The 115343-nt window shown below is 56.2% G+C and carries 104 protein-coding genes, 3 tRNA genes, 1 other RNA gene, 1 pseudogene and 1 other annotated feature (2 of these 110 running past the window's edge); of the genes and pseudogenes, 54 read left to right on the forward strand and 55 right to left on the reverse strand.

Annotated features, from left to right (window positions below; translation table 11 throughout):
* The 5 genes from rplT to ihfA form a co-directional block, all read left to right on the forward strand.
* Window positions 1-55: the final stretch of a 50S ribosomal protein L20 gene (gene rplT, locus AC2AXP_RS05400; RefSeq protein ID WP_004963673.1), read on the forward strand. 302 nt of this gene lie to the left of the window's left edge; only the last 55 of its 357 coding nucleotides appear in the window; the start codon falls outside the window, past its left edge; its stop codon occupies window positions 53-55.
* 111 nt (window positions 56-166) lie between these two features.
* Window positions 167-290, forward strand: a sequence feature (Phe leader region).
* Window positions 172-216, forward strand: a complete 45-nt coding sequence (gene pheM / locus AC2AXP_RS05405; protein WP_121626058.1) for a pheST operon leader peptide PheM — start codon at window positions 172-174, stop codon at window positions 214-216. (Overlaps the previous feature by 45 nt.)
* Before the next feature lie 202 nt (window positions 291-492).
* On the forward strand, window positions 493-1476 hold the full coding sequence (gene pheS / locus AC2AXP_RS05410) for a phenylalanine--tRNA ligase subunit alpha (RefSeq protein ID WP_004963667.1): 984 nt from the start codon (window positions 493-495) through the stop codon (window positions 1474-1476).
* Window positions 1477-1490: 14 nt separating this feature from the next.
* Window positions 1491-3878, forward strand: a complete 2388-nt coding sequence (gene pheT / locus AC2AXP_RS05415; protein WP_004963665.1) for a phenylalanine--tRNA ligase subunit beta — start codon at window positions 1491-1493, stop codon at window positions 3876-3878.
* Window positions 3879-3882: 4 nt separating this feature from the next.
* Window positions 3883-4179, forward strand: a complete 297-nt coding sequence (gene ihfA / locus AC2AXP_RS05420) for an integration host factor subunit alpha (RefSeq protein WP_004943604.1) — start codon at window positions 3883-3885, stop codon at window positions 4177-4179.
* A 212-nt stretch (window positions 4180-4391) separates the two neighbouring features.
* On the opposite strand, the gene AC2AXP_RS05425 is transcribed toward ihfA, so the two are convergent.
* Entirely contained in the window at window positions 4392-4526 is a 135-nt protein-coding gene (locus AC2AXP_RS05425) for a hypothetical protein (RefSeq protein WP_484381461.1), read from the reverse strand.
* A gap of 230 nt (window positions 4527-4756) precedes the next feature.
* Between AC2AXP_RS05425 and AC2AXP_RS05430 the strand changes: the two genes are divergently transcribed.
* The 15 genes from AC2AXP_RS05430 (at window position 4757) to AC2AXP_RS05500 (ending at window position 20190) form a co-directional block, all read left to right on the forward strand.
* Window positions 4757-5224, forward strand: coding sequence for a DUF2502 domain-containing protein (locus tag AC2AXP_RS05430; RefSeq protein ID WP_071586674.1), 468 nt, complete (start codon window positions 4757-4759; stop codon window positions 5222-5224).
* 178 nt (window positions 5225-5402) lie between these two features.
* A complete protein-coding gene (gene btuC / locus AC2AXP_RS05435; RefSeq protein ID WP_004963656.1) occupies window positions 5403-6410 on the forward strand; it encodes a vitamin B12 ABC transporter permease BtuC in 1008 nt (335 codons plus the stop codon).
* 42 nt (window positions 6411-6452) lie between these two features.
* On the forward strand, window positions 6453-7004 hold the full coding sequence (locus tag AC2AXP_RS05440) for a glutathione peroxidase (RefSeq protein WP_004963650.1): 552 nt from the start codon (window positions 6453-6455) through the stop codon (window positions 7002-7004).
* A 15-nt stretch (window positions 7005-7019) separates the two neighbouring features.
* Window positions 7020-7775, forward strand: coding sequence for a vitamin B12 ABC transporter ATP-binding protein BtuD (gene btuD / locus AC2AXP_RS05445; protein WP_039992756.1), 756 nt, complete (start codon window positions 7020-7022; stop codon window positions 7773-7775).
* A 403-nt stretch (window positions 7776-8178) separates the two neighbouring features.
* Entirely contained in the window at window positions 8179-9333 is a 1155-nt protein-coding gene (gene arnB, locus AC2AXP_RS05450) for a UDP-4-amino-4-deoxy-L-arabinose aminotransferase (RefSeq protein ID WP_484381462.1), read from the forward strand.
* Window positions 9320-10300: an undecaprenyl-phosphate 4-deoxy-4-formamido-L-arabinose transferase gene (arnC, locus tag AC2AXP_RS05455; protein ID WP_449145469.1), complete on the forward strand. Its 981-nt coding sequence runs from the start codon at window positions 9320-9322 to the stop codon at window positions 10298-10300. Before arnB ends, arnC begins: the two co-directional genes overlap by 14 nt.
* On the forward strand, window positions 10300-12282 hold the full coding sequence (gene arnA, locus AC2AXP_RS05460; RefSeq protein WP_088499922.1) for a bifunctional UDP-4-amino-4-deoxy-L-arabinose formyltransferase/UDP-glucuronic acid oxidase ArnA: 1983 nt from the start codon (window positions 10300-10302) through the stop codon (window positions 12280-12282). The genes arnC and arnA overlap by 1 nt, the downstream gene beginning before the upstream one ends.
* Window positions 12279-13184 (forward strand): 4-deoxy-4-formamido-L-arabinose-phosphoundecaprenol deformylase, encoded by a 906-nt coding sequence (arnD, locus tag AC2AXP_RS05465; RefSeq protein WP_004963637.1) that lies wholly within the window; start codon window positions 12279-12281, stop codon window positions 13182-13184. Before arnA ends, arnD begins: the two co-directional genes overlap by 4 nt.
* A complete protein-coding gene (gene arnT, locus AC2AXP_RS05470) occupies window positions 13181-14845 on the forward strand; it encodes a lipid IV(A) 4-amino-4-deoxy-L-arabinosyltransferase (protein ID WP_004963633.1) in 1665 nt (554 codons plus the stop codon). The genes arnD and arnT overlap by 4 nt, the downstream gene beginning before the upstream one ends.
* Window positions 14842-15186 (forward strand): 4-amino-4-deoxy-L-arabinose-phosphoundecaprenol flippase subunit ArnE, encoded by a 345-nt coding sequence (gene arnE, locus AC2AXP_RS05475; RefSeq protein WP_004963631.1) that lies wholly within the window; start codon window positions 14842-14844, stop codon window positions 15184-15186. The genes arnT and arnE overlap by 4 nt, the downstream gene beginning before the upstream one ends.
* Window positions 15183-15575, forward strand: a complete 393-nt coding sequence (gene arnF / locus AC2AXP_RS05480; protein WP_004963629.1) for a 4-amino-4-deoxy-L-arabinose-phosphoundecaprenol flippase subunit ArnF — start codon at window positions 15183-15185, stop codon at window positions 15573-15575. The genes arnE and arnF overlap by 4 nt, the downstream gene beginning before the upstream one ends.
* Window positions 15576-15693: 118 nt before the next feature.
* Window positions 15694-16152, forward strand: coding sequence for an NlpC/P60 family protein (locus AC2AXP_RS05485; protein ID WP_004963628.1), 459 nt, complete (start codon window positions 15694-15696; stop codon window positions 16150-16152).
* 80 nt (window positions 16153-16232) lie between these two features.
* Window positions 16233-17246, forward strand: a complete 1014-nt coding sequence (gene lplA / locus AC2AXP_RS05490; RefSeq protein ID WP_004963623.1) for a lipoate--protein ligase — start codon at window positions 16233-16235, stop codon at window positions 17244-17246.
* Window positions 17247-17699: 453 nt separating this feature from the next.
* Entirely contained in the window at window positions 17700-18440 is a 741-nt protein-coding gene (locus tag AC2AXP_RS05495) for an EAL domain-containing protein (RefSeq protein WP_449145473.1), read from the forward strand.
* Window positions 18441-18747: 307 nt separating this feature from the next.
* Window positions 18748-20190 carry a protein adenylyltransferase SelO gene (locus AC2AXP_RS05500; protein WP_484381463.1) on the forward strand — a complete coding sequence of 481 codons (1443 nt, stop codon included), beginning with the start codon at window positions 18748-18750 and terminating at the stop codon, window positions 20188-20190.
* A 60-nt stretch (window positions 20191-20250) separates the two neighbouring features.
* On the opposite strand, the gene AC2AXP_RS05505 is transcribed toward AC2AXP_RS05500, so the two are convergent.
* The 9 genes from AC2AXP_RS05505 to ppsR form a co-directional block, all read right to left on the reverse strand.
* Complete coding sequence (locus AC2AXP_RS05505) at window positions 20251-21039, reverse strand: heme ABC transporter ATP-binding protein (protein WP_484381464.1); 789 nt, start codon at window positions 21037-21039, stop codon at window positions 20251-20253.
* A complete protein-coding gene (locus AC2AXP_RS05510; RefSeq protein WP_198773163.1) occupies window positions 21032-22036 on the reverse strand; it encodes a FecCD family ABC transporter permease in 1005 nt (334 codons plus the stop codon). Before AC2AXP_RS05510 ends, AC2AXP_RS05505 begins: the two co-directional genes overlap by 8 nt.
* Entirely contained in the window at window positions 22036-22866 is an 831-nt protein-coding gene (locus AC2AXP_RS05515) for a heme/hemin ABC transporter substrate-binding protein (protein WP_004963611.1), read from the reverse strand. The genes AC2AXP_RS05510 and AC2AXP_RS05515 overlap by 1 nt, the downstream gene beginning before the upstream one ends.
* Window positions 22863-23897: a hemin-degrading factor gene (locus AC2AXP_RS05520; protein WP_039992159.1), complete on the reverse strand. Its 1035-nt coding sequence runs from the start codon at window positions 23895-23897 to the stop codon at window positions 22863-22865. Before AC2AXP_RS05520 ends, AC2AXP_RS05515 begins: the two co-directional genes overlap by 4 nt.
* A gap of 60 nt (window positions 23898-23957) precedes the next feature.
* The gene (locus tag AC2AXP_RS05525; RefSeq protein WP_484381465.1) at window positions 23958-26030 is read right to left on the reverse strand and encodes a TonB-dependent hemoglobin/transferrin/lactoferrin family receptor; all 2073 of its coding nucleotides are present in this window, start codon (window positions 26028-26030) and stop codon (window positions 23958-23960) included.
* Between the two features lie 94 nt (window positions 26031-26124).
* Window positions 26125-26310, reverse strand: a complete 186-nt coding sequence (hemP, locus tag AC2AXP_RS05530) for a hemin uptake protein HemP (RefSeq protein ID WP_039992755.1) — start codon at window positions 26308-26310, stop codon at window positions 26125-26127.
* A 167-nt stretch (window positions 26311-26477) separates the two neighbouring features.
* Window positions 26478-26963, reverse strand: a complete 486-nt coding sequence (locus AC2AXP_RS05535) for a glutathione peroxidase (RefSeq protein ID WP_004963593.1) — start codon at window positions 26961-26963, stop codon at window positions 26478-26480.
* A 115-nt stretch (window positions 26964-27078) separates the two neighbouring features.
* Entirely contained in the window at window positions 27079-28125 is a 1047-nt protein-coding gene (locus AC2AXP_RS05540) for a 3-deoxy-7-phosphoheptulonate synthase (RefSeq protein WP_004963591.1), read from the reverse strand.
* Between the two features lie 178 nt (window positions 28126-28303).
* Window positions 28304-29125, reverse strand: coding sequence for a posphoenolpyruvate synthetase regulatory kinase/phosphorylase PpsR (gene ppsR / locus AC2AXP_RS05545; RefSeq protein ID WP_039992753.1), 822 nt, complete (start codon window positions 29123-29125; stop codon window positions 28304-28306).
* A gap of 545 nt (window positions 29126-29670) precedes the next feature.
* Between ppsR and ppsA the strand changes: the two genes are divergently transcribed.
* Complete coding sequence (ppsA, locus tag AC2AXP_RS05550) at window positions 29671-32043, forward strand: phosphoenolpyruvate synthase (RefSeq protein ID WP_004963587.1); 2373 nt, start codon at window positions 29671-29673, stop codon at window positions 32041-32043.
* 115 nt (window positions 32044-32158) lie between these two features.
* Here ppsA and rprA read toward each other — a convergent pair.
* An RNA gene (rprA, locus tag AC2AXP_RS05555) (antisense sRNA RprA) lies at window positions 32159-32269 on the reverse strand.
* A gap of 256 nt (window positions 32270-32525) precedes the next feature.
* The gene (gene ydiK / locus AC2AXP_RS05560; protein WP_039992155.1) at window positions 32526-33626 is read right to left on the reverse strand and encodes an AI-2E family transporter YdiK; all 1101 of its coding nucleotides are present in this window, start codon (window positions 33624-33626) and stop codon (window positions 32526-32528) included.
* Window positions 33627-33902: 276 nt separating this feature from the next.
* On the opposite strand from ydiK, the gene ydiJ reads away from it, so the two are divergent.
* A complete protein-coding gene (gene ydiJ / locus AC2AXP_RS05565; protein ID WP_484381466.1) occupies window positions 33903-36959 on the forward strand; it encodes a D-2-hydroxyglutarate dehydrogenase YdiJ in 3057 nt (1018 codons plus the stop codon).
* The gene (locus AC2AXP_RS05570; protein ID WP_039992153.1) at window positions 36956-37372 is read left to right on the forward strand and encodes a hotdog fold thioesterase; all 417 of its coding nucleotides are present in this window, start codon (window positions 36956-36958) and stop codon (window positions 37370-37372) included. Before ydiJ ends, AC2AXP_RS05570 begins: the two co-directional genes overlap by 4 nt.
* Here the strand turns inward: AC2AXP_RS05570 and AC2AXP_RS05575 are convergent.
* Both AC2AXP_RS05575 and AC2AXP_RS05580 read right to left on the reverse strand, forming a co-directional pair.
* Entirely contained in the window at window positions 37353-38819 is a 1467-nt protein-coding gene (locus AC2AXP_RS05575) for an MltF family protein (protein WP_484381467.1), read from the reverse strand. The genes AC2AXP_RS05570 and AC2AXP_RS05575 overlap by 20 nt on opposite strands.
* 63 nt (window positions 38820-38882) lie before the next feature.
* Window positions 38883-39287, reverse strand: coding sequence for a hypothetical protein (locus AC2AXP_RS05580; RefSeq protein ID WP_004963569.1), 405 nt, complete (start codon window positions 39285-39287; stop codon window positions 38883-38885).
* A 556-nt stretch (window positions 39288-39843) separates the two neighbouring features.
* On the opposite strand from AC2AXP_RS05580, the gene sufA reads away from it, so the two are divergent.
* The 7 genes and pseudogenes from sufA to AC2AXP_RS05615 form a co-directional block, all read left to right on the forward strand.
* The gene (sufA, locus tag AC2AXP_RS05585) at window positions 39844-40215 is read left to right on the forward strand and encodes a Fe-S cluster assembly scaffold SufA (RefSeq protein WP_004963562.1); all 372 of its coding nucleotides are present in this window, start codon (window positions 39844-39846) and stop codon (window positions 40213-40215) included.
* A 14-nt stretch (window positions 40216-40229) separates the two neighbouring features.
* Entirely contained in the window at window positions 40230-41729 is a 1500-nt protein-coding gene (gene sufB / locus AC2AXP_RS05590) for a Fe-S cluster assembly protein SufB (protein ID WP_004963559.1), read from the forward strand.
* 35 nt (window positions 41730-41764) lie between these two features.
* The gene (gene sufC, locus AC2AXP_RS05595) at window positions 41765-42511 is read left to right on the forward strand and encodes a Fe-S cluster assembly ATPase SufC (protein ID WP_004963556.1); all 747 of its coding nucleotides are present in this window, start codon (window positions 41765-41767) and stop codon (window positions 42509-42511) included.
* Window positions 42486-43772, forward strand: a complete 1287-nt coding sequence (sufD, locus tag AC2AXP_RS05600) for a Fe-S cluster assembly protein SufD (protein WP_198773157.1) — start codon at window positions 42486-42488, stop codon at window positions 43770-43772. Before sufC ends, sufD begins: the two co-directional genes overlap by 26 nt.
* Entirely contained in the window at window positions 43769-44989 is a 1221-nt protein-coding gene (gene sufS / locus AC2AXP_RS05605; RefSeq protein ID WP_004963550.1) for a cysteine desulfurase SufS, read from the forward strand. The genes sufD and sufS overlap by 4 nt, the downstream gene beginning before the upstream one ends.
* A 32-nt stretch (window positions 44990-45021) precedes the next feature.
* Window positions 45022-45438 carry a cysteine desulfuration protein SufE gene (gene sufE, locus AC2AXP_RS05610; RefSeq protein ID WP_198773156.1) on the forward strand — a complete coding sequence of 139 codons (417 nt, stop codon included), beginning with the start codon at window positions 45022-45024 and terminating at the stop codon, window positions 45436-45438.
* Window positions 45439-45718: 280 nt separating this feature from the next.
* Window positions 45719-46639: pseudogene (locus AC2AXP_RS05615) on the forward strand (L,D-transpeptidase family protein); the annotation flags it as partial.
* 271 nt (window positions 46640-46910) lie between these two features.
* Here AC2AXP_RS05615 and AC2AXP_RS05620 read toward each other — a convergent pair.
* The 7 genes from AC2AXP_RS05620 to AC2AXP_RS05650 form a co-directional block, all read right to left on the reverse strand.
* Window positions 46911-47147 (reverse strand): major outer membrane lipoprotein, encoded by a 237-nt coding sequence (locus AC2AXP_RS05620; RefSeq protein WP_004943717.1) that lies wholly within the window; start codon window positions 47145-47147, stop codon window positions 46911-46913.
* 306 nt (window positions 47148-47453) lie between these two features.
* On the reverse strand, window positions 47454-48866 hold the full coding sequence (gene pykF / locus AC2AXP_RS05625; RefSeq protein ID WP_004963541.1) for a pyruvate kinase PykF: 1413 nt from the start codon (window positions 48864-48866) through the stop codon (window positions 47454-47456).
* A 394-nt stretch (window positions 48867-49260) separates the two neighbouring features.
* Window positions 49261-49575 carry a cupin domain-containing protein gene (locus AC2AXP_RS05630; protein ID WP_004963536.1) on the reverse strand — a complete coding sequence of 105 codons (315 nt, stop codon included), beginning with the start codon at window positions 49573-49575 and terminating at the stop codon, window positions 49261-49263.
* Window positions 49576-49722: 147 nt separating this feature from the next.
* A tRNA-Val gene (locus AC2AXP_RS05635) sits at window positions 49723-49799 on the reverse strand.
* A gap of 19 nt (window positions 49800-49818) precedes the next feature.
* Window positions 49819-49895, reverse strand: a tRNA-Val gene (locus tag AC2AXP_RS05640).
* Between the two features lie 20 nt (window positions 49896-49915).
* Window positions 49916-49992: transfer RNA gene (locus AC2AXP_RS05645), tRNA-Val, on the reverse strand.
* Window positions 49993-50181: 189 nt separating this feature from the next.
* Window positions 50182-51555 (reverse strand): MATE family efflux transporter, encoded by a 1374-nt coding sequence (locus AC2AXP_RS05650; protein WP_004963533.1) that lies wholly within the window; start codon window positions 51553-51555, stop codon window positions 50182-50184.
* Between the two features lie 291 nt (window positions 51556-51846).
* Here AC2AXP_RS05650 and AC2AXP_RS05655 point away from each other — a divergent pair, with 291 nt between their 5' ends.
* Together AC2AXP_RS05655 and AC2AXP_RS05660 are read left to right on the forward strand one after the other, a co-directional pair.
* A complete protein-coding gene (locus AC2AXP_RS05655; protein ID WP_004963529.1) occupies window positions 51847-52497 on the forward strand; it encodes a riboflavin synthase in 651 nt (216 codons plus the stop codon).
* Between the two features lie 46 nt (window positions 52498-52543).
* A complete protein-coding gene (locus tag AC2AXP_RS05660; RefSeq protein ID WP_039992150.1) occupies window positions 52544-52843 on the forward strand; it encodes an I78 family peptidase inhibitor in 300 nt (99 codons plus the stop codon).
* A gap of 87 nt (window positions 52844-52930) precedes the next feature.
* Here the strand turns inward: AC2AXP_RS05660 and cfa are convergent, their stop codons facing one another.
* Complete coding sequence (gene cfa / locus AC2AXP_RS05665; protein ID WP_004963524.1) at window positions 52931-54082, reverse strand: cyclopropane fatty acyl phospholipid synthase; 1152 nt, start codon at window positions 54080-54082, stop codon at window positions 52931-52933.
* Between the two features lie 344 nt (window positions 54083-54426).
* Complete coding sequence (punC, locus tag AC2AXP_RS05670; protein ID WP_484381468.1) at window positions 54427-55632, reverse strand: purine nucleoside transporter PunC; 1206 nt, start codon at window positions 55630-55632, stop codon at window positions 54427-54429.
* Between the two features lie 122 nt (window positions 55633-55754).
* Between punC and punR the strand changes: the two genes are divergently transcribed.
* The gene (gene punR, locus AC2AXP_RS05675; protein ID WP_039992149.1) at window positions 55755-56675 is read left to right on the forward strand and encodes a DNA-binding transcriptional activator PunR; all 921 of its coding nucleotides are present in this window, start codon (window positions 55755-55757) and stop codon (window positions 56673-56675) included.
* Window positions 56676-56701: 26 nt separating this feature from the next.
* Here punR and purR read toward each other — a convergent pair whose 3' ends face one another.
* Window positions 56702-57727, reverse strand: coding sequence for an HTH-type transcriptional repressor PurR (gene purR, locus AC2AXP_RS05680; protein ID WP_004963515.1), 1026 nt, complete (start codon window positions 57725-57727; stop codon window positions 56702-56704).
* Between the two features lie 324 nt (window positions 57728-58051).
* Here purR and cydH point away from each other — a divergent pair, with 324 nt between their 5' ends.
* Entirely contained in the window at window positions 58052-58141 is a 90-nt protein-coding gene (gene cydH, locus AC2AXP_RS05685; RefSeq protein WP_102991009.1) for a cytochrome bd-I oxidase subunit CydH, read from the forward strand.
* Between the two features lie 73 nt (window positions 58142-58214).
* Here cydH and sodB read toward each other — a convergent pair whose 3' ends face one another.
* Both sodB and AC2AXP_RS05695 read right to left on the reverse strand, forming a co-directional pair.
* Window positions 58215-58793 carry a superoxide dismutase [Fe] gene (sodB, locus tag AC2AXP_RS05690; RefSeq protein WP_484381469.1) on the reverse strand — a complete coding sequence of 193 codons (579 nt, stop codon included), beginning with the start codon at window positions 58791-58793 and terminating at the stop codon, window positions 58215-58217.
* A gap of 220 nt (window positions 58794-59013) precedes the next feature.
* Window positions 59014-59856 (reverse strand): C40 family peptidase, encoded by an 843-nt coding sequence (locus tag AC2AXP_RS05695; RefSeq protein ID WP_004963508.1) that lies wholly within the window; start codon window positions 59854-59856, stop codon window positions 59014-59016.
* Window positions 59857-60268: 412 nt separating this feature from the next.
* Between AC2AXP_RS05695 and AC2AXP_RS05700 the strand changes: the two genes are divergently transcribed.
* Window positions 60269-60613, forward strand: a complete 345-nt coding sequence (locus AC2AXP_RS05700; RefSeq protein ID WP_004963504.1) for a Grx4 family monothiol glutaredoxin — start codon at window positions 60269-60271, stop codon at window positions 60611-60613.
* Window positions 60614-60676: 63 nt separating this feature from the next.
* On the opposite strand, the gene rnt is transcribed toward AC2AXP_RS05700, so the two are convergent.
* From rnt to AC2AXP_RS05730, 6 genes are all read right to left on the reverse strand, one after another.
* Complete coding sequence (rnt, locus tag AC2AXP_RS05705) at window positions 60677-61357, reverse strand: ribonuclease T (RefSeq protein WP_004963501.1); 681 nt, start codon at window positions 61355-61357, stop codon at window positions 60677-60679.
* A gap of 75 nt (window positions 61358-61432) precedes the next feature.
* Entirely contained in the window at window positions 61433-61840 is a 408-nt protein-coding gene (gene gloA, locus AC2AXP_RS05710; protein ID WP_484381470.1) for a lactoylglutathione lyase, read from the reverse strand.
* Window positions 61841-62005: 165 nt separating this feature from the next.
* Window positions 62006-63103, reverse strand: coding sequence for an alkene reductase (nemA, locus tag AC2AXP_RS05715; RefSeq protein WP_004963497.1), 1098 nt, complete (start codon window positions 63101-63103; stop codon window positions 62006-62008).
* Window positions 63104-63189: 86 nt separating this feature from the next.
* On the reverse strand, window positions 63190-63795 hold the full coding sequence (locus AC2AXP_RS05720; protein ID WP_081445081.1) for a TetR/AcrR family transcriptional regulator: 606 nt from the start codon (window positions 63793-63795) through the stop codon (window positions 63190-63192).
* A 112-nt stretch (window positions 63796-63907) separates the two neighbouring features.
* Complete coding sequence (gene eptA / locus AC2AXP_RS05725) at window positions 63908-65548, reverse strand: phosphoethanolamine transferase EptA (RefSeq protein ID WP_484381471.1); 1641 nt, start codon at window positions 65546-65548, stop codon at window positions 63908-63910.
* Window positions 65549-65694: 146 nt separating this feature from the next.
* A complete protein-coding gene (locus AC2AXP_RS05730; protein WP_004963487.1) occupies window positions 65695-66336 on the reverse strand; it encodes an NAD(P)-dependent oxidoreductase in 642 nt (213 codons plus the stop codon).
* 142 nt (window positions 66337-66478) lie between these two features.
* Here AC2AXP_RS05730 and AC2AXP_RS05735 point away from each other — a divergent pair, with 142 nt between their 5' ends.
* The 3 genes from AC2AXP_RS05735 to AC2AXP_RS05745 all read left to right on the forward strand — a co-directional run bounded on the left by AC2AXP_RS05735 (window position 66479) and on the right by AC2AXP_RS05745 (window position 68677).
* Window positions 66479-67408, forward strand: coding sequence for a LysR substrate-binding domain-containing protein (locus AC2AXP_RS05735; RefSeq protein WP_193764798.1), 930 nt, complete (start codon window positions 66479-66481; stop codon window positions 67406-67408).
* A 20-nt stretch (window positions 67409-67428) separates the two neighbouring features.
* Complete coding sequence (locus AC2AXP_RS05740; protein ID WP_004963480.1) at window positions 67429-67668, forward strand: DUF1289 domain-containing protein; 240 nt, start codon at window positions 67429-67431, stop codon at window positions 67666-67668.
* Window positions 67669-67780: 112 nt separating this feature from the next.
* The gene (locus AC2AXP_RS05745; protein WP_039992752.1) at window positions 67781-68677 is read left to right on the forward strand and encodes an aldo/keto reductase; all 897 of its coding nucleotides are present in this window, start codon (window positions 67781-67783) and stop codon (window positions 68675-68677) included.
* Between the two features lie 45 nt (window positions 68678-68722).
* Here the strand turns inward: AC2AXP_RS05745 and AC2AXP_RS05750 are convergent, their stop codons facing one another.
* Window positions 68723-70567: a polyurethane esterase gene (locus tag AC2AXP_RS05750; protein ID WP_088499682.1), complete on the reverse strand. Its 1845-nt coding sequence runs from the start codon at window positions 70565-70567 to the stop codon at window positions 68723-68725.
* Between the two features lie 237 nt (window positions 70568-70804).
* Between AC2AXP_RS05750 and sodC the strand changes: the two genes are divergently transcribed.
* Window positions 70805-71326: a superoxide dismutase family protein gene (gene sodC, locus AC2AXP_RS05755; RefSeq protein WP_004963466.1), complete on the forward strand. Its 522-nt coding sequence runs from the start codon at window positions 70805-70807 to the stop codon at window positions 71324-71326.
* Between the two features lie 7 nt (window positions 71327-71333).
* Here sodC and AC2AXP_RS05760 read toward each other — a convergent pair whose 3' ends face one another.
* From AC2AXP_RS05760 to AC2AXP_RS05770, 3 genes are read right to left on the reverse strand one after another with little or no spacing between them, the layout of a single operon-like run.
* The gene (locus AC2AXP_RS05760) at window positions 71334-73373 is read right to left on the reverse strand and encodes an FUSC family protein (RefSeq protein WP_039992146.1); all 2040 of its coding nucleotides are present in this window, start codon (window positions 73371-73373) and stop codon (window positions 71334-71336) included.
* Between the two features lie 3 nt (window positions 73374-73376).
* Entirely contained in the window at window positions 73377-74240 is an 864-nt protein-coding gene (locus tag AC2AXP_RS05765; protein WP_039992144.1) for an efflux RND transporter periplasmic adaptor subunit, read from the reverse strand.
* A gap of 3 nt (window positions 74241-74243) precedes the next feature.
* Window positions 74244-74480 (reverse strand): DUF1656 domain-containing protein, encoded by a 237-nt coding sequence (locus AC2AXP_RS05770; RefSeq protein WP_182646448.1) that lies wholly within the window; start codon window positions 74478-74480, stop codon window positions 74244-74246.
* 180 nt (window positions 74481-74660) lie between these two features.
* On the opposite strand from AC2AXP_RS05770, the gene slyA reads away from it, so the two are divergent.
* Complete coding sequence (gene slyA, locus AC2AXP_RS05775; RefSeq protein ID WP_039992143.1) at window positions 74661-75095, forward strand: transcriptional regulator SlyA; 435 nt, start codon at window positions 74661-74663, stop codon at window positions 75093-75095.
* Between the two features lie 87 nt (window positions 75096-75182).
* Here the strand turns inward: slyA and AC2AXP_RS05780 are convergent, their stop codons facing one another.
* Window positions 75183-75650 carry an outer membrane lipoprotein gene (locus tag AC2AXP_RS05780; protein ID WP_004963455.1) on the reverse strand — a complete coding sequence of 156 codons (468 nt, stop codon included), beginning with the start codon at window positions 75648-75650 and terminating at the stop codon, window positions 75183-75185.
* Window positions 75651-76010: 360 nt separating this feature from the next.
* Here AC2AXP_RS05780 and anmK point away from each other — a divergent pair, with 360 nt between their 5' ends.
* The 4 genes from anmK to tyrS all read left to right on the forward strand — a co-directional run bounded on the left by anmK (window position 76011) and on the right by tyrS (window position 79738).
* Entirely contained in the window at window positions 76011-77132 is a 1122-nt protein-coding gene (gene anmK, locus AC2AXP_RS05785; protein ID WP_004963448.1) for an anhydro-N-acetylmuramic acid kinase, read from the forward strand.
* A gap of 46 nt (window positions 77133-77178) precedes the next feature.
* The gene (locus AC2AXP_RS05790) at window positions 77179-77481 is read left to right on the forward strand and encodes an MliC family protein (protein WP_004963444.1); all 303 of its coding nucleotides are present in this window, start codon (window positions 77179-77181) and stop codon (window positions 77479-77481) included.
* A gap of 90 nt (window positions 77482-77571) precedes the next feature.
* Window positions 77572-78225 carry a pyridoxamine 5'-phosphate oxidase gene (pdxH, locus tag AC2AXP_RS05795; protein WP_039992750.1) on the forward strand — a complete coding sequence of 218 codons (654 nt, stop codon included), beginning with the start codon at window positions 77572-77574 and terminating at the stop codon, window positions 78223-78225.
* Between the two features lie 238 nt (window positions 78226-78463).
* On the forward strand, window positions 78464-79738 hold the full coding sequence (gene tyrS / locus AC2AXP_RS05800; RefSeq protein WP_039992142.1) for a tyrosine--tRNA ligase: 1275 nt from the start codon (window positions 78464-78466) through the stop codon (window positions 79736-79738).
* Between the two features lie 48 nt (window positions 79739-79786).
* Here the strand turns inward: tyrS and AC2AXP_RS05805 are convergent, their stop codons facing one another.
* Entirely contained in the window at window positions 79787-82867 is a 3081-nt protein-coding gene (locus AC2AXP_RS05805; protein WP_484381472.1) for a DUF4214 domain-containing protein, read from the reverse strand.
* A gap of 279 nt (window positions 82868-83146) precedes the next feature.
* Between AC2AXP_RS05805 and pdxY the strand changes: the two genes are divergently transcribed.
* The gene (pdxY, locus tag AC2AXP_RS05810; protein WP_198773147.1) at window positions 83147-84007 is read left to right on the forward strand and encodes a pyridoxal kinase PdxY; all 861 of its coding nucleotides are present in this window, start codon (window positions 83147-83149) and stop codon (window positions 84005-84007) included.
* A 33-nt stretch (window positions 84008-84040) separates the two neighbouring features.
* Here pdxY and gstA read toward each other — a convergent pair whose 3' ends face one another.
* The 5 genes from gstA to AC2AXP_RS05835 form a co-directional block, all read right to left on the reverse strand.
* Window positions 84041-84646 carry a glutathione transferase GstA gene (gene gstA / locus AC2AXP_RS05815; RefSeq protein ID WP_484381473.1) on the reverse strand — a complete coding sequence of 202 codons (606 nt, stop codon included), beginning with the start codon at window positions 84644-84646 and terminating at the stop codon, window positions 84041-84043.
* Between the two features lie 92 nt (window positions 84647-84738).
* Window positions 84739-85623, reverse strand: coding sequence for a 4-hydroxy-tetrahydrodipicolinate synthase (gene dapA, locus AC2AXP_RS05820; protein WP_004963424.1), 885 nt, complete (start codon window positions 85621-85623; stop codon window positions 84739-84741).
* A 210-nt stretch (window positions 85624-85833) separates the two neighbouring features.
* Window positions 85834-86133 (reverse strand): TM2 domain-containing protein, encoded by a 300-nt coding sequence (locus AC2AXP_RS05825; RefSeq protein ID WP_198773144.1) that lies wholly within the window; start codon window positions 86131-86133, stop codon window positions 85834-85836.
* 147 nt (window positions 86134-86280) lie between these two features.
* Complete coding sequence (locus AC2AXP_RS05830; RefSeq protein WP_004963418.1) at window positions 86281-86544, reverse strand: YjbD family protein; 264 nt, start codon at window positions 86542-86544, stop codon at window positions 86281-86283.
* A gap of 61 nt (window positions 86545-86605) precedes the next feature.
* Window positions 86606-86875 (reverse strand): hypothetical protein, encoded by a 270-nt coding sequence (locus AC2AXP_RS05835; protein ID WP_039992140.1) that lies wholly within the window; start codon window positions 86873-86875, stop codon window positions 86606-86608.
* A 194-nt stretch (window positions 86876-87069) separates the two neighbouring features.
* Between AC2AXP_RS05835 and AC2AXP_RS05840 the strand changes: the two genes are divergently transcribed.
* A complete protein-coding gene (locus AC2AXP_RS05840) occupies window positions 87070-87381 on the forward strand; it encodes a hypothetical protein (RefSeq protein ID WP_004963412.1) in 312 nt (103 codons plus the stop codon).
* Window positions 87382-87410: 29 nt separating this feature from the next.
* Entirely contained in the window at window positions 87411-87791 is a 381-nt protein-coding gene (locus AC2AXP_RS05845; RefSeq protein ID WP_039992139.1) for a nuclear transport factor 2 family protein, read from the forward strand.
* A 4-nt stretch (window positions 87792-87795) separates the two neighbouring features.
* Here the strand turns inward: AC2AXP_RS05845 and AC2AXP_RS05850 are convergent, their stop codons facing one another.
* A complete protein-coding gene (locus tag AC2AXP_RS05850) occupies window positions 87796-88173 on the reverse strand; it encodes a RidA family protein (protein WP_039992138.1) in 378 nt (125 codons plus the stop codon).
* Window positions 88174-88305: 132 nt separating this feature from the next.
* Between AC2AXP_RS05850 and AC2AXP_RS05855 the strand changes: the two genes are divergently transcribed.
* Window positions 88306-89160 (forward strand): aminoglycoside phosphotransferase family protein, encoded by an 855-nt coding sequence (locus AC2AXP_RS05855; protein ID WP_004963402.1) that lies wholly within the window; start codon window positions 88306-88308, stop codon window positions 89158-89160.
* Here the strand turns inward: AC2AXP_RS05855 and AC2AXP_RS05860 are convergent.
* Entirely contained in the window at window positions 89125-89625 is a 501-nt protein-coding gene (locus tag AC2AXP_RS05860) for a cupin domain-containing protein (protein ID WP_004963400.1), read from the reverse strand. The two genes, AC2AXP_RS05855 and AC2AXP_RS05860, sit on opposite strands and share 36 nt — an antisense overlap.
* A 193-nt stretch (window positions 89626-89818) precedes the next feature.
* Between AC2AXP_RS05860 and AC2AXP_RS05865 the strand changes: the two genes are divergently transcribed.
* Window positions 89819-90703 (forward strand): alpha/beta fold hydrolase, encoded by an 885-nt coding sequence (locus AC2AXP_RS05865; RefSeq protein ID WP_484381474.1) that lies wholly within the window; start codon window positions 89819-89821, stop codon window positions 90701-90703.
* On the opposite strand, the gene AC2AXP_RS05870 is transcribed toward AC2AXP_RS05865, so the two are convergent.
* Window positions 90700-91884 (reverse strand): benzoate/H(+) symporter BenE family transporter, encoded by a 1185-nt coding sequence (locus tag AC2AXP_RS05870; protein ID WP_039992137.1) that lies wholly within the window; start codon window positions 91882-91884, stop codon window positions 90700-90702. The genes AC2AXP_RS05865 and AC2AXP_RS05870 overlap by 4 nt on opposite strands.
* A 103-nt stretch (window positions 91885-91987) precedes the next feature.
* On the opposite strand from AC2AXP_RS05870, the gene AC2AXP_RS05875 reads away from it, so the two are divergent.
* Both AC2AXP_RS05875 and AC2AXP_RS05880 read left to right on the forward strand, forming a co-directional pair.
* A complete protein-coding gene (locus tag AC2AXP_RS05875; RefSeq protein WP_050763127.1) occupies window positions 91988-92584 on the forward strand; it encodes a helix-turn-helix domain-containing protein in 597 nt (198 codons plus the stop codon).
* 169 nt (window positions 92585-92753) lie between these two features.
* Entirely contained in the window at window positions 92754-94838 is a 2085-nt protein-coding gene (locus tag AC2AXP_RS05880; RefSeq protein WP_273867974.1) for a prolyl oligopeptidase family serine peptidase, read from the forward strand.
* Between the two features lie 66 nt (window positions 94839-94904).
* On the opposite strand, the gene dtpA is transcribed toward AC2AXP_RS05880, so the two are convergent.
* From dtpA to rsxD, 5 genes are all read right to left on the reverse strand, one after another.
* The gene (gene dtpA / locus AC2AXP_RS05885; RefSeq protein WP_039992136.1) at window positions 94905-96422 is read right to left on the reverse strand and encodes a dipeptide/tripeptide permease DtpA; all 1518 of its coding nucleotides are present in this window, start codon (window positions 96420-96422) and stop codon (window positions 94905-94907) included.
* A gap of 594 nt (window positions 96423-97016) precedes the next feature.
* Window positions 97017-97658 carry an endonuclease III gene (gene nth, locus AC2AXP_RS05890; protein WP_004963383.1) on the reverse strand — a complete coding sequence of 214 codons (642 nt, stop codon included), beginning with the start codon at window positions 97656-97658 and terminating at the stop codon, window positions 97017-97019.
* Window positions 97658-98356: an electron transport complex subunit E gene (locus tag AC2AXP_RS05895; RefSeq protein WP_004963381.1), complete on the reverse strand. Its 699-nt coding sequence runs from the start codon at window positions 98354-98356 to the stop codon at window positions 97658-97660. Before AC2AXP_RS05895 ends, nth begins: the two co-directional genes overlap by 1 nt.
* Window positions 98353-98982 carry an electron transport complex subunit RsxG gene (gene rsxG, locus AC2AXP_RS05900; RefSeq protein WP_039992135.1) on the reverse strand — a complete coding sequence of 210 codons (630 nt, stop codon included), beginning with the start codon at window positions 98980-98982 and terminating at the stop codon, window positions 98353-98355. Before rsxG ends, AC2AXP_RS05895 begins: the two co-directional genes overlap by 4 nt.
* A 9-nt stretch (window positions 98983-98991) precedes the next feature.
* Window positions 98992-100077, reverse strand: coding sequence for an electron transport complex subunit RsxD (gene rsxD, locus AC2AXP_RS05905; protein ID WP_449145479.1), 1086 nt, complete (start codon window positions 100075-100077; stop codon window positions 98992-98994).
* 367 nt (window positions 100078-100444) lie between these two features.
* Here rsxD and AC2AXP_RS05910 point away from each other — a divergent pair, with 367 nt between their 5' ends.
* The gene (locus AC2AXP_RS05910; protein WP_004963369.1) at window positions 100445-101338 is read left to right on the forward strand and encodes a helix-turn-helix domain-containing protein; all 894 of its coding nucleotides are present in this window, start codon (window positions 100445-100447) and stop codon (window positions 101336-101338) included.
* A gap of 27 nt (window positions 101339-101365) precedes the next feature.
* Here AC2AXP_RS05910 and rsxC read toward each other — a convergent pair whose 3' ends face one another.
* The 4 genes from rsxC to AC2AXP_RS05930 all read right to left on the reverse strand — a co-directional run bounded on the left by rsxC (window position 101366) and on the right by AC2AXP_RS05930 (window position 105449).
* Window positions 101366-103714, reverse strand: a complete 2349-nt coding sequence (gene rsxC / locus AC2AXP_RS05915; protein ID WP_484381475.1) for an electron transport complex subunit RsxC — start codon at window positions 103712-103714, stop codon at window positions 101366-101368.
* Window positions 103707-104282 (reverse strand): electron transport complex subunit RsxB, encoded by a 576-nt coding sequence (rsxB, locus tag AC2AXP_RS05920; protein ID WP_004963363.1) that lies wholly within the window; start codon window positions 104280-104282, stop codon window positions 103707-103709. Before rsxB ends, rsxC begins: the two co-directional genes overlap by 8 nt.
* Window positions 104282-104863: an electron transport complex subunit RsxA gene (gene rsxA, locus AC2AXP_RS05925; protein ID WP_004963360.1), complete on the reverse strand. Its 582-nt coding sequence runs from the start codon at window positions 104861-104863 to the stop codon at window positions 104282-104284. Before rsxA ends, rsxB begins: the two co-directional genes overlap by 1 nt.
* Window positions 104864-105011: 148 nt before the next feature.
* Entirely contained in the window at window positions 105012-105449 is a 438-nt protein-coding gene (locus AC2AXP_RS05930; protein ID WP_004963358.1) for a DUF2569 domain-containing protein, read from the reverse strand.
* A gap of 342 nt (window positions 105450-105791) precedes the next feature.
* Here AC2AXP_RS05930 and AC2AXP_RS05935 point away from each other — a divergent pair, with 342 nt between their 5' ends.
* Window positions 105792-107513 (forward strand): ShlB/FhaC/HecB family hemolysin secretion/activation protein, encoded by a 1722-nt coding sequence (locus AC2AXP_RS05935; protein WP_484381476.1) that lies wholly within the window; start codon window positions 105792-105794, stop codon window positions 107511-107513.
* A gap of 81 nt (window positions 107514-107594) precedes the next feature.
* Window positions 107595-115343 carry the 5' portion of a hemagglutinin repeat-containing protein gene (locus AC2AXP_RS05940; RefSeq protein ID WP_484381477.1) on the forward strand. Its footprint extends 3309 nt past the window's final position, so the window shows 7749 of its 11058 coding nt (coding positions 1-7749); it begins with the start codon at window positions 107595-107597; its stop codon lies beyond the right edge, outside the window.

The raw sequence follows: 115343 nt of genomic DNA on the forward strand, positions 1-115343 counted from the left end.
CGACAAAGTGGCCTTTGGCGCACTGGTTGAAAAAGCGAAAGCAGCACTGGCGTAAGTCAGTAGAAGAGGGGGCTTGCTCCCTCTTTTAATCTTTGTAATCCAACAAATATTGACTTTTATTGGCTGACGCTATATCACTGGTGTTCAACCAATGCATAAGGTAACGCAAGCATGCACGCTGCTATTTTCCGTTTCTTTTTTTACTTTAGCGCCTGATTTCAGGAGGCTTTGCGCGTAAGAAAAGAAACGAAAAGTAGCGCCTAAGCCTCCCCTGTGGAGGCTTTTTTGTTTTTGTCCGTCTTCTTCGCCTTTCAAGCCGTAGCGTTGTTGGCTGCACCCGTTTACCCCAGTCACTGACGTGAGTAAGCGTCTGGGGATGCTCAGTTGGCTGCCTGGCTACGACGTGAAATTCTTTGAAGATTTGCGAAAGGCGTGTTCGAATAATAGATAACAATTACTTAGGGCCATATCGGCCAAAGGAAGAGGAAAGCAATGCCACATCTCGCAGAGCTGGTTGCCAATGCCAAAGCAGCCGTAGAAGATGCCCAGGATGTTGCCGCGTTGGATTTGGTACGCGTCGAATATTTAGGCAAGAAAGGCCATTTTACCTTGCAGATGCAATCGCTGCGTGACTTGCCGGCAGAAGAACGTCCGGCGGCCGGGGCAGTGATCAACCAGGCAAAACAGCAGGTTCAGGATGCGCTGAATGCACGCAGGAACACGCTGGAGTCTGCTGCGCTGAACGCCCGTCTGGCGGAAGAAACCATCGATGTCTCCCTGCCGGGACGTCGTTTGGAAAACGGCGGTCTGCACCCGGTAACGCGCACCATCGACCGTATTGAAACCTTCTTTGGCGAACTGGGCTTTTCGGTTGCCACCGGTCCGGAAATTGAAGACGATTATCACAACTTTGACGCACTGAATATCCCAGGGCATCACCCGGCGCGCGCCGATCACGATACTTTCTGGTTTGACGCCACGCGCCTGCTGCGCACCCAGACTTCCGGCGTGCAGATCCGCACCATGAAGAACCAACAGCCGCCAATCCGCATCATTGCACCGGGCCGCGTGTATCGTAACGATTACGACCAGACCCACACACCGATGTTCCACCAGATGGAAGGGCTGATCGTTGATAAGAACATCAGTTTCACCAATCTGAAAGGTACGCTGCACGATTTCCTGAACAACTTCTTTGAGGAAGATCTGCAGGTTCGTTTCCGCCCATCTTACTTCCCGTTTACTGAACCGTCCGCCGAAGTGGACGTGATGGGCAAAAACGGCAAGTGGCTGGAAGTTCTGGGCTGCGGCATGGTGCACCCGAACGTATTGCGCAACGTGGGTATCGATCCGGAAGTCTATTCCGGCTTCGCCTTCGGTATGGGCATGGAGCGCCTGACGATGCTGCGTTACGGCGTCACCGATCTGCGCGCATTCTTCGAAAACGATCTGCGTTTCCTCAAACAGTTTAAGTAAGGCGGGAATATCACATGAAATTCAGTGAACTCTGGTTGCGCGAGTGGGTAAACCCGGCCGTCAGCAGCGAAGCATTATCCGATCAAATCACCATGGCCGGCCTGGAAGTGGACGGCGTAGAACCCGTCTCCGGTGCCTTTAACGGGGTGGTTGTCGGGCAGGTGGTTGAGTGCGGTCAGCACCCCAATGCCGACAAACTGCGCGTTACCAAGGTTAACGTCGGCGGCGATCGTCTGCTGGACATTGTCTGCGGCGCGCCAAACTGTCGTAGTGGCCTGAAAGTGGCGGTGGCCACCGTCGGTGCCGTATTGCCGGGTGATTTCAAAATCAAGGCCGCGAAACTGCGCGGCGAACCGTCGGAAGGCATGCTGTGCTCATTTTCCGAGCTGGGTATTTCCGACGATCACGATGGCATCATTGAACTGCCGGAAGACGCGCCAATCGGCAGCGATATTCGTGAATATCTGCAGCTTGACGACAACACCATTGAAATCAGCGTCACGCCAAACCGTGCCGACTGCCTGGGCATCATCGGCGTTGCGCGCGACGTCGGCGTATTGAACCAGCAGGCATTGACCCTGCCGGACATGAGCCCGGTTGCCGCGACCATTAGCGATACGCTGCCGATTCGCATTGAGGCGCCAGAGGCTTGTCCGCGTTATCTGGGCCGCGTGATCAAAGGTATCAACGTCAAGGCGCCAACGCCGCTGTGGATGCGCGAAAAACTGCGCCGTTGCGGTATTCGTTCAATCGATGCGGTGGTTGATGTCACCAACTACGTGCTGCTTGAGCTGGGTCAGCCAATGCACGCCTTCGATCTGAGCCGCATTGCCGGCGGCATTGTGGTACGTATGGCCCACGAAGGCGAAACCCTGACGCTGCTGGACGGCAGCCAGGCCAAACTGAACGCCGATACCTTGGTGATCGCCGATCATCAACAGGCGTTGGCGATGGGCGGCATCTTCGGCGGCGAACACTCTGGAGTCAATGACGCTACGCAGGACGTCCTGCTGGAATGCGCATTCTTCAGCCCGTTGTCGATTGCCGGTCGTGCGCGTCGCCATGGTCTGCATACCGATGCCTCACACCGCTATGAGCGCGGCGTTGATCCGGCCTTGCAATACCAGGCAATGGAACGCGCTACCCGCTTGCTGGTTGCCATTTGCGGCGGTCAGGTTGGCCCGGTGATTGACGTGACCAATGAAAGCAGCTTGCCGAAGCGCGCGACTATTACGCTGCGTCGTGAAAAACTGGATCGCCTGATCGGTCACCCTGTGCCAAGCGAACAGGTGAGCGACATCTTGCGCCGTCTGGGCTGTGAAGTTAGCGAGCAAGGCGAAAACTGGCAGGCAGTGGCGCCAAGCTGGCGTTTCGATATGGAAATCGAAGAAGATCTGGTGGAAGAGGTGGCGCGTATATACGGCTACAACAATATTCCTGACGTGCCGGTGCGTGCCGATCTGGAGATGACCAAACACCGCGAAGCGGATTTAACGCTGAAACGCGTGAAAACTCTGCTGGTCGATCACGGCTATCAGGAAGCGATCACCTATAGCTTTGTCGATCCTAAAGTTCAGGCGCTGCTGCACCCGAATGAAGACGCGCTGATCTTGCCAAGCCCGATTTCGGTTGAGATGTCCGCGATGCGTCTGTCGCTGTGGACTGGCCTGTTATCTGCGGTGGTGTATAACCAGAACCGCCAGCAGACCCGCCTGCGACTGTTTGAAAGCGGCCTGCGCTTTGTGCCTGATAGTACGGCAAATCTGGCTATCCGTCAGGACGTCATGCTGGCAGGGGTGATCGCCGGCCATACCCATGACGAACACTGGGATCTGGCAAGAAAGCCGGTAGACTTCTATGATTTAAAAGGAGATCTGGAATCTGTACTCGAGCTGACGGGCAAATTGTCCGACATTCAGTTCAAGTCGGAGGCCAATCCGGCATTGCACCCGGGGCAGAGTGCGGCAATTTATTTGCACGGTGAGCGTATCGGTTTCATCGGTGTGGTTCATCCGGAACTTGAACGTAAACTGGATCTTAACGGCCGTACCGTGGTGTTTGAACTGGAGTGGAACAAGGTCGCAACCCGCGTCGTGCCTCAGGCGAGGGAGATTTCTCGCTTCCCGGCAAACCGTCGAGATATCGCTGTGGTGGTGGCTGAAAACGTTCCGGCAGAAGATATTTTGGCAGAGTGTAAGAAAGTTGGCGCAAATCAGGTAGTTGGCGTAAACTTGTTTGATGTGTACCGTGGCAAGGGCGTGGCAGAGGGTGATAAGAGCCTGGCTATCAGTCTGGTATTGCAGGATACCGCTCGTACACTGGAAGAAGAGGAGATAGCAGCTACCGTTGCAAAATGTGTAGAGGCTCTAAAACAGCGATTCCAAGCATCCTTGAGGGATTGAACCTATGGCGCTTACTAAAGCTGAAATGTCAGAACACCTGTTTGAAAAGCTCGGGCTTAGCAAACGGGACGCTAAAGACCTGGTAGAACTGTTCTTTGAAGAGGTCCGCAGAGCTCTGGAGAACGGCGAGCAGGTGAAACTGTCAGGTTTTGGCAATTTTGATCTGCGTGACAAGAACCAACGTCCGGGACGTAACCCGAAAACCGGCGAGGACATTCCTATTACGGCGCGCCGCGTGGTGACTTTCCGTCCGGGGCAAAAGTTGAAAAGCCGGGTGGAAAACGCGAGCCCGAAAGAGTAACTTGCGTAAAACAAAAAAGGCCGCTACTGCGGCCTTTTTCTTTAGTATCACGGTTTATTGACCTGACGATAATCAATCCTCTTGTCGTTATTTTATTTTACCTTTTGTGCATAATCTTTTTGCTTGGCAGTAATTGCGGAGTTTTCTTATTGTCTTAGTCTTCTTTGGTACTTCTTTAATAAGATAAAAAAGGGGGCGTGGCCCCCAGACGATTAACGACGATCGTAATGGTGGTGTGAGTCGCCTGGGCCACCATAATGGCCGCCGCCCCGGTGCGGCCCGCAGCAGCAGGCGCTGAGCGTGGCGGCCAGCAGGGTGATGGTGATGAACATTCCGATACGTTTCATAATAATATCTCTGGTTGAATTTCATGGGGCTATAAATACCGAGCGAAGCTACGGTTGGTCAGTAAATGGTTATATACCGCTAGCGCTTATAGTAATTAAATAACCTTGATTTAAACGTAAGCATTGCGTAAAGGAGTTGCAAACGATACGAAAATAGGCCAAAGAGCAATAGGCGATAAATAACCTCCTTGTTATAAAAGAGCCAGCTGCAAAATAGAGAGAAGACGTAAATGAAAAAGAGGCTGTTGCTGGTATGTTTACCGCTGTTGCTGCCGTTGGCGGCGCAGGCGGAGGTTTCTATCGATATCAATGTACCTGGCGCATCCGTGCATCTTGGCGATCGGGATCATCGCGGGTACTACTGGGATGGCTACGACTGGCGTCCGCCACAATGGTGGCATGCCCACCAGGGACGGGGCTTTGGCGAACGCAATGCCCGCGGTTATTATTGGGATGGCGGTCGTTGGCAGCATTCACCGCCGCGCGGTTATGGCCCAGGCGGTAATGGCGGGCATCACGACGGTGGCCAACGCCATGATGACCACCACGATCGTCCGCAGCATGATGACCATGACAGAGGGCCGGGCAATAATCACGACCGCCATGAGCACGCACGGGGAGAGGGCAATGGCAACGATCGTGGCGCTCGACACGATGACCGGCCTTATTCGCAGCATGGCAACGGCGCGCATGGCTGAGTATTGACGCCGCGGCGGTTGATTTTGCGTTCATCAAGCGTGAGCGACAGCATCAGCCGCCGTTTTCCCTGGTTTCTGCTTTACAAACACTTCCCCTGACGGCGCTAACCCCCTAATATTTGACCCAAGACGTCAATTATCTGGCCATTCTCACGGCCGACAGGGAACTTCCACGCGTATGCCGACCAGCCAGACTTTTACCGTATTGCTGCAAAATCAGCGTCAGCGTGACAAACGTCAGCTATTGTTGCTGAGTATCGGCGTGACATTGGCGTTTGTGATTAGCCTCAGCGCCGGCGACGTTTGGTTATGGCCAACCCAGTGGCTCAGCGAGTCCGCACAGCTTTTTGTCTGGCAACTGCGCTTGCCGCGTGCGCTGGCCGTGTTGCTGGTCGGCGCCAGCCTGGCGGTGGCCGGTGCGGTGATGCAGGCGCTATTTGAAAACCCGCTGGCGGAGCCGGGGTTGCTGGGGGTCGCCAACGGTGCTGGCGTAGCGCTGGTGTTGACGGTGTTGCTGGGTAACGGCCTGTTGCCTGTTGCCATGATGAGCCTCAGCGCGATTTTCGGCGCATTGCTGATGACCTTTCTGTTACTGAGCTTCGCCCGTCGGCGTCGCTTGACCAACGCACGTTTGCTGTTGGTCGGGGTGGCGCTGGGCATCGTATGCAGTGCACTGATGACCTGGGCGGTCTATTTCAGTTCCAGTCTCGATCTGCGCCAATTGATGTATTGGATGATGGGCGGGTTTGGCGGCGTTGACTGGCGACAAAAATGGTTGGTATTCGCGTTATTGCCGGTGTTGCTGTGGTTATGCGGGCAGGGCAAGGCGCTTAATTTTATGGCGTTGGGTGAACTGCAGGCGCGTCAGCTCGGTCTTTCACTGCACCTGTGGCGTAATATTCTGGTGATGGCCATCGGCTGGTTGGTCGGCGTCAGCGTGGCGCTGGCCGGCGTGATCGGTTTTGTCGGGCTGGTGATCCCGCATATATTGCGCCTCAGTGGCCTGACAGACCAGCGCTACCTGCTGCCAGGGTGTGCGCTGGCCGGCGCCGGCGTGTTGCTGGCGGCGGACGTAGTGGCACGTATCGCCTTGCTGTCTGCGGAGCTGCCGATTGGCGTGGTCACCGCCACGCTCGGGGCGCCGTTATTTATCTGGTTACTGACCCGCGTAAAGAGCGTAAGGTAACCCTTCCGTTCACCTGCAATCAAAACAACAGGATACCTACTTATGACGCAATCCATTTATCAGATCCCAGTCGATACCATTGAGCACCAATCGACCACGCTGGAAAAATATCACGGCAGCGTACTGCTGGTGGTTAACGTGGCGTCGGAATGTGGGCTGACCAAACAGTACCAAGGGCTGGAAAGCCTGTATGAAACCTATCACTCGCAGGGGTTTGAAGTGCTCGGTTTCCCATGTAATCAGTTCCTGGGGCAAGAGCCGGGCAGTAATGAACAGATTCAGGCTTTTTGTCGCGGCACCTTCGGTGTGAAATTCCCGATGTTCAGCAAAATCGAGGTCAACGGCGAGCAGCGTCATCCACTGTACCGGGCGCTGATTGCCGCCGTTCCGGAAGCGGTTGCACCGGCAGGCAGCGAGTTTATGGCGCGTCGCATCAGTAAAGATCAGGGACCAAAACAGCGTGGTGATATCCTCTGGAACTTCGAGAAGTTCCTGATTGGCCGTGACGGTAACGTTATCCAGCGCTTTGCACCAGACATGGAACCGGAAGATCCGATCATTACGGATGCGATTAACATGGCGTTGGCAAAGTAAACAATGGAGGACGGCATGCTGCAGCTCGACCAGGTTGGGGTCACGGGGCGTCTGGCGCCGTTTTCGGCACATATTGATGCTGGGCTGCAGGTGCATCTTATCGGCCCGAATGGTGCAGGTAAAAGTACGCTGTTGGCACGTCTGGCGGGTATGCTGCCCGGGGAAGGTGAGATAAAGCTGGCTGGCCGCGCGCTGGCCGCATATCCGGGCGAGCAACTGGCGCAGCGACGCGCCTACCTTAGCCAGCAACAGCCGCCGGTGGCGCTGATGCCGGTGTTTCAATACCTGGCGCTGCATCAGCCAGCGGGCGTTGACGAACGGCCGCTGGAAAGCACCATTTATTATCTGTGCCAGCGCCTGAAACTGACGGACAAGCTGTCGCGTATGCTGACCCAGCTCTCCGGCGGCGAATGGCAGCGTGTGCGCCTGGCATCGGTATTGCTGCAGGTATGGCCGACCATCAACCCGCACGGTCGGTTATTATTGCTGGATGAGCCGACCAATAGCCTGGACGTGGCGCAGAAAGTGGCGCTGGATCGCCTGCTGCGCGAGTTTTGCCAAACGGGTCGCTGTGCGCTGGTATGCGCGCACGATCTTAACCACACGTTGCAGCAGGCCGATCGGGTATGGTTGCTGCATGCCGGTCAGGTGGTCGCGCAGGGAGCGACCCGCGATGTGATGCAACCTGATAACCTGTCGAAAATCTATGATGTCGATTTTCATTTGCACGCGGTGGGCGACCAGCGCTGGATCATGACCCGTACCGCGTAAAATGACGTATGGCATTATTATGACAGTATCAACGGATGGTAAACAAACATAACTAAAATAATTGAATAGCCTGCCGGTTATTATTCCCTTCCTGATGGCAGTTATGCGGCCTCGCTTGAAAATAATCGAATTTTTCCTATACTTATTTAAGTTCAATGAAATTAAGTAACTCATTGTTATTTATTTATCCAGTTGTTTTTTAACATTATTTTATTATTGATATAAAAACGGTATTGGCAGTGGATTGGCTTAAGGAAATAATTTTTTCTTAAGGTTTAGTTAAGCTTCAACCCGTAGATTGGCTATAAAACCACCGAAGTGATTCTCTCTTGCGTTTAATGTCCGTTAAATAAAAGAGATTTACAGTGGCGCTAAAGCAAATCCGATACGTTTGGGGTTAACTATGGAACAATTCCTGCCTTTTTCACGCCCGGCAATAGGTGAGCTAGAAATTGCGGCGGTCGAAAAAGTATTGCGTTCAGGCTGGATCACCACCGGCCCACAGAACCAACGGCTGGAGCAGGATTTCTGCCACACCTTCGGTTGTCGGCATGCCGTTGCCGTGTGTTCCGCTACCGCCGGTATGCATCTTGTACTGATGGCACTCGGCGTGGGCGCGGGTGATGAAGTGATCACCCCGTCGCAGACCTGGGTGTCCACCCTCAACATGATTGAACTGCTTGGCGCAACGCCGGTAATGATCGATGTCGATCGCGAAACGCTGATGGTCAGCGCCGCCGACGTCGAAGCGGCAATTACCCCCAGAACCAAAGCGATCGTGCCGGTCCATTATGCCGGCGCGCCGTTGCCGCTGGACGCACTGCGCGCCGTGGCGCAACGCCATAATCTGCCGCTGGTAGAAGATGCGGCGCATGCGGTTGGCGCCCGCTACCACCATCAATGGGTCGGCGCTCAGGGCACGGCAATCTTCTCTTTCCATGCGATCAAAAACCTTACCTGTGCCGAAGGCGGCCTGATCGCCACCGATGATGACGCGCTGGCTGAACGCCTGCGCAGCCTGAAGTTTCATGGGCTGGGCGTCGATGCCTTCGATCGGCAACGTCAGGGGCGCAAGCCGCAGGCGGAAGTGGTGGAACCCGGTTACAAGTACAACCTCTCGGACATTCACGCAGCCATTGCGGTGGTGCAATTGCAGCGTCTGCCGCAGTTGAACGCGCGGCGTAGCGAACTGGCGCAGCGCTATCTGGCCGCGCTACAGGATTCGCCATTCCAGCCGCTTGGCCAGCCAAACTATCCGCATCATCACGCCTGGCACCTGTTTATGGTGCGCGTTGATGCCGAACGCTGCGGTATCGATCGTGACACTCTGATGGAACGCCTGCAGGCGCAGGGCATCGGCAGTGGTCTGCATTTCCGTGCCGCGCACACGCAGAAGTTCTACCGCGAACGCTACCCGCAACTGTCGCTGCCCAATACCGAATGGAACTCTGCCCGCCTGTGTACGCTGCCGCTGTTCCCCGATATGACCGACGCAGATGTCGATCGCGTGGTCAATAGCCTGTTTTCTATTGTGGAGTTTTCCCGTGTCACGCGTTGAACCGATTAAAAAAGTGTCCGTGGTCATCCCGGTATTCAATGAGCAGGAAAGCCTGCCGGCATTGCTGGCACGGACTGGCGCCGCCTGTAAACAGCTGTCGCAGCCTTATGAAATCATTCTGGTGGACGATGGCAGCAACGATGACTCGGCTGAACTGCTGACCGCCGCAGCCGAACAGTCAGGCAGTTGTGTGATTGCCGTATTGCTGAACCGTAACTATGGCCAGCATTCGGCCATCATGGCCGGTTTTAATCAGGTTAGCGGCGATCTGGTGATTACCCTCGACGCCGATTTGCAAAATCCGCCAGAAGAAATTCCGCGGCTGGTGAGCGTCGCCGAGCAAGGGTATGACGTGGTTGGCACGGTTCGCGCCAACCGTCGCGACTCCTGGTTCCGCAAAAGCGCCTCGCGGGTAATCAACATGATGATCCAGCGTGCTACCGGTAAATCGATGGGTGATTACGGCTGCATGTTGCGCGCTTACCGTCGTCACATTGTTGAAGCGATGCTGCATTGTCATGAGCGCAGCACCTTTATTCCCATTTTGGCCAATACCTTTGCACGCCGCACCACCGAGATTCAGGTGACTCACGCCGAGCGTGAATTCGGCGACTCCAAATACAGCCTGATGAAGCTGATCAACCTGATGTATGACCTGATCACCTGTCTGACCACCACGCCGTTACGTTTGCTCAGCGTGGTGGGCAGCGTGGTGGCGCTGTCAGGTTTTTTACTGGCGGTGATATTGATCGTCATGCGTTTGCTGTTGGGGCCTGAATGGGCGGCGGGCGGGGTGTTTACCCTGTTTGCGGTGTTGTTCACCTTTATTGGCGCACAGTTTGTCGGCATGGGGTTATTGGGGGAGTACATCGGTCGTATCTACAACGACGTGCGTGCTCGTCCGCGTTACTTTGTTCAAAAAGTGGTCGGTAAACAGCATGACCACAACACTCAGGAAGAAGAATGATGAAAGCTATTGTATTTGCTTACCATGATATTGGCTGCGCCGGTCTGAAGGCGTTGACTGAAGCGGGTTATGATATTCAGGCGGTATTTACACATACCGACGATCCTGGTGAGAACAACTTCTTCTCTTCCGTTGCGCGCATTGGCGCCGAGTTGAATTTGCCGGTGTACGCGCCGGAGGACGTCAATCACCCGTTGTGGGTTGAACGGCTGCGCGAGTTACAGCCTGACATCATTTTCTCGTTCTATTACCGTAACCTGCTCAGCGACGAGATACTGTCTCTGGCCCCGCAGGGCGGTTTCAACCTGCATGGCTCGCTGCTGCCGCGCTACCGTGGCCGGGCGCCGATCAACTGGGCGCTGGTTAACGGCGAACGGGAAACCGGCGCCACGCTGCATAAAATGGTCAAGCGCGCGGACGCCGGCGATATCGTCGCCCAGCATGCGGTGGCGATTTCCGCCGATGACACCGCACTGACGCTGCATCGCAAAGTGTGCGAAGCCGCACAGGTGGTGCTGCGCGAAGCGTTGCCGAAGCTAAAAAACGGTACGGCGACCTTCAGCACGCAAAACGAAGCCGAGGCCAGTTACTTTGGCCGCCGTACGCCGGCAGACGGCGAGATCCACTGGCATAAAAGCGCCGCCGAGATCCACAATCTGGTGCGCGCGGTGACCGAACCGTATCCCGGGGCGTTCAGCTATCTCGGCCAGCGTAAAATGACGGTGTGGCGCTCCCGCGTGCTGGATATTCAGCATGACAAACAGCCGGGCACGGTACTGAGCAATGCGCCGCTGGTGGTCGCCTGTGGTGACGGTGCGCTGGAAATCATCGCCGGGCAAAACGAAGCTGGCCTGTACGTGCAAGGCGGTCGACTGGCGCAGGAGATGGGCATCATGGTTGATGCGCGTCTGGCGGCGAAGCCGGACAGCGTGGTGCAACGCAGAACGCGGGTGCTGATTCTGGGAGTTAACGGTTTTATCGGCAACCATTTGACCGAGCGTCTGCTGCGTGAAGATAGCTATGAGATTTACGGCCTGGATATCGGTTCAGATGCCATCAGCCGCTTTATGGGCAATCCGCACTTCCACTTTGTCGAGGGTGATATCAGTATTCATTCGGAATGGATCGAATATCACATCAAGAAATGCGACGTGGTGCTGCCACTGGTGGCCATCGCGACGCCAATCGAATACACCCGCAATCCGCTACGAGTGTTCGAACTCGATTTTGAAGAGAACCTGAAAATTGTGCGTGATTGCGTGAAGTACAACAAGCGCATCATCTTCCCGTCAACGTCCGAAGTGTACGGCATGTGCGACGATAAACAGTTTGATGAAGACACTTCACGTCTGATTGTCGGGCCTATCAATAAGCAACGCTGGATTTATTCGGTATCCAAACAGTTGCTGGATCGGGTTATCTGGGCCTACGGCGTGAAGGAAGGGCTGCGTTTCACGCTGTTCCGTCCGTTCAACTGGATGGGGCCGCGCCTGGATAACCTGGATGCGGCGCGTATCGGTTCGTCGCGCGCCATCACCCAACTGATTTTGAACCTGGTGGAAGGTTCGCCGATCAAGCTGGTGGACGGTGGGGCGCAAAAGCGCTGCTTTACCGACATCAATGACGGTATCGAGGCGCTGTTCCGTATTATCGAAAACCGCGATGGTCGTTGCGATGGCCAGATCGTCAATATCGGCAATCCAACCAACGAGGCCAGCATCCGCGAACTGGCGGAAATGCTGCTGGAAAGCTTCAATAATCACCCGTTGCGCGATCGCTTCCCGCCGTTTGCCGGTTTCAAAGACGTGGAAAGCAGCAGCTACTACGGCAAGGGTTATCAGGACGTTGAACACCGAACGCCGAGCATTAAAAACGCCCGTCGTCTATTGGACTGGCAGCCCACCATCGCCATGCAGCAGACCGTGGCCGATACGCTGGATTACTTCCTGCGTACCACCGCAGAGGCAGGTAAGGTGACATGAAGCGCGTCGGCTTACGCGTTGACGTCGATACCTTTAGCGGCACCCGTGACGGTGTGCCGCGTTTGCTGAGTCTGTTTGAGCAGTATCAGATTCAGGCCAGCATCTTCTTCAGCGTCGGGCCGGATAATATGGGGCGCCACCTATGGCGCCTGTTGCGGCCACGATTTTTGTGGAAGATGCTGCGTTCGAACGCGGCGGCGCTGTACGGCTGGGATATTCTGCTGGCCGGCACCGCCTGGCCGGGGCGGAAAATTGGCCGCTCGCTGGCGCCGTTGATGAAGCAGACCGTCGACGCCGGTCATGAAGTGGGGCTACATGCCTGGGATCATCAGCGCTGGCAGGCCAACGCCGGTCGCTGGAGCGACGCCGAACTGACGCGGCAGATCCAACTGGGGCAGGATGCGCTGACGGCGGCCATTGGCCAGCCGGTAAAATGCTCCGCGGCGGCCGGTTGGCGTGCCGATACGCGGGTGCTGGATGTCAAACAGCGCTTCGGTTTTCACTACAACAGCGATTGCCGCGGTACGCAGCCGTTCCGCCCGCAGTTGAGTAACGGGCGCTTCGGTACGGTACAAATTCCGGTGACGCTGCCGACGTTTGATGAAGTGATTGGCAGCGAGACCAGCCTGGCGAACTTTAACGATTATATTTTGCAGTTGATGGAAAACCAGCGAGGCGTGTCGGTATACACCATTCATGCGGAAGTGGAAGGCATGTCGCAGGCGGCGATGTTCGAACAGCTATTGCAACGGGCGCAGCGGCAGGGGATTGAATTTTGTCCGCTGAGCCGGCTGTTGCCACAGGATCTCACCACGCTGCCGGCGGGCCGTGTCATCCGCTCGCCGTTTCCTGGGCGAGAAGGCTGGTTAGGCTGTCAAAGCGCATTAAAGGATGATGAATGAAGGCATGTAAGAATATTTGGGGTGGATTGCTGACCCTGTTTTTTGCTCTGGTGTATCTGCTGCCGCTCAACGGCCGTCTATTGTGGCAGCCGGATGAAACCCGTTATGCCGAAATCAGCCGCGAAATGCTGCAACGTGGCGATTGGGTGGTACCAAACCTGCTTGGTTTGCGCTATTTCGAAAAACCGGTGGCCGGCTATTGGTTGAATAACATTAGCCAATGGTTGTTTGGTGACAGCAATTTTGCCGTGCGTTTCGCCTCGGTGTTCAGTACCGGTATTACCGCGTTGCTGGTGTTTAGCCTGGGCTGGTTGATGTGGCGCAATATCCGGCGCGCCAGCCTGGCGACGCTGATATTCATGTCGATGGTGTTGGTGTTCAGCATCGGCACTTACAGCGTGCTTGACCCGATGATCGCGCTGTGGCTGACCGCTGCGATGGCCAGTTACTATCTGACGCTGCAAGCCACTACCATCAAGGGAAAATTGGGCGGCTATCTGCTGCTGGGGCTGGCCTGCGGCATGGGCTTTATGACCAAAGGGTTCCTGGCGCTGGCGGTACCGGTGATCGCGGTGTTGCCGATTGCCATTATGCAGCGGCGTTGGCGCGAATTGCTGATTTACGGCCCATTGGCAATCGTGACAGCGGCGTTGCTCAGCCTGCCGTGGGCGTTGGCCATTGCCGAGCGCGAGCCGGATTTCTGGCACTATTTTTTCTGGATTGAACATATTCAGCGTTTTGCCGAAGACAATGCGCAACATAAGGCGCCATTCTGGTATTACCTGCCGGTATTGATGGCCGGCGTGCTGCCGTGGTTGGCGTTGCTGCCGGGGGCGTTGCTGAAAGGCTGGCGTGAACGAGCCAGGCGTCCGGAACTGTTGTTCCTGTTGAGCTGGGTGGTAATGCCACTGATTTTCTTCAGCATCGCCAAGGGCAAATTGCCAACCTATATTCTGCCGTGTATGGCGCCGTTGGCGTTGCTGATGGCCGCCTATGCCGAGGACGCCGTCGCCGCGTTGCACCATCGCGTGTTCAGAATCAATGCACTGCTCAATGGGGCATTTGGCCTGCTGGGGATAGGAGCCTTGCTGGCTATAGGTCTTGGGTTGTTGCCGCGCCTGCATCTGTTTAGCCAGCAGGAATGGCCAAAGATCATCCTCGGTATCATCGCCTTCACCGGCTGGCTGCTGTTTGCCGTGGTATCGGTGCGTGACGGCACCAGACGCTGGAGCTGGGCGGCAGCCTGCCCGCTGCTGCTGTGTTTGCTGATCGGTTATACCATCCCGCAACAGGTCATTGACTCCAAACAGCCGCAGAACTTTATTCGAGCCAATCAGGATGTGCTGGCGCACAGCCGTTATGTTTTGAGCGACAGCGTTGGGCTGGCCGCCGGTTTGGCCTGGCAGCTCAAGCGTAGCGACGTATTGATGTACAGCGAAAAGGGCGAAGTCAGCTACGGGTTGGATTACCAGGATGCGCGTAGCCGTTTCGTCAGCGATGCCGATTTCCCGCAGTGGCTGGCTCAGGCTCGTCGGCAAGGCAACGTTTCGCTGGTGTTACAGCTGTCCCGCGGGGAAAGTGTGCCGGCCAACCTGCCACCCGCCGATCAACTGCAGTTGATGAACCGGTTTGCGCTGCTGTGGTATCAGCAACAGCCATGACCGGCTATCTGTTGGTGCTGGCGGCCTGCCTGCTGACCTGTGCCGGCCAGCTGTGCCAGAAGCAGGCAGCGCGTTGCTGGTTGTTGCCGGTTGAGCTGCGTCGCCGCCACGCGCTGCGCTGGCTGGCATTGGCCTTGCTGCTGCTGGCGCTGGGGATGCTGGTGTGGCTCGGCGTGTTGCAGCGGCTGCCGCTCAGCGTGGCGTACCCGATGCTCAGCTTGAATGTGGTTGCGGTGACGCTGGCAGCGCGATGGCTATTCCATGAACCGACCACGTTACGACACTGGTGCGGCGTGGCATCGATCGTGTTGGGGATTGTGCTGATGAGTCTTGCACCATGAAAGGCTATGGATGGGGCATCGCCAGCGTACTGCTGGTTACGCTGGCGCAATTGCTGATGAAGTGGGGCATGGTGCAACTGCCACTGGTGCTGTTTGCCGACGGCGTGCTGATATTGCTACGCCAGCACGCGCTGCCGTTGCTGGCAGTCAGTGGCGGGGTTTTCGGTTATGCCCTATCGATGCTGTGCTGGTTTTTTGCCTTGCGGCATTTGCCGTTAAACCGCGCTTATCCCTTGCTCAGCATCAGCTATGCGCTGGTCTATCTGGCCGCGGTGGCGCTGCCGTGGTTCAATGAATCGGCGACGCTGCTGAAAACGTTGGGAACCCTCTGCATCCTGTTCGGCGTCTGGCTAATTACCCGCGGTGGCGCAAACAAACCTGCCGATTAACGCAAAAAAAACGTACCGTGCCGCTTATCATCTTCATCACGCTTGCCTTTTTCCTCGTACGAGGGATAAATTATGCCCAAAAGCATGTGGCAACGGATTCAATAAAGGGATATGTAGGATGCGTACACTATTTTTACTGGTCAGCCTGGTTCTGGCCGGTTGCAGCAGTCACGCACCACCGCCCAGCGGCAAACTGGCGGATTCGATCGTGGTCGTGGCGCAGTTAAACGAACAGTTACGTCAATGGCACGGTACACCGTACCGTTACGGCGGGCTGGATCGCGGCGGCGTCGATTGTTCCGGCTTCGTCTATCGAACCTTCCGCGACCGTTTCGATATGCAACTGCCGCGTTCGACCGAAGCGCAAACCGAGCTGGGCACCAAGGTGTCGCGCGATGAGCTGCTGCCGGGCGACCTGGTGTTTTTCAAAACCGGTCACGGTGAAAACGGTCTGCACGTCGGCATTTATGATACCAACGATCAATTTATTCACGCCTCCACCAGCCGTGGCGTGATCCGCTCCTCGCTGGATAACGTCTACTGGAAAAAGGTCTACTGGCAGGCGCGCCGCATCTGATCCGCGCCTTTTTCGATAAGTTAACCCGTTGTTTTCCGATATAATGGCAGCATCTCCTGTTTACTTCAGCGGTGACTGCCATGACCTCCCTGCGTTTATTGATTTCCGACTCTTACGATCCCTGGTTCAATCTGGCGGTGGAGGAGTGCATTTTCCGCGAGATGAACTCGCAAGTGATACTGTTCCTGTGGCGCAATGCTGAAACGGTGGTGATAGGCCAGTCGCAAAACCCGTGGAAAGAGTGCAATACCCGGCGGATGGAGCAAGACGGTATCCGCCTGGCACGCCGCAGTAGCGGTGGCGGCGCGGTGTTCCACGATCTTGGTAACACCTGTTTTACCTTTATGGCCGGCAAACCGGGTTACGACAAAGCGGTATCGACCAACATTATTTTACAGGCATTGTCACGACTGGGAATTAACGCCAGCGCGTCGGGGCGCAACGATCTGGTGATTGAGACCGCCGACGGCATTCGCAAGATTTCTGGTTCAGCCTACCGCGAAACCGCAGATCGCGGTTTTCACCATGGTACGTTGCTGCTGAATGCCGATCTTAACCGGCTAGCTGATTATCTGAATCCCGATCCGAAAAAACTGCAGGCTAAAGGTATCACCTCGGTGCGTTCACGGGTCGCCAATCTGGCGGAGTTTGCCCCCGACATTACTCATCAACAGGTGTGCGAGGCGATTATTCAGACCTTTTTTGCCTACTACGGCAGCAGCGCAACGGCGGAGGTGATTTCCCCCGACGCGTTCCCCGACTTGCCCAACTTTGCCGATCAGTTTGCCAAGCAAAGCAGCTGGCAGTGGAATTTTGGCAAAGCGCCGGCGTTCAGTCATCTGCTCAATGAACGCTTTAGCTGGGGCGGGGTAGATATCTTTTTCGACGTCGAACAGGGTGCAATCACTCGCGCGCAAATTTTCAGTGATAGCCTGCAACCGGCGCCGTTACAGCAGTTGGCCGGCTTGCTGGTGGGTTGTGCCTACCGCAGCGACGCGGTGGCTGCGTGCTGTCAGCGGTTGTTGGCAGATTATCCGCAGCAGGCAACCGAACTGCAGCAACTGCAACGTTGGCTGAGCGAGGTGATTAAATAACCGTAGCGGCAGATTAAGAGCACAAGATTGGCAAAAAGCAAGGCGAGCATTTTTTATCGAATTCAATGTCAAGAATAAACGCTGAAATTGATATGTAATCAGTTTTAATCAATTGTAACGTTAAACGCACAGATGATAAAAAATGCCGCCTGAGATATTTCTTAAAATCATGCCGATTTTTCTAATAAAAACAAGATGGCTAAGTCAAATTGTCAGCACAGTTATATCACTTAAGTGAAATATCGATGGTAAATCGACGTTGACGCGCCCGTTTGTCTTAAGTGTAGGCTATTCTTAACCACCACACGGCGTATCAGATATAGCCTTGAACTATCAATTAAAACCGATTTTATTGGTATTTACATTGATATTTCCGATTAATCTTACAGGGATTGATCGATAAAATATATTGATATACGATGAGATGCTCGCCATTTGGCCTCTGGCATTAAAATGAAAATCCAATTTGAAGCCGACTTTATTAGTCGCTATGTTTTCCAACCGATTTATTCTAGCGATGGACGGTTGTTAGCGGTAGAAATCTTGAGCCGATTCGACAGCCTTGACGGCGATCTGGCAATGCCAACGGAAATTGGGGTTGGCTTATTAACTCCCCGGCAGAGAGTTGCGCTATTTAATGAACAACTGCTGTTAATAGAGCAATACGCATCATGGTTTATTGAACATCAGGTGTTATTGAGTATCAATATCGAACAAAGCGTAGCAGAACTGATCGTTAATGACCGGCATGTTGCTCAGCGCTTGCAACGTTTACCGTTTATGGTGTTAGAAATCAGTGAGGGTTTTCCGCAACTGTCAGCAGGGAAAAAAAATGTCACGCTTTGCTGGCTCAGTGAGCGGTTTACGCTATGGCTGGATGACTTTGGCTCCGGCAAGGCACCGCTAAATGCGTTGTATGATGGCCTGTTTGACTACGTGAAAATAGACCGGCGATTTTATTGGCAGCTGTTTGCTCACCAAGGCTATGACATGATAATTGATTCGTTATTAAAGAATATCAATTTACTTTGCCACGGAACGATCGTCGACGGAATAGAAGATAAACACCACTTTGATAAACTGATTGATGCCGAGGTTTTTGGCCTGCAAGGTTTTTTATGGCCTAGCGTCAGTGTGGATAATCTTGATTCGCTACACCCGGTTCCCGAGGTGTTTAACAGAGAAAAACAATAGTTATTTATAGTGTGATGGGCTGTCCATAGCGAGCCGTCGAGGTGGCGTTTGCTATCGTGAGGTTAAACAGTACGCAGCAGCGGAATAGGGAGCCGGGCAGCGTTTTTCCTTCCGTTGTGAGTTGTTATTCGTCGTCAACCTTTCAGCGTGCAAATATATTCTGCCAGCACCGTCACCGTTACCTGCACACGGATGCCGCGCAAAGCCTGATTTAGCCGTAACTGCCTGTGCGGCGGCGGGTATCCCCTGCATTTCCTCGGTGTTAATCAGCGCATTCTGGCTCTACACTACAGTGAACGGAGGGCCTATGCCGCAGTTCGAAAACGCATACCACCAGCAATTGCCTGGTTTCTACACAGAATTAACCCCAACCCCGTTGCAGGGAGCGCGTTTGCTGTATCACAGCGAGCCGCTGGCGCATGAGCTGGGATTGGATGACAGTTGGTTTACGCCAGACAATGTGCCGGTGTGGGCCGGCGAGCGGCTGCTTCCGGGCATGCAACCGCTGGCACAGGTCTATAGTGGGCATCAGTTTGGCGTATGGGCCGGGCAATTGGGCGACGGTCGCGGCATTTTGCTCGGCGAGCAGCGTTTGCCGGATGGCCGCAGCATGGACTGGCATCTCAAGGGCGCAGGTTTAACGCCGTACTCGCGTATGGGCGATGGCCGTGCCGTATTACGCTCGGTGGTGCGTGAGTTTCTTGCTTCGGAAGCGATGCATCATCTGGGGATCCCTACCAGCCGTGCGCTGACCATCGTCACCAGCGACCAACCGGTGTATCGCGAGCAGCCGGAGCGCGGTGCGATGCTGATGCGCATAGCGGAAAGCCATGTGCGATTCGGCCACTTTGAACATTTTTATTACCGTAAACAGCCGGAGCAGGTTCGCCAGTTGGCGGATTTCGTGATCGCCCGCCATTGGCCTGCATTAGCCGACAGCGCCGACAAATATCTGCTGTGGTTTACCGAGGTGGTTGAGCGCACCGCGCGTCTGATGGCCGACTGGCAGACCGTCGGTTTTGCCCATGGGGTGATGAATACCGACAATATGTCGATCCTGGGGATTACCATCGATTATGGTCCATATGGTTTCCTTGACGACTATCAGCCGGGTTACATCTGCAACCATTCGGATCATCAGGGGCGTTATGCCTTTGACAATCAGCCGGCGGTGGCGCTGTGGAATCTGCATCGTCTGGCTCAGACGCTCTCCGGACTGATGCGTGTCGAGCAGTTGGAAGCGGCGCTGGCGGCCTTTGAACCGGCATTAATGCAGGCCTATGGTGACAAGATGCGCGCCAAGCTCGGCTTCTTCAGCCAGGAGAAGCAGGACAACGATTTGCTGACCGGCCTGCTGAGCCTGATGACGGCAGAGGGGCGAGATTATACCCGAACCTTCCGTCTGCTAAGCGAGGTTGAACAACTGCAAACGCGTTCGCCGCTGCGCGACGAGTTTATCGACCGTGACGCGTTCGACCGCTGGTATTTGCAGTATCGCCAGCGTTTGTTGCAAGAGCAGATCAGTGATGAACAGCGTCAACGGGCGATGAAAGCGGTGAATCCCAAGCTGATTTTGCGTAACTATCTGGCTCAGGAAGCGATCGAAGCGGCGCAGAAGGATGACATTGGCAAACTGGCACGCTTGCACCAGGCGTTATTGAAGCCGTTTGACGACGATCCGCGTTACGAGGATTTCGCCGCGCTGCCGCCGGATTGGGGCAAACACCTGGAAATATCCTGCTCGAGCTAAGCTGATGGATCAATGCCTCGCGCTGCGACGAGGGCATTGATCACCTTGCTGCGTCTGGCGTTATTGCCGCAGATAAATCTGCGGTAATGATGTCGTTTCCGGATGCGCCATCACCCCGACGTCTGCCTGATACCAGCGGGTGAGCTGTTCGGCTTGCAATACTTCTGTCGGGGAACCGCTGGCCACCAGGTGTCCCTGATGCATAAGCAGAATGCGATCGGCATACAGTGCCGCCAGATTGAGATCGTGCAGTACGCAACACACCGCCAGCGGCTGCTGTCGGGTCAGCGAGCGCAGTAGCCGCAGCGTATGTTGCTGATGGTACAAGTCTAGCGCCGAGGTCGGTTCATCCAGAAACAGCCAGCGTGGCGAAGGAGTCGCTTGCCATAGCTGCGCCAATACCCGTGCCAGCTGCACCCGCTGCTGCTCTCCACCTGAAAGCTGACGATAATCGCGTTGCGCCAGGCTTAGGCAGTCGGTCTGCTGCATCACCTGTTGCAGCGCCTGCTGCATATCTCGCCGGCCGTGCGGTGCGCGCCCCATGGCGATCACGTCTTGCACGCTGAACGGAAACGCCAGACTGCTGTGCTGGCGCATCACTGCCCGCACCTTGGCCAGTGACGTCGGCTGCCAGTGTTCCAACGGCTGGTCGAGTAGCAGACATTCCCCGCAGCTTGGCTGCAAATAACCGGTCAACAGGCGCATCAGGGTGGATTTACCGGCGCCGTTAGGGCCGATAATTGCTACCATTTCACCGCTGGCAATGTTCAGTGAAACGTCATTGACGATACGACGCTTGCCGAGTGTATAACGCAGCTGTTGTGCCGTTAGGCAGGCGGCACTAGTCACCGAGTCTCTCCCGCTGGCGTATCACCAGCCACAAGAAATAAGGGCCGCCGATCAGGCTGGTCATCAAGCCCACCGGCATTTCCGCCGGGGCGACCAGAGTACGCGCCAGCGTGTCGCTGACCAGCAGCAGACAGGCACCACCCAGAGCCGAGGCAGGCAGCAGCCAACGGTGATCGCCGCCGAGGCGCATACGCACCAGGTGCGGTACCACCAGACCGATAAAACCGATTACCCCACTGACCGCCACCGCGGCACCGGTCAATAATGCACTGAGCAACAGCAGTTGCAGTTTGACGCGCTTAACGTTTACCCCGAGGTAATGGGCTTCTTCATCGCCTAACTGCAACAGATTAAGACGCCGTGCCTGCAATAGCGTCAGTAACGCGGCTGGCAGAATCAACGACGCGGCGATCGCCAGCGTTGGCCACTGCGACTGGTTGAGACTGCCCATCATCCACAGCGAAAACTGCCGCAGTTGCCGATCGCTGCTGATATAAGACAGCACGCCAATCGCCGCCATGCACAGCGCGTTGATGGCGATGCCCGCCAGCAGCAGACGCGACAGGCTGCCATGACCGCTACGGCTGATGCCGTAGATCAATAATGACACCAGCAGGCTACCGATAAACGCCGCCAGCATCTGGCTGTACAAGGCGATGGCCACCGGCAGGGTCAGTGGCAGGATAATCGCCAACGCCACGCACAGCGCGCCGCCACTGCTGATGCCCAGCAGGCTTGGATCCGCCAGCGGGTTGCGGAACAACCCCTGCATCACCGCGCCGGACACCGCCAGTGCACACCCGATCACCACCGCCAGCAGTACACGTGGCAGGCGGATGTTGAACCAGATGTGCCAGGCGGTATCGCTGAATGGCTGTTGCCATAGCGTAGTGAACGACAGCGTCAGGGCGCCGTAATTGGCGGCGACCAGCGCCAATAGCGTCAGCGCCAGCAACAGACCGCCAATCACCAGACATGGCGAGGTCCGAGCGCGCATTACCGCTGCTCCGCCGCGTGACGCAGTTTGGCCAGCGCCGCCGGTGTTTGCAGGCCGAAGCCGAGTAACGCCATGTCGTCAACGATCAGCACGTGACGGTGCTTGCCAGCCGGGGTGAGGGCAATGCCTGGCAAACGCCATAATTGCTGCAACCCACCGAGGGATTGCACGCCGTCGGTGGTCACCAACAACAGGTCGGGCGCACTGGCAATAACCCCTTCTTGTGACAGCGGTCGATAATGGTTAAAGCCTTGCATGGCGTTGGTCAGACCGGCGGCGCGGATCACCGCGTCAGCGGCGGTCTGCTGGCCGGCGGCCATCGGCGTGATACCACCGTGGCTCATCACGAACATCACCTTGACCGGCAGCGGTTGGGTGTTGACCGCCGCCAGTTGCTGACGATAGCCTTCGGTCAGCTTTTGCCCCTCGGCGCGGAGATTCAACGCGGTGGCGACGGCGTTGATTTTTTCCGGCACCGCATCCAGCGTGGTATCACCGGGAATGAGTACCACCGGCACCTTGCTTTCCTCGAGCTGTTTGAACACCAAGGTTGGTTGAGCCAGTTCGCTGGACAATACCAGCGTCGGTTTCAGCGCCAGAATGCCCTCGGTGTTCAACTGTCGCATATAGCCGACGTCCGGCAGCTGTTGCAGTGCGGCAGGATACAGGCTGGTGCTGTCGCGTGCGACCAGCCGATCGCCGGCACCAAGCGCATAGACGATTTCACTGACGTCGCCGCCGATGGAAACAATGCGCTGCTGCGTCGCGGTGGCACCAAACGACAGCAGCGTCGTGCACAGGGCCAACGCCTGGATGATGGAGGTTTTCATGCGGCGATGTCCTTGGCGCGCAGAGCGGCAATCTGCTCACGCCATTGGGTCTGTTCCGGCTGACCTTCGGTGCGTTGACCATATAACTGGGCGATCTGTGTACCGTCGGCGGCAAACAGCTCCAGGCTGGTGACGATGCCGTCTTTGGTCGGCTTGCGCGTGATCCAGCTTTCGGCAATGGCTCCGCCGATCAGATGCAGGGTAAAACGCCGGTTGAACACGTTAATCCAGCCGTCTTGCGGCATCAGACGCTCAATTTGCCCGGTGAAGATCTGCACGCAGCCACGGTTGCCGACAAAAATCATGATTTCATTCTGCGCCTGATGCGCCGCCGCGAGGATCTGCGCCAGCGCCTGGTTATCCACCTGATAAGCCAGGTCGTCGCCCACGGCACGAAACGCCTGCTGGCGAGACAGGTGATGGCGGTTGAGCAATGCGAAAAATTGGTGCACGTCGGTCATGGCGCGCCATTCGCGGTCGATTTGTGCGTTGTCCGGCGTGGCGTCGGCTGCTTTTGTCGCCGCCGGTTGCAACGCCAGTGGCGGATTGTCTTCGCCGGCATGGCGTTCTACCAGCGCCATCCAGGCGGCAAGGTCGGTTTCTTCGGTGGTATACACCTTGTGCAAGGCATCGCCCTGATGGTCGAAAAATTGAATGCTGTGGCGCACGCCACGTTTATTGGTTTCGCTCAGGCTGAAGGCGCTGGCCCACTGGTTGAGGAACAGCCGCAGATCCAGTTCGCGCGGATTGAGAATCAGTCCGGCGTGACCGTTCAGGTGCTGGTGCTGATAGCGTCCCAGTTGTTCATGCACCGCGTAGGCGTTACGGGTGATCGATTTGGTGACGCCGACCTGCTCCAACTGGGTAAGCAGACTGCGGGCGTCGCTGTGCAGGCGGCGAGCATCATGGCCGACGCGAGCATGGGTCAGTTCCGCTTCGCTAACGCTGAGCAGCTGCGCCAGATCGCGGGCATATTTACCCGGGTTGTCGATTTTCGCTTGCTGATAGCGGGTGTAAAGTGCGTTATTCATCCGTGTTCTCCTGACGTAATAGGGGAGTGGCGGGTGCCGGCCCGCCGAATAATCAAGTGATTACCACTGGTAGCTGACCAGCAGTTTGGCGTTGCGGCCATCCTGCGGAATGCCCAGTGGCGAGTAGTATTCTTTGTCGAAGGCATTGCCCAGCACCACGGTGGTGGTGACGCCTTGCCATTCGGCACGACCCTTATAGCTTAGGTAGAAGTCATTAACGCCATAGCCGGCCTGCTGTGCGCTGCCGCTCGGCACCTGTGTGGCGCGCTGGGCAAAGGTGGCAACCCAGCCGGTAGACAGGCCGGTATCGGCGATCGGTAGGTCCAGCGTGCTGGTGACGGTGTCGGGGTTGATGCTGGCGATCCATTCGCCGGTGGCCTGGTCTTTACCGCGCGTACGGTTATAGGACAGATCCCAGCCAAACCCTCTGGTTTTGTAACTCAGAGTGGCATCCCAACCCCAGATCTTTGCGCGTTCGATGTTGGTGGAATAGGTGGTGCAGCTAATGCAGTATGGCCCAGTTGGACCGCGTCCCAGTTGCATGGTGACGCCGGTGGAAATGTAATCTTTGGCCTTGGTATCAAAATAGCTGGCTTTGAATTGCAGATTGTCATCAGCCAGTAACAGATCGTCGAAGCGCAAACCAAAACCGTATTCCTGCGTGGCGTTGGTTTCCGGTTTCAAGTTTGGGTTTGGCACCCAATAGTTGGTAATGGTGGTCGGCCCCATCGGGATGGAAAAGTGCTTGGAGTCATTGTACATCTCGCCCATGGTTGGCGCGCGGAACGCCTGGGAATAGGAACCGAACAACATCAGCCAGTCGGTCGGCGTGATGCTGAGCGCTCCGCGCGAAGACCATTTATCAGCGTTGACGTCGTCATAGCCGTTACTTTGCCCCTGATAATCGTCGTAACGCGTGCCGGCCAGAATCGATACCGGCAAGTCGCGCAGCGTGATTTCATCCTGCAGCCAGATCGAAGCAAATTTGATCTCGGCCTGTGGGAAGCTTTCGGTTGCGCCACCCGGCGTTTGTTCCTGCTTATAGGCTTCAGTTCCATAGGTGAACAGGTGGGATGCTGGGCTGTCGACGAACAGACGCGTGCGGTTTTCCAGTTTGGCGCCACGTGTGGTCTGCTTGCGCGCCTCATCTTCACTGCCGCCAGTATGCGCGTTGATCTGCACTTCGGAGTAATACACCTTGGCTTCGGCATCCAGCCAGTGCTGGCCGAGCGGATTCAGTTGATAGCTCAGTTGTCCGTCGCGTTGAATGGTAGAGCGGTCGGTCATAAGATTGCTGGCGGACGCGGCAGACTCCTGCGGGTTTTTGGGCTCCTGGGCACGATTGTTGTAATAACGCAGGTTACCGCTCAGCGACTGGTTTTCGTCGATACGCCAGGTACCTTTGGCCAACACATTGCTGATGGTTTCGTCATTGGGCGCATCGAAACCGTTGCCCTGACGCAAGTCACCCACGTCGCGGGTGCCGAATGACAGCAGGCCGTCAAGCGTGTCGGTTCGCCCATAGGCGCTGGCGCCCATACCCAGGCTGTGATCGCCGCTGGCGGCGTTGCCGAAGACCCGGTAGCCGCTGTTACGGCCCGGCAGCAGCAGATCGGCGGCATCGACGGTTTCATAAGACACTACGCCGCCAAGTGCGCCGCTGCCGTACAGTAACGCAGCCGGGCCGCGTACCACCTCAACCCGTTTTACCAGGCCTGGGTCGAGAAAAGTACCGTTGATGTGACCGGTGTCGGTACCCTGACGGATACCATCGACCAGAATCAATACGCCGCGCCGATCGTAACCGCGCATCGAAACGTCCTGCCCATTGCTGCGGCCAGTGCCGCTGACGGTAATGCCGGGCACCTTGCGCAGCATATCGGCGGCGGAGGAGGCGGTCTGGCTTTCCGGGCTGTCACCGTTAATGACGGTGACCATCATCGGCGCTTCAAAACTGCTGCGCTGATTACCGGTGGCGACCACGGTGAGGGTATCGTCTTTACTGACGGTCGTTTTCGTGGGCGCATCGTGGGTGCGGGCGGGGGTATTGGCGAAAGCCATCGCCGGCAGCGCGCAGGCGACAGCCAGACTTAAGGTTGAAAAGCGTAGTCTGGTGGCAAAGATAAGAGGCATGGGCAACTCTCCGTATGCTGTTAAACATATCAATAGATTTGCTGGCTGCCTGGATCAAACGATCGGGGTGGCTCGCAGGGAAGGTTTTTTATTTTTACTTAGTCAGGATCAATTTTCCTGCTTTGGTCTGGCGCAGCTGATAGCGCTGCCCTTGATGCGTAATAATGGCGATGCCGTCTGCGCCCAGCAGCTGTTGGCTGTCATAACAGGGTATCGGCAGGTCGCTGTGGATGGCGATTGACGAGCCCGATGGCGCAGGATTCTGGTTCGATTTTTCCATAGGTTCGGCCTGAAAAACAAACTTCAAATGGTAATTAATATCAAAGTGATAATCATTATCATGTGAACATTCGGTTACATCAAGGAAAATTTCCTTACCGAGGGAACCTTTTTGCTTACACTGCATCTGGCAGTGGAACGACGCGGGGGCGCCCAAACGCCATAGGGTTACTTCAGCAGGGTCTCGATGCGATCGAACAGTTTTTCCGGCTTGGTGATCGGCGCAAAGCGGGTGACACGCTGGCCGTCGGCGGTCAGCAAAAACTTGGTGAAATTCCATTTGATGCGCTGAATGCCGAACAGCCCAGGAGCCCGGCGCTTCAGCTCGCTGAACAACGGGTGTGCGCCTGGCCCGTTAACCTCGATTTTGCTGAACAGTGGAAAACTGACGCCGTAGTTCATGGTACAAAAACTGGCGATCTCCAGGGCATCGCCCGGCTCCTGCGCACCGAACTGATTGCAGGGGAAGCCCATCACCACCAAACCGCGCTGGCGATAGTATTGCCACAGGTTTTCCAGGCCACGGTATTGTGGGGTAAAGCCGCATTTGCTGGCGGTATTGACCAGCAGATAGGCGCGTGCCGGATAGTCCGACAGGGTTTTTGCTTCGCCTTGCAGCGTAGTGCAGGGGATGCTCAACAGTGAAAGGCTCATGCAGGGAACTCCAAATCCTGTAGCTCGGGCGAGGCGGCGTTTTGCCGGTTACTACCAGTATAGATGCGCATTGAACACCGTATCACCGGGGCAGGCTCACCCCGGTGAGGACGGATTAAAAGCGGCTATCGACCGCATCGGCCAGCATTGCCAGCAGTTGCTCGCTGTCGGACCAGCTCAGGCACGGATCGGTGATCGACTGGCCGTAGGTCAACGGTTGGCCGGCGACGATTTTTTGCGTGCCTTCCACCAGGAAGCTTTCCGCCATTACGCCCACCACGGCGGCAGAGCCGGCGCGAATCTGCTGGCAGATATTCTCGGCGACGTCCAGTTGGCGGCGATGCAGCTTTTGGCAGTTGCCATGGCTGAAATCAATCACCAGGTGTTCCGGCAGGTCAAACTCGCGCAGGCTATCACAGGCGGCGACGATATCCGTCGCATGGTAGTTCGGCGTTTTGCCGCCGCGCATGATGATATGGCCGTAAGGGTTGCCGCTGGTCTGGTAAATGGTCATCTGGCCGTTTTTGTCTGGCGAAAGGAACATATGGCCGGCGCGTGCGGCACGGATGGCGTCAATGGCAATGCGGGTATTGCCGTCGGTACCATTTTTGAAACCGACCGGGCATGACAGCGCAGACGCCATTTCACGGTGGATTTGGCTTTCGGTAGTACGTGCGCCGATGGCTCCCCAACTGATCAGGTCGGCAATATATTGCCCGATCACCATATCAAGAAATTCGGTGGCGGTCGGCAGGCCGAGTTGATTAACGTCGAGCAACAGTTTGCGCGCCATTTCGATGCCGCGATTGACCTGATAGCTGCCGTCAAGATCGGGATCGGAAATCAAGCCTTTCCAGCCCACCACGGTGCGTGGTTTCTCGAAATAGGTGCGCATAACGATTTCCAGCCGATGCTGATAACGTTGGCGCAGTCCATTAAGTCGGCTGGCGTAATCCATGGCTGCATCCAGATCGTGAATGGAGCAGGGGCCGATCACCACCAGCAGGCGCGAGTCTTCGCCTGACAGGATCCGTTCAATGCGTTTTCGTGACGCCGTCACGTTATCCGCCACTGCCGGTGAAATCGGCAGCTTGTCCGCCAGCGCTTGCGGCGTAACCAGGCTGTCGATGCGCGCGGTCCGCAATTCATCTGTTTTGTGCATGATTATCTCTGAAACTGTTCTTCTCTGCGGCAGGAGTACCGGGAAGTGATGGCGATCACAATAACGCAAAAACGGCCGATTTCAACCGTTCAACGCGATAACTGTTGAGCAAAACCGACAAAAATTGATAAATACCGCTGGCGAGGAATGTTCGGCAGCGGTTTGCTGCCGAGCAGGGTTAAAACATTCGACGGCTCATGCCGAGAATATCGAGAATTTTGGTGGAAATTTCCTCGACGGAGTAGTTGGTGGAATTCAGATAGCGGATTTGATTTTTACGGAACAATGCTTCGACTTCGGCAATTTCCATCCGACACTGGCGCAACGACGCATAACGGCTGTTTTCGCGGCGCTCTTCACGAATGGCTGCCAGTCGTTCCGGGTTAATCGTCAGGCCGAACAGTTTATGTTGAAACGGCTTCAGCGCGGCGGGTAAATGCAAATTGTCCATATCGTCGGCGATAAACGGGTAGTTGGCTGCACGAATGCCAAACTGCATGGCCAGATAGAGGCTGGTAGGGGTTTTGCCGCAGCGCGATACACCGAGCAGGATCACCTGCGCCTGATCGAGGTTGCGTAGTGAAATACCGTCATCATGCGCCAGCGTGTAATCAATGGCCGCGATGCGCGCGTCATATTTGCCCAGGTTGCTTTCCGTCAACCCATGGGTACGATTGGGCACCGGTGTCGGTTCGACATCCAGTTCCCCCTGCAACGGGCCGACCAGCGCCTGCACGATATCCTGGCAGAATCCTTCGCTCTGGGTGATGACGTTACGTACTTCCGGCGAAATGATCGAATAAAACACCAGTGGCCGCACGCCGGTCTGTTGATAAATTTCGTTGATTTGCTGGCTGACGGCCCGCGCGCGCGCTTCGGTTTCGACAAACGGCAGGGTAAAGGTGGTTGCCTTGACCGGAAATTGCGACAGTACCGCGTGGCCGAGCACCTCGGCGGTGATCGCCGTGCCATCCGAAATATAAAATACGCTTCTTTCCACCCGTGACTCCTTAACTGAAAAATACGTTTCCTGCTGCGGCAAGGCGATGGCCTGTCGTTCAAACATAATGGGCTCCAGAGTATTCGGCGGTAAAGAGGCTAGCAAAAAAACTGTGATGCCAACGGATTCCACAGTGGTTAGCCAACCGAAAAGCGCAAAAATAAGAACATTCCGGCAATTTTGGTTTTTGAAATTGAATTTTGATTTTTATAAAAAGCGATAGCCAATTATTCTCGGTCGATTGAGCTGTATATCGATGATAATTTCAACAGAAGGCTGGCAATTCGCCTTGCTGTTAAATAAGAATTGAAAATATACGTAATTTGTTGAATTTACGTGTTTTAGCGCGCCAGAGACCGGTTTCTGCGGCAAAAAGACCGTTTAGGTAATTCTCTTAAAATCCATTTTCTTCATCGGGTTGATCGATTCACCTTTCCATTTCTTATGGATGATTGTGCTAGTCTGGTTCGGCCCCAAATAAGGGCGAACAACGCAATTGAATTAAATCCGTCTATACCCTACTGATAGCAATAAGGATTGTCTCGATGTCCAATAATGGCCCAGACTTGCGTAATGTGCTTTGGTACAACCAGCTTGGCATGCACGACGTTGACCGTGTTGGCGGCAAAAATGCATCGCTCGGTGAAATGATCACCAATCTGTCCGATCTGGGCGTGGCCGTGCCAAATGGCTTTGCCACTACTGCCCAGGCGTTTAACGATTTCCTCGAACAAAGCGGTGTCAACCAGCGCATTTATCAGTTACTGGATCAAACTGACGTTGATGACGTCACCCAACTGGCCAAGGCCGGCGCGCAGATTCGCCAATGGGTTATCGATACCCCGTTCCATGCGGAGTTCGAGCGCGAAATCACCCTGGCTTATCAGCAATTGGCCGATGGCGAACCGGAAGCCTCCTTTGCCGTGCGCTCTTCCGCCACCGCCGAGGACATGCCCGATGCGTCGTTTGCCGGCCAGCAGGAAACCTTCCTGAACGTGCAAGGCATCGATGCCGTGATGATTGCCATCAAACACGTGTTCGCATCGCTGTTCAATGACCGCGCCATTTCCTATCGCGTGCATCAGGGCTACGATCACCGCGGCGTGGCGCTATCCGCCGGCGTGCAACGCATGGTGCGCTCCGATCTGGCATCGTCCGGCGTGATGTTCACCATCGATACCGAATCCGGTTTTGATCAGGTGGTGTTTATCACCTCGGCATACGGTTTGGGTGAAATGGTGGTGCAGGGTGCGGTTAACCCGGACGAATTCTATGTGCACAAGCCGACGCTGCTGAACGGCAAACCGGCCATCGTGCGCCGCAATGTCGGTTCCAAAAAAATCCGCATGGTGTATGCGCCGTCGCAGGACCACGGCAAGCAGGTGGCGATTGAAGACGTGCCAGAGGCGCAACGCAATCGTTTCTCTCTGAGCGACGATGAAGTACAGGCGCTGGCGCATCAGGCAATCCTGATTGAAAAACACTATGGCCGACCGATGGATATCGAGTGGGCGAAAGACGGCCACACCGGCAAACTGCTGATCGTCCAGGCGCGTCCGGAAACCGTGCGCTCCAATGGGCAGGTGATGGAACGCTATCAACTCAACGGCAGCAGCAAGGTACTGGTAGAAGGCCGCGCCATTGGTCATCGTATCGGTGCCGGCCCGGTGAAAGTGATCCATGACATCAGCGAAATGGATCGCATCCAGCCGGGCGACGTGCTGGTGACCGACATGACCGATCCGGACTGGGAACCGATCATGAAGAAGGCGGCGGCGATCGTTACCAACCGCGGCGGTCGTACCTGCCATGCGGCAATCATTGCGCGTGAGCTGGGCATTCCGGCGGTCGTGGGCTGCGGCCACGCCACCGACGTGCTGAAAGACGGCCAAAAGGTGACGATATCCTGTGCCGAAGGCGATACCGGCTACGTTTACCAAGACATGCTGGACTTTACCGTGCAGAGCTCCGAAGTGAACGAGCTGCCGCAACTGCCACTGAAGATCATGATGAACGTCGGTAACCCGGATCGTGCCTTTGACTTTGCCTGCCTGCCAAACGAAGGTGTCGGTCTGGCGCGTTTGGAGTTCATCATCAACCGGATGATCGGCGTGCACCCACGCGCGCTGCTGGAGTTCGACCAGCAAACGCCGGAGTTGCAGCGTGAAATCAAGGGGCTGATGCATGGCTATGACCATCCGGTGGAATTCTATGTCGGTCGTCTGACCGAAGGGATCGCGACGCTGGGCGCGGCGTTTTGGCCAAAACGCGTTATTGTGCGGTTGTCCGATTTCAAGTCCAACGAGTATGCCAACCTGGTCGGCGGTGAAAAATACGAGCCACATGAAGAAAACCCGATGCTGGGTTTCCGCGGCGCCGGTCGCTACGTTTCAGACAGCTTCCGTGATTGCTTCGCACTGGAATGTGAGGCGGTCAAGCGGGTACGCAACGAGATGGGGCTGACCAACGTGGAAATCATGGTGCCGTTCGTGCGCACCGTGGCGCAAGCGGAAGCGGTGGTTGCGGAACTGGGGCGTCAGGGGCTGAAGCGTGGCGAAAACGGGCTGAAAGTGATCATGATGTGCGAGATCCCGTCCAACGCGCTGCTGGCGGATCGGTTCCTTGAGCACTTTGATGGCTTCTCGATTGGCTCCAATGACATGACACAGCTGGCGCTGGGGCTGGATCGCGACTCCGGCGTGGTTTCAGAACTGTTTGACGAGCGTAACGACGCGGTGAAAGCGCTGCTGTCGATGGCGATTCAGGCAGCCAAGCGCCATGGTAAATATGTCGGTATTTGCGGTCAGGGTCCGTCAGACCATGAAGATTTTGCCGAGTGGTTGATGGAGCAGGGGATCGACAGCCTGTCACTTAATCCGGATACCGTGGTGCAAACCTGGATTAATTTGGCCAAGTAAAAATAAATTGCGCCGATAAGATATATTTCATTGAAAAAAGCCGCAGTGGTTATGCGGCTTTTTTATTTCCAGATGTAAGCGAGTATGGCAATAAATAATAATGTAGAAGAAAAGGACAAAAAAAAGCCCATCCTTGAAGACGGGCAAAGACTACACACAGCAATTCACATGTATGGCATTACATTGTTTGGAAAACTTGCTTGAAATTAGGGGGTTAAAGCAAGATATGGCAATAATACTAGGTACTTGGCTTAAATTAGTCATTAAGAATCGTCCTAATAAACCGATTAACCCCAAGTTTGTTATTCATTTTGTCAAATTACCGGCAAAAAAATAACCTGCATTTATTCGGCATGTTTAATCGTTTAAGCACAATTTATCATGAATCGGCTGGATATATTTCCGCTGATTTACTCAATTGGCGGTAACGGTGAAATAATTGAATCAGGCATCTGCCCATTAGCGGGCAGATGCCAAACGGATTACAGCTGTTCCAAATCCTTGGCGACCTCGTCGAGATCGGCCGTTGGTTCGGGAGCTTCGTTCATCCAGGCGGTCAGCAAACGGTATGATACCGCCAGCACGACCGGCCCGATAAACAGCCCGATCATGCCAAACGCCAGCAGGCCGCCAATCACGCCGGACAGGATCAGAATCATTGGCAAGTCTGCGCCCATGCGGATCAACACCGGGCGCAGGAAGTTGTCGAGGGTGCCGACCACGCAGCTCCACACCAGCAATACCGTGCCCCAGGTGGTGTCACCGCTCCAATACAGCCAGATAATCGCCGGGATCAGCACCGGCAATGGCCCCAGTTGCGCGACGCAGAAGATGAACATCAGCACCGCCAGCAGGGTGGCGGCCGGGATGCCGGTTATCGCCAGGCCAATCGCACCCAGTACCGACTGCACCAGCGCGGTAACCACCACACCCAAAGCGACGGCACGAATAGCCTGACCGCCCAGCAGTACCGCCGCGTCGCCACGTTCGGCACCCAGACGTACCGCAAAGTGGCGGATGCCCAATGCCACCTGTTCGCCGCGGGCGTAAAGCAGCACGCTGAACAATACCATCAGCGAACAGTGCATCAGGAAACGGCCAATGTGCGCGGCCTGGGCCGCGAACCAGGTGGCTGTCTGGCCGAAGTAGGGTTGTACCTTGGCAATCAGTGCGCCGCCACCGCTGTTGATCAGGGTGTGATAACTGCTGTAGACCTTGTCACCGATCATTGGAATGGAATTCAACCAGGCCAGATCGGGAATATGCACTTTGCCTGGCGTACTGGCCCAGGCGACGATCGGCGCGCTGTTATCCACCACGCTATTTACCAGCAGCGCAATCGGCATCACGAATAGCACGATCAGAATCAGTGTCATGACCAGCACCGCCAGTGAACGTCGTCCCCACAGCAGATTCTGTAATTTAATCAATAACGGCCAGGTGGCGATGACCACCATGCTGGCCCAGGCGAAGCCAAGTATAAAAGGTTGAACCACCCAAAAGCAGGCAACGATCATTATGGCAATGAACATCACGCCAAAGATAATTCTTGGCAAATCATATCGCGGTTGTGGGACTGTCATGAAAGGGTTCTCATCCTATTAGGTAAATTCCTTTGCTCCGTCTGATAATCATGATGCATTTTTGCCAAATTTCACAGTGCGGCGCACAATTTGCCGTGCGGGGTGAGGCCGGTTGCCGTTGTTGAGCGTCAGCAGTCAGCGGCGTAAATGCCGCGCGATTAATTGGTTATCTGCTACTGAGAAGTATGATAGTTTTTAACGATAACCAAAACAGGCTGGGCCTGACTCCAGGCTCGGTCAGGCGTTCAAATTAGACAGACAGGCGCATAAAAAGCAATGATCCCACAGATTTCTCAGGCTCCCGGCCTCGTTCAACGGGTGCTCGATTTTTTGGCGGCGTTAAAACAACACGGATTCAATGGCGATATTGCCACCAGTTACGCCGATCGCCTGACCATGGCGACCGATAACAGTATCTATCAACTACTGCCCGATGCGGTGGTATTCCCGCGCTCAACCAGCGACGTGGCGCTGCTTGCCCGGCTGGCCGCAGACGAAAAATTCAGCTCGCTGACCTTTAGCCCACGCGGTGGCGGCACCGGCACCAACGGCCAGTCGCTTAACAGCGGCATCGTGGTGGACATGTCGCGCCATATGAATCGCATACTGGATATCAACCTGGAACAAGGCTGGGTTCGGGTTGAGGCCGGGGTTATCAAGGATCAGCTCAACCAATACCTCAAGCCGTTCGGCTACTTCTTCTCGCCGGAACTGTCGACCAGCAACCGCGCTACCCTGGGCGGTATGATCAACACCGATGCCTCAGGGCAAGGATCGCTGGTGTATGGCAAAACGTCCGATCACGTACTGGGACTGCGCGCCGTATTGCTGGGTGGCGAGATGCTCGACACGCGCGCCATGCCGACGGCGTTGGCGGAAACGATTGCTTTGGAGAATACCCAGGAAGGGCGCATTTATCACACCGTATTGCATCGCTGCCGCGAGCAGCGCGCGCTGATTGTGGATAAATTCCCCAAGCTCAACCGGTTCCTGACCGGCTACGATCTGCGGCATGTGCTGAGTGACGATCTGCAAACCTTCGATCTGACGCGCATCCTGACCGGCGCCGAAGGAACGCTGGCGTTTATCACCGAAGCCCGACTGAACATTACGCCATTGCCGAAAGTACGGCGATTGGTGAACGTCAAATATGACTCGTTCGATTCGGCGTTGCGCAACGCGCCGTTTATGGTTGAGGCCAAGGCACTGTCGGTAGAAACCATCGACTCCAAGGTTTTGAATCTGGCGCGGGAAGATATTGTCTGGCATTCGGTCAGCGAGTTGATCACCAACGTGCCGGACAAACAGATGTTGGGGTTGAATATCGTTGAGTTCGCCGGCGACGATGAGCCGCTGATTGAACAGCAACTGGACAGCCTGTGCCAACGGCTGGATGCGCTGATCGCCGATCGTCAGGCCGGGGTGATCGGCTATCAGGTCTGTGGCGATCTCAACGGCATCGAGCGTATTTACAATATGCGCAAAAAGGCGGTTGGGCTGCTGGGCAACGCCAAAGGACAGGCCAAACCGATCCCGTTTGCCGAAGATACCTGCGTACCGCCGCAGCATCTGGCTGATTATATCGTCGAATTCCGCCAACTGCTTGATAGCCATAATCTCAGCTACGGCATGTTCGGCCATGTTGACGCTGGCGTGTTGCACGTGCGCCCGGCGCTGGATATGTGCGATCCGCAGCAGGAAATGCTGATGAAGCAGATTTCCGACCAGGTGGTGACGCTGACCGCCAAATACGGCGGTTTGCTGTGGGGAGAGCACGGTAAAGGTTTCCGTGCGGAATACAGCCCGGCATTCTTTGGCGACACGCTGTTCGAAGAGCTGCGCCGTATCAAGGCAGCGTTCGATCCGGACAACCGGCTGAATCCGGGCAAGATCTGTCCGCCGCTTGGCGTGGATGCGCCGATGATGCAAGTCGACGCCGAAAAGCGCGGTACCCTCGACCGCCGCATCCCGATCGCGGTGCGCAGTTCGTTCCGTGGTGCCATGGAGTGCAACGGTAATGGCCTGTGTTTCAACTTTGACGTGCGCAGTCCGATGTGCCCATCGATGAAAATCACTGGCAGTCGCATTCATTCGCCAAAGGGGCGGGCGGCGCTGGTGCGTGAATGGCTGCGCCTGTTGAGCGAGCAGGGGGTTGATCCGCTGGCGCTGGAAAAGACGTTGCCACAGCAGCGGCTGAGCTTCCGCGTGCTGATCGAAAAAACCCGCAACAGCTGGTATGCCGGCAAGGGCGAGTACGATTTTTCGCATGAGGTCAAAGAGGCGATGTCCGGCTGCCTGGCCTGCAAGGCCTGCTCCACCCAGTGCCCGATCAAGATTGACGTGCCGGGATTCCGCTCGCGTTTTCTGCAGCTGTACCACACCCGTTATCTGCGTCCGGCGCGAGACTACATGGTGGCCGGGGTTGAAAGCTATACGCCGCTGATGGCGAAAGCGCCGAAGGTGTTCAACTTTTTCTTCAAGCAGCCGTGGCTGCGTGAACTGAGCCGCAATGCGATCGGCATGGTTGACTTGCCGATGTTGTCGAGCCCGACGCTGCGCCAGCAACTCAGCGGGCATCAGGCTACCACCATGACGCTGGAGCAGTTGGAAGCGTTAGCGCCGGCCGATCGCGAGCACTATGTGCTGATCGTCCAGGATCCGTTCACCAGTTATTACGATGCCAAAGTGGTTGCCGATTTCGTTCGGTTGGCGGAAAAACTGGGTTATAAACCGGTACTGCTGCCATTTTCACCCAACGGCAAGGCGCAGCACGTTAAAGGCTTCCTGACGCGGTTCGCCAAAACCGCGCGCAAGACTGCCGATTTTCTTAACCGCGTCGCCAAACTGGAGATGCCGCTGGTGGGGGTCGATCCGGCTCTGGTGCTGTGCTATCGCGACGAATATCATGAAATACTCGGCGAATCGCGCGGTAACTTCCAGGTTCTGCTGGTGCATGAATGGCTGCGGCAGCGGTTGGTGGATCGTGCCGAACAGCCGGCCACCGGCGAAGCCTGGTATTTGTTCGGCCACTGTACCGAAACCACCGCGCTGCCGGCCAGCAGCCAGCAATGGGCCGATATCTTTGCCCGTTTTGGCGCCAAACTGGAAAACGTCAGCGTCGGTTGCTGCGGTATGGCCGGCACCTACGGGCATGAAAGTAAAAATCTGCAAAATTCGCTCGGCATTTATGAGTTATCATGGCACCAGGCGCTGCAACGCTTGCCACGTCAACGTTGTCTGGCGACCGGCTATTCCTGCCGCAGCCAGGTCAAGCGCATTGAGGGCAATGGCGTGCGGCATCCATTACAGGCCCTGTTGGAGATGATAGCGTGAAGCTATGGAAACGACACACCACCCTGGAACAGCTTAACCATTCCAGCGCTGGTTGCATGGTGAGCCATATCGGCATTGAATTCACCCGGATTGGCGACGATTACCTTGAAGCCACCATGCCGGTAGATAACCGCACCACCCAGCCGTTCGGCCTGCTGCACGGCGGCGCGTCGGTGGTGTTGGCGGAATCGATGGGGTCGATGGCGGGGTATTTGTGCACCGAAGGCGAACAGAAAGTGGTTGGGGTGGAGATTAATGCCAATCATCTGCGCGCGGTGTTCGAAGGCCAGGTGCGCGGCGTATGCCGTGCGCTGCATGCCGGCCGGCGTAATCAGGTCTGGCAGATTGAAATTTTCGATGCCCGTGACAAACTGTGCTGCATTTCGCGTCTGACTACCGCGGTGATTGAATAACGACCGGCCCTGCGGGCGCCTCGGCCTGCAGGGCTCGTTGCCGTAGCCGGGTTTGCTGCTGGATCAGCGAATACGCCACATAATACTTATAAATATTACTGACATACTGTACCGTTTCCCGGCCAATGCGCGCCGCCGCAACCCGTTCGACATTATTAAACCACACGTTGCGATCCAACCCGATCCGTGCCGCCTCCTTGCGTAGCAGGGCGATGCGGCGTGGGCCGGCGTTATAGGCGGCAAAGGTGAACAGCAGCTTGTCCAGATGAGTCATGGGTTCGTTGGCATAATAACGGTCCATCATAAAACGGATGTATTTGATCCCGGCATTGATATTGGGCTCCAATTGGCGAATATCGCCGACGTTCAACTCCCGGCCGGTTGCTGGCATCACCTGCATCACGCCAATGGCGCCCGCCTTACTGCGCACCCGCTGATCGAGCCGCGACTCCTGATAACCCTGTGCAACCATCAGTAACCAATCGATACCATACTGATTACCGTATTTATGAAACAGATCGCGCACCTGAATGAATTTTTGCATTTCCGCGTGCCGGGTGGCGTTTTTCACCCATTGGGTGCTCTTCAGGTACTTTTTGAGTTGAATATTGCCGAAGGTGCTGCCAATTTTGTGCCGATCGCAAAACAGGTCGAGCTGGGCCTTCAAGAGCGGTGAATGCTTGCGCATTGCCAACGCAATCTGGCGGTCCTGGCGTAAGAACAGCTGCGGTTCAATGACGATATCGGCAAATATCTGCTGCCAGAACAGGGCCAGATACCGGTCGGTAACGCTGTAATCCACCAGGCCGGCGTTGAGCATTTCCAGCACATCCTCTGGCTCAAAGTTGCCTGGCGCGGGTTGTATTTCGACCGGCGGATGCCGTTGCTGTTTCAGCGTCCGGTTCAACTGCTCAAGGCTTTGATAGTAGCTGCTGGTGGGATTGACAAAAACGGTTTTGCCAGCCAGTGCGGTCAAGGACCTCACCGCTGGGGCATGGCGGTGACGCACCACCACTTCATGCACCTGGCTGGCTAATGGCGTGCTGAAGTCGACCAGCGCCAGGCGCTGTGGCGTGATGGTCAGGTCGGCGGCAATGATATCGCCGCGTCCCGCCAGCAGTTCCGGGATTAACCGATCGCGAGCGGTGGGAATGAACACCAGTCGAATCTTGTCCGCCGGGTTTGTGTGGTGCTGGTTGAGCTGCTTTTCCAGCGCCAGCATTAAATCAGCCATCATGCCGCGCTGGGTGGTATCGGCGCTGAGGAAATAAAACGTCTTGCTGTAGGGCACCAACACCCGGACGATCCGCCGTTGTTGCATCATGTCCAGATCGCCCATGTGCACCTGGATTTGCGTTTGTAATTTCAAGGGAGGGGCGGCGGTGCTTGGCAAGGCGAGCACCCAGCCGCAGACTGCCAATAGCATGCCATAACGCAAGCTGGCCATAACACCCTCGCACGCAATACCCCTGTGCCAAGTATAGTCGTTGCGCCTTGCGTCGGCGGAAGATTATAACTGGAACGGTACCCGCTTGACGAAATCCTTCTGAAACGCATTGGCCTTTTCCCAGGTGCCTTCCATCGCGTATTTCTGGCAGATCAGCGTCAGGGTATGGCGAGCAAAATGGTAGCTTTGCACACGGAACAGCTGACAACGCTGCGGATTGTTGATTTCCACGATCAGTCGATTATGCAGCTTGCTCAATGCGTGCAGGTAACTTTCGTCATCGCCGTTTTCCAGGCAGAGATTGGCGATGTTCAGGCTGATGCCATTGAAGCGTTTCAAGTTATCGATGTTGCATTCCGGGCGCTTTAGGGCGGCTTCCGCCATGAAGAAGTCCACCGTTGCATCACGAATGCTGAACTTGTACTCATCGATTTTTCCGAGCAGCCAAGCGTTTATTGAGATGGTCATAGTTCCGCACCATGGTCTGAATGATAATCATTATCATATTGATTGGTGCCGTAACGATCAATCATCTTGTTGAAATTTTTCGCCTGCCTGTGGCGGTCGAAAACCACCGTGATTCGACCCTTTACTTGGCGCACAGCGACCCCATTTACTCAGTAGCGACTAAACTTTATACAGAAGGGCGGCGCGCTAACGGAGCGAAACAGCATCATTTAACGTTAAACGCATTTTTCAGACAGACAAGTCACAGAAATAGGTATTTTCTATGAATGTTTAAAATGGCAAAAAATGCTCGAGGTGGTTGAGCGTTTTCGCCGCCGGGGCGAGCGGTACGGTAATGGGTAAAGTGATTAAAATTCAAATGAATAAACAGGTTCATTCCCCATCCCAGTGCGTGGAGGCAGCGAAATCTCCAGCGCGCTTTCCATCGGCTGAGGTGAAAAACCGGGTTTTCAGCCGATACCCCCGCAAAACAAACGGTTGAAGTGATAATCATTATCACTAACATAGTCGATATAGCCTGATTTGGCTGTGATAGAGAAAACATGAGGTAGGCCATATGCAAACAGAAAATGTCGGTACTTTCTCGTTGGCAGAGAATGTCTGGCAAGGCATTTCCCTTAGCGACAGCGCCGTCAAGCAAATCATCAAGCTGATGCAGCAGGATCCGCAGGTCAAGGGGTTGCAGCTCGGGGTGAAACAGTCCGGCTGCGCCGGGTTTGCCTATGTGCTGGATCTGACCCGAGAACCGGCAGGCGATGACCTGCTGTTTGAGCGCGACGGCGCAAAGCTTTACGTGCCGCTGAAAGCGATGCCCTTTATCGATGGCACGACGGTCGATTTTGTCCGCGAAGGGCTGAATCAGATATTCAAATTCAACAACCCTAAAGCTCAACATGCCTGTGGGTGTGGCGAGAGTTTTGGCGTTTGAGCGATGTAATCAACATGACACGAAGCAATGTAGAAGTACCAAATGATGTACAGGCTTGGGTCAGTGAAGGTCGTTACAAGGAAGGCTTCTTTACCCAGGTGGCTACCGACGAGTTGGCCACCGGCATTAACGAAGAGGTGGTTCGCGCCATCTCGGCCAAGCGCAACGAACCTGAGTGGATGCTGGAGTTTCGGCTGGAAGCCTATCGCGCGTGGTTGCAAATGGAAGAGCCGCACTGGCTGAAAGCCAATTACGACCGGCTGAACTATCAGGATTACAGTTATTATTCGGCGCCGTCCTGCGGCAGCTGTGATGACGCCTGCGGTTCACAGCCGGGAGCGGAACAGCAGCCAGGCGCCCAACTGGCGGAAAACAGCTATCTGACCAGCGAAGTGGAGCTGGCGTTCAACCAGTTGGGCGTGCCGGTGCGTGAGGGCAGTGAAGTGGCGGTGGACGCCATCTTTGACTCGGTCTCCGTGGCGACCACCTATCGCGAAAAACTGGCCGAAAGCGGGGTGATTTTCTGTTCGTTCGGTGAGGCGATTCAGGAATACCCGGATCTGGTGCGTAAATATCTTGGGCGCGTCGTGCCCTCCAACGATAACTTTTTTGCCGCACTCAACGCGGCGGTGGCCTCTGATGGCACATTTGTCTACGTGCCGAAAGGGGTGCGTTGCCCGATGGAGCTGTCTACCTACTTCCGCATCAACGCCGCCAAAACCGGCCAGTTCGAACGAACCATTCTGATCGCCGACGAAGGTAGCTATGTCAGCTATATCGAAGGCTGCTCCGCCCCGGTACGCGACAGCTATCAGCTGCATGCGGCGGTGGTGGAAGTGATACTGCATAAAGATGCCGAAGTGAAGTATTCGACGGTGCAGAACTGGTTCTCCGGCGGCGACAGCAAGGGCGGTATTCTCAACTTCGTCACCAAGCGTGCCTTGTGTGAAGGGGCCAATTCGAAAATGTCCTGGACCCAGTCGGAAACCGGCTCGGCCATCACCTGGAAATATCCGAGCGTGATCTTGCAGGGGGACAATTCGATCGGTGAATTCTTCTCGGTCGCGCTGACCAGCGGTCACCAGCAGGCAGACACCGGCACCAAAATGATCCACATTGGCAAAAACACCAAATCAACCATTATTGCCAAGGGCATTTCCGCCGGTCACAGCGAAAATACCTATCGCGGTCTGGTCAAAATCCTGCCGGGGGCAGAAAACGCGCGCAACTTTACCCAGTGCGATTCGATGCTGATCGGTCCCGACAGCGGGGCGCATACCTTCCCGTACGTTGAGGCACGCAATAACAGCGCACAACTGGAACATGAAGCCACCACCTCGAAGATCGGTGACGACCAACTGTTCTATTGCCTGCAGCGTGGCATCAGCGAAGACGATGCTATTTCAATGATCGTCAACGGTTTTTGTAAGGATGTATTCTCCGAGCTGCCGCTGGAATTCGCGGTCGAGGCACAAAAACTTCTGGCAATCAGCCTGGAACACAGCGTCGGTTAATATTTGGGCGGAAAAACGCCACCAGAGGACACAGCATGTTAAGTATCAAAGAGTTGAAAGTCAGCGCGGAAGGCAGTGAGATCCTCAAGGGTCTGAGCCTGGATATCAAGCCGGGTGAGGTTCACGCCATCATGGGGCCAAACGGCTCTGGCAAAAGTACGCTCTCTGCTACGCTGGCGGGACGCGAGGAATACGAGGTCACCGCCGGCGAAGTCATGTTCAAAGGCAAGGATTTACTGGCACTGGATCCGGAAGATCGCGCCGGTGAAGGCGTGTTTCTGGCCTTCCAGTACCCGGTGGAGATCCCCGGCGTCAGCAATCATTTCTTTCTGCAAACCTCGGTGAACGCGGTGCGCAAATACCGGGGCCTGGAGCCGCTGGACCGTTTCGATTTTGCCGATTTTATCGAAGAGAAGATTGCACTGCTGAATATGCCGGCCGACCTGCTGACGCGCTCGGTCAACGTCGGGTTTTCCGGCGGCGAGAAAAAACGCAATGACATTTTGCAAATGGCGGCGTTGGAGCCGGATCTGTGCATTCTGGATGAAACCGACTCCGGGCTGGACATCGACGCGTTGAAAATCGTCGCCAACGGCGTCAATTCGCTGCGTGACGGCAAACGGGCGTTTATCATCGTGACGCACTATCAGCGTATTCTGGATTACATCAAACCGGACTACGTTCACGTACTTTCTCAGGGGCGCATCGTTAAATCTGGTGATTTCTCTCTGGTGAAACAGTTGGAGGAGCAGGGCTATGGCTGGCTTTCCGACCAACAATAATTCTCGTGCACTGCAAACGCTCTACAGTCTGTTTGAAGCGCACGGCGGCGAACAATCGGCCTATGCCCTGGCACACTGGCAGCAGGCGTTACGACTGGGCTGGCCGACGCGCAAGCATGAAAACTGGAAGTATACGCCGCTGGAAGGGCTGCTCGAACGGCAGTTCGTCGCTCCGATCGTCAGCGACATCACCGCTGCGCAGCGTGATGCGCTGGCGCTGGACATTGATGCCTATCGCCTGGTGTTTGTCGACGGCCGTTACAGCGCGCAGCTGAGTGACGCCGATCTGGGCGACTATCAGTTTGAGGTGGCGAGTTATGCGAGCCCGCAGACGTTGCCGGAGCCGATTCAGCCGGAAATTTTCCTGCATCTGACCGAAAGCCTGGCGCAGGAAACCAGCCTGATTCGCTTGCCGGCCGGTAAAGTCGGCGTACGCCCGCTGTATCTGCTGCACATCAGCAGCGGTCGCGGCGAAGCAGGGGAAATCAATACCGTTCACCATCGCCACCATCTGGACATCGCACGCGGCGCACAGGCCAGCGTTATCGAACATTACGTCAGCCTGAACGAACGGGCCCATTTTACTGGCGCACGCCTGACGGCCAACGTCGGCGACAACGCAGAACTGCAGCACAGTAAACTGGCGTTTGAAAGCCAGCCGAGCTACCACTTCTCGCATAACGATCTGGTGATCGGCCGCGACGCGCGGGTGAAGAGTGACAGCTTCCTGCTTGGCGCCGGGCTGACGCGTCACAACACCAGCGCCCAGCTTAACGGCGAAGGCAGCAACCTGGCGATCAACAGCCTGATCTTGCCGATAGGCAAGGAGGTGTGTGATACGCGCACCTATCTGGAGCACAACAAGGGCTTTTGCGAGAGTCGTCAGTTGCATAAGACGGTGGTCAGCGATCGTGCCAAGGCGGTGTTCAACGGCATGATCAAAGTGGCGAAGCACGCGATCAAAACCGACGGACAGATGACCAACCATAACCTGTTGCTGGGTAACGTGGCGGAAGTGGATACCAAACCACAGCTGGAAATCTACGCCGATGACGTCAAATGCAGCCACGGCGCAACGGTCGGTCGTATCGATCAGGAACAGATCTTCTATCTGCAGTCGCGCGGCATCAGTCGGCACGACGCCCAGCAAATGATTATCTTCGCCTTTGCCGCCGAATTGACTGAAGGCATTAAAGACGACGCCATTCGTGAACAGGTGCTGGCGCAGATCACCCGGCGTTTGCCGCGGGAGGCAGCATGAGCTATCCAATAGAACGTGTGCGCAGTGATTTCCCGCTCTTGGCGCGTGAGGTCAACGGCAAGCCGCTGGCTTACCTCGACAGCGCGGCCAGCGCGCAGAAACCGAATGTGGTGATCGAACGTGAAGCCGACTTCTATCGCCATGGCTATGCCGCAGTACACCGCGGCATTCATACGCTCAGCGCTGAAGCGACGCAGCAGATGGAAGCGGTGCGCGCCCAGGTCGCACAGTTTATCAATGCCGCCTCGGCGGAAGAAGTCGTGTTCGTCAAAGGCACCACCGAAGGTATCAACCTGGTGGCCAACAGCTATGGTCGCCATCTGTTGCAGCCGGGCGACAGCATCGTCATTAGCGAGATGGAGCACCATGCCAACATCGTGCCGTGGCAGATGCTGGCGCAGGAGCGGGGGCTGACGCTGCGCATCTGGCCATTGCAGCAGGACGGCACGCTGGATATCCACCAGTTGCCTGCGCTGTTGGACGGTACCACTCGGCTGCTGGCGCTGACGCATGTTTCCAACGTACTGGGCACCGTCAACCCGCTAAGCGATATCATCGCGCAAGCACATGCCGCCGGCGTCAAGGTGCTGGTGGACGGCGCTCAGGCGGTGATGCATCAGCAGCTTGACGTGCAGGCGCTGGACTGCGACTTCTATGTCTTCTCGGGACACAAGCTGTACGGCCCTACCGGCATCGGCGTGTTGTATGCCAAACAGGCGCTGTTGCAACAGATGCCGCCGTGGGAAGGCGGCGGTTCGATGATCCAGCAGGTTAGCCTGACCAGCGGCACCACCTACGCCGAGCCACCGTGGCGTTTTGAAGCTGGTTCACCCAACACCGCTGGCATGATGGGGCTGGGCGCGGCGCTGGATTATGTATCGCAACTGGGGCTGGACCGAATCCATGAATATGAGCAGTCGCTGATGCACTACGCGCTGGAAGCGCTGCAACAGGTGCCACAGCTGCAGATCTACGGCCCGAGTGAGCGCGCCGGGGTAATTGCCTTCAACCTCGGCCGGCACCATGCCTATGATGTGGGCAGCTTCCTCGATCGCTACGGTATCGCCATTCGTACTGGTCACCATTGCGCCATGCCGCTGATGGCATTTTATCAGGTACCGAGCATGTGCCGTGCTTCACTGGCGTTGTACAATACCCGGGAAGACGTGGATCGACTGGTGGCCGGTCTGCAGCGAATTCAGCAGCTGCTGGGCTGATAGCCCGCGGCGGAACTTTTATAGGAAGCCTCATGGCAAATTTGCCGGACAAAGACAAACTGGTGCGCAATTTTTCGCGTTGCCTGGATTGGGAAGACAAGTATCTGTATGTGATCGAACTGGGGGGACGCCTGCCGCCGCTTGACGACGCCGAGCGTCAACCGCAGAACCTGATTTCAGGCTGTCAGAGCCAGGTGTGGATCGTGATGCGGCAGAATCCACAAGGGCAGGTTGAATTCCATGGTGACAGCGATGCCGCCATCGTCAAGGGACTGATGACCGTGGTCTTCATCCTGTATCGTGATTTGACGCCACAGCAAATCGTCGATCTCGACGTGCGGCCTTTCTTTGCTGAACTGGCGCTCAGCCAGCATTTGACCCCTTCGCGTTCGCAAGGTCTGGAAGCGATGATCCGCGCAATCCGCTTGAAAGCGTCTCAGTTGCTGTAACCCCGCTTAATCGACTCATTGATACCTGCCATTTGTCAATGAGTCTTTACAATCAGCGTTGCTGGCCAAATGTCGTGACGAATAAATCGATATATCAATGTGTTAGCGGCTGTTGTCGCGGCGAGGCGCCTGTCGGTTGATAACGTTATAACGTCTTGATTTTATGCCCTTTATTGCCTTTGCACCTAGAGTTGCTAGTATTAAACGGGTAATTGTCTGATTTACCTGCCGACAACCGCTAGATAGCCTTGTGGCCGAACCGTACACAAAAGGGAAGAGCATGAAACGTGCGTTGACTTTAATGGGCGTGTTATTCGCCACCGTCCTGGCCGGCACGCAAGCCGCCAGCGCGACCGAATATCCGCTGCCACCGGCTGATAGCCGTCTGATTGGCGAAAACACCATTTACACCGTGCCGAACGATGGGCGTTCGCTGGAGGCAATCGCCGCTGATTATCAAATCGGCCTGTTGGGCATGCTGGAAGCCAATCCGGGCACCGATCCTTACCTGCCGAAACCCGGCTCGGTACTGACTATTCCAACCCAGATGCTGTTGCCGGACACGCCGCGCGAAGGGATTGTGGTGAACCTGGCTGAACTGCGTCTGTACTATTACCCGAAAGGCGAAAATAAAGTGATCGTCTACCCGATCGGTATTGGCCAGACCGGCATGCATACGCCGCTCAAGGTCACCTCTGTCAGCCAGAAAATACCGAACCCGACCTGGACGCCAACCGCCAACATCCGCAAGCGCTATGCCGCGCAGGGCGTGACATTGCCGGGTGTGGTGCCGGCCGGCCCGGAAAACCCGATGGGCCTGTTTGCCATGCGTTTGTCCATGGGGCACGGCGAGTACCTGATTCACGGCACCAACGCCAACTTCGGTATTGGCATGCGCGTCAGTTCCGGCTGTATTCGCCTGCGTCCGAACGATATCGAAGCGCTGTTCAACATGGTGCCTAAGGGGACGCGAGTGCAGATTATCAACGAACCGGTGAAAGTGTCGGTTGAACCGGACGGCAAGCGTTATGTTGAAGTGCATCAACCGCTGTCGAAAGTCGAGAGTGACGATCCGCAGACCATGCCGATTCACCTGTCCAAAGGCCAGCAGAAGTTCGTTAACGATGCGGCCACCGACAAGGCCGAGTTCGACAGCGCCCTCACACGGCGTTCAGGCATGCCGGTGCTGGTCAGCGTAGGGCAGAACCCTTCTGACGTTGCTCTGCCTTCTCTGCGGCTGTTTGGCGGCGACAAGAGCAAGACCACGACCACCGAGGGCGCGCCGATTTCACAGGCGAACTAACCTGACCGGGTGATACCCCAAGCCTGGCCAATGCGCCGGGCTTTTTAATGGCTGTGATTTGGCGCCATTCTGTGGCGTAGTCGCGCTGGCGTAGAGGGGAAAAGGGAGGATTATCTGAGACAAAAAAAACGGCGCACAATGTGCGCCGTTTTTAATTACCGAAGCTAACTTACTTTTTGTAAGCGTGAGCTTGGTTGTCCAGACGCTGGTTAGCACGTGCTGCGTCGTCTTTAGCTGCTTGAACGTCAGAACGGATTGCGTTCACGTCGTTGCTCAGCTGATCAACTTTAGCGTTCAGAGTCTGAACGTCAGAGGACAGTTGATCGATTTTAGCATTGCTAGAGCAGCCTGCCAGCAGAGTGGAACCCAGGATTACTGCGCCCAGTACCAGTTTAGTACGATTCATTATAACACCCTCTAGATTGAGTTAATCTCCATGTAGCGTTACAAGTATTACACAAACTTTTTTCGAAAGAGAATAATTTTTTTGTGTTAGAGCTCTTTATTTTGATCGTTCGCTCAAACTTGCATCTTGTTTTACAGAATAGTTAAAAAAACGAGGCAAAACAGCCGGATTCCATCGGACTGCTCCGATTTGCCATAGGCGAAATAATGGTCTAGTGGTGGTTGCGTTTTTGCGAAAATAGTTTACTGGCAATAAAAAAACGCCGCATGGCGACGTTTTTTTGATTAAATTTTTGTCACTTTTTAATTATAGCACGTGCACCGAGGCGGTATTGGTGGTGCCGCTTGGCACTAATGCGCCGGATACCATCACGACCACATCGCCTTTCTGCGCTAAACCGCTTGCCAATGCGGCTTCTTTACCGATGCGGTAGAAGTCGTCGGTAGAGGCAATTTCTTTGACAAGCTGTGGGATAACCCCTTTGCTGAGCACCAGCTGGTGTGCCGTGACTTCATTGGTGGTCAACGCCAGGATATTCGCGTCCGGGAAGTATTTACGCACCGACTTGGCGGATTTGCCGCCGCTGGTGGCAACCACGATCAGCGGTGCATCCAGTTTTTCAGCCGTTTCAACTGCGCCGCGGCATACGGCTTCGGTGATGCGCAGTTTGCGGTTGTCGTTCAGGCCGTCGATACGGCTTGGCATCACGCGGTCAGTGCGCTCGCAGATGGTGGCCATGATGTTCACCGCTTCCAGCGGGTATTTACCCTTGGCGCTTTCACCGGACAGCATCACGGCGTCGGTACCATCCAGAATGGCGTTGGCCACGTCACCGGCTTCCGCACGGGTAGGGCGTGGGTTTTTGATCATCGAATCGAGCATCTGGGTGGCGGTGATGACCACTTTGCGCGCGCGATTGCATTTTTCGATCATCATCTTTTGCGCAAAGATCACTTCTTCCACCGGAATTTCAACGCCCAGATCGCCGCGTGCTACCATGATACCGTCCGACGCTTCAAGGATTTCGTCGAAGTTGTTCAGACCTTCCTGGTTTTCGATTTTGGAGATGATTTGAATCTGCTCGCCACCGTGGGCTTTCAGATGCTCACGAATCTCCAGCACGTCTGAACGCTTGCGAATAAAGGAGGCAGCAACGAAATCGACGCGCTGTTCGCAACCGAAGATCAGGTCGCGCTTGTCTTTTTCAGCCAGTGCTGGCAGCTGGATGGAAACGCCTGGCAGGTTAACGCCCTTGTTTTCACCCAGATCGCCGTTGTTCAGCACCTTGCAAACCACTTCGTTTTCGCTGACGTTGGTGACTTCCATGCCGATCAGGCCGTCATCGACCAGAACGGTATTGCCGATTTTAAGATCGGCGGCAAAGCCGGCGTAAGTCACGGCGACGCGTTCATTGTTGCCAATCACGCTTTGGTCGGTGGTAAAGGTGAACGTCTGGCCGGCAACCAGCGCGGCGTCTTTGCCGCCTTCCAGCTTCATGGTACGGATTTCCGGGCCTTTGGTATCAAGCAGAATGCCGGCGGTTTTACCGGTTTTAGCCATCACCGCACGCATGTTCTTGATGCGATTGCCGTGCTCTTGGTAATCGCCGTGGGAGAAGTTGAGGCGCATTACGTTCATGCCTGCGTTCAGCAGGTCGGTCAGCATTTCTTCCGATTCGGTTTTGGGACCGATGGTACAAACGATTTTGGTCTTTTTCATGACGGTTTTTTCTACAAGTTGTGATGGATAAGAAAGCGAATAAAACCGGCGTTTAAGTCGCCGGTAAGGGATCTGGCGCGTACCTGACGTTGGAAAACATAGTTAAGAATAGGTGACCACAGTAGAAATGGGGCGGAAAAATTCAGCCCGCACCGGCGAACGGTAATGATGCGAAAAGTGATGGGAATTGACGTTGTTGTTATTGCGTTTTCGCAGATCAAGGGCTGAAACCATTCAACTGAAAGACGTTGCGCATTATAAAGCCATCGCCGTCGGAAACAAAATAAAAAACCGATGCGTGGCGCAGGTTTAGTCAAAACAGCAGCAAATGTGGCGCAAATGCAAATCTAGAGCGGCAGTTTGTTGCGCAAATCCATGCGCTGTGAATAAAACGCTATTTTGACTGTGGAGCGAGGGCGATTTCCAGCAGGGTTCCGGCGGTCAGGCAAAAACAGCCACTGGCCACCTCGGCAGGGATGGTGATGGATTCGCCGGCGATCGCCACAAAAATGTCGCTACCGACGGTAAATTCAAACTCGCCGGACAGCACTTGAGTTTGCAGCCCATGGGGGTGTTTTTGCAATTGGCCGAACGCGCCTGCGTCATAGCGTACTTCGGCGGCGGCCGCGCCATCGCTCATTTTGCCTTCTCGGCGGGCAAGGCCATTATCCAGCGAGTGAAACGGCGTTGCCGCGATAAACTTCAACATATGGCGATCCTTATAACCCGTTGGCGCTTATCATAGCCGATCGAACGGCTCGCTTCCAAAGCAAATGGGCGGCGATGGTAAAGCGTAGGGCGTGTGGTTTCAGCAAAACTAGATGGTGTAGCGCAAGGTGTGGAGTGCAGCGTTATATGGTGCGTCCGAGTGGACTCGAACCACCGACCCCCACCATGTCAAGGTGGTGCTCTAACCAACTGAGCTACGGACGCACTGAGCTGCTACAGAATTTGGTGCGTCCGAGTGGACTCGAACCACCGACCCCCACCATGTCAAGGTGGTGCTCTAACCAACTGAGCTACGGACGCACTGAACTGCTACAGGAATTTGGTGCGTCCGAGTGGACTCGAACCACCGACCCCCACCATGTCAAGGTGGTGCTCTAACCAACTGAGCTACGGACGCATCTTTTCCTGTCTGTCATGGCTGACAGCGGGGACGAATATTAACGAGCTACCTGCAAGCTGGCAAGGGGAAAAACGCAAATTTATCCGCTATTTCACGTGATTGCTGAGCTTATGTGCAGTAAGGCGGTTTTTTCCGCAGAATGGATGAGTAAGCCACCGGCCTGAAGCTTCAGGCCGGTGTTGACGGTTAACGGCTGGACCGCTGCATGATCAGCGCCGCCGGCTGGCGTTGTAGCCAACGCATGCGCCAGACCAGCATCACCGCGGCAAACGTCAGTCCGATAATGAAACCGATCCAGAAGCCGCTTGGCCCCATGGCCGGCACGATGGCGTCGGTCAACGCCAGCAGATAGCCGCTCGGTAAACCCAACACCCAATAGGCAATGAAAGTGATAAAGAAAATCGAACGGGTATCTTTATAGCCGCGCAGAATGCCGCTACCGATCACCTGAATCGAGTCGGAGATCTGGTAAATGGCTGCCAACAGCATCAGGTGCGACGCCATCGCCACCACGGCGGGGTTGTCGTTATACAGCAGAGCGATCGGCTCGCGCAGCGCTGCGGTGAACAGCGCGGTGCAACAGGCCATGGCAATGCCGACGCCGATGGCCGCATAGGCCGCCACGCGGGCGCCATCTACGCTGCCTTCTCCCAGGCGGTGACCAACGCGAATGGTGGCGCCTACCCCCAGCGACAGCGGCATCACGAACATCAGCGCGCTGAAGTTGAGGGCAATCTGGTGACCGGCAACCGCGACGATGCCGAGCGGTGATACCAATAGCGCTACCACGGCAAACAGCGTCACTTCAAAGAACAGCGCCAGCGCCACAGGCATACCGATGCCGATCAGGCGTTTCAACGCCGGCCAGTCCGGCGGAGAATAATTTTCCGCCAGTTTGATGTCGCGTTGCGACGGCGCGCGGGTCGCATACCAGCGCATCAGCAGGAACATGATCCAGTACACGCTGCCGGTAGCGACACCGCAGCCTACGCCGCCCAATTCCGGCATACCGAACTTGCCGTAGATGAAAATATAGTTAATCGGAATATTCACCAGCAAACCGATAAAACCAATTACCATACCCGGTTTGGTTTTTGACAGACCTTCGCACTGGTTACGCAGCACCTGGAAGAACAGATAACCCGGCGCGCCCCACATGATGGCATGCAGATAACCGACGGCCTTATCGGCCAGTTGCGGATCGATATTGTGCATCATGTCGATCAGATGCTTGCTGTGGTACAGCACCGCGATGATCAGCAGCGAAACGCCGGAGGCCAGCCAGAAGCCTTGCCGTACCTGATGTGCGATGCGGTCGCGGCGGCCAGCACCGTTCAATTGGGCGATGACCGGCGTTAATGCCAGCAGCAGGCCATGACCGAACAGGATCGCCGGTAGCCAGATCGAGGTGCCAACCGCGACTGCGGCCATATCCGTGGCGCTGTAGGCACCGGCCATAATGGTATCTACCACGCCCATTGCCGTCTGGGATATTTGCGCGATAATTACCGGAATAGCGAGGGCCAATAAACTACGCGCTTCAATAAAGTACTTCTGCACGCATACACCTTTTTGATTATTTAACGATGAAGGAGGGTTGCCGCGAAAGGACAACAATTAAAAATAGCGGAATTTGGTCAAAATGATTGTACCTGCTGATGCCGCTTTAGCAAATGCCATGATCAAATAGTTATTAAATGCGCAGCAATAGATTTTTTGCCGCTGCGGATTTGGTTTTCTGCCACATCTGGGGCAAACTGCCCGAAGCGTTTTACATCTGTACTCAAGCTGCGTTGTGCTGTGCCAGTTCGGCTCTGCCGCGCATCGAGAGGATATACTGAAGAGGCATCTATGTTTACCGGTATTGTACAAGGCACCGCGCCGCTCGTCGCAATAGAAGAAAAGCCCAATTTCCGCACCCATGTGATTGAAATGCCGCAAGCGTTGCTGCCGGGGCTGGAACTGGGGGCGTCGGTGGCGCATAACGGTTGCTGCCTGACGGTGACCGCCGTGGAGGGCAATCGCGTCAGTTTTGATCTGATCAAGGAAACCCTGCGCCTCACCAACCTGGGTGATCTGGCGCTGGGTGATGTGGTCAACATCGAACGGGCAGCGAAGTTCAACGATGAAATCGGTGGGCATCTGATGTCCGGCCATATTATTTGCACCGCTGAGATTGCCAAGATCTATACCTCGGAAAATAACCGCCAGGTGTGGTTGCGTATGCCCGATGCCGAATTAATGAAATATGTACTGCATAAAGGTTTCATTGGCATCGACGGGATTAGTCTGACCATTGGCGAAGTGGTAAATAACCGTTTCTGTGTACATCTGATCCCCGAAACCCTCGATCGCACCACGCTTGGCAAGAAACGCCTGGGCGACAAGGTGAATATCGAAATCGATCCGCAAACGCAGGCGGTGGTCGATACCGTCGAGCGTGTGCTGGCCAGTCGCGAGGCCGCAATGGCGGTGGCGACCGAGCTGGCGCCGAAGCCTTGATCGGGCTGGCGTAACAATAAATACCCAAAACCAGAGGAGCAAAAACGTGAAGTTTTATCGGAAAACGTTGATGTTGGCGGCGCTGATGGCGCTGGCTGCCTGTAGCAGCACGTCAGAAAATAGCGCGGCTTCGCCGTCGGAGAATACGGCAGATGATACCTGTGGCGCTGCGCAGTACCAGAACTACGTGGGTAAACCGCTCTCTTCGCTGGATGGGGTGCAGATCGACGCGCGCCAGGTGCGTACCATACCTTACAATGCTGCCGTCACCATGGATTTCAATCTGAGTCGGCTTAATTTCCTGGCGGATCAGGATGACAAGATTATTCGGGTTTATTGCGGCTGATACCGCCATGATAATCTGCGGTTAATTGGCGATGCCGGTCAGCGATGTCTGACCGGCATTTTTATGCGCGGAGGATTGGCGGCAGGGTTAACGCGGTACGCGTATTCCGCCTTCAACGCCTTGCGGGCTGAAAACAACCTGCCAAAGCTGGATATCCCGCGCGCGGAACGCCCCGGCGCAGGCGTTGAGATAATAGCTGAACATGCGTTCGAAGCGCTCGGAATAACGTTCGGCCAACTGTGGCCAGGCCTGTTTAAAGCGCTCATGCCATGCCATCAGGGTACGATCGTAATCGGCGCCAAAATTGTGCCAGTCTTCCATCACGAAATGACCTTCGCTGGCCTGCGCAATATGTTTGACTGACGGCAGGCAACCGTTCGGGAAGATATATTTGTTGATCCAGGGGTCAACATTCATATCCGTACGATTCGACCCGATGGTATGCAGCAGGAATAGCCCGTTCGGTTTTAAATTGCGCTCGACCACCTCGAAATAGGTGCGGTAATTTTTAGGCCCGACGTGTTCAAACATACCAACCGAGGCGATGCGATCAAATTGCTGATCGAGATCCCGATAGTCTTGCAGCAGGATCTGCACGTCCAGCCCTTCACAGCGCGCCTGAGCCAGTTTTTGCTGTTCGGCGGAAATGGTCACACCCACTACCGAGACGCCGTAGTGCTTGGCGGCAAAGGCGGACAGACCGCCCCAGCCGCAGCCGATATCCAGCAGGCGCATGCCCGGCTGCAATTGCAGCTTTTCGCAGATAATACGCAATTTGCCTTCCTGCGCCTGTTCGAGCGTCGCCGCGTCTTTCCAGTAGCCGCAGGAATATTGCATATAGGGATCAAGCATCAGGGTAAATAGATCATTACCCAGATCGTAATGTTCCTTGCCGACAATCCAGGCACGTTTTTTGGATTGCAGATTGGTCAGCCGTGCAGCGGCAATGCGCAGCGTGTCTTTAAAATGGTGGGGGAGTTTCTTTTCCAGACCGGCGGCAACCACGCGGTGAAAGAAACAGTCCAGCCGTTCGCATTCCCACCAGCCGTCCATATAACTTTCACCCAGCCCCAGTGAACCTTCCTGCAGGACGCGCTTAAAAAACTCGGGGTTTTTAACCTGAATATCGAAAGGACGGGAGCCGTTTATTTCAATCCCCGCCATGCTGAGCATTTCATGGGCAATACGATACCATTGGTTATCCTGGATGCTCAGATCTTCTATACACGATGAACTCATAGCTTCTCCATCACCTTTCTTCTGACTTATGGCCCGTTGGGAAAAAGCTTAGCCAATTTCTGCGGGCATATACGTATCCCTACGACAAATTTCACCGCAAGGTTTGATATCCGACATGAACAGAGGAAAATTCCAAGAGAACCCTGATACCAAACGGCGTGGGGCAACTCATCAAAAAATAAACTGTGACGCCATACGCGTACACAACAAGTACGTGTAATAAAACGCTTTTAGCTATGGTATTTTTAAAGGTTATTTTTTGAGTATAGGCTTGCCGAGGCGCTTACTCAACTGTAAATCGCACTCGGCAAAAATATTCTTTAAGTGACTATTGCCAAAGGCAATTATGACGCGGAGTTAGCATGTTCACGCGGCGTTGACTGCGGTTGCTCGACCGTTTTGCCACGCTGTATCAGATAGCCTATCGCAGCCAAGACCACGGTAGACACCATCACCGTTACCGTCGCCAATAGCGGTTGTGCGATAAATGCCGACACCAGCATACTGGCAACAAAGCATAAACCCAGTTGCAAGGTGTTTTGCAGTGCTGCCGCTTTACCGGTGCTTTCCGGGAACGGCGTCAACGCATTGGCCACCACGATCGGGTAGACAGCGCCGTTGACCAATGCCATCAGGCAGAACGGAATCAGCAGGGTGGTCAAGGTCGGCGTGGTCAGGGTGGCGACCAGATACAACGCCACCATACTGATGCCATACGCTATCAGCAGCCATGGCAGCAAGGTGTTGCCGTTAATGCGGTTTAGCGCGGTGCGGCAACCGAAGCCGCCGAGCAGGAAGGCCAGGGTCTGCGGCACGTAGCTCAGACCGATGTCATTAGGGCTGTAGCCCATGTTGCCAAGAATAAATGGCGAGCCGGTCAGCCAGGCAAAGAAGCCGGCTGAACAGGCGGCGAACACCATGACGTTACCGCCAAACACCGGCGACTTCAGCAGTTGCAGGAAGCCGATACCGTTGTTGTTGGCGGCGGCCGGCGCAAGGCGCGAACTGTCTTTGAGCAGCAGCGTTGGCAACAGCAGCAGGGCGCTGATCGCCAGCAGCACGGCAAAAATGGCGCGCCAGCCCATGTGATTCAGCAGCCAGGCTCCGAGCAACGGCGCCAGCGCTGGCGACAGCGCCACCAGCGGCATGATGGTAGCGAACACGCGATGGGCGGCGCCCTCGCGATAGCGATCGATAACGATCGCCTGCCAGGTGACCGCAGCGGAACAGACGCCGATCGCCTGAATAAAGCGCAATGACCACAGTTGCATCGCGTTATCGGCCCACAGCATGCCCAGACAGCCGATGCCAAATAGCGCCAGTCCCATCAGCAATACCGGCTTGCGGCCGAGACGATCGGAGAGTGGCCCCCAGAGTAATTGAGCAAAGGCAAAACCGGCCAGGAAGATACTGAGGCTGGCGCTGATGGCGCCGGCAGAAATCTGCAATTCTTGCTGCATGGCGCCAAAGGCGGGCAGGTACATATCGGTGGCCAGGTAGCCGAGCATGCTCAGCCCGGCGAGGTAAAACATAAATCCAAAGTTTCGCATGGTATTTCTCGTTGATGCTGTTGTGCAGGTTTTTTTTAGCGTCGCAAGTGTATCTGGCTGGATCTCTGCTTGTGAAACGGTAATATTTGCAAGCTGCTGTTAAAAAAATTGAAGGCAAAGCGATGTGGTCTGAATATTCCCTTGATGTGGTCGACGCCGTGGCGCGTACCGGCAGTTTCAGCGCGGCAGCGCAGGAACTGCATCGCGTGCCGTCAGCGGTGAGTTATACCGTACGTCAGTTGGAGCAGTGGCTGGCGGTGCCGCTGTTTGAACGGCGCCATCGCGACGTGGAGCTGACGCCTGCCGGCGCATTGTTTGTTCAGGAATCGCGCGCTGTCATCAAAAAAATGCTCGACACCCGTCGTCAGTGTCAGCAGGTGGCCAACGGCTGGCGCGGCCAGTTGAAGATCGCCGTCGATATCATCGTCAAACCACAGCGTAGCCGGCAACTGGTGCTGGATTTCTACCGTCATTTCCCGGACGTCGAGTTGCGGGTACAGCCGGAAGTGTTCAACGGCGTGTGGGATGCGCTGGTGGACGGGCGTGCCGATATGGCAATTGGCGCAACGCGCGCGGTGCCGACCGGTGGCGGCTTTGCCTTTCGCGACATGGGTTTTATGAACTGGCTGTGCGTGGTCAGCGCCAGCCATCCGCTGGCGGTTTTGCCCGGCCCGCTGGATGACGATCGGCTGCGGCCATTTCCCTCCCTGGTGCTGGAGGACACCTCACGCACCTTGCCCAAGCGCGTCACCTGGTCTTTGGATAACCAACGGCGGTTGCTGGTACCGGACTGGGTATCGGCGGTGGACTGTTTGCGTGATGGCTTGTGCGTCGGCATGGTGCCGGCACATCGCGTATTGCCGTTGATTGAGCAGGGGGAACTGGTGGCGTTGCAACTGCCTGAACCGTTCCCGCCCAGCGCCTGTTGCCTGACCTGGCAGCAGAACGCGCAGTCGCCGGCGATGGCGTGGTTGCTGGATTATCTCGGCGACAGTGAAACGCTGAATCAGGAATGGTTGAGCGAGGTGATATTGCCGGAGTAGCGCAATCGCGCCCCCCGGCCGGTGCTTTAGCGGCGGTAATCGACGAACGGGCCGTCGGCGACCGAGCGGCGTTCGATCAATTTGGGGTGTACTTCAATGACCTGCGATTCTTCGCGTTTGCTGATGATGCGATCCAGCAGCATGGTAAATGCCATTTCACCAAGACGCTCTTTTGGCTGATGGATAGTGGTCAGCGCCGGGGTGAAGTAACGCGCGTTGCGTACATTGTCATAACCGATCACTGAAATATCCTGCGGCACGCGCAACCCGAGCTCGTCGGCAGCGCAGATTGCGCCCATGGCCATAATGTCGCCGCCGCAGAACACGGCGGTCGGGCGCTGTTTTTGCGACAGGATCTGGTGCATGGCCTTATAACCGGACTCCGGCTCGAAGTCGCCCTGGACAATCCACTGGTCACGGATGTCGATATTGGCTTCCTGCAATGCCTTGAGGAAACCCTGATGACGGCCGCCGCCGGTGTTGCGCGACAGTTGCCCGGGAATGGCGCCGATGTCGCGGTGGCCACGTTCAATCAGATAACGGCCTGCCAGATAGCCACCTTCGAAGGCATTGTCGATGATGGTGTCGGTGAAGTCACCGCGCGCGGCGCCCCAGTCCATCACCACCATCGGGATGTTGCGATAATCTTCCAGCATGCCGAGCAGTTGGTCAGGATATTCGGAGCACATCACCAGCAGGCCGTCGACGCGTTTTTGCGCCAGCATCGCCAGATAGGCGCGCTGTTTGTCCAGATTGTTATGCGAGTTGCACAGAATCAGCGTGTAGCCCTTGCTGTAACAGCTGTTTTCCACCGCTTCAATCACTTCAGCGAAATAGGGCGCTTCGCTGGAGGTTGCCAGCAGGCCAATGGATTTGGTGTGATTGACCTTCAAACTGCGAGCAACGGCGCTTGGGGAATAATGCAGCTCTTTAATGGCAGCCCAAACGGCCGCCTTGGTCTCTTCGGCGACGAAACGGGTCTTATTGATGACGTGCGAAACGGTGGTGGTGGAAACGCCCGCGCGTTTGGCCACATCTTTAATCGTTGCCATGTAAAGAATGACTCCTAAACCCACATGTATTTAGCATGTAAGCATGTTGTTAATCGTTTGCCTACGCAGATCCTTCTCCAGAGTCACGAAAACTTGGTTTTTAGTGTGGAAGTCGTCAGCCACTTGACCTGGAGGGACTCAATTGCCGGTGCGCAGCAGTGAACTGCGAATTTTGTCGCATATTGAGCAAAAGTGGAAGTGCTAATCAACATTATAAGCGTGGAATGATAACAAGATTTTATTGGGGAACTGTGGGAAAATGATTTGACGCACCAATACTGTGGATTTTATGCTTGGCGCAGATTATCTGATAAGGAGTTTTTGATGGATACCGATTTAAAAATGTCTTTGTTCACCACCCTGGGTGCATTGGCGATGATTATTGCCTTCAGCTTCACTGCCGCATTGAACTGAATCCTGACTTAATCAATAAAGGCGCAGCTCAATATGAACTGCGCCTTTTTATTTATTGCCGCGTATTGGCCAATTACGCCAGGTTTTCCGCTACGAACGCCCAGTTCACCAGCGCCCAGAAGTTTTCCAGATAGTTCGGCCGCGCATTGCGGTAGTCGATATAATAAGCGTGCTCCCACACGTCTACCGTCAGCAGCGGCTTGTCCTCGCCGGTCAGCGGGGTGGCTGCATTCGAGGTATTAACGATAGCCAGCGAACCGTCGCTTTTCTTTACCAGCCAGGTCCAGCCGGCGCCAAAATTGCCTACCGCTGATTGTGTGAACGCCTGCTTGAACTTATCGAAGCTACCGAAGGCCCGATTGATTGCTTCTGCCAGTTTACCGTTTGGCTCACCGCCGCCCTGTGGCGACAGGCAATGCCAGTAAAAGGTGTGGTTCCACACCTGCGCGGCGTTGTTGAAGATGCCGCCGCTGGCGGTTTTAACGATCTCTTCCAATGATTTGTCTTGAAACTCGCTGCCGTCGATCAGCGCATTCAGGTTAACCACATAAGCGTTGTGATGTTTACCATAGTGGTATTCCAGCGTTTCTGCCGAGATATGCGGTTCAAGCGCATCTTTGGCATACGGTAGAGCAGGTAGTGTAAACGACATTGCTTTCTCCTTCTTTTATATGGCGCCAATCTGGCGTTCCCATCCGGGGACTTTGGCGAACGAATCGCCAGTAACCACTCTTTTTTAGAGGTTATTAATGGTAGCAATTTCCCGACAGGAAAAGGAGTTAAAGCGTGCTAAATCGGGGCAAAAGAGTTATGGCAAGAGAGAAGGGAACGGCACGATGGCGGCCGGGCGAGGCCGCCATCGTCTTGTTGCGTCAGCGAATGGTTTTTGGCGTCATCACGCGGCGGGCACCGACGTAATGATTTTGCCAGTAATCATTATCAAGCTGGCTGATGCGGATTTCCTCCCCGGTGCGCGGCGACTGGATAAATTTGCCGTTGCCCAGATAAACCCCCACATGGTCAGCCGCGCCGCGGTTATTTATGCGAAAGAACACCAGGTCTCCGCTTTCGAGTTCGTTCTTCTTGATCGGCGCCGCATCCCGCAGGTGGAACATTTCATTGGCGGTGCGCGGCATCTTGATTTTCATCACGTCCTTATAGGCGTAATAAATCAGTCCACTACAATCAAAGCCGGTGCGTGGTGAAGTACCGCCCCAGCGGTAGGGTTTGCCCATCTGGTTCATCAGTTTGGCCATCGCGGTCTGTTTGGCGTGCTGATAACGTTTTTTATGCGCAGCGCTGAGTTTTAGCGGTTTTTCATCATGCAGCAGATTTTCGTTACGCAGCCGCTTGGTGGTGGCCAAACCCGCAGTGCGGTGGCGACCATAACCTTTTTTATAGCCTTTCTTCGGCGGCGTAACGCGAATTTTGGCAACCTGCGTGGTTTTACGCGACGATTTAATTCGACTGGTCTTCTTTGCCGTTTTTATGGTCGATGTTTTGCGGGTTTTTAACGCGGTCGTCTTTTGCGGTGTAGTGACTTTGGCTTTCTTGGCCGCCTTGAGCGCTTTCTTTTTCTTGCGATCGTCCGGGCGTGCCTCATTAACATGGGTTTTACGCTGCTCAGCGGCAACGCGAGCCTGTGGCGCGGCATGCGCCAGATTGAGAAACAGCTGTGTAAACAACAGCACAAAGAGCGTAATAATTAAACGCATGTTGACGTTACCAACCTTGGCCCCGAAACAAACTACGAAAGAATGACAGTATTCCCCAAATACGCCATATAAAACAGCGGAGAACCTATAAATAATAATCCATATTGTGAGAAAACGTTAATGGCATTTTTAATCAACGCAAAAAACGCTGCCGAATGGATGAAAAATGGTCTGCGACGCGACTGGCTGGGGATTAAAGCTGCAGCACTTGGCAAAATATATTAGTGAAATGGTCAGATTAAAAATGTTATTCTGAGTGTATGTTTGATCGAAATGGCGTTGCCGACGCTGCGCGGTCGGTGCTGGCAGAATGTCCTTGCAAAAGATGGCGTTTTTTTGCCAGCCGCCCAGCCGCTACAATAGCGGATGTGATGCATGTTGTAGCCCTGAGATGGCTTGAGGAAGCAATAAAATGACGACGATTGAAAAAGTTCAGCAACAAATCGCTGAGAACCCGATTCTGCTGTACATGAAGGGTTCACCAAAATTGCCAAGCTGCGGCTTCTCCGCTCAGGCCGTTCAGGCGTTGTCTGCCTGTGGCGAGCGTTTTGCCTACGTTGATATTCTGCAAAACCCCGACATCCGTGCCGAACTGCCGAAATACGCCAACTGGCCAACCTTCCCACAGCTGTGGGTGGACGGCGAACTGGTTGGCGGTTGCGATATCATCATCGAAATGTATCAGCGTGGTGAGTTGCAGCAGTTGATCAAGGAAACGGCAGAAAAATACAAAGAGCAGGAAGACCAGCAGCCATAACGGCGGTTTCCTGTAATGACAACGGGCGGCGTATATCACATACGCCGCCCGTTTTTTTATCGCTCAGTCAACGTTGCCGACGGCCAGCGGCCAGCCGCCGAGGCGTTTCCAGCGATTGACCAGCTCGCAGAACAGCAGGGCGGTTTGTTCGGTATCGTACAGTGCGGAGTGTGCCTGGCTGCTGTCAAACGCCATGCCGGCGGCGATACAGGCTTTGGCCAGCACGGTTTGCCCGAGCACCAGCCCGCTTAGCGCAGCGGTATCAAAGGTGGCAAACGGATGGAACGGATTGCGTTTCAATCCGGCGCGTTCTGCGGCGGCCATCAGGAAACTGTGATCGAAGTTGGCGTTGTGCGCCACGATAATCGCCCGGTTGCAGCCCTGATCTTTAATGCCCTTGCGCACAGCCTTGAAAATGGCGTGCAGCGCATCGTATTCGCTGACCGCACCGCGCAGCGGGTTATGCGGATCGATACCGTTGAAGGCCAGCGCTTCAGGTTGCAGGTTGGCGCCTTCGAACGGTTCAACGTGGAAATGCAGCGTTTCGTCCTGCTGCAGCCAGCCGTCCTGGTCCATTTTCAGCGTGACGGCGGCTATTTCCAGCAGCGCGTCGGTGCGGGCGTTGAAGCCGGCGGTTTCGATATCTATTACTACGGGATAAAACCCACGAAAACGACCACACAGGGCGTTAAGATCACTTTTTTCGGCCATCAGTTTCTTATCTTCATCGAATGCAGCGCGCATTATGACAAATTTTGTGCCGCCTTGCAGGCGGTTATCATTCCTGGATAAAAAAGGGCGCGGTAAGCGCCCTGAAACTCAGTTGCCGAGGCCGTGACCGGCGTGCTTGTTTTCGATCAGCTCGATTTTATAACCGTCTGGATCTTCAACGAAGGCGATGACCGTGGTGCCGCCTTTAACCGGGCCAGCTTCGCGGGTCACGTTGCCGCCGACGTGGCGAATGTTGTCACAGGTGGCGGCAACGTCATCAACGCCCAGCGCCAGGTGGCCGAACGCGCTACCCATTTCGTAGCTGTCGACGCCCCAGTTATAGGTCAGTTCAATCACGGCGCCTTCGCTTTCATCGGTATAGCCGACAAACGCCAGCGAGTATTTGTATTCGGTATTTTCGCTGGTACGCAGCAAGCGCATGCCTAATACCTTGGTGTAGAAGTCGATGGAGCGTTGCAGATCGCCGACACGCAGCATGGTATGGAGTAAGCGCATAATTTCCTCTGATTGCAGGTTTTGCCGTGCTTGGCGGCAGATAGTGTGAAGCAAAAAACAGTATAGCGTTGTCGTATAAGGGAATTCAATGAGGGGGCCGGTATAACGACGTGGCGCATTGATTGGCGCGCGGTCGGCAGATTCACCGACCACGCGCGTGGTCACTTACAGCGTTGGGTAATCGGTATAACCTTGCGCACCGCCGCCGTAGAAGGTTTCCGGCTGCGGTTCATTCAGCGGCGCGTTCTGTTGCAGACGTTCCGCCAGATCCGGGTTGGCGATGTAGGCGCGGCCAAACGCCACCGCGTCGATAAAGCCTTTTTCGATCAGGGTTTCGGCTTTTTCGGCGCTGTAGGCACCGGCACCGACGATCACCCCTTTGAAGCGGGCGCGCACCGCATCGCGGAAGGCATCGGAATACGGTTTGCCGCCGGCCCAATCCGGTTCGGAAATATGCAGGAAGGCAATATTGCGCTTGTTCAGCTCTTCTACCAGGTACAATGCCGCTTCTTCCTGATCTTCGCCATTATCCAGCCCGTTGAACGGACCGAGCGGTGAAATGCGGATGCCGACGTGCTCGGCGCCCCATTCATTGATGCTGGCGTCAACCACTTCCAGCGTCAGGCGGGTACGGTTTTCGATGCTGCCGCCGTATTGGTCGGTACGCTGATTGGAGGCCGGCGCCATAAATTGATGCAGCAGATAGCCATGCGCCGCGTGCAGTTCAATGTAGTCGAAGCCGGCTTCGCGCGCATTGGCGGTGGCCTGGCGGAAGTCGTTGACGATGCCGGGGATCTCGGCGGTTTCCAGCGCGCGCGGCGTTGAAGTCGGCACGCGTACCCAGGCGCCGGTTTCGTCACGCACGGTAGTCCGGGTGTCGGCATTGATCGCCGAAGGCGCAACCGGCGCCTGTTGGCCAGGTTGCAGACTGTCGTGGGAAATGCGACCTACGTGCCACAGCTGTACGGCGATATGGCCGTTTTTATCATGCACCGCCTGGGTAATTTTTTTCCACGCAGCGATCTGCTCCGGGGTGTGCAGCCCCGGCGCGCCGGCATAACCTTTCGCCTGGAAAGAAATTTGGGTCGCTTCGGTGATCACCAGACCAGCGCCGGCGCGTTGCGCATAGTACTCGGCCATCAGTGGGGTAGGAATATCACCCGGTTCAATGCTACGCAGACGAGTCAGCGGAGCCATAAATACGCGGTTTGGCAGCGTATTCGCGCCAACCTGGATCGGGGTGAATAATTTTTCAATCTTCATAATGCATCCTATTTAATAGACCGGTCGACTAGTTATTGGCTAATAAAAACGCAGGTTAAAAAACATTTACTGTTACGGGATGGTGATTAAGGCTGCGGCGGGCGCAGCAATAACTCGATGCTTTCCAGCGCGCTGGTCAACGGCGCGACCGAACGGCGGATCTTGGCGCGTAACGACGCCCCAAGCCACAGCGCGTACAGGGTTTCGGCGGTGGTGGCCGGGCTCATGGCTACCGCCAGCGAACCTTCGGCGATGCCGCGCTCAATGGCGTTCTGCAAGCGGCCAATGACCTGTGCGCTGCCGATTTCCAACGCGTGACGCATCGGTTCCGACAGATCGCTGACCTCGGCGGACAGTTTCACCGCCAGGCAGGAGTTATGGCACTCGCTGCGGCAATGGTAGCTAATTGCCTGTGCGTAATAGCTCAACAGCTGGTGGCGCGCATCGCTGTTGTTATCGGCAAACAGCGCCTGCATTTCCACATCGTAATGTTCAAAATAGCGTTGCAGCATCGCTTCGCCGAAGGCTTCCTTCGAGCGAAAATAGTGATAAAACGAGCCTTTTGGCACGCCGGCAGTGGTCAGCAGTTCGCTCAGTCCCATGCCGGTAAAGCCCAGGCGCAGGCTCAGGCACTCACCGGTCGCCAATAGGTGTTCTCGTGTATCAGTGTTGCAATGCGTATGTTTTGTCATAATGGGGCTGAGGATAATAGACCGATTGGTCTAGGTCAAGTAGGCGATAAAAAAACCGCTGCGTAAGCGCCGGTCAGGATCGGCGCTATTGTGCCTCATCGTCGTGCCGACGTTAAGCGTTGCCGCTGCGACAGCGCTGCAAAATATCCAGCTGCGGCTGATATTGGTCAGTCTGGATGTTCAGCATACCAAGCAGGGTATGGAACAGGTTGTCCTGCGAAACCTGATCCTGCTGCGCCAGCGTTTGCAGACATTGGCGATTGATGGCGAAGTTGCGCTGATAATCATCCGACATCCACAGCAGCATCGGGATGTGGGTCTGTTGGCTTGGCGCAAACATGTAAGGCGTGCCGTGCAGATACATGCCGTTTTCCCCCAGCGATTCGCCGTGATCGGACAGATAGATCATCGCCGTGTTAAAGCGGCTGCCGTATTGTTGCAACAGCTTGATGGTGTTATCCAGCATGGCATCGGTATACAGCAGCGAATTGTCATAGGTATTGACCAACTGCTGATGGCTGCAATCCTGAATCTGATTGCTGTCACAGGTTGGCGTGAAGCGGCGGAATTCGGCGGTACTGCGGCGATAATAGGCCGGACCATGGCTGCCCATCTGGTGCAGCACGATCACGCCATCGCCTTTCAGGCTATTGAGGTAATCGTTCAACTTGTACAGCAGCACGTTGTCCATGCATACCTCGCCATCGCAATCCTGCGGCAGTTTCAACTGGGTCATGTCGATATGCGGCACGCGGTCGCATGCGCCTTTGCAGCCGCCGTCGTTTTCGCGCCACAGCACATTGACGCTGGCGTGTGCCAGCACATCCAGCATGCCTTCCTGGTGACTGGCCAGCGTGGCGTCGTAATCGCTGCGTGGCATATTGGAAAACATGCACGGCACCGAGATGGCGGTTTCAGTACCGCAAGAGCTGGCGTGTTGGAAGTAAATCACCTTGTCTTGTTTGAGCCGCGGGTTGGTTTCGCGCGCGTATCCTCCCAGCGAGAAATTTTCTGCACGCGCCGTTTCGCCAACCACCAGAACCACCAGCGTTTTCTTTTGCTCGGCGGCGATGAGCGGGCCTTTATGCGCGTCTTTGCCGATGCTGACCAGCGGCAGGTTGCTGGTGAAGTAGCGCTGTTCGGTAAATTTGAGGGTACCGGCAATAAAATCGGACGGCGTAAGCATTTTAACCACGCTTTTATTGTTGCGCAGCAGCGAGGCGTAGTCTTTATAGAACAACGCGGCGATCAGCAGAATAACCACCGCCGACAACATAACGTTGGCAGCGCGCAGGCCCAGCATGTACCACCATGGGTGGGTTTGGCGAATAGTGACAAAACAGACCACTACCGCCGGTAAAACCCCCAGCAGCATCAGCCATAGCCCCATGCGCGGGGTCAGTAGGGCGGTGGCCTCCTGCGGGTTGGTTTCAAAGGCGTTTTGCATCATGTTGCCGTCGATCACCACGCCGTAGCTGAACATGAAATAGTTGGCCGTTGCGCTGCCGAGCAATAACAGGATTATCAGCGGTTTGCGCAAATAAGGTACGGTCAGTACGCTGAAAATCATATTGAGCGCACAGAAAATGACCACCGGCATACTGGCGGCAAAAATAACGCTGTTGAGGTTTTCAAAACGAATGTACGACCACGCCTTATGCAAAAATAACGCGTTCTGGAAGACGGTGAAAAACAGGGCGCTGGCGACAATAAATCCCAGACTGTTACATTGTAACCTCTGACGTAACCACATTGCTGCATTGTTATCCTGAAGGGGGTAATGGCAAGGAATCTACACCACGAAACTTAAGATAACCTTAGAGATTCAGCCTGACGGCAGGATGGTTGAGGTTTGGTTTAGCTGGAGGCCGGCTGCGGCGATGCGCAGCCGGCAAGTGATTAATAGGCGGCGGTGAATTGCGCTTTGATAAACTGTGGGCGTTCGATTTCGTCAATGATGGCTACCGCCAGATCTTCGACCGAAATGCTGGCAGGCGCCGCGCCATTCATCAACAGCGTAGTGGTGCCAAGGCGGAATTGACCGGTGCGTTGGCCGGGTTCCAGCAGCGCGGCTGGCGACAGATAGGTCCAGTCCAGCGTGCTTTGCTGCTGCAAGTTATTGCGCAACTCGCGCACGGCTTTAGCGCCAGGGCGGATATTTTCCGGGAACTCCGGCGTATCGACCAGCTCGACGCCTGGCGCGACTTCCAGACTACCGGCACCGCCGACCACCAACAGACGCTTGACGCCGGATTGTTCCACCGCGCTGATGATCTGCTGCAGACCCGTGACGGTTTTTTCGTACAGATTATCTTCGCCCCAGCCTGGGTTATAGGCGCTGATCGCCGCATCCTGACCGTGCAACTGCTGGCTCAGCCAGGCAGTATCGGCAACGTCGCCAAGCGCGATATGCAAATTGGCATTATCCGGCAGATCTTTTTTCTGACGGGCGATGGCGGTGACCTCTAGCCCGCGTGCCAGCGCTTCATCGACAACGCGACGACCGACAAAACCTGTTGCTCCAATAACGGTAATCTTCATTTGAGTTGCTCCTGTGGCAATTAACCAGTCTGTAAAAGGGTTGAGCGATAACGCTGGTGGTGATGAATATACTGTAGACCTTAACAATCCTGTTGATTAGTGGCATATTCATGCTTTCTTGATTAAGTAAAACTTCATAATGATAGATAAGCTCAATCGGATGGCAATATTCGCCATGGTGGTGGCCGAAGGCTCGCTGGCCGGCGCAGCGCGGCGTCTGGGCATGTCACCGTCGGCGGTCAGTCAGCATATGCGCTCCCTGGAAAAGGCGGTTGGCGTGCCGCTATTGCATCGATCCACGCGCCGTCTGGCGCTAACCGAAGCGGGCGAGGCCTTTTACCCCGGTTGCGAAGCGATGTTACAGCAGGCGCAGCAGGCGGAGCAGCGTCTGGCGGAGCTGCGCGATACGCTGGTCGGCGAACTGCGTATTGCCACCACCGTCGGTATCGGCGGTGGCCCGCTGGCGGAAGCGTTGTCGCCGCTGCTGCTGGCGCATCCCAAGCTGTCACTGCGGATACTGGCGGACGATCGGGTCGTGGATATGATTGAACAGCGGGTGGATATTTCGTTGCGCGTCAATCGGCAACTGGCTGACGCCACCATGATTGCGCATCCGCTCAGCGAATGGCCGATGGTGCTGTGCGCCGCGCCGCGCTATCTCAGTCAGTACGGCGTGCCGGAAACGCCACAGCAACTGGTGCATCACCGCTGGATCACCGGCGGCCATGCCGGATTTCATCTTGATCTGCACCATCAGTCCGGCGAGGTGTTCAAGCTGCGTCAGGCAGAAGGGCAGATTATCAGCGGCAGCATGAATGTGATGCGCGCCTTTACCCGCATGGGACTGGGGATCTCCGGCCAGCCGCTGTATGAAATCGGCGACGAACTACGGCGAGGGGAACTGATTGCGCTGCTACCGGCCTGGCGTCCCTCGGCATTTCGACTGCACGCCTTGACGCTGGAACGAGCCATGCCGGAAAAAACGCGCCAGGCGTTGCGCTATTTGCGTGATTATTTTCGTCGTATGGCGGAAAAGCCGCTTGCCATTGACGGCGATGGCGTCTTCAATTAAAGGATGACTCAGGAGGGCGTGTGGCGCAGCAATTAGAGTTCTTCGACATTCCCAGCCCGTGTCGCGGCATCTGCCAGGCCGACGAGCGCGGTTTCTGCCGTGGCTGCCTGCGCAGCCGCGAGGAGCGTTTTGGCTGGATGCAAATGAGCGACGCGCAAAAGCGCGACGTGCTACGCCTGTGTCGCCAACGCCTGTTGCGTTTGCAACGCGCGCACAAACAGCCCGACGAGCCGCAACCTGAACAACCCTCGCTGTTTTAAATCACTTTATTTACCTGTTTGACGATCTGACGCACGTTCCGACGCGGCGGTGCGTTTCCCTGCCCGGGCGGCTTGTGTATGCTGATGGCAAACAATCTTACGAGGTTTCATGATGGTTAATCGCGTTCAACTTGCACCGCAAGGGCCGGAATTTTCACCCATGATTTGCGGTTATTGGCGTTTGATGGAATGGGGTATGACGCCGCAGCAGCTGTTGGGGTTTATCGAGCAGCACATTGAACTGGGCGTCACTACCGCCGACCATGCGGATATTTATGGTGGTTACGCCTGTGAGCAGGCCTTTGGCGAGGCGATGCGGCTAAAGCCGTCACTGCGTCACGGCATGGAGTTGGTCAGTAAATGCGGTATCGCTACCACTGCCAGGCCGGGTAATCCGATCGGCCACTACATCACCGATCGTGACCATATCGTCAGCAGTGCGGAACAATCGCTAAAACATCTGCATACCGATTACCTTGACCTGCTGTTGATCCACCGTCCCGACCCGTTGATGGACGCTGACGACGTGGCCGAAGCGTTCGTGGCACTGCACAAGAGCGGCAAGGTACGCCACTTTGGCGTGTCCAACTTTACCCCGGCGCAGTTTACCCTGCTGCAATCCCGTCTGCCGTTTTCCCTGGTCACCAATCAGGTCGAGATTTCGCCGATTCATCAGCCGGCGATCCTCGACGGTACGCTCGATCAATGCCAGCAATTGCGTATCAAGCCGATGGCCTGGTCTTGCCTTGGGGGCGGGCGCCTGTTCAGCGATGCCGAATTCCAGCCACTGCGCGCCGAGCTGCAGGCGGTGGCCGGCGAAATTGGCGCCGAAACCATCGAGCAGGTGGTTTACGCCTGGGTGATGCGTCTGCCGTCGATGCCGTTGCCGATCATCGGCTCTGGCAAAATCGAACGGGTGCGTTCGGCGCTGAAAGCACAGAAACTGGCATTGAACCGCGAACAGTGGTTCCGCATTCGCAAGGCGGCACTGGGTTACGACGTTCCATAATATTGCAGCCGGTGCCGGGCAGCGTGCATTGCCCGGCACCGGTTACTAGGCCAGTACCAGTTGATCGCCACTCAGCGTCTGAGCAGTAACGCCGACCAGCGTTACGCTGTTGTCGCCCAGCGTCAACACCAGATTGTCGTCTACCTCGCTCAGAGAGTTGCGGTAATCGCCGCTGGCGCCGCTACCGATAAATACCAGCCGGTCATTGCTCTGCAGGTCATACAGCGTGTCATGGCCGAAGCTGCCGCTGAACAGGAAGGTATTGTTGCCACCGTTGCCGTGTAATTCATCATCGCCGGTGCCGCCGACCAGAGTGTCATCGCCGCTTGAACCGACCAGCTTATCGTTGCCCGCCATGCCAAACAGCCAACCATTGGCAAATTGGGCGGTCAGGGTATTATCCGCAGCGTCACCGCGTTCCGTAACGGCATAGGCCTTGAGATCATTCTCAGCGTGCAGCCCGTCGTCGCTGACCTGATAATCGGTCTGTTTGCTCAGTGGCCACCAGGGGAGGGATTCTTGGGTGCTTAGCGTGCCAATCCCTTGCGCCAGCGTCAGGTTTTCGCCGCTGCCGTCGCGCAGATACAGCGTTTCGCCGTCGTAAGCGATGTCTTGCGTTTGCAGCGAACGTTGCAGATCCAGGGTGTTTTTTCCTTCACCCGCCAGAATAAGATTGAACCCACCGTCATCGCGGAAGGTGTCATCACCGGCACGCCCCTCAAGAAAATCATTGCCTCTGCCACCCTTGATTAAATCGTTGCCGTCGCTGCCAATAATAAAGGTCGGACCGCTGTGCGGCTGGGCATTACGATTCACGTCTTGTACCCAGGTATTGTCGCGGGTGACGTTGGACAGGTTGGAGACGATCACCGTCGAATCCTGCTGCGTCAGTGGGTAAAACTCGGAATTCAGCACGCGCAGCAAGCCGTCCTGATAGGCGAAGGGTAAATGCGACAGCCAGGTGGGCACATTTAAAATGGAAAACGGTAGCATGTTCCAGGCGTCGGATGCGTAGTGGTCGTTGAAATTGACGATATTATTGGTGGCGGACGGTTTGGCCGTATCGTGCACGCCCAACGATGCCGCCGTCAAGTCGCTGCCGTTGAGTGCGCGGAAGACCGGATCGTTCTCATAACCGATATTGGCCACCCGGTTGTCGGCGGTAAACTGGCTTGGCGAAGCGAACGCCAGATAGTTGGCCTGTGAATAAAAACCGCCCCATTGGCTGTCGCTCAGTGCGGCCATGCTGTTGACCGCCAGTCCGCCAAGGCTATGACCACTGACTACGATATCAGCGCCATTCAGGCCGTTGGCCTGGGCGAATTCAGCCACATCGCTCAGTAAACGGCCGAAGGCGTGCTGGGTATAGCTTTCGGCATAGCCATCAGGGCCGAAGCCGGCCAGCAGATCGTTAATCAGGTCGCCGATAGTGTCGCTGACCAGTGACTCACGCGGGCCGCTGGTGCCGCGAAAAGCGATGCCTATCGCGCTGAGCTTGCCCGCTGCGTCATACTTTGCCAACACTTCTGCCTGGGCGGTTTCATAGCCTTTGGCTTCACCGTAATAGGTGCCACGGACGTCCGTTTTGCCGTCATAGGCCAATTGCTCAGCGCTGACGACCGACCAGCCGGCGTTGTTCACCGCATCCAGCGCGGCCTGTTCCGAATCGGGGTTCCATGGAATGCCGGGCAAACCGCCCTGTGAGCCGGTGCTGCCGATCAGCGCGGTGACCAGGGTTAACGGCAGACCCAGACCAAAACCGGTGCTCTGATAACCGGCGGCAAAACCGTTATCGATATTGTGGTAGGCATAGGTGGAAATAGCCATGGCGTCGGAAAATAGCGCTTTGGCGTCTGCTCGATCGAGATCGCGATAATCAAAGATGCCCATATCAGTTCCTTATGACGTTCGCAGCCGGCACCGATGAAGATCGGCAATCGCGGCAGCGGTAGGTTATACAGAATGAGCCGAACGACAACTGGTCGGATGACCACGAGCGGTAAAAAAAGTATTAGCAGAAAATCCTTATTATGCGAATTGACTGAATACCCTCCGATCGTCTGGCCGTGGCGGCGCGCATTCGCCTATACTGAAACTTCTGCAATGGAACTCTCTGGAGGTTGATTTATGAAACGTTTTTGGTGTGCTGCCCTTGGTCTGATGGCCTGCGGCGTTGCCCAGGCGGCGACGGAAGAGGTAGATATGCATTTGGTAACGGCGCAGGGAATTGGCCAGGATATTGGCAAGGTGACCATCAGTGAAACGCCGTACGGCCTGGTGTTTACTCCCCAGTTGAAAGCCTTGCCGGCCGGAATACATGGTTTTCACGTGCATGAAAACGGCAGTTGCGAACCGGCAATGAAAGAGGGCAAGGCGGTGGCGGCGCAGGCTGCCGGCGGCCACCTGGATCCACAAAAGACCGGTAAGCACCTGGGGCCGTACGCTGACGGTCATCTGGGCGATTTACCGGCCATTTACGTGACTGCCGCCGGCGTCGCCGATTATCCGGTATTGGCGCCACGGCTGAAGAAAATCAGTGAAATTGAAGGCAAGGCGTTAATGGTACACGTCGGCGGCGATAACCATGCCGATCATCCCAAACCACTGGGCGGTGGCGGCGATCGCTTTGCCTGTGGTGTGATCAAGTAACCCGTGTCTAACGTTGGCCAGCCGGTTTGGCTGTGCCATCGTCTTCTGGCGGCGTTATTGCCTGCTGCAACTGTTGCAGCGAGCAGTAAAGCCGCCAAATCAGCCCCGCCAGATCGCGTGCCGCCGGTTCAGGGTGCTGTGCCAGGCTGCCGCTGATCCGCTGCAACTCCTGTAGCGACGCTGCCAGCGAGCGGTGCTGCACCCCCTTTTCGGTCATGATGCCGCGCAAACTGTGGATACAGACGTCTCGCACCGCCACCAGCGGATCGGAACGGGTTTGCCAGCCGCGCAGTTGCCAGACAATATGACTGCAGTTCAGCAACACGACGCCCCAGCGTAGCAACCAGCTGCGCGATTCCTGATCCTGGCTCTGATTAAGCTGGCTGATGCGGTGATAAATCAACGATTCAAAACGGCTCTCACTTTGTTGCGGTTTATTGCTTAATTGATCGATAAAGTCACGCCGCAGGGCGCGGATAATTCGCCGGCTTTTGCGTTTGTCCGAGCTGGGCTGCAACACTTGGAACGCCAAGCCGGCCAGCAGTACGCCAACCAGCTTAGCGAGATTGTCGTTGATAAACGCCTGATAATCATAACTCGGCGGATTGGTGACGCTGAGGAACGATCCCATAAAAACGATTAATTGTCCCCACAACGCCGCATAGGGCGGGTTTTGCAGTTTCAGCATTTGCATGGTGATCAGCACCGGGCACAAAAAGGCGCAGAAAACCCAAAAATCGTCGATTTGAATCATCAGACCGAACTTGACGATAAAGCAGCCGATTGACAGCAACACGATGGCTTTCAACAGGGTAACGACGCTTTTTATCGGCGATGGCGAGGCAGAATAAAGTACGCAACTGATGGCGGTGAGCGTTAATGCCGAGCTGCCGGATTGCCATTGGGTATGGATCCAGAAAGCGCAGCCGATAACGATGCACAGAAAAGTACGCAACCCGTTGTACGCCGCTTCGTAACTGTCGGTATGGCGTGCCAGCGCGGTAACGTGTGGCGGCTGCATCTGATCGATCGGCGTGGCGCTTTCCAGCCGTTGCAGCCAGCGGCTGGCATCAAGATATAGCCAGCAAAAATGGCGCAGCCGCAGCCAGAAAGCGCGGTGGCGATAGTCTGCGTCGTTGCGCGGTGCGATTTGTTGCAGGATCTGCGCCAGGCGATATTTGTCGGTATCTGCATCGCGCAGCGCGGTCAGCAGTTGCTCCAGTACTGCCGACAGGTTGGCCGGGTGCTCCGGCCAGTTAAGCAGCATGCGTCGCAGGCTGGAAATCACGCTGGTGATGCGCAACTGTTGATGCAGCATATAGTTCAGCAGGTTATTCTGCCGCCGCAGCCGGTAATGGCTCCAGAATGCTTGAATGCGCAGCACGTTCATGGTCAGGATCTGGCCGATAACGCTTTCGTGCGAGGTGCGCATTTGTCGGGTGACATCGGATTGCCATAACATCGCCGCGTGTTCCAACAGCCGTAAATGCATGCGGCGCAGCGAGGTGAGCAGCGCTTCGCCATCCGAGGTGCTTGGCAGGATCATCATCATTAAACCGCCGCACAGAATGCCGGTGATCACTTCACACACTCGCGCCTGGGCGATATCGAATATCTGTAGCGTATCGGTCACGTTGACGGTACTGAAGGCGATGATGGCGGCGGTATAGCCCGCCAGGGCAAAAGCATAAGAAACGTTATTTTGATAATGATTGGAGATATAGGTGCAGCCGCCGATCCAGCCGGCGATAAACAGCGTGAACAACCAGGGGTCGTTCAGGCAGTGGCCGGCGATCGCCATGGCCGCGGCTGCGCCAACCAGGCTGCCGATGACGCGGCCGATGCTTTTGCTGATAACGCCGCCAACGGTAGGGAAACTCACCACCGCCGCCGAGGTCAGCGCCCAGTATGGCTCATCGAGATTGAGCGCAAACGCCACCCACAACGCCAGGCACATGGCAATGGAATTACGCAGCGCATAACGCCACTGGCCAGGTGTAGCCTGTCCCCACGGCGTGCGGCGCCATTGCGGAAATGACAGCTTCACCTATTAACCTTTCTGATGTATTGATAGGGTACAGGTGGTTCCGGCCACCAGCGGTAGATCGGCCGGTACGTTCAGCAGTTTTATCCGCACCGGTACGCGTTGCGCTAAACGCACCCAGGGAACATTGGGTTTAACGTCCATTAATAAATCACCGCCGCTTTCGACGCTCTGGTCGTAAATAGCGCGGCCAATACTCTCGACCTGACCCTGCAGGGGAATATTGCCGTTATATAAAACAATATCGGTCTTGCTGCCGATCTTGATATTTTTCAATTTGGTTTCTTCAAAATAGCCGAGCGCGTAAAAGGAGTGAGCGTCGACCAATGCCACCAACGGGGTACCGGCGTGCGCATAGTTACCGATACGCGCCTGTAAATTGGTGATATAACCGTCCGTTGGCGCATGGATTTGCGTTTTGCTTAAATTCCATTTTGCCTGTTCGACGTTGGCCTGTGCGGCTTTATAAGCCGCTTTCATCGCCTGCGCGGTTAAATTCGACGCATCCAGATCCTCGGCAGAAATAACGTTGCGTGGCAGATGGCGGCGGCGTGCGGATTCATGTTCGGCTTTGGCCAAATCAGAGCCCGCTTTTGCCAGCGCGGCCTCGGCATTATCCAGCGCCAGTTGGTAGGGGACCGGGTCGAGGCTGAAAATCAGACTACCCGCAGCCACGTACTGATTGTCATGCACGGTTATTTTCTCTAATCTGCCAGAAACTTCAGGCGTGATAGATACCAGCTCGGCGCGGATTTTACCGTCACGCGTCCAGGGGGATTGCATATAATAATTCCAGCTCCACCAACCGGCGCAAATGGCTACGGCGCACACCAGCACCGTGGAAAAATATTTTAAGGTTTGGCGTTTCATAGGTTACCAACTTGCTAAAATCCATAAGGCGCCGCTAACGGCGATGACAAAAATGGACAGGTCCATCAACATCGGGTGCCAAATGTCTCCCGAATAAATCCAGTCTCGCAACAGATGATGAACCAGCAGCCAAAAAAGCAGGCCCAGCAAAAAAGCGCTAAATATTGGTGGAAAATAAAGCGATGCGCCTAACACCAAATCGGTGAGGGGCGGCCCAATGTGTAACCATGAAGTATTCACATTATCAATCTCTATAGCCGAGCGGGGATGATATTTGCACCCTGATTACGCAATTACTGATAGATTTAGTGGCGAATTCTACAATATATATTATATACATTTGTGTTTTTAATATGAGTTACTCAAAATAGGCTACAATCTGGGAGGTAATGTTAGCATGCTAATTATAAGGAGGGTTAAGTGGAGTCAACATTAGGTTCGGATTTAGCACGATTGGTTCGTGTTTGGCGTGCGCTGATCGACCATCGGCTCAAGCCGTTGGCGCTCACCCAAACGCATTGGGTCACGTTGCACAATATCAATCGCCTGCCGCCTGAGCAGTCACAGATTCAACTGGCGAAAGCGATCGGCATTGAACAACCGTCGTTGGTGCGGACGCTGGACCAACTGGAAGAGAAGGGGTTGATTAGTCGCCATACCTGCGCCAACGATCGCCGGGCAAAGCGTATAAAACTGACCGAAGCCGCGGAGCCGATTATCCGGGAAGTCGATAGCGTGATTACCTCGACACGTCGCGAGATTTTGAGCGGCATTTCGCCAGACGAAATCCAACTGCTGGTGAACCTGATTGGCAAACTTGAGCAGAACATTACCGAACTACAAAGCAAACAATAATTTTTGTCTTTTAAACGATTACATTTACAGCATCAGTTACGAAACCGGAGGCCTTGGCCTCCGGTTTTTTCATTGTTGCCGGCGTAATTACAGCGGCGATACCGTGATGGTGCTGCCGGAGCGCGCCATACGCACCCGTTGACCCGGGCTGAACTTGGTGGTGCCGGCCTTCTGCACCACGATGATATTGTCACCCTTGGTGTCTGGACGGATTTCCAGCTCAACGCCGGAGGTACGGCCTGCGGCTTCGCCAATCTGATCGCCAGCGACGCCACCGGCGACGGCACCCGCGGCGGTCGCCAGGCTACGCCCGGTGCCACCACCGATGGTGTTACCCAGGAAACCGCCGATCACCGCACCGCCGATGGTGCCGAGCATGTTAGAACCGCCTTCGCCCGAGATTTTCACCGGACGTACCGAAACCAGGGTGCCGTAGCTTGCCTGTTGCACCTGTTTGGCCTGGGACGCCGAGTAGACGTCACCCGACATGGAATCATTGGCACAACCCACCAGAGAAAGTCCGGCAAAAGCAACAACGATAAGACGTTTAATCATATAAAACTCCTGATTTAAAATTCCATAACCTGGCTATCGCCCCAGGCTGATTCAACGAAAGTTAGCCAAAGTATGGCTCAAAGAGGCGTGTCCCACCACGTTGGATTACGGTGTTAAGCATATCTTTATACCATTCAACCAATATTAAACGGCGGTTTAGGTTTAATACGGCGTTAATGCATAATAGACGAAAGGTTGAGGTTGGGTTTAGCAATAAAGCAGTTGGTCGACGGGCAACTGAAAATAGGCGTGCTGTTCACAACCTTGAAAAAATACAACATAATTCATGGCGTTAATAGCACAATTCTGGTTTATTTATCTGGTCAAAAACGTTGTATCGATGGCTAAGAGGATCGCTTTATGAAGTCAGGCCGCTATATTGGGGTTATGTCTGGCACCAGTCTGGATGGGATCGATGTGGTGCTGGCCGCTATCGATGAACGCATGGTGGCGCAGCAGGCAAGTTACAGCCATCCGATGCCGATTCAACTGAAGAAAGATATTCTCGCCATGTGTCAGGGGCAGGCCACCACGCTGTCTGCCGTCGGCCGGCTCGATGCGCAGCTCGGTACGCTGTTCGGCGAAGCGGTGCTAGGGCTGCTGAAGCACACCGGCGTGCCGGCACATGAGGTCACCGCCATCGGTTGCCATGGTCAGACCGTCTGGCATGAACCGGACGGCGAGATGCGCTTTTCCATGCAGCTCGGCGACAACAACCGCATTGCCGCTTTGACCAATATCACCACCATCGGCGATTTTCGCCGGCGCGACATGGCTTACGGCGGTCAGGGGGCACCGCTGGTCCCGGCGTTCCATCAGGCGCTGCTGGCGCATCCTGGCGAACGACGCATGGTGCTCAATATCGGCGGCATCGCCAATCTTTCGCTGCTGCTGCCGGGGATGCCGGTGCGCGGCTTTGATACCGGGCCCGGCAATATGCTGCTGGATGCCTGGGTGTGGCGTCATTGCCAACGCCCCTATGACAAGGACGGTGCCTGGGCGATGGAAGGGCGCGTCTGTCTGCCGCTGTTGCAACAGATGTTGGCCGACCCGTATTTTGCGCTGCCGGCCCCCAAAAGCACTGGCCGTGAATATTTCAATATCAGCTGGCTGGAACAGCAGTTGGCGGCAACCCCGGCTATCAATGCGGTTGACGTTATGACTACGTTGGTGGAACTGACCGCCACTACCATCAGCGAGCAGGTTTTGCTGGCCGGCGGTTGCGAACGTCTGCTGGTGTGCGGCGGCGGTGCGCGTAACCCGTTGCTGATGGCGCGCATGTCGGCTTTGCTGCCGGGTACCGAAGTCTCTACCACCGACAAATTTGGCGTCAGCGGCGATGATATGGAGGCGCTGGCATTCGCCTGGCTGGCTTTCCGCACCTTGTCCGGCCAACCCGGTAACCTGCCGTCGGTCACCGGTGCCAGTCGCGAAACGCTGCTCGGTGGGATTTATCCGGTTTTCCCATCGGGTAGCCGCTAGCTCTGTTAGGATAGGAAAGAGCTCGCGTGATAAAAGGAACTTCCCAATGAAAAAAATGATGATTACCGGCATGGCGTTAATGCTGGGCGGTTGTAGCTATCTGCTGCCACAAAAAAGCCAAATCCTGCATTATCAATGCGGTACCACACCGCTGACCGTGTCGTTGAACGGTGCAGACAGCACCGCCAGCTTCCTGCTGGATGGCCAGCAGCTGACGCTGAAACAGCAGTTGGCGGCGTCGGGTGCCAAGTACGGTGACGACAAATATACGTTTTGGTCGCAGGGGCAAAACGCGTTTGTGGAGCGCAATGGTAAAGTAGTCATGAGTGATTGCACCCTGGTGAACTGATCCGGCGTCTGCCGCGCCGCAAAGATTGTGATTCTGGCGCGGCAGGCGCAAAATGACCCCTACGTATTTTTCGCTGGGTTAATGAATCAGATGTCTGATAATAATGAGTTTGATGTTGCGGACCTGCGCCGTGAATATACCCGTGGCGGCCTGCGCCGCCAGGATCTGACGGCCAACCCGTTGGCGTTGTTCGAACGCTGGTTAAAGCAGGCCTGCGAAGCGCGCCTGGCCGATCCGACCGCCATGTGCGTGGCCACGGTGGATGAAACCGGCCAGCCGTACCAGCGCATCGTGCTGCTCAAGCACTTCGACGATAAAGGCCTGGTGTTTTACACCAACCTCGGCAGCCGCAAGGCGCAACAACTGGCGCATAACCCCAAGATCAGCCTGCATTTCCCGTGGCATATGCTGGACCGTCAGGTCAGCTTCCTTGGCAATGCCGAGCGGTTATCGACCCTGGAAGTGATGAAGTATTTCAGCAGCCGGCCAAAAGACAGTCAAATCGGCGCCTGGGTTTCCCAGCAGTCTTCACGTATTTCCGCCCGCGGCGTGCTGGAAAGCAAATTCCTCGAGCTCAAGCAAAAATTCCAGTCTGGCGAAGTGCCGTTACCGAGTTTCTGGGGCGGATTCCGCGTCAGGTTCGAGTCGGTCGAGTTTTGGCAGGGCGGTGAACACCGTCTGCATGACCGTTTCCTTTACCAACGCGACGGTAATGACTGGAAAATTGACCGACTGGCGCCCTGACAGACGGAAAATCCCTTTAAGCGCTGGCACAGTTGACGCTGGCGCTTTATTCTATACGACCGTCATAATTGACGCTGCATCTGTGCGGGCGACCGCTAAGCCAGCGAGCGCCGGCGCTCGGTATCCGCTGCCTTGATGCAACGTCAATTATTGCGGGTCAATCCACATTTATTATTTCGCCAGCGGGCGAAAGGCCGTGTACCGGCAAAGGTGCATTCGTTTATACATGGAGAACTTGATGGCTAGCATCAACCTGATTCAACAATTGCAAGAGCGAGGCCTGGTGGCCCAGGTGACGGACGAGGAAGCGTTAGCAGAGCGACTGGCGCAAGGGCCAATTGCACTGTATTGCGGCTTCGATCCGACCGCTGACAGCTTGCATTTGGGCCATCTGGTACCTCTGCTGTGCCTGAAGCGTTTCCAACTGGCCGGTCACAAACCGGTGGCGCTGGTGGGTGGGGCGACCGGCCTGATCGGCGACCCGAGCTTCAAGGCGGCAGAACGCAAACTGAATACCAGCGAAACCGTCAGTGAATGGGTCGACAAAATCCGCAAGCAGGTATCGCCGTTCCTCGATTTTGACTGCGGCAGCAACAGCGCCATTGCCGCCAACAACTACGACTGGTTTGGTGGCATGAACGTGCTGACCTTCCTGCGCGATATCGGCAAGCACTTCTCCGTTAACCAGATGATCAACAAAGAAGCGGTCAAACAGCGTCTGAACCGTGATGATGTCGGCATCTCGTTTACCGAATTTTCCTACAACCTGTTGCAAGGTTATGATTTTGCCGAGCTGAATCATCGCCACCAGGTGGTGCTGCAAATCGGTGGTTCCGATCAGTGGGGTAACATCACCTCCGGTATCGACCTGACGCGCCGCATGCATCAGCAGCAGGTGTTCGGCCTGACGGTGCCGTTGATCACCAAGGCTGACGGCACCAAGTTCGGCAAGACCGAAGGCGGCGCGGTATGGCTGGCGCCAGAAAAAACCAGCCCGTACAAGTTCTACCAGTTCTGGATCAACACCGCGGACGCCGATGTGTATCGCTTCCTGAAGTTCTTCACCTTTATGAGCCTGGAAGATATCAATGCGCTGGAAGCAGAGGATCGCAGCAGCGGCAAAGCGCCGCGAGCCCAGTACGTACTGGCAGAAGAAGTGACGCGCATGGTGCATGGCGAACAGGGGCTGGCTGCTGCTCAGCGTATTACGCAGAGTCTGTTCTCTGGCGCGCTGCATGAGATGACCGAAGCGGACTTCGCGCAGCTGGCGCAGGACGGCATGCCAACCATCAAGCTGGACAAGGACGCCGATCTGCAACAGGCGCTGGTCAATGCCGAACTGGTGCCGTCACGTGGGCAGGCGCGTACCATGATTGGTTCCAACGCGGTTACCGTCAATGGCGAAAAACAGTCTAATGCGGAATACACCTTTACCAACGCCGACCGTCTGTTTGGCCGCTACACGCTGCTGCGTCGCGGTAAAAAACATTACTGCCTGATCGACTGGCAATAATTGCTATCGGTTAAGCGCAACGGCCCGAGGGAAACCCGGGCCGTTTTTTTAGGCAAAGTCCGTGGTCGACAGCGCCGGTGTTGTACCGTTAAGTACCAGCGGCGGCGCGCTGTAATGCAGCTCCGATGCCAGGCTATATATATCCTTGTTGGCAATAGAGAAAACAGCATCATCAGCGTCAAACTGCTGATTATGATTATTGTCGATGACGATGTAATTATTACTGCCAAACCGCACCGCACCCACCTCTGCCAGATTATGCTCGCTTTGCCCGCCGGTGGCGGCAGATAACGCCTTGGCAAAAACGCTCGCGGCGCTGTCCGCGGCGTCGATTTCCAGTGAATCAAACAGTGCATTGAGCTTGTCGGGTTGGCTATAGCTGCCGTAGATCTGCATCACGCCCTGTTGCGCCGTACCGGCGCTGAATAGCCACTGGTTATCGGTTTCGCCGATAGCGATCTTGTCATAATAGTAACCGTCCAGCGTGACCATCTTGTCAATGCGACTCTCGTTGGCCGTGACGCTGCGGGTACCCTGCGACGAGGTGAAGGTGGTATTCCCCTGTACGTCGAAGCTGCCGCCATTGAAGGCGTTAATGGTCAACTGATGACCCGCGAGATCGCCAATAATCTGCTGGTAGGGCTCGCTATTTTCCAGTGATGACAGCATCTGATAGAACGCGCCGTTGCCGGTGCCACCTTTTTCTACCGTAGCCTGGATCGCAGCATTAGTGCGTGGATCGCCTTCGGGCAGATAAATGGTCCGCAGGCTATCGCTGAAGTCCGCGTTGATGCGTAAATGAAGCGGTGTGCTGGCCATCACATAGATGGAATCGACGTTATTCTCGCCGCCACCCAACGTAATGGTGTTGGTTGAGCTGCCGGTAGAAAAAAGATTGATGGATTCGGCTACGCCCGCCGTCCCGTGGCTGAGCAGATTGATGGTGCCGGCATCGAGATTGCCGCCAGCCTTGCTGCCGATAGTCAGATTAAACATGCTGTTGCTGATGACCGGCGCCATCTCTAACGTCAGGCTACTGTCGGCACCCGCGTTGCCACTGACCGTCAGGCTGCTATCCCATGACATGTTGGTGACATGCACCGCGTCGGCATAACCGGACAATGACAGCCCGGCAGATGCGGTGACCGCGCTGGCGCCCGGTGCTGACAGCGGCGCGTCAGGTTGCGCAAGCGTGGCGATATTGCCGGAAAGGCTGCCATGCACTCCGGCGGTCTGATTGAATAAGCCAAAATCGAACAGATGTTTGCCTTCGGTAGCGGTTTTTTGCCCGTCGATATAAATAGTCCCGGTGCCGCGATAGCCCGCCATATCAATCAGGGGAATCGAAGTAAACTGATTGAGATTGCTGTGTATCTCACCGCTATAGCTGCCATCCGGTTGCCGCGTCAGGTAAACGTCCTTGGTGAAAAAGTTGGCAGAAATTACCGCTGAACCCGATGCGCTGGCGGTGAAAGAGGTACTGACGGTATTGGCTTGCTCATTAAGCCCATTACCTTGCCATAACAGCTGCGGTGAGGCGTTATCCTGCAACGCCTCACCGCGCAGCGCAATCTGCGTTGTGGCGGCGCTGATATCGACGCCATCGGCAATAATCGCGTGCGCGCCTGCGTTGGAGGTGAAGTTGATGCTGCCTGCCTCCGGTTGCAGGTTGTTTTCGCTGAGGATCAAGCTGGTCGGCAATGAGGCAAATGCACCCAGCACGCTGGCATCGGTGGCCAGATCGCCTTGCAGCGTCACCTTGTGCAAATTGGCAAACAGTTCTCGAGGAAACTCGGCCTGGACCATCACGTTAAGCGTAACGTTTTGCATCACGGCCAGCTCAGCCGCGCTCAGAGTATGCAGCTCGCCCGAATTGACTCTGCCAGACAGGGTACCGGCCTCATCCGCCAGATTGATCGCCGCAGTGGTTTGATAACCGAGCAGCGTGCCGATATCGGCATTAAGCTGGACGATACTCTCCGCCGTTGGCAGTTTGCCGCCGTCCAGCGGGGACTGGCCGTTCAGGAAGGCATTGACGATATCTAACGATGCCTGCATGGCGTTATTTCCAGCCTGCTGGAGAATAGCCTGTGCCTGGATATCGTTTAGCGTGGCATTAAACAGCATTTGATATATTTTGGCGTATTGCGTGGCCAGCTCAAAATTGCCGGTTTTGGACAACTGGCCCAGTACCGTCAGTTCTGAGCTGCCGCTGGCTAATAATTTACTGTAGGCATCCAGATTGGCGGCGGTGAGTTCGACGTCCTTGCCAAACAACTGGTACATGGCGGCAATTTTTTCCTGATATTGCAGCGCCGGCATTTCGCCGGCGGCATAAACGTGGGTCGCGGCTAGAAAATGCTGTTTGGCGCTCGCGTGGCTGGTGTCGTTACGGATATCGTTTATCAGCCTCATAAATACGTCTCCACGCGTCTCGCTATTATTATTCAACCCGTTGGCATAAAAGGCGATGTCATCGGTGTTGGCATTAACCTCAAACGTGTTTTTATAGACGGTTTTGACAAAATTTTCGTTGCTCAATCCCTGCAACCAATCTCGCGTATCGATAAAACGCCCGGCAATATAACTTGCTGAAGCCTTACCCTGACTCAAGACGGTACTCCAGTAGTTAATGCCTTCCGCATTCATCAATCCGCCCACCAGATAGAACATGCCTTGAACATCGGCAGCCGCCGTAGCCTGATCGGGGTAATTCGCCAGGGCTGGCGCCAGAGTGGTATTGGTGACGCCAAACAGATGTTGCTGTTCGGCAATACTCCCTGCGTCATCACCCGAGTAGTTGCGAATACCATTGATGATGTTCTCGGTGATTTGTCCCAAAGACCGCCCACTGTCGACTTGCGCCAGTAACGCTGTCAGTTGGCTATCCGAGGGGAGAGTGCCGCTGATATTGTTATAAATGTATTGGATTTTTTGCGCATTGGTCAGATGGTCATAGCGATTGTGACCATCCTTGGAATTGATAAAGATATCCGCCAGCTTTTGGTTGCCATAGGCGCCTTGTGCCAATTTTGCCGCAAAATAATTGAGCGCTTGGGCGTCTGCCGCTTTTCCTAGCGTCGCATAAAACAGTATGGCGACGTCTTTCTGTAATGCATATAAGCTCATGTAGCTTCTCCGATCGGGCTATGACAAACGCATTGAGTACAGACCAAATTTCGCTAAAAGCAATAGGCGTGTCAGCCGCCAAGGGGCGAAATGTCGGCGCGGTGCTTTTGTTGTTAGCGGAGTTTGGTTATAATTGCTGCCCTTCGATTAATATACTTCGTACTATAATTCATTGTTTTAAAAACAGTTGCTGGCGTCATGGGTGCATAGCGAACGCATGGCGTAATCTTTTATCGTCGCGGGCGGATGCACACGACATGGCAAGGTCAGGTTGTACCAATGAATAATGTTCTATCGATCCAATCGCATGTGGTTTTCGGCCACGCGGGCAACAGCGCGGCAGAGTTCCCAATGCGTCGCATGGGGGTCAACGTCTGGCCGCTCAATACCGTGCAGTTTTCCAACCATACCCAGTACGGTCAGTGGACCGGTTGCGTGATGCCTGCCAGTCATCTGAGCGACATCGCGCAAGGCATTGCGTCTATCGATCAATTAAAAAACTGTGACGCGGTGCTGAGTGGCTACATCGGTTCGCCGGAGCAGGGCGAGCATATCCTTGATATCGTGCGGCAGGTGAAACAGGCTAATTCCGCTGCCTGGTATTTCTGCGATCCGGTGATGGGTCATCCGGAAAAAGGCTGTATTGTGGCGCCAGGCGTGGCGGAGTTCCTGTGTCAGCAGGCGCTGCCGTGCAGCGACATGATCGCTCCGAACGTGCTGGAACTGGAACAGTTGTCTCAGCGACAGATAACCAATGTGGCACAGGCGGTCGACGCGGCGCGCGCATTGATCGCCAAAGGTCCGAAGGTGGTGCTGGTGAAACATCTCAGCCGCGCCGGTTACCATCTGGACTGTTTCGAAATGCTGCTGGTGACCGTCGACGACGCATGGCATATCAGCCGACCGTTGGTGGACTTTGGCGCACGCCAACCGGTGGGCGTCGGTGATTTGACCAGTGGCCTGCTGCTGGTCAATCTGCTGAAGGGAGTGGGACTGGCACAGGCGCTTGAACATGTCACTGCGGCGGTATACGAAGTGATGCTGACGACGCAAGAAATGGGTGAGTACGAATTGCAGGTGGTGGCGGCACAAGAGGGGATTGTTGCACCGCGCTGCCACTTTGCCGCACAGAAACTGTAGCATCATTGCCCCCGTTGGCGGGGGCAATGGGGATTATTTCAAGCCTTCGGCACTGAGCGCGGCCTCAACCGCCGGGCGTGCCGCCACGCGCGTCATATAGGTGGACAGATGGGCGTGTTGCTGCAGATCGAACTGCAAGGCCTGCGCCCAGCGCAGTACGGTAAACAGGTAGGCGTCGGCCACGCTGAAACGGTTACCCAACAAATATTGCTGCTGCGCCAGTACGCCATCCAGATAACGGAATTGCTGTTCCAGCCTGCTGCGCGCCATCACCTGGTATTCTTCCGGTGTATTGGGGTTGAACAGCGGGCTGAAGCCCTTGTGCAGTTCGGTGGCGACAAAATTCAGCCATTCGATGGCATGGTAGCGCGAGAGCGTGCCGGCCGCCGGGATCAGGTTACGATCCGGAACGCGATCTGCCAGATATTGTACAATTGCCACGCCTTCGGTGAGTAGGCTGCCGTCATCGAGCAGCAAGGCAGGTACCTGTCCCTTGGGGTTGATGGCCAGATAGTCGGCGCCGCTTTCGGTTTTCTTTTGTGCCAGGTCGACTTTTTCCGCAGTAAAATCCAGCCCTGCTTCGCGCAATACGATATGCGGCGACAACGAACAGGCGCCAGCTTTATAGAACAGTTTCATCGCGAACTCCTTGATAATGAATAATGACAGGCATGCCCAACCTCTCATCCTAGTTCTATACGGCCAAAATTACAGCGGCTTGGCTAACAAATTTAGCTAACTGGCTCGGCGGCCGGCTGCAATTGCGCCAGCGTGGCGACAATTTGCTGTTGCAGTGCCAGCGGCGCGGTTTGCATCGGTGACCGCAACGCGTTATCAATATGCCCCTCATACGCCAATGCGGCTTTGACCGGTGCCGGATTGGGGAAGCTGAACAATTGCTGGATCAACGGCAGCAAGGTATAAAAATTGGCGCGCGCCGCCGGCAGATCGCCCGCAGCGACTTGTCGTACCAGCTGTACGAAGCGTTGCGGATACAGATGCGCCGAGGCAGAGATGGCACCGCTGCCGCCCAGGCACAGGGTAGAGAGGATCAGATTGTCCTCGCCGGTCAGCACGTCGATCACGCCGTCATTAATCAGCGCCATGGTGGCATCCAGGTTGCCGCCGCAGTCTTTAATCGCTTTCACCTGTGGGTGGCAGGCAATCTGACGCAGGGTGTCCAGTTCGATGGCGATACCGGTGCGGTATGGCACGTTATAGATAATTACCGGCACACGCGAGGCATCGGCCAGCGTGGTAAAGTATTCCAGCAGGCCCGATTGGGAAGGTCGTATATAGTAAGGTGCGGGCACCAGCACGCCGGCAATATCACGCTGTTGGATTGCCTGTTGCATCTGTAAGGTGGCAGCCATATTGTTGCCTGACAGCCCCATCACCACCTGATGCGCCGGCACCACTTCCAGCACCGCATCCAGCACCGCCAACTGTTCGTCTTTGCTGAGGGCGGCAGCTTCACCGGTTGAGCCGCACACCACCAGTCCGTCCACACCACAGGCAATCAAATGCCGCGCCAGGTGCCTGACCGCCGGAAAGTCGACATCGTCGTGCTTAAAAGGGGTAACCAGCGCAACCCAAATACCAGAAAAAGCGGCCATAGAAGAATCCTTGTGTGCCTGACAGAGTAAGTGGTTTGATGATGAATAGTGTTCATCGTGCTGTCAATTTACAACAGATTGATAACATTGTTATTCATGACGTTACCACGCAGATGAGTTTCACTAATGGCAATTAGCGGCAATAAAAAACCCCGCATTTGAACTGCACTGAGTAAAGTTGGACAGTTTTCTTTGCGGGGGCGCGTTGCCTCAGCCGTATTTTTCGGCGAATTTTTGATCCGACTGGCACAGGTAAATAATAAACTCGATAAAGGAGACGATCGCCGGAATAAAGGTCCAGCAGAAAATCAGATATAAAAAGCCTTGGCCAATTTTGCCTAAGTAGAATTTATGCACGCCAAAACTGCCGAGGAAAAATGCCAGCAGAGCGGCAGCAATGCGGTTTTTCTCGCCACCGAGGCGTTGCGGCGCACCACAGTGCGAGCAGGTTGTGGCGGTTATGTGTAACTGCGTGCCGCAGGCGCGGCAATATACCGTGTCGTTGTTCATTATTCCCTTATCCCATCTGTTGTCTCAGTCAACTAAGAACGCGACATTATCCTATCCAAACGGAATAATTATAAACGGCTTTTATCTGCAATCAATAAAGCGAAGGGGGAAGGAATAAAGATACAGGCCGCGTGCTGCGGCCGGTGTTTAACGGTGGGGGCGGCTACCGATCGAAGAGGACCAATTGAAGGTTTCTCCGCTGGGCTTGACGCGATTGGCCTTGCGTTCGGCGCGCGCTGCCTTGGCGATTTTTTCTCTGGCGGCGGTGATCCGCGCCACGGCTTCGTCTTTGACTTTGTTCTGCTCGGCGTTGGTCAAAGGGCGTCCGTGGCTTTTGCGTGCTTTGTCCAGTTCGGTTTTTACTTCACGTTGCTCGCTTTCGGTCATGTCTTTCAACGTCAGTTTTTTCATCGTGGCAGCCTGGGTAGGTGAAGTCGAGGTTCAGTGTAGCGCATATCTGCGCGGCGCAGGGTTAATCTTCGGCGTCTTTGCCGAATTTCTCATCGAACTCGCGCCGGTAGCGGCGTGCCTTGTTGCGATCGCGGATCCATAAATAACCACAGACTGCCGCCACGGCGGCAGAGAAGGTGATGTTGCGCATATCCCGGTCATAGTAATACACCAGCAGCACGTCGAGCGCGGCGATAAACGCAATCCATTTATACAGATGGGATTGCCGTCGCGTCGCGGCGTTGAGGCGTTTTAACTGTCTGGCTTCGTGCAGCACCGGTTTTTTTTGCATAGTCATCCAATACTACTGTTTGTCAGCAGCGTAAATTAGCAGAATTGTCGTAATTATCACAAAGAGGAAAGTGCGGTTTTTCCGCTAGCGAACGACGGTAGAGAAAAACGCTGTGGCGTATTGAATAATACTGGCTGCGTGGTAGATTATTTATTCGATTATTTTGCTTTTTTATTCAATTTGTGAGGCCAAGAATGATAGTTCGTACCTGGCATGGCTGCGTACCGCTACGGCATCGGCAAGGATTTGCCGATCATCTGAATGTCACAGGCGTGCAGCATGCTAAAGCAACGGCGGGGAACTGTGGTGCGTTTGTCCGCCAGGAAATACAGGGGGAGTATGCCCATTTTTTCCTGGCGACCTATTGGCATTCGCTGGATGCCATCAAACAGTTTGCCGGTGAGGACTATCATACAGCGGTGACCTATCCGGATGATCAGGCGTTTGAATTACTGTCGGATCCTTATGTGTTCCAGCATCAGGTTGATGAAATTACCGCATTGTAATGACCGTTTATCTCGCTCAGGGGGATGCAATGAACCAGAAATCACTACGCCCGGAAGATGTCGTCCAGCGGCAGCTTGACGCCTATAACGCCCGCGATATCGAGGCATTTATGGCCTGTTGGGCAGAAGATGCGCTGTATTATCAACACCCGGACACGCTGTTGGCCAGCGGCAAGGCAGAAATTCGTCAGCGCCACGTTGCCCGTTTCAAAGAGCCCAGTCTGTACGGTGAACGCATTAAGCGTATGGCGGTGGGCAACATGGTGGTCGATCAGGAAGTGGTCACGCGCAACTTTCCGCAGGGGCGCGGCAGCATGGACGTTATCGCCATTTACCACGTCGAACAGGGCAAAATCACCCGCGCCTGGTTCAACATCGGTCCCTGCGTGCTGGACGAAGGGGCGCTGTAATCTGTTACAGCGCCAGAATCGCCTCGATTTCAACCCTGACCTCGGGCGAGAACAACGCGCTGACGGCCACCAGTGAACAGGCCGGCAGCGCGCCATCAAAAGCGTTGAACAGGATCGGCCGTAGCGCCGGCAAATCCGCAATGTCGGTCAAGAACACGCTGAGTTTAAGCACCGACGTCAAATCGCCGCCTTCCGCTGCGGCAAGGGTGGTCAACTGTTCGAGAATAGCCTGAGCCTGTACCGCAGCAGGCTGTCCCTGTGCTGCGGTGGCAAACGCCGTCAGGCCGGAAACATACACCACGTCACGGTGGCGCACCGCATGGACATACGGGCCGCCCGGCGTCGGCAGTGCCGAATAATTATTGCGTTTTATGCTGGTCATCGGATATTCCTCTGCGTCTACTGTGAAAAAATGCCTACACTGGGCTAGGTAGATGAGAGTAGCAGTTGAACTGCCACTAGCATCATAGACAATCACGTTAATTTCCAATCGCAATAAGGATGCGCGTGGATAATGAACCCTGTATTGATTCCCTATCTGCAACGCTGGGCGCTGACGCCAGATGGTCGGGCGTTTGAAACCCACAGCAGTCTGCTGATGCCGGTGCGTTACCGCGGGCAGGCAGCCATGCTGAAAGTGGCCCGGGAAGAAGAAGAAAAATTCGGCGCCCACCTGATGCGCTGGTGGCAAGGTGACGGTGCTGCCCGCGTGCTGGGCTGGCATCAGGATGCGCTGTTGCTGGAGCGTGCACAGGGGAGCGGTTCCCTGAGCCAACTTGTGCGTGACGGCAACGATGCGCAGGCGATCGCCATCCTGTGCCAGGTAGTCAACAAACTGCATGCGCCGCGCCGCCAGGCTCCACCAACGCTGATCCCGCTTGAACGCTGGTTTGGCTCGCTGTGGCCGGCGGCGCAGGCCCATGGCGGCTGGCTGCGCCTGAGTGCGGCGGTGGCTGCCGAACTGCTTGGCAGCGCCAGGGAACAGGGTGTGCTGCACGGTGATATTCATCATGACAACGTGTTGGATTTTGGCGCGCGTGGTTGGCTGGCCATCGATCCCAAACGGCTGTATGGCGAACGCGGTTTTGATTACGCCAACATCTTTTGCAATCCAAATTACGGCGTTGCCACCGATCCTGCGTTATTTCTGCAACGGGTTGAACAGGTCTGCCAACTGGCCGGGCTTGAGCGCCAGCGATTGTTGCAATGGATCCTGGCCTGGGCGGGACTGTCCGCCGCCTGGTTTCTGGAAGAGGGCGAAAGCGCCGATATCGATCGGCGCGTGGCGGCGTTGGCAGCACAGGCGTTGGGCCTGACGCCGCCAGCCGATGATTCAGGGTTCATCCTGCCAATAATCGAGCGTGGCTGAAGGCCGCTGGATATAACTGGTGCGCTGGCCGTCGTGCAGTGCCATCGCCTGAAACTTGCCCGAATCCGGGTATTCAACCAAATCCGGCATTTGACGCGTGCTGATGGAAAGATACTTCAGCGGCGCGTCGGAGGTATTGATGATTTGATGTGGATACTCCGGCCCGGCAGGGATAAACAGTATGTCGCCACGGCCGATCGGCAGCATTTCCCCGGCGACGCGTAGCGTGCCTTGGCCTTCGACAATAATAAACATTTCCTCCTGGCCATGATGAAAATGATAAGGGCAAGAGCGCTTGCCCGGCGCCACCACGTCCAGCGAAGCACCTAACTGGCTGGCGGCGGTGCCGACCGCCAGCCGCGCCGACTGGCTATCATACAGCGGTGGACGCAGGTCGTGCCGTTTCTCTGCCCGATCGAAATTGCGAATCAGTTTTTGCTGCAACGCATTGGCTTTCTGGTTCATGCTATTAGTTACCCTGTCACTTGTTGGTGATGGTTGCCATCGGATGGCCTCATCTCAAGTTAAGCAGAAAATACCCAGAACGAACTCATCGCTGCATTGACGACCGGTTAAACACGGAATGTAAACGCCGGCTGCACGGCAAGCGCATTGTGGTGTGTTAGTAAACGGTTAAGATGGGCTAAAGGAGGATCCGATGCTGAATTCATTTACTCAAGGGCGGATGGCGGTCAACGGCACCGACATTGCCTATCGTATTGCCGGCCAGGGCGCGCCGCTACTGTTGCTGCATGGCCATCCGCAAACGCAGTTTATCTGGCATAAGGTGGCACCGTCGCTGCTGGAGAATTTTACCGTGGTATTGGCCGACTTGCGCGGTTACGGCGACAGCGGCAAACCGCCGGCCAGTGCAGACAGCCGTCATTACGCCAAGCGTGAAATGGCGCGCGATCAGCTGGAATTAATGGCGGCGCTGGGCTTTAGGCGCTTTAGCGTCATGGCGCACGATCGCGGCGCGCGGGTGGCACATCGCCTGGCGCTTGACTATCCGCAGGCGGTGGAGCGCATGGTACTGCTGGATATTGCACCGACGCTGGCGATGTATCGGCAAACCGACGAACGCTTTGCCCGCGCCTATTGGCACTGGTTTTTCCTGATCCGCCCGGCACCGCTGCCGGAAGCACTGATCGAAAGCAACCCAGAACTGTATCTGCGCAGCGTGATGGGTAGCCGCAGCGCCGGTCTACAGCCATTCAGCGAACCGGCCATGGCGGATTATCTGCGTTGTCTGCAACTGCCGGGCACCGCCCGTGGCATTTGCGAAGACTATCGTGCGTCGGCAGGCATAGATTTGCAGCATGATAGCGCCGATCAGGAGGCCGGACGCCGACTGGCGTGCCCACTGTTGGTGCTGTGGGGGGAACAGGGAACGGTGGGGCAATGTTTCGAACCGCTGCAAGAATGGCGCAAGGTGGCGAGCAACGTGCGCGGTAGCGCCTTGCCGTGCGGCCACTATATCGCTGAGCAGCAGCCGCAACTGCTGCTACAGCACGCTTTACCGTTCCTTGGCGGTGAGGATTAATCCGCTGCGCGTTGCGGCAGAGAGAAAATCAGGTGCGCAATAACGCCGCCGATCAGCCCCCAAAATGCCGCGCCAACGCCCAGCAGACTGATGCCGGAGGCGGTAATCAGGAAGGTTATCAGCGCGGCATCGCGCTGTTTTTCATCCTGCAGGGCGCGTTGCAGGCTGCCGGCAATGGTGCCGAGTAACGCCAGCCCGGCGATGGTATGAATCAGCGCCATTGGCAGGGCGCTGAACAACAGGCCAATGGCTGCACCGAACACCCCGGCCAGCAGATAGAACCCACCGGCGGCGACCGCTGCCATATAACGCTTTTTGGGATCGGGATGCACATCCTGACCCATGCAGATCGCTGCGGTAATAGCGGCAATGCACACCGAAAAGCCGCCGAACGGCGCCAACAGCAGCGCGGTGAGTGCAGTCCAACTGATGAGCGGTGAGGTCGGTATTAGGTAGCCTGCCGCTTTCAGCGTGGCGATGCCGGGAGCGTTTTGCGATGCCATGGTCACAACAAAAAACGGCACGCCAATGCCCAACAGCGTAGCCAGCGTAAAATGCGGTGCGATAAAGCTTGGCAGGGTAAAGTTCCAGCTCTGATGGGAGAATGACATATTCCCCTGACCGGCGGCCACCGCCAGTCCGGCCAACAGCGTCAGCACAATGGCATACCGTGGCAGGTAGCGCCGAGAAAGCAGATAGACCAGGCACATGCCGCCGCTGAGCGTAAAGTTGCTTTGCAATGCACCAAACGCGTCCAGGCCGAAACGCAGCAGGATGCCGGCCAGCATTGCGGCGGAAATCGCCTGGGGAATGTAATTCATCATACGGGCAAATAGCCCGGTAACGCCGCATAGCAGAATCAGGCCGGAGGCGAAAACAAATACCCCAATGGCTTCATTGATACTGGTGCCGGGCAGGCTGGTCACCAGCAGCGCCGCGCCCGGCGTCGACCAGGCGGTGAGGATCGGCGCGCGGTAATACAGCGACAGCCCGATCGAACTGACGCCCATGCCCAATCCGAGCATGCTCAACCAGCCGCCAATCTGCAGCGGCGTGGCGCCTGCCGCCGCTGCGGCTTGAAAAATAATTGCCGCCGAACTGGTATAACCGACCAGCACCGCCACAAATCCGGCGATTAACGCCGGCACGCTGATATCCCCTAACAACCTTCCTTGCCGCATCGTCGCCCCCATGATTGTGCGTTATAACGCACGAATGGCCGAGCATAGCACCGTGCGTTATAGCGCACAAGGGGCTATAATCGCCGAAAAACAGGAGCAAATCATGCAGGAATTGACCAATCACCTGGCGCACACGCTGAAGCATCTGCGCGCGGAGCGCGCTTGGAGTTTGGCGCAGGCGGCGGAGCACACCGGCGTCAGCAAAGCCATGCTTGGGCAGATTGAGCGTGGCGAGTCCAGTCCGACGGTGGCCACGCTATGGAAAATCGCCACCGGTTTCAACGTCGCCTTCTCGGTGTTTCTGGAAGGGGCGCAGCCAGCGTCTCAAACCATGTTACACCGTCACGGAAATTTACCGGTTTTCGATCAGGCCAACGCCAGTATGCGGGTGATGCCGCTGTTTCCTTACGATCGGCAACTGGGTTTTGACATGTTCGACATTGTACTGGCCGCCGGTGCCACCAGCGCCTCTTCGCCCCATGAGTCGGGGGTGATAGAACATGTGGTGGTGATTGACGGCCTGCTGGATCTGGCAATCGACGGGCAGTGGACGCGGTTGGCGGCCGGCGAGGCGATTCGTTTTCAGGCAGATTGCCCGCACGTTTATCGCAACACCAGCCAAAGAGCGGTGCGTTTTCATGATCTGATCCATTACCCGGTGAACGCATCCCCAGCGGCCATTGCGCAGCGAGAGTTTTGACAGCCTGTGGGGAAACGCTTAATTTGTTGATAACCACTCTCATTTATGTCGCTGGACATGCAGCGGCTAATCAACGCCGACCAGGCAGCAAAAGGAGCTTGAATTGCCAGTCACCAATCGACGCCAATTTATTAAACTCAGCGCACAAACCGCAGGAGCCGTAATTGCCATGACGACATTGCCGAACAGTATCCGCCTGGCCATGGCGGCAGACCAGCCCAACGCCGATCAATTCCTGTGGCTGGAGCAATTGCACAGTCAACCGGCGCTGGAGTGGGTAACCCAGCAGAACCAGCGCACGTTGGCGCGTTTCGCACAGGGCACGGATTTCCCGCGGCTGGAACAACAGGTGCTGGATATTCTGAATAAAGACAGCCAAATCCCCTGGGTCGCCAAATACGGCGATGATTACTACAACTTTTGGCAGGATCGAGATAACCCGCGCGGGCTGTGGCGGCGTACCACACTGCAGGAATACCGTAAGGCACAACCAACCTGGGAAACGGTGCTGGATATCGATGCGCTTGGCAAGGCAGAAGGACAGGAGTGGGTGTTCCATGGCGCAACGCCGTTGGCACCCGATTACCGTTACGCCTTGTTGAAACTCTCACCGGACGGCGGCGATGCGGTGACGGTGCGGGAATTTGATCTGCAACAGAAACGCTTCGTCAGCGACGGTTTTACGCTGCCGGTGGCCAAAAGCGTGGTGTCATGGGCAGATTACCAGCATCTGTTTGTCGCCACCGATTTCGGCCCCGATTCGCTGACCCAGTCCGGTTACCCACGGGTGGTTAAGCGCTGGCAGCGCGGCACGCCACTCGACAGCGCGGAAACGCTCTATCAGGCGCAGCCAGAAGATATGCGCGCTTACGCCTATCACGACGATACGCCGGGCTTTGAGCGTGACTTTATCGTGCGCATGATGGATTTTTATCATCAGGAAACCTTCCTGCTGGACGCCAAAGGCCAACGGATCAAGATTGAGGTGCCGACGGATGCCGAACTGGGCTGTCACCGTGAATGGTTGCTGATCAGACTTGGCAGTGACTGGTCGCTGGGGGATAAAACCTACCCAAGTGGTGCGTTGCTGGCGGCGAATTTTGCCGATTATCTGGCGGGGAAACGCCAGTTGAGCGTGCTGTTTACGCCGAGCGAACGCATGGCGCTCAGCGGCTACGCTACCACGCGCGACCATCTGATCGTCAGTATCATGGATGACGTGGTTAACCGGCTGGAGGTGCTGACACCGCAAGGCAGCGGTTGGCAGACGCGTCCGCTGGGCACGCCTGGCAAGCTCAGCACGCTGTCTGCAGGCGGCATTGACGACAAAACCAACGACTATTTTCTGACCGTCAGCGGCTTTCTGCAGCCCACGTCGCTGTATCTCGGCAACCTGGATGATGGTGAGCCGGCATTGCTCAAGCAGGGGCCGCAGGACTTTGATGCCAGCGGTTATCAGGTCAGTCAGCACTTTGCGCGCTCCAAAGACGGAACGCGGATACCGTATTTTCAGATTGCCGCCAGCGGTCTCAAACTGGACGGTAACAACCCGACGTTGCTGTATGGCTATGGCGGCTTCGAGGTTTCGCTGCAACCCAGCTATCTCGGCAGCAACGCGCCTACCTGGCTGGAGCGTGGCGGGGTATTCGTGGTGGCCAATATTCGCGGTGGTGGCGAGTACGGCCCGGCCTGGCATCAGGCGGCGCTGAAACAGAACCGCCACCGTGCCTATGAGGATTTTGCCGCAGTGGCGCAGGATCTGATTGCGCGCAAAGTGACATCGTCACAAAAATTGGCTGCGCGCGGCGGCAGCAACGGCGGGTTGCTGGTGGGCAATATGCTGACGCAGTACCCGGAGCTGTTTGGCTGTATCGTGTGTGAAGTGCCGTTACTGGACATGCAGCGTTATACCCAGCTTTCCGCCGGGGCGTCGTGGATTGCAGAATATGGCGATCCGCGCGACGCGCAACAGTGGGCGTATCTGCAGGCCTTTTCGCCGTACCACAACATCAAGGCGGGCGTGGCATACCCGCCGACGTTATTTCTCACCGCCACCAGTGACGATCGGGTCAATCCGTCGCATGCCCGCAAGATGGCGGCACGGATGCAACAGATGGGATACCAACAAGCCTATTTTTACGAGAATACCGCCGGTGGGCACAGTGCCGCGGCCGACAAAAAGCAGTCGGCGTTTCATGCTGCGCTGGTGAGCGAGTTTATCTGGCAGACCCTGCAGGCCAGGTCGGTGGGCTAAACGCCGGCGACGGCAAAAAAAACGGGGCCAATAATGGCCCCGTTGACGTTGGTTGCGTCATACCGATTAACGCGCGGCGGTAGTCGCCTGTTGCGCCTTCTGTTCGGTGTCTTCCGCGGTATCCAGCGTCATGCGGTACAGCTTCGGCGCGGTGAGCATCATCAGAATGGCGATAACGCCGGTAGCGATACCAATCTGCATAAAGACATGGCTATAAATCGCCAATGAAGCATGCGCATCGTTCACGTCGCTTGGTACGGCGGTTAGACCTGCCACTTTACCGGCAATCAGCGCTGCAGCCGCGGTGGTCAGGAACCAGGAACCCATAATGAAGCCCATCAGGCGTTGTGGTACCAGTTGGGCCACCATCGCCAGCCCCAGGCCCGAGATCATCAGCTCACCGACGCTTTGCAGCGCGTAGCTCAGGATCAGCCAGTTGACGGAAACGATGCCCTGTTCGTTGGCGAAGCTGGCGCCCCATGGCAGCACCAGAAACGCACCGGAGCACAGGAACATACCGAACGCGAACTTGTGCGGCATCGGCAGGCGATCGCCCATTTTATTGTACAGTGCCGCCAGAATCGGACTGGCCAGCATGATCCAGAACGGGTTCAGCGCCTGATACTGCTCGGGTTCGAACGCCAGGCCCAGAATGTTGTGTTCAACGTTATGAATGGCAAAGAAGTTCAATGAGGTTGGCATTTGGCTATACAGCACGAAGAACACCACCGCTTCCAGCATCAGCAGGAACGCTACGATCATTTTGCGACGCGCTGCGCCGTGCATGGCAAAGGTTTCCTTGGCGAACACGATCACGATACCGGCGGAGATAATCGCCAGTGCCCAGCGGGCAATTACCTGATTGTGCAGCAGCCAGCTGGACAGAGCGACCAGTGCGACGATGCCGACCAGCACCATCAGCAGCTTTTGCAGATGCAATGGTTTGAAGTCTGGTTTGGAGCCGTGCTGTTTAACCCAGCGATGGCACAGCATAAAGTTGACCAGCGTGATCAGCATCCCGACCACGCTCAGCGAGAACGCGACGCTCCAGCCGTATTTGGCTGCCAGCCAGGGCGTTGCCAGCATCGACATGAAAGAGCCGATATTCACCGACATATAGTACATGGTGAAAGCGCCATCGAGACGCGGATCGTCTTTTTCGTAACAGGTAGACAGCAAAGAGGACGGGTTGGCCTTGAACAGACCGCTGCCGACGGCGATGGTCGCCATGCCGAGGTAAACCCAGAAAATATCGTGGCCGGAGTAGGCTACCATGGCGTAGCCTACCGCCAATACCAGCGCGCCGAGGACGATGACACGCTTGGTGCCGAGCACTTTATCCCCCAGCCAGCCGCCGATGGCGACAAAGCCATACACCAGCGCGCTGAAAGACGAAAACAGCGTAATTGAATCGGCTTCGCTCAGGCCAAGCATCTTGACCAGATAAACCGCCATGATGCCCTGCAGGCCGTAATAACCGAAACGCTCCCACAGTTCGATCGAGAAGATCAAATAGAACGCCTTGGGTTGTTTAAAGGCGTTTAAGCTGACGCCTTCCTGATGTTGGTTGTTTGCTGTTGACACTGGTACCTCTTTTTTCACAGCCCGTCAGAAAGGACGGGAAATGCACAAGTTGATGCAGGACTGCACCCTTATGCGTTGTTATAGGATGGGATGACGGCGGTTAATGTTCACTATCTTAAACGGCGTGGCAAGCAGTTTGACATATTCGGTTACATATAACGTTTGTGGCATTATGCAACGATGTTGCAAATGTTATGCAGAATTAACGTTCGCATTTATTTCATTTGTCGAGTTTTTGTTTTGTCTAAAAGATATGCACCGTCGGTGTAGTGATATGTTCTGCTATTTTACCATTTTGTGGTTCATGCGATTGCATGTCGTTCAATAGGCGTTGCTATCTCATGCCTAAATGCCAATCTGCAATATTAGTGAAACAGTGAGGAAGGAGTTATGCGGTTGTTAATATGTTGTGAATTGAAAACTGTGATGTCATGCGCAATTTTTGACTAAATTTTCGCTTGAAATTAAGTGAAATCGTGATTTTAGACGGAAATCCGTAAAAACACCGTGGTTACTACTGAGCAACATCACATTTTCAATAAAAAAGAGCCGCTAACGGCCACAGCGATCCCGGCGCACATTGCGCCGGCAGCATCAGGCGTCGGGATAGACCTTTTCCTTGTATTCGCAAAGATCTTCGATGATGCAGGAACCGCAGCGCGGTTTGCGGGCGATACAGGTATAACGACCATGCAGGATCAACCAGTGATGGCAGTCGACCTTGAATTCCGCCGGCACTACTTTCAGCAGCTTGTCTTCAACCTGTTCGACGGTATTACCCGGTGCGAAGCGCGTCCGATTGCTGACGCGGAAGATGTGGGTATCTACCGCAATGGTGGGCCAGCCAAAGGCGGTATTCAACACCACGTTTGCTGTTTTTCGACCAACGCCGGGCAACGCCTCGAGTGCCGCGCGATCCTCTGGCACCTCGCCGCCATGCTGTTCCAGCAGGATACGGCAGGTTTTGATCACATTCTCGGCCTTGCTATTGAACAGGCCGATGGTCTTGATGTATTCCTTGACGCCGTCGACCCCCAGCGCCAGCATCGCCGCTGGCGTATTGGCCACCGGATACAGCTTGGCGGTGGCCTTGTTGACGCTGACGTCGGTCGCCTGTGCCGACAACAGCACGGCGATCAGCAGTTCAAACGGCGTGGTAAATACCAGTTCGGTAGTCGGGTGCGGGTTGTTGTCGCGTAAACGGGTCAGAATTTCCAGGCGTTTTTGTTTATTCATCAGGCTTTCTCTGGCTGTCCTTTTTCCAGCGTCGGCTGGTGAGCCACGGCTTGGGCTTTGCGCGCCTTCATTTTTTCATCAATCACATATTTGACCGCCAGCATCAGCCCCAGACCGATAAACGCCCCCGGCGGCAGCATGGCCAGCAGGAACGGACTGTCAAAATGCACCACTTCGATACGCAGCACTTTGGCCCAACTGCCTAACAGCATATCGGCGCCGTCAAACAGCGTGCCGTTGCCAATCAGTTCGCGCATCGAACCTAGCACGAACATGGCGCCGGTAGCGCCCAGGCCGATGAACAGGCCGTCAATAAGCGCCAGCCCGACCGGCTTGCGTGCCGCGACCGCCTCCGCACGGCCGACCACGATGCAGTTGGTAACGATAAGCGGGATAAAGATCCCCAGCGATTGATACAGACCAAAGGCATAGGCGTTGATCAGCATTTGCACGATGCTGACCGCAGCGGCGATGATCATCACGTAGATCGGAATACGCACTTCGCTTGGCACCCAGCGACGCAGGGCGGAGATGGAGCCATTGGTGATCACCAGTACCAGCGTGGTCGCCAGTCCCAGTCCCAGGGCGTTGGTGGCGGTTGAGGTGACCGCCAGCAGCGGGCACAGCCCGAGCAGCTGCACCAGCGCCGAGTTGTTTTTCCACAACCCTTGAATCATTAACTCTTTTGCTTCGCTCATTCGCCGGCTCCACAGGCAGGTAATGTGGCTAGTTTAGGCGGCAACGTTTCCATATACAACGCCGTGCGGCGCACGGAATTGACCACTGCGCGCGGGGTGATGGTGGCGCCGGTAAACTGATCGAACATGCCGCCGTCCTTCTTCACCGCCCAACGTTTATCGTCCGGGCCGTCGATTTTCTTGCCGCTGAACACGGTGATCCAGTTGCTGATGCGCAGTTCTATCTTGTCGCCCAGCCCCGGTGTCTCGTGATGCTCAATCACCCGGCTGCCAAACACGTTGCCGCTAAAGTCGGCGCCGACTAGCAGTTTGATGGCTCCTGAATAGCCGTCCGGTGCGGTGGTTTCCAGCGCGGCGCCAACCGGCTGCCCCTGTTTGCGCGCCAGATACAAGCGGTGCGCAAGGGCATTGCCGAGAGCCGGATCGCTCACCAGGTAACACTCGGACTGCATATCGTTATCATAGTGCTCGGGCGGCACCACCTGATCAAGCAGGGTTTTCTGTTGCAGGGCGGCCTGATGAGCGATGGTTTTTTGCGTCAGCGTGTTGACTACCGCGGTCAGGCCGGTGGTCACGGCGGCAAACAGTGCCAGCGTCGTGCCATGCTTTCTCATTGATTGCAGCATCATGGCTCCTTAACGATGACCGTAAACGCGCGGTTGCGTGTAGTGGTCGATCAGCGGCACGGTAATATTGGCTAGCAGCACGGCAAACGCGACGCCGTCCGGATAACCGCCGTAGACGCGAATCAACCATACCAGCAGGCCGATCAGCGCGCCGTAAATCAAGCGGCCGCGTGGGGTGGTGGAGGCGCTGACCGGATCGGTGGCTATAAAGAAGGCACCCAGCATCGTTGCACCAGACAACAGATGGATCAGCGGCGATGCCTGATGGGCGGGATCCAGCAGATAGGCGATGCCGGAACACAGTGCCAACATTGCCAGCATGCTGAACGGTATCTGCCAGTGGATCAGCCTGCGCCCCAGCATAAACAGCCCGCCGGCCAGAAAGCCGAGATTGACCCATTGCCAGCCGATGCCTGCCAGCGCAGCACCGAAAATCGGCGTTTGCAGTACTTGCTCAACCGAATGCCCGCTGCGCAGACCGGTTTTGAAACCGTCCAATGGCGTCGCCTGACTGATGCCGTCAATGCCCATTTGCAGTTCGTGCAGCGTGGCGCCCTGGCCGGTGTGGCCGCTGAAAATGGCCAGCAACACGTCAGGGAATGATAACGCGGTGGCGCGCAGCGTCTCCGGCGGCAACCAACTGGTCATCTGCACCGGGAAGGAAATCAGCAGCACCACATAGCCGACCATGGCCGGGTTGAACGGGTTTTGCCCCAAACCGCCATAGAGCTGCTTGGCAATAACGATGGCGAACAGGGTGCCGATGACGATCATCCACCACGGTGCCAGCGGCGGCAGGCTGATACCGAGTAGCAGCGCGGTCAGTATGGCCGAGTTGTCGGCCAGACGCGCGCGCACCGGCTGTTTGCGCAGCGCCAGAATGGCACTTTCAGCCAGCAGAGCGACGATCATGGCCAGAGCAACCTGAATCAGGCTGCCGTAACCGAAGAACCATAGCTGCGCGGCCAAACCCGGAATGCAGGCCAGCATCACCCATAGCATGATGCGGCTGGTGCTCTGCTGATTATGGGTGAAAGGGGAACTGGCGATATGTAAGCCTTTGGCAGCGGTCTGTTTTATCGGCCTGAACTTCATAGAGTAACTACACCTGTCTTTGCCGCGTCAACGGCAGATTCAACACGCCGCTTAACGGGCGCAGGGAAAATGATAGCGCAGCATTCTACCTCATTCGCCGGTAGGGTAATACGCAATGATATTGGGGTTATCGGATTTTTAGCACGCGTTGTGGCGTTGGCAAGAGAATTGTGTGGTTTTTTTCGCCAGCGTTTTGCGTTAGCTTGATGTTAAAGTGAGCTGCCTGGCGTTAAAACCACGTCAAATGTGCAATATCCCTAATGACAAGATGTTTATTTTGGTACATTTATTCGCACAAAATAACAACTTCTGCATAATCCATCTAGGTTATTATCCCGAGTATTATTAAGTTAGTGAATGAATAATAATGACAAATGAAGACGTTTTTTTTATTGAAGAGCTGATTGAGTGGGTCGAAATACATCTGGAAACACGGCCAAATCTTGACGAAGTAGCGCGGATATCCGGCTATTCCAAGTGGCATCTGCAACGCAAGTTCAAACGGATCACCGGTATCCAATTGGCAACCTATATCCGCTCACGTATTTTGACGCGCGCGGCCGTGGCGTTGCGTATCACTCGTCGTTCAATTATTGATATTTCTGATGAGTTGGGCTTCGACTCGCAACAAACCTTTACGCGCATGTTCAAGCAGCGGTTTGGCACTACTCCAAACCGCTACCGTTCGATGGACAAATGGGACGTAAAAAACCTGATGCCGCGTTTTAACTTCGAGGCACAGTACGAAAAGGGCTATTACCCGGAAGTGAAGCGACTGACGCTGCCGGAGATGCAGCTGGCGGGGTTTACGCGGCGGCTGGATTTTGACGTAAGGGAAGGCATGGAGCATGCTTCCTGTATGGCGATGAAAGATGAAATTTTCAACGACTTCTTTAAGGGATTAAGCGTTGACTGCCATAAGGTCTACAGCATCCATTCGGCTCGCAGCTGTGATTACGGTGAATTTTCTGCGGTGCATACCATGGCGGTAGAGCAGCCGCATCGTAAGGATATTCTTTCCGGTCATCAGATCGATAACATTCATCTGCCCGAGCGTGAATATATTTCGATTACCCATCAAGGGACGGCAAAAGAGTGCGTGCAGTTTTTTTCCTACCTGATTACCCATGTGATGCCAGGCCTGCGCCATAAAGTGAAGGGCAGCATTGAAATGGAAATCATCGATCTTGCGCAGTGGCAGCAGGATGCCAAAATGCGCCAGATTAACGTCAACTACACCTACCTGATCTCTATCGACTAAGCGCCTTGCATCCTGCAAGGCGTTATCTCAATTCTCTTTCTCGGTTTGCGCCTGCTGCGCGGCCTTTTTGGCTTTGACGCGGGCGATGGCGGCGGCCACGGCGGCCTTGCGCGGATCGTCTTCTTGCGGCGCGGCAGCCTCGGCTTCAGCCGGGGTTGCCTGTTGTGGCTGCTGCGCGGCCTTTTTGGCTTTGACGCGGGCGATGGCGGCGGCCACGGCGGCCTTGCGCGGATCGTCTTCTTGCGGCGCGGCAGCCTCGACTGCAGCCGGGGTTGCCTGTTGTGGCTGCTGCGCGGCCTTTTTGGCTTTGACGCGGGCGATGGCGGCGGCCACGGCGGCCTTGCGCGGATCGTCTTCTTGCGGCGCGGCAGCCTCGACTGCAGCCTGGGTTGCCTGTTGTGGCTGCTGCGCGGCCTTTTTGGCTTTGACGCGGGCGATGGCGGCGGCCACGGCGGCCTTGCGCGGGTCGTCTTCTTGCGGCGCGGCAGCCTCGGCTTCAGCCGGGGTTGCCTGTTGTGGCTGCTGCGCGGCCTTTTTGGCTTTGGCGCGGGCGATGGCGGCGGCCACGGCGGCCTTGCGCGGATCGTCTTCTTGCGGCGCGGCAGTCTCGGCTGCAGCCGGGGTTGCCTGTTGTGGCTGCTGCGCGGCCTTTTTGGCTTTGGCGCGGGCGATGGCGGCGGCCACGGCGGCCTTGCGCGGATCCTCTTGCTGCGGTGCAGCAGCCTCGGTTACAGCCGGCGCGGCGGCATCGGTCTGCTGCTGTGCCTTGCGTTCCCGCGCCAGCGCTTTGCGCGCTTCACGGGCGGCAATCACCGCGCTATTGTCCGGTTCCTGCCCGCCTGGCGCGCTGCCTTCGGCGGCGGTGCTGTTGCTGCGAACACGCGTCAGCGCAGCCTGTACGGCACTCTGATCGTCATCGGTCAGTTTCACCGCCGCTTTCTTGTGACGCTGTTCACGCGCCAGTTTCTCGCGTTCCATCCGCGCCAGTTTGGCTTCGTAACGCGCCTTGGCTTCGGCGGCGCGTGCCGCTTCCTGATCGATGGCCTTGATCTCGGCCTTTTCCTGCCGGTAATACTGCACCAGTGGAATATTGCTTGGGCACACGTAGGCGCAGGCGCCGCATTCAATACAGTCAAACAGGTTGTGATTGCGCGCTTTGTCGTGCTCCTGGCCGCGGCTGAACCAATAGAGCTGCTGTGGCAGCAAACCGGCCGGGCAGGCGTCCACGCACAGCCCGCAGCGGATGCAAGACTGTTCTGGCTCCTGTGGCGCCATTTCGTCCACCGTCGGTGCCAGCAGACAGTTGCTGATTTTGACAATCGGCACATTGAGCGCTGGCAGGGTGAAGCCCATCAGCGGCCCGCCCATCACCACCATCTGCTGCGGCTGCGGCTGGAAGCCGGCAAATGCCAACAGATGCTCGACCGGGGTGCCGATGCGCGCCCACAGATTACCGGGCTGGCTCAGCGCGTCGCCGGTCAGCGTGACAACGCGTTCAATCAACGGTTCGCCATCAATAATGGCGCGCTTGATGGCAAAGGCGGTGCCGACGTTTTGCATCAACACGCCGATAGCAGAAGAGTGCTTACCGTGTGGTACCTCTTTGCCGGTGAGAATTTTGGTCAACTGCTTGGCGCCGCCGGACGGGTATTTGGTGGGGATCACCCGCAGCGCAATGTGTGGGTGTTCACGCAGCGCAAGTTCCAGCGCGGCGATGGCCTGCGGCTTGTTATCCTCAATGCCGATCAGCGTGGTTTTGGGCTGGAGCAGATGGCGCAGGATCTCGGTGCCCTGCAGTATCTGATCGGCATGCTCCTGCATCAGGCGATCGTCGGCGGTGATATAGGGCTCACATTCGGCGGCATTGAGGATCAGTGTCTCCACGCCATGCGCGCCGCCCTGCAGTTTACTGGCGGTGGGAAAACCGGCGCCGCCCAGCCCGGCAATGCCGGCCTGATGGATACGCGCAACGATCTCGGATGCAGGCGCCTGGCGATAGTCGACCAACGGCGTGCGTTCGCACCAGCGATCGTCACCGTCAGGGCGAATCATCACGCACAGTTCCGCCAGTCCGGACGGGTGAGCGGTGATATGTGGCTTGATGGCGATGACCGTGCCGGAGGTTGGTGCATGCACCGGCAGCGTTCGCCCACGGCCGACGGTCAGCGGCTGGCCTTTCAGCACCGCATCGCCGACCTGCACGATCAGCTCGCCTTCCGGCCCCAGATGCTGTTGCAGCGGAATGATGAAAATATCAGGCAGCGGTGCCGTACGCAGCGGTACGCCGCTGGATTGCTCTTTCATTTCAGGTGGATGGATCCCGCCGTCGAAATCCCAAATCCGATCTTTTTTGAAGGCGGTGAACAGATTAAACATGTTGCTCCACGTGAATGACTTGCACAGGGATGGTGTTCATATCCCACTTCCAATTGGCGGTAGTGGTGGCGACCGGTTTCATTTCAATACAGTCTGTCGGGCAGGGCGCAACGCACAGGTCGCAACCGGTGCACAGATCGGTAATTACCGTATGCATGGCGCGGGTAGCGCCAACGATGGCATCCACCGGGCAAGCCTGGATGCACTTGGTGCAGCCGATGCAGTTGGCTTCGTCGATAAATGCCACTTTGCGCGTCGGTTGTGCCACTTCTTCGCCGCCATCCAGCGGCTGTGGCTCGACGTTGAGCAGCTCCGCCAGCTTCAGCATCACCTGCTCGCCGCCAGGCGCGCATTTGTTGATCATTTCGCCATTGGCCACCGCTTCGGCATACGGCCGGCAGCCGGGATAGCCACATTGACCGCACTGGCTCTGCGGCAGGATTTCGTCCACCTGTTCGGCGACCGGATCTTCTTCTACCTCAAAGCGGCGCGCGGCGAAACCGAGCACCAGACCAAACAGCAACCCAAGGGCGCTCAGTGCCGCAACGGCAATCCACAACGCACTCATTAGAATTTCACCAGCCCGGTAAAGCCCATAAAGGCCAACGACATCAGTCCGGCGGTGATCAGGGCGATAGACGAGCCACGGAACGGCGCCGGAACGTCAGCCACCGCCAGACGTTCGCGGATGGCGGCAAACAGCACCATCACCAGCGAGAAGCCCGCTGCGGCGCTAAAGCCGTATACCGCAGACTGCAGGAAGTTATAGCCAAGATTGATATTCAGCAACGCCACGCCAAGCACCGCGCAGTTGGTGGTGATCAGCGGCAGGAAGATGCCGAGCAGCCGGTACAGCGCCGGACTGGTCTTGCGCACCACCATTTCGGTGAACTGCACCACCACGGCGATGACCAGAATAAAGGACAGCGTGCGCAGGTACACCAGATCCAGCGGCACCAGAATAAATGTATTGATGACCCAGGAGCTGATCGACGCCATCGTCATGACGAAGGTGGTCGCCATGCCCATGCCAATGGCGCTCTCCAGTTTCTTGGAAACGCCCATAAACGGACACAGGCCGAGAAACTTCACCAGGACAAAGTTGTTCACCAGTACGGTGCCGACAAAAAGGAGCAGGTATTCGGTCATTGCAACGCCTAAAAAAAGAAAAGCCGCTTATTATCGGGAATCAGCGGTATAACGACAACATATGAATCGCAGGGATAATACCCTTTTTGCTACGAATTGGTCAAAATTTGCACGCCTTGGCGTACAAATCGTGCCTTCGCCCGCGCGTTTATTGGGTAAAGGTCCCCTTGACCCGTTGCGAGCGCTTGATATAGGGCACCAATAGCGCCGCCATCAACAGTGGCCAGCCGAGGCTGCGTACCGCCAGTTCGTCGGGGATTGGCGAAAAGGCGAACGCCTTGATCGCCAGCAGCACGGTAATCAACAGCCACAGCAGGAACAGTTTCGGGAAGCGGCGCGAACGGTGGCAGAACAGCCACAGCAGCCACAGGGTAAACGCCCACATGGCAAGGGTGGTGATCACCGAAAAGTACCATTGCAGGCTGAAGGCCTGGGCATTGGTCATCAGATATTCGCGGGACTCCGGGGCGACGATCGCCATGCCGTACAGCAATAGCATCAGGCTGGCGCTCAGCAGGGTAACGATCAGATAGGCCATCGGGGCCAGCAGCCAACCGCCGATGCGATTGTATTCAATAGAGGACATAACGGCTTCCTGGAAACGGTCAAGGCAACAAGCGGCATAGAGTAGCGGGTAATTATCGCCTCGTCATCCCCATGCGTGCTGTCGGCGAGGATGTGCGCAGCGTGGCATTTTTACAATTTTTGTGATCAGTATAATCTCAGTAAAACCCAGCATCTCATACTGCCATTGGCTATGGAGATAATACATGACGGAGGTATGTATTATTTTCTAAAAATTTAATGTCAATATTTAAGAATGTTCTCATTTCTTATTGTTTTTATTGTTTATTTTTTCATGTGTCTTTGGCTTGTGAATTGGCGATAGCACTTTTAAGATGCCGAAAAAATAGCCAGGACTCTCTGAATGGACTCAGTAACTCATCGGCTTGCAGCGCTACTGCTGGGCCTATTTGCTACACCCGGCGTTGCGGTTGCCATCCCCTCGGGGAACGAGGTGCCGCCGCTTGCCGCACCTGCACAGGCCGCGCTTATTGATGCTCGGCAGCAAAGCCGGCAACAGGATCGGGAGCGTGCCCTACAGCAACAGAATACGCCCGATAGCGATGTCCGGCTGACACCGCCTGGCGCCGTCCTGCCTGATTACCCGACTCACGAACGTCCCTGCTTTCCTGTCGACAGGTTGCAACTCGACGGTGACGCGGCCAGCGATTTCCAGTGGGCGCTGGATGCGGTTGATGACGCCAGGGGGCGCTGTCTGGGTGGCCAAGGAATACTGCTGGTGATTAATAAGGTCCAAAACGCCATTCTGGCCAAAGGCTACGTCACCACCCGGGTTATGGCCGAAGAGCAGAACCTGACCGATGGGATCCTCCGGTTACGTCTCCAGCCCGGGCGCATTGGCGACATTCGCTTTGGCGCACCGGTCTCCTGGCGAGGGCGATTATGGAATGCGTTCCCGACGGGCACGGGTAAGATCCTCAACCTGCGCGATATCGAGCAGGGGCTGGAGAATTTCAGGCGGGTGCCGAGCGCCGCTGCCGACATCAAGATTGAGCCTGGTCGGCAGGAGTCGACCAGCGATTTGGTCGTCAGTTGGCAAGAAGGGCGGCCGGTGCGTCTTGGTCTGGGGCTGGACGACAGTGGTTCCAAAAGTACCGGTCGTTACCTGGCCTCGGCGACCCTGGCGCTTGACGCCCCATTTGCCCAGAACGATCTGTTCTACGCCAATATTGGCAAAGACGTGCTGCAACATGGCCCTTTCGGCAATCGCTCCCATACGCTGAACTACTTTTTCCCGTTGGGATACTGGGGCTTGGCTGCCAATTACAACGACTACACCTATCACCAGAATATCGCCAACGCCAATGAGGTACTGACCTACAGCGGCAACAGCGACAATATTCAATTGAGCGTCTCGCGGCTGCTGTACCGCGATCGGTCGCACAAGATCACGCTCAATCTGCGTGGTTACCGCAAGCACTCCAGCAATGCCGTCGATGGTATCGACATCGTATCGCAAAAACGTCGCACCGCCGGTTGGGAACTGGGGCTGAACCAGCGTAGCTACCTTGCTAGCACCACGCTGGATGCCAATATCAACTGGCGTCGTGGGACTGGCGCGTTCAATGCCCTGCCGGCACCGGAAGAATCCTATCATGGCGGCAGTGCGCGCCGCGGGATTGCCATGGGCGATATCAGCCTGAACCAGCCCTTTGCGCTGGGCACGCAACCCTGGCGCTATTACACCAGCCTGCGTGCTCAATGGAGCCAGCACGCCTTGACGCCACAGGACCGTCTGGCGATTGCCGGGCGTTATACGGTACGCGGGTTTGACGGTGAACAGATGCTCTCCGGCGAGAAGGGGCTGCAATGGCGCAACGAACTGGCCTGGAACCTGTTGGCACGAGGCCACGAACTGTACGCCGCGCTGGATTACGGGCGGGTAGATGGCCCAGGGACCCGCTATCTGGTCGGGCACCAACTGGCGGGAAGCGCCATAGGGCTGCGCGGCACCTTATGGGGGCGCTTCAGTTACGACCTGTTTGCCGGGGTGCCGGTCTATAAACCGGACCATTTCGTTACCTCGAGCGTGACCAGCGGCTTTAGTCTTAATCTGGAAATCTGACGCGTCGGGCTGTGATAGCGAGCGCAATTACGAATATGGCTGCCGATCTAAACGGACTGATTTTTCTCACGGATGTGACCTATGAACAAACATTGCTATTGCCTGATCTTTAGCCGCACAGATGGAGCTTTGCGGGTGGTTTCCGAACTGGCGCGTCGTTGCAGCACTGACTCCGGGCAACGTCGCAGCGCCGCTACCAGCACGGGGCACCGTTGGTGGGTGACGGTGCGGCGGGTGGTGTGGTTGCTGGGGTTGGCCTTGTTTGCCGGACCGGTGATGGCCGACGGCATTGTGGCGGATGCTGCCGCCACACCTGGCCTGCGGCCAGAGGTTATCGCCACCCACAATGGGTTGCCGCAGGTCAACATCACCGCCCCCAATCAGGCTGGGGTTTCGCATAACCAATATCAGCAGTTTGACGTCGATCGCAAGGGCGCCATCCTCAACAACTCGGCGATCATGACTCAGAGCCAACTGGCCGGGATGATCCAGGGCAATCCCCATCTTGATCCCAACGCCGCAGCGGCGCGGGTGATCCTCAATGAGGTTAACAGTAACAACCCCAGTCAACTACGTGGTTTTCTGGAGGTGGCTGGCGGCAAGGCGCAGGTGATTGTCGCCAACCCGGCCGGGATTATCTGCAACGGCTGCGGCACCATCAACGCCGGGCGCATGACGCTGACTACCGGCCGCCCGCAGATCAACGCCGACGGCAGTCTGGCGGGGTATCAGATTGAACGCGGAGTGGTACGGATTGATGGTGGCGGGTTGAACGGCGACGCCCGGCATGACACCGAATACGTCGACATTCTGGCGCGCGCGGTGGCGGTCAACGCCGGCGTCTGGGCCAAACAGGGGCTGACGGTGGTGGCCGGTCGCAACCGCGTGAGCGCGGATGTCAAAACCGTTACCCCGTTGGCGCAGGACGGCAGTGCCAAACCCGAACTGGCGATAGACATGAGTCAGATGGGCGGTATGTACAGCGGTAGCATCCGCATGATCGGCACCGAAGCCGGCGTCGGTGTGCGTAACCGCAACGGACAGGTGCAGGCGAGCCAAACGTTGACCGTGAGCAGCGATGGCAGGCTCAGTTGGCAGTCTGATACAAGTGACGCCGTCACGCAAGCCGGCAGCGACATCCAGTTTGCAGCCAAAGACGCCATCGACTTCCACGGCAAACTGCACGGCGGCGGGCAGTTGACGCTACAGAGTCGCGACGGCACGCTCACGCAGTCCGGTACCCTGGCAGCAGCCGGGGACGTACGCCTGAACGCGGCGCGCGGCATCCAGAGCAGTGGACACCTGCTGGCGGGCAGCGATGTCAACAGCCAGATTGTGCGTGACGCCGGCCTGCAACTGGTCAGTCAGGGCGACATTCGCGCCAGCGGCAGTTTATTGAGTAACAAGGCGCTGAACGCGACCGGCCATCGGGTGGATATCAGCGGTGCGCAGGTCGCAGCCGGCCGTACCACGTTGACCGCGCTGAAGGGCGGCGTGGCGTTACGTCAATCGTCGGTTGACAGTGGGGAACTGGTGGTGAGCACCAGTGGTGATGTCAACGCGCAGCAGTCGAAGATCAAGGTCGGGCGCTGGCAACTGGCCGCCGTCAATCTGTTTAACCAACGGGCTAGCTGGTCCCAGACCGGCGACGGTGAGAGTCGCTTCACGCTGTCTGCGGGGGTGGATAACGCTGACGGCGCCATTGAGGCTCAGCGTCTGGCATTGACGGCCGGGGCGCTTGCCAATCAGCACGGTCGGCTGGTGTCGCTCAACGACGCAGCGCAGCACTGGCAGGTCACTGGCCTGCTTGACAACGCCGGTGGCATATTGGGCAGCAACGGTGACCTGCGCCTTGAGGCGGCTGGTGTTGACAACCAGGGCGGTACGATAAAAACACAGCGGCAACTGATGATTGATAGCGGCAGCGCCATCAATAACCTCTCGGGCAACCTGCTGGCCGGCCAGACTCTGACGCTCGACGCGGTTGGCAGTCTGAACAATCAGCTCGGCACCCTGAGCGGCGGTGAGATGCGGCTGGCGGTGCAGCAACTGGATAATTCGCAGGGGCAGATTATTGGTCTGGGCAACCTTGACCTGACGGCCAGTCGACTGGACAACCTGCACGGCCTGATTGCGGCAGGGAAAGGGCTGAATCTGCATACCGGCGACTGGGACAACCGTGGCGGCACCGCACAGGGCGAAACGTCGCTCACGGCAACGGCCGGCAGCGTCAACAATGATCAGGGCAAACTGCTGTCCGGTCAGCGGTTAAGCCTGAATACCACGGGTAACGTCACCAACGGTGCCGGCGAAATCAGCGGCACGGTGCTGGCGCTACAGGTCGCCCAGCTCGACAATACGCAGGGCAAGATGATTGGCCTGCAACGGCTTGAGCTACGTGCGGATGAGGGCGTGAACAATACGCAGGGGCAGCTGGGCGCCGGTGAAATGCTCAGCGTGCACACCGACGGCGAGCTGAATAACCGGCGAGGTTCCCTCACCGGGAATGGGCAAACCCGCGTGACGGCGCGAGAGCTGCACAACGATGACGGCACGATATTGGCCGAAACCCAGTTGGCGTTAACCATCGCTGCCGGGCTGACTAACCGTAAGGGCGAAATCGGCGGCGAATCGCTCACCCTGACGGCACAGCAGGTAGACAACACCCAGGGCAAGGTGGTGGCTCGCCAGAGCCTGGCGCTGACGGCGCAACGGGGGCTGATCAACGCTGGCGGCTGGCTTGATGCCGGAAATACACTTGGCGTACATAGCGACGGCGACTGGGATAACCGTAATGGCAGCGTACAAGGTGGTGCTCAGGTGGTCGCCGCTGTGCGCTCCCTTGATAATGCCAATGGCCGATTGCAGTCAGGTGGCGACCTGACGCTGGCGGGCACGGGGGATATTGTTAACCGGGCCGGCAGGTTGAGCGCGCAACGGACTCTCGCCATTACTGGCGACTCGACCAGCCTGTTTGATAACGACGGCGGCTCGTTGCAAAGCGGCGGCGCGTTAACCTTGCAAAGTGGGCAGTTGACCAATCGACGCTCGGGGCTGGTGCTGGGCCAGCAGGCGCTGACCCTGAATCTGACCGGTGGATGGGACAATCAGGGCGGTAACCTGACCGCTAACGGCAGCACGTGGGTGCGAGCGGCAAATCTGTTGAATGCTCAGGGTGCCATCAACGCGCTGGACCGCCTGGAGATGCAGTTCAGCGGGAAACTGGATAACGGCAACGGGCGGATTTTTAGCCACCTGTCCCAGACGCTTACGGCACAGGAAATAATCAACGCGCAGGGCTGGATGGGCAGTCAGGGGAGCTGGCATGCCGTCAGCGGTGGGTTTGACAACGCACAAGGCAGCGTACAGAGCCAGCAGGACGGCCTGTTGACGGCTCACTGGCTGGGCAACGCGAAAGGCATCTTGCAGTCGGCCGCCGACCTGGTATTGCGCGTCGCGCAGGATATCGACAACCAGGATGGCAAGGTGTCGGCGCAGGGGCAAATGACGGTGCAGGGCGCAGACGAAGCGACGCTTGCGGGCAAGATAAACAACGCCGGCGGCCAGTGGCTGGCCGGTGGGGCGCTGCATATTGCCGCCCTCAGTCTGGATAATACCCAGGGCGGCCAGCTGTACGCACAAAAACAGCTGCGTCTAAACCTGAACCACGGACTGGATAACCGCGGTGGTAAACTGCAAGGCGGTGAGGCGCTCACTCTTGAGGCTCGGTGGTTGCGGAATACCAGCGGTACCATAGATGGCCAGCAGCAACTGGCGCTACGCATTCTCGACATACTGGATAATAGCGACGGCGTGGTGCGCAGCAACGGCGAGCAGCAGCTCATGGCAGCCAGTATCGCTAACTCGCGAGGGGTGTTCAGCAGCCGGGACGGCATCCGTCTGACGACGGAGCAACTGGATAACGCCGGCGGCACGCTGGTCAGTCAGGGGGCAGGCGCCTACCGAATCGATCGTCTCAACAACCCGCAGGGCAAGCTGCACAGCGGCGCGACACTGACGCTTGACGGTGTGCAAGTGAATAACCAGGGTGGGCAACTGGTGTCAACGCAGGGACTGACGCTCAAGAGCGGCGAACTCGATAACAGTGAACAAGGTATGCTCAGCAGTCAGGCGGCGCTGGCTGTGCGGGCCGAACGTCTGAACAACCGCGATGGCGGCCAGATATTGGGCACTACCCACACCGACATCAGCGCCCGTGACATCGATAATACCGCCGGTCTATTGCAAAGCGCAGATCGCCTCACTCTCAGTCACCTCTCGCAGTTGGATAATCGCCACGGGCGTATTTTGGCTAACGGCAATCTCGAGATTAACGCCGACCGGCCAGCGGGCGATTCGCTGCTCGCTCTGCTTAATCAGAGCGGGCGACTGGAGAGTGCCGCTACCCTGAAACTGCATGCGCGCACTGTGGATAATCAGAATGGCACCCTGTTGGGGTTGCAGGCGCTGACGCTGTTCGCGCAGCAGGATTACGCACGCCAAGCCGGCGAAACGATCAGCAGTAACGGTACGCTGTCGTTCTCCCTGAGCGGTGCTTTTACCAATCTGGTGGACTGGCTGCTGCCGGGCAACCTGGTGCTCAATGCGGCCAGCATCACCAACCCGGCGAGCCTGGTGGGCAAGACGTTGCAACTGACCACCGGTGCGTTGCAAAACAGCGGGCGTATTGAAGCGGACGCGATGACGCTCAACGTTGATAGCCTGGACAACGCGGCGGCGTTGATGGGAGATGATATTGCCGTACGCGGGCGTACCATCGACAACCACGGACAACCGGCGGTGATGGCGGCGAGCCAAAGCCTGACGCTGCAGACCGGCGAGCGTTTGACCAACCGGGACGGTGCTCTGCTCTATAGCGCAGACCGCCTGCAGCTGCACAGTGATGATCTGATTGAAAACCGGGCCAGCGTTATCGAAGCGGACGGCGACGTTATGATCGAAGCCCGGCGGCTGGACAATCTGCGGCAAGGTCTGGTGATTGAGCGCGCGGTGGATAAACGCGATTACAAATGGCACCGCTACAACTATTACTGGCGCTCCTACGGCTCACAGGTCAACCCCGATAAAATCACCATGGCGCCGATCACCCAACGGCTAACCTTCCAGGATGACACGGCGGCGCAAACCAACCGCTTCGGCACCCTGCTGACCATCGACGCTGTCGGCAAGCGTGCGCAGGTGCTGGTCAAGGACAGCAGCGGCCAACTGATTGACCTGTGGGTCAACTATCTGGCGCTTAAACCTGACGCCGATGGCAGCTATGCCATGACGTTTTACGAAACGCGTGGGGGAAATCAGCTGGCGGCCATCCCGACCCCTTATCAAAACGGCTTCCATTGGGAGCATGACTGGACGCAGGTGATGACCTGGGATCCCGGGATGCATGTCGATATCGACAGCGCACCGTTTGTCACCGATTACAACAACTTCCGCGAGCGTAGCGAGAGCGGTACGCTGACGCGCGATAAACTGGTCTCTGAAGGCATCGGGGCGCGTATGCTGGCGGGAGGCAACCTGGTGCTACGCATCACCGGTCAGTTGTTCAATGACGCCAGCATCATTACGGCTAATGGCAACCTGACACAGGATGGCGGTGGCAGCGTGGACAACCGGGGTTATTCGGTTAACGAACGGCGTCAGGCGTTTATTGTCGACCACTACGACAAGGATACGCATCACTGGTATCCGACGTTTAACCGCGACGAGACCACGGCGCTGGCAACCCTTGACGGGGTTATCACCGGTAACGGCTCGGTCACCATCAGCGGGGCCAGCATCACCAACATCACGGTCAATCAGGCGCAAACCAGCCGGCTCGAGGCGGCATTAAACGCCGTGGACGCCGAACGCGCCGAACTCGATCGCAATCCACTGGCCTTCACGGTGGAGGGCGCAGCCCGACCTGATGGCGATACCCAGCTTACGCCAGCCGAACAGCCCACGTCGCTCGCGGCGGTGACGCCATCGCCGCTGGGGCGTCCGTTGCTACCGGCGGAACTGGCGCTGACTCAGCTGCAGCACCTGGATAATGTGGCCACCTTTATCCCCAATAACGGTCTGTTCAGCCAGCATACGGCGGTCGGTAGCCCGTTTCTGGTGGTGACCGACGAACGCTTTACCCGCCGCGATAAGTTCATCAGTAGTGACTATATGCTCAAACGCCTGGGCTATGACCCGGCGCAGGCCCATAAACGCCTGGGGGACGGTTTTTACGAACAGCGTCTGGTGCGTGAGCAGGTACTGAAGCTCACCGGCAAACCGTCCGTCAAAGGATGGGATGCAATGACGCAATACCAGCAGTTGATGAATAACGGCACGAAAGTGGCGCAAGATTTCCAACTGGTGCCGGGGATCGCGCTGACGCCGGCGCAGATCGCGGCATTGCAACAGGATATCGTCTGGCTGGTCAGTGAAACGGTCGCGAGCCAAAACGGCCCGCAGACGGTGTGGGTGCCGAAGGTGTATCTGGCACAGACCACGCTGCGCCTGAGCGGCGATGGTGCGCTGATTGGCGGTGGTAATCTGCAACTCTCGGCCAACAGCATCACCAATGCGGCAAACCTGTTGGCCGACCAGGCCCTTTTGGTCGACGCCGGGCAGTGGTTGCACCAGGGCGGTGTTATCAAGGCCGACAGCATTGATGTGCAGGCCGACAGCCTGACCGTGAGTACCAATTTACAGGATGCGTTACGCCAGGCGACGATCAGCGCCGGCGACATTCGTCTGCGCGGTGCGGATATCCGGCTTTCTGGGGCGAAGCTCGATGCTACGGACACACTCAGCCTCAGTGCCCGCAACGACCTGACCATTAGCGCTGCGAAGAGCAGCCATACTGCCGATCTTGACGTCATCTCTGGCTCTATGGGTAATCGTACCCGTGGCGGCACCGAACAGGCCGGTTCACGCATGGCGCAGGTCAGCGGCCAATGGCAGCAGGCGTTGGGCAGTGAGCTTAACGCCGGTGGCAACCTCAGCCTGTCGGCCGGGCGGGACGTGGCGCTCTCCGGCAGTCAGGTCGGGGCTGCCGGCAGCACCCGCGTGCAGGCCGGGAATGATATCAACATTCAGGCCGAAACCACCATCAACACCACGCAACTGGGCGCCAGCAGCCGCACGTCGTCGGTCAACAACCACCGTCAGGAAGAGCGCCTGACGCTCAGCAGCCTGAGCGGTGACCGGGGGATTACCCTGGTGGCGGGCAACCAACTGCTGGCAGAAGGTGCCCAAGTTGTTAGCCAAGAGGGGCGCATTGGCGTCAGTGCGCAGGACGTGACCATCAAGGACGCGCGCATCCGCACGCAAGATCAGGACAGCGAAAACAAGCGTCGTGGCAAGACCAAAAGCCACCGCGAAGAGCAAACCGAACGTGCAATCAGTATCGGCAGCACCTTCAGTGGCCAGCAGGGAGTGACCATCATCGGTCGTGAAGGGGACCTGACCGTGACTGGCAGTGCGCTGCACAGTGGCCAGGGCGGGATTGCCTTGCAGGCGAAACGGGATGTGATCCTCGATCACACCACCGACAGTGAGCATCGCGTCTCCAGAGAGGAGAGTCGCGGGCGGAAAACCAAAGGTCAGTACGCCGAAGAGACCCTGCGTGAAAACGTGCTGGGCAGCACGCTCAGCGGGCGCGACGGTGTTACGGTAGTGGCGCAGCAAGGGAGCATCACCGCCACGGCAAGCGCCCTGCACAGTGACCAGGGCGGTATTGCCTTACAGGCGAAACGGGATGTGAATCTCAATACCGCCACCGAACGCGAGTCGTACTACAGCGAAGCATATTCGGAGAAAAAAGGCTTCCTGAAAAAA

It is taken from the genome of Serratia sp. Sp408 (genome assembly GCF_057180665.1).

Bases quoted from the DNA above. Each gene is read 5' to 3' on its own strand.
- btuD (WP_039992756.1), top strand. From the start codon at position 7,020: ATGCTGCAGCTCGACCAGGTTGGGGTCACGGGGCGTCTGGCGCCGTTT.
- AC2AXP_RS05855 (WP_004963402.1), top strand. From the start codon at position 88,306: ATGAACCCTGTATTGATTCCCTATCTGCAACGCTGGGCGCTGACGCCA.
- AC2AXP_RS05895 (WP_004963381.1), bottom strand. From the start codon at position 98,356: ATGAGCGAAGCAAAAGAGTTAATGATTCAAGGGTTGTGGAAAAACAAC.
- sufD (WP_198773157.1), top strand. From the start codon at position 42,486: ATGGCTGGCTTTCCGACCAACAATAATTCTCGTGCACTGCAAACGCTC.
- AC2AXP_RS05830 (WP_004963418.1), bottom strand. From the start codon at position 86,544: ATGAAAAAACTGACGTTGAAAGACATGACCGAAAGCGAGCAACGTGAA.
- AC2AXP_RS05620 (WP_004943717.1), bottom strand. From the start codon at position 47,147: ATGAATCGTACTAAACTGGTACTGGGCGCAGTAATCCTGGGTTCCACT.
- AC2AXP_RS05805 (WP_484381472.1), bottom strand. From the start codon at position 82,867: ATGAGCTTATATGCATTACAGAAAGACGTCGCCATACTGTTTTATGCG.
- AC2AXP_RS05850 (WP_039992138.1), bottom strand. From the start codon at position 88,173: ATGACCAGCATAAAACGCAATAATTATTCGGCACTGCCGACGCCGGGC.
- nth (WP_004963383.1), bottom strand. From the start codon at position 97,658: ATGAATAAACAAAAACGCCTGGAAATTCTGACCCGTTTACGCGACAAC.
- AC2AXP_RS05515 (WP_004963611.1), bottom strand. From the start codon at position 22,866: ATGAAAACCTCCATCATCCAGGCGTTGGCCCTGTGCACGACGCTGCTG.
- ydiK (WP_039992155.1), bottom strand. From the start codon at position 33,626: ATGACAGTCCCACAACCGCGATATGATTTGCCAAGAATTATCTTTGGC.
- AC2AXP_RS05910 (WP_004963369.1), top strand. From the start codon at position 100,445: ATGACAAATGAAGACGTTTTTTTTATTGAAGAGCTGATTGAGTGGGTC.
- rsxG (WP_039992135.1), bottom strand. From the start codon at position 98,982: ATGCTGCAATCAATGAGAAAGCATGGCACGACGCTGGCACTGTTTGCC.
- AC2AXP_RS05745 (WP_039992752.1), top strand. From the start codon at position 67,781: ATGGTTAATCGCGTTCAACTTGCACCGCAAGGGCCGGAATTTTCACCC.
- AC2AXP_RS05835 (WP_039992140.1), bottom strand. From the start codon at position 86,875: ATGCAAAAAAAACCGGTGCTGCACGAAGCCAGACAGTTAAAACGCCTC.
- punC (WP_484381468.1), bottom strand. From the start codon at position 55,632: ATGCGAAACTTTGGATTTATGTTTTACCTCGCCGGGCTGAGCATGCTC.
- pheT (WP_004963665.1), top strand. From the start codon at position 1,491: ATGAAATTCAGTGAACTCTGGTTGCGCGAGTGGGTAAACCCGGCCGTC.
- AC2AXP_RS05860 (WP_004963400.1), bottom strand. From the start codon at position 89,625: ATGAACCAGAAAGCCAATGCGTTGCAGCAAAAACTGATTCGCAATTTC.
- arnF (WP_004963629.1), top strand. From the start codon at position 15,183: ATGAAAGGCTATGGATGGGGCATCGCCAGCGTACTGCTGGTTACGCTG.
- AC2AXP_RS05865 (WP_484381474.1), top strand. From the start codon at position 89,819: ATGCTGAATTCATTTACTCAAGGGCGGATGGCGGTCAACGGCACCGAC.
- AC2AXP_RS05840 (WP_004963412.1), top strand. From the start codon at position 87,070: ATGATAGTTCGTACCTGGCATGGCTGCGTACCGCTACGGCATCGGCAA.
- AC2AXP_RS05540 (WP_004963591.1), bottom strand. From the start codon at position 28,125: ATGCACAAAACAGATGAATTGCGGACCGCGCGCATCGACAGCCTGGTT.
- pdxH (WP_039992750.1), top strand. From the start codon at position 77,572: ATGTCTGATAATAATGAGTTTGATGTTGCGGACCTGCGCCGTGAATAT.
- AC2AXP_RS05765 (WP_039992144.1), bottom strand. From the start codon at position 74,240: ATGAAACGCCAAACCTTAAAATATTTTTCCACGGTGCTGGTGTGCGCC.
- AC2AXP_RS05730 (WP_004963487.1), bottom strand. From the start codon at position 66,336: ATGAAGATTACCGTTATTGGAGCAACAGGTTTTGTCGGTCGTCGCGTT.
- ppsA (WP_004963587.1), top strand. From the start codon at position 29,671: ATGTCCAATAATGGCCCAGACTTGCGTAATGTGCTTTGGTACAACCAG.
- hemP (WP_039992755.1), bottom strand. From the start codon at position 26,310: ATGGAAAAATCGAACCAGAATCCTGCGCCATCGGGCTCGTCAATCGCC.
- AC2AXP_RS05875 (WP_050763127.1), top strand. From the start codon at position 91,988: ATGCAGGAATTGACCAATCACCTGGCGCACACGCTGAAGCATCTGCGC.
- dapA (WP_004963424.1), bottom strand. From the start codon at position 85,623: ATGGCCGCTTTTTCTGGTATTTGGGTTGCGCTGGTTACCCCTTTTAAG.
- rsxA (WP_004963360.1), bottom strand. From the start codon at position 104,863: ATGACCGAATACCTGCTCCTTTTTGTCGGCACCGTACTGGTGAACAAC.
- sufS (WP_004963550.1), top strand. From the start codon at position 43,769: ATGAGCTATCCAATAGAACGTGTGCGCAGTGATTTCCCGCTCTTGGCG.
- AC2AXP_RS05845 (WP_039992139.1), top strand. From the start codon at position 87,411: ATGAACCAGAAATCACTACGCCCGGAAGATGTCGTCCAGCGGCAGCTT.
- AC2AXP_RS05535 (WP_004963593.1), bottom strand. From the start codon at position 26,963: ATGAGCCTTTCACTGTTGAGCATCCCCTGCACTACGCTGCAAGGCGAA.
- AC2AXP_RS05510 (WP_198773163.1), bottom strand. From the start codon at position 22,036: ATGCGCGCTCGGACCTCGCCATGTCTGGTGATTGGCGGTCTGTTGCTG.
- arnB (WP_484381462.1), top strand. From the start codon at position 8,179: ATGGAACAATTCCTGCCTTTTTCACGCCCGGCAATAGGTGAGCTAGAA.
- arnD (WP_004963637.1), top strand. From the start codon at position 12,279: ATGAAGCGCGTCGGCTTACGCGTTGACGTCGATACCTTTAGCGGCACC.
- nemA (WP_004963497.1), bottom strand. From the start codon at position 63,103: ATGAAGATTGAAAAATTATTCACCCCGATCCAGGTTGGCGCGAATACG.
- AC2AXP_RS05790 (WP_004963444.1), top strand. From the start codon at position 77,179: ATGAAAAAAATGATGATTACCGGCATGGCGTTAATGCTGGGCGGTTGT.
- rsxC (WP_484381475.1), bottom strand. From the start codon at position 103,714: ATGTTTAATCTGTTCACCGCCTTCAAAAAAGATCGGATTTGGGATTTC.
- gloA (WP_484381470.1), bottom strand. From the start codon at position 61,840: ATGCGCTTACTCCATACCATGCTGCGTGTCGGCGATCTGCAACGCTCC.
- arnE (WP_004963631.1), top strand. From the start codon at position 14,842: ATGACCGGCTATCTGTTGGTGCTGGCGGCCTGCCTGCTGACCTGTGCC.
- AC2AXP_RS05695 (WP_004963508.1), bottom strand. From the start codon at position 59,856: ATGCGTTTAATTATTACGCTCTTTGTGCTGTTGTTTACACAGCTGTTT.
- ydiJ (WP_484381466.1), top strand. From the start codon at position 33,903: ATGATCCCACAGATTTCTCAGGCTCCCGGCCTCGTTCAACGGGTGCTC.
- AC2AXP_RS05440 (WP_004963650.1), top strand. From the start codon at position 6,453: ATGACGCAATCCATTTATCAGATCCCAGTCGATACCATTGAGCACCAA.
- eptA (WP_484381471.1), bottom strand. From the start codon at position 65,548: ATGTGGTTACGTCAGAGGTTACAATGTAACAGTCTGGGATTTATTGTC.
- pdxY (WP_198773147.1), top strand. From the start codon at position 83,147: ATGAATAATGTTCTATCGATCCAATCGCATGTGGTTTTCGGCCACGCG.
- anmK (WP_004963448.1), top strand. From the start codon at position 76,011: ATGAAGTCAGGCCGCTATATTGGGGTTATGTCTGGCACCAGTCTGGAT.
- sufA (WP_004963562.1), top strand. From the start codon at position 39,844: ATGCAAACAGAAAATGTCGGTACTTTCTCGTTGGCAGAGAATGTCTGG.
- rnt (WP_004963501.1), bottom strand. From the start codon at position 61,357: ATGCGCGCTGCATTCGATGAAGATAAGAAACTGATGGCCGAAAAAAGT.
- sufE (WP_198773156.1), top strand. From the start codon at position 45,022: ATGGCAAATTTGCCGGACAAAGACAAACTGGTGCGCAATTTTTCGCGT.
- AC2AXP_RS05575 (WP_484381467.1), bottom strand. From the start codon at position 38,819: ATGGCCAGCTTGCGTTATGGCATGCTATTGGCAGTCTGCGGCTGGGTG.
- arnT (WP_004963633.1), top strand. From the start codon at position 13,181: ATGAAGGCATGTAAGAATATTTGGGGTGGATTGCTGACCCTGTTTTTT.
- sufB (WP_004963559.1), top strand. From the start codon at position 40,230: ATGACACGAAGCAATGTAGAAGTACCAAATGATGTACAGGCTTGGGTC.
- AC2AXP_RS05930 (WP_004963358.1), bottom strand. From the start codon at position 105,449: ATGTCCTCTATTGAATACAATCGCATCGGCGGTTGGCTGCTGGCCCCG.
- pykF (WP_004963541.1), bottom strand. From the start codon at position 48,866: ATGAAAAAGACCAAAATCGTTTGTACCATCGGTCCCAAAACCGAATCG.
- AC2AXP_RS05425 (WP_484381461.1), bottom strand. From the start codon at position 4,526: ATGAAACGTATCGGAATGTTCATCACCATCACCCTGCTGGCCGCCACG.
- pheS (WP_004963667.1), top strand. From the start codon at position 493: ATGCCACATCTCGCAGAGCTGGTTGCCAATGCCAAAGCAGCCGTAGAA.
- AC2AXP_RS05700 (WP_004963504.1), top strand. From the start codon at position 60,269: ATGACGACGATTGAAAAAGTTCAGCAACAAATCGCTGAGAACCCGATT.
- purR (WP_004963515.1), bottom strand. From the start codon at position 57,727: ATGGCAACGATTAAAGATGTGGCCAAACGCGCGGGCGTTTCCACCACC.
- punR (WP_039992149.1), top strand. From the start codon at position 55,755: ATGTGGTCTGAATATTCCCTTGATGTGGTCGACGCCGTGGCGCGTACC.
- AC2AXP_RS05495 (WP_449145473.1), top strand. From the start codon at position 17,700: ATGAAAATCCAATTTGAAGCCGACTTTATTAGTCGCTATGTTTTCCAA.
- AC2AXP_RS05720 (WP_081445081.1), bottom strand. From the start codon at position 63,795: ATGACAAAACATACGCATTGCAACACTGATACACGAGAACACCTATTG.
- AC2AXP_RS05500 (WP_484381463.1), top strand. From the start codon at position 18,748: ATGCCGCAGTTCGAAAACGCATACCACCAGCAATTGCCTGGTTTCTAC.
- ihfA (WP_004943604.1), top strand. From the start codon at position 3,883: ATGGCGCTTACTAAAGCTGAAATGTCAGAACACCTGTTTGAAAAGCTC.
- AC2AXP_RS05825 (WP_198773144.1), bottom strand. From the start codon at position 86,133: ATGAACAACGACACGGTATATTGCCGCGCCTGCGGCACGCAGTTACAC.
- sufC (WP_004963556.1), top strand. From the start codon at position 41,765: ATGTTAAGTATCAAAGAGTTGAAAGTCAGCGCGGAAGGCAGTGAGATC.
- arnA (WP_088499922.1), top strand. From the start codon at position 10,300: ATGAAAGCTATTGTATTTGCTTACCATGATATTGGCTGCGCCGGTCTG.
- lplA (WP_004963623.1), top strand. From the start codon at position 16,233: ATGACCTCCCTGCGTTTATTGATTTCCGACTCTTACGATCCCTGGTTC.
- AC2AXP_RS05525 (WP_484381465.1), bottom strand. From the start codon at position 26,030: ATGCCTCTTATCTTTGCCACCAGACTACGCTTTTCAACCTTAAGTCTG.
- rsxD (WP_449145479.1), bottom strand. From the start codon at position 100,077: ATGAAGTTCAGGCCGATAAAACAGACCGCTGCCAAAGGCTTACATATC.
- AC2AXP_RS05520 (WP_039992159.1), bottom strand. From the start codon at position 23,897: ATGAATAACGCACTTTACACCCGCTATCAGCAAGCGAAAATCGACAAC.
- tyrS (WP_039992142.1), top strand. From the start codon at position 78,464: ATGGCTAGCATCAACCTGATTCAACAATTGCAAGAGCGAGGCCTGGTG.
- AC2AXP_RS05580 (WP_004963569.1), bottom strand. From the start codon at position 39,287: ATGACCATCTCAATAAACGCTTGGCTGCTCGGAAAAATCGATGAGTAC.
- AC2AXP_RS05630 (WP_004963536.1), bottom strand. From the start codon at position 49,575: ATGTTGAAGTTTATCGCGGCAACGCCGTTTCACTCGCTGGATAATGGC.
- AC2AXP_RS05935 (WP_484381476.1), top strand. From the start codon at position 105,792: ATGGACTCAGTAACTCATCGGCTTGCAGCGCTACTGCTGGGCCTATTT.
- AC2AXP_RS05485 (WP_004963628.1), top strand. From the start codon at position 15,694: ATGCGTACACTATTTTTACTGGTCAGCCTGGTTCTGGCCGGTTGCAGC.
- btuC (WP_004963656.1), top strand. From the start codon at position 5,403: ATGCCGACCAGCCAGACTTTTACCGTATTGCTGCAAAATCAGCGTCAG.
- AC2AXP_RS05430 (WP_071586674.1), top strand. From the start codon at position 4,757: ATGAAAAAGAGGCTGTTGCTGGTATGTTTACCGCTGTTGCTGCCGTTG.
- sodC (WP_004963466.1), top strand. From the start codon at position 70,805: ATGAAACGTTTTTGGTGTGCTGCCCTTGGTCTGATGGCCTGCGGCGTT.
- AC2AXP_RS05655 (WP_004963529.1), top strand. From the start codon at position 51,847: ATGTTTACCGGTATTGTACAAGGCACCGCGCCGCTCGTCGCAATAGAA.
- AC2AXP_RS05750 (WP_088499682.1), bottom strand. From the start codon at position 70,567: ATGGGCATCTTTGATTATCGCGATCTCGATCGAGCAGACGCCAAAGCG.
- AC2AXP_RS05880 (WP_273867974.1), top strand. From the start codon at position 92,754: ATGACGACATTGCCGAACAGTATCCGCCTGGCCATGGCGGCAGACCAG.
- rsxB (WP_004963363.1), bottom strand. From the start codon at position 104,282: ATGAGTGCGTTGTGGATTGCCGTTGCGGCACTGAGCGCCCTTGGGTTG.
- cfa (WP_004963524.1), bottom strand. From the start codon at position 54,082: ATGAGTTCATCGTGTATAGAAGATCTGAGCATCCAGGATAACCAATGG.
- cydH (WP_102991009.1), top strand. From the start codon at position 58,052: ATGGATACCGATTTAAAAATGTCTTTGTTCACCACCCTGGGTGCATTG.
- AC2AXP_RS05780 (WP_004963455.1), bottom strand. From the start codon at position 75,650: ATGATTAAACGTCTTATCGTTGTTGCTTTTGCCGGACTTTCTCTGGTG.
- sodB (WP_484381469.1), bottom strand. From the start codon at position 58,793: ATGTCGTTTACACTACCTGCTCTACCGTATGCCAAAGATGCGCTTGAA.
- gstA (WP_484381473.1), bottom strand. From the start codon at position 84,646: ATGAAACTGTTCTATAAAGCTGGCGCCTGTTCGTTGTCGCCGCATATC.
- AC2AXP_RS05870 (WP_039992137.1), bottom strand. From the start codon at position 91,884: ATGCGGCAAGGAAGGTTGTTAGGGGATATCAGCGTGCCGGCGTTAATC.